Annotated in this window: 107 protein-coding genes and 1 riboswitch (2 of these 108 cut by a window edge); of the genes, 56 read left to right on the forward strand and 51 right to left on the reverse strand. The window is 51.0% G+C overall.

Going from position 1 to position 113,228, the window contains the following annotated elements; translation table 11 throughout:
* Positions 1–100: the beginning of a VanZ family protein gene (locus ABGI61_RS06320; RefSeq protein ID WP_347598555.1), read on the reverse strand. It extends 257 nt beyond the left edge of the window; the window shows 100 of its 357 coding nt (coding positions 1–100); the start codon lies at positions 98–100; its stop codon lies off the left edge, out of view.
* A gap of 93 nt (positions 101–193) precedes the next feature.
* Here ABGI61_RS06320 and ABGI61_RS06325 point away from each other — a divergent pair, with 93 nt between their 5' ends.
* Positions 194–676 (forward strand): YajQ family cyclic di-GMP-binding protein, encoded by a 483-nt coding sequence (locus tag ABGI61_RS06325; RefSeq protein ID WP_347598558.1) that lies wholly within the window; start codon positions 194–196, stop codon positions 674–676.
* A gap of 82 nt (positions 677–758) precedes the next feature.
* Positions 759–944, forward strand: a riboswitch (cobalamin riboswitch).
* A 36-nt stretch (positions 945–980) separates the two neighbouring features.
* Positions 981–2,741: a TonB-dependent receptor domain-containing protein gene (locus ABGI61_RS06330; protein ID WP_347598561.1), complete on the forward strand. Its 1,761-nt coding sequence runs from the start codon at positions 981–983 to the stop codon at positions 2,739–2,741.
* 54 nt (positions 2,742–2,795) lie between these two features.
* On the opposite strand, the gene msrA is transcribed toward ABGI61_RS06330, so the two are convergent.
* Complete coding sequence (msrA, locus tag ABGI61_RS06335; RefSeq protein ID WP_347598564.1) at positions 2,796–3,341, reverse strand: peptide-methionine (S)-S-oxide reductase MsrA; 546 nt, start codon at positions 3,339–3,341, stop codon at positions 2,796–2,798.
* Positions 3,342–3,467: 126 nt separating this feature from the next.
* Between msrA and ABGI61_RS06340 the strand changes: the two genes are divergently transcribed.
* Positions 3,468–4,451 (forward strand): NAD(P)/FAD-dependent oxidoreductase, encoded by a 984-nt coding sequence (locus tag ABGI61_RS06340; RefSeq protein ID WP_347598567.1) that lies wholly within the window; start codon positions 3,468–3,470, stop codon positions 4,449–4,451.
* The gene (locus tag ABGI61_RS06345; RefSeq protein WP_347598570.1) at positions 4,448–5,155 is read left to right on the forward strand and encodes an SDR family NAD(P)-dependent oxidoreductase; all 708 of its coding nucleotides are present in this window, start codon (positions 4,448–4,450) and stop codon (positions 5,153–5,155) included. The genes ABGI61_RS06340 and ABGI61_RS06345 overlap by 4 nt, the downstream gene beginning before the upstream one ends.
* Before the next feature lie 62 nt (positions 5,156–5,217).
* Here the strand turns inward: ABGI61_RS06345 and ABGI61_RS06350 are convergent, their stop codons facing one another.
* Together ABGI61_RS06350 and ABGI61_RS06355 are read right to left on the reverse strand one after the other, a co-directional pair.
* Entirely contained in the window at positions 5,218–8,343 is a 3,126-nt protein-coding gene (locus tag ABGI61_RS06350) for an efflux RND transporter permease subunit (RefSeq protein ID WP_347598573.1), read from the reverse strand.
* A gap of 2 nt (positions 8,344–8,345) precedes the next feature.
* Positions 8,346–9,398 (reverse strand): efflux RND transporter periplasmic adaptor subunit, encoded by a 1,053-nt coding sequence (locus tag ABGI61_RS06355; protein WP_347598576.1) that lies wholly within the window; start codon positions 9,396–9,398, stop codon positions 8,346–8,348.
* A 217-nt stretch (positions 9,399–9,615) separates the two neighbouring features.
* Between ABGI61_RS06355 and ABGI61_RS06360 the strand changes: the two genes are divergently transcribed.
* The 4 genes from ABGI61_RS06360 to ABGI61_RS06375 all read left to right on the forward strand — a co-directional run bounded on the left by ABGI61_RS06360 (position 9,616) and on the right by ABGI61_RS06375 (position 13,334).
* Positions 9,616–10,314, forward strand: a complete 699-nt coding sequence (locus tag ABGI61_RS06360; protein WP_347598579.1) for a DUF2982 domain-containing protein — start codon at positions 9,616–9,618, stop codon at positions 10,312–10,314.
* 59 nt (positions 10,315–10,373) lie between these two features.
* Positions 10,374–10,709: a hypothetical protein gene (locus ABGI61_RS06365; RefSeq protein ID WP_008219515.1), complete on the forward strand. Its 336-nt coding sequence runs from the start codon at positions 10,374–10,376 to the stop codon at positions 10,707–10,709.
* 106 nt (positions 10,710–10,815) lie between these two features.
* Complete coding sequence (locus tag ABGI61_RS06370; protein ID WP_347598583.1) at positions 10,816–12,474, forward strand: FapA family protein; 1,659 nt, start codon at positions 10,816–10,818, stop codon at positions 12,472–12,474.
* A 98-nt stretch (positions 12,475–12,572) separates the two neighbouring features.
* Positions 12,573–13,334 carry a DUF2884 family protein gene (locus tag ABGI61_RS06375; protein ID WP_347598586.1) on the forward strand — a complete coding sequence of 254 codons (762 nt, stop codon included), beginning with the start codon at positions 12,573–12,575 and terminating at the stop codon, positions 13,332–13,334.
* Between the two features lie 14 nt (positions 13,335–13,348).
* Here the strand turns inward: ABGI61_RS06375 and ABGI61_RS06380 are convergent, their stop codons facing one another.
* From ABGI61_RS06380 to soxR, 5 genes are all read right to left on the reverse strand, one after another.
* The gene (locus ABGI61_RS06380) at positions 13,349–14,404 is read right to left on the reverse strand and encodes a succinylglutamate desuccinylase/aspartoacylase family protein (protein WP_347598589.1); all 1,056 of its coding nucleotides are present in this window, start codon (positions 14,402–14,404) and stop codon (positions 13,349–13,351) included.
* Complete coding sequence (rimK, locus tag ABGI61_RS06385) at positions 14,404–15,321, reverse strand: 30S ribosomal protein S6--L-glutamate ligase (RefSeq protein ID WP_347598591.1); 918 nt, start codon at positions 15,319–15,321, stop codon at positions 14,404–14,406. Before rimK ends, ABGI61_RS06380 begins: the two co-directional genes overlap by 1 nt.
* A gap of 99 nt (positions 15,322–15,420) precedes the next feature.
* Positions 15,421–16,770, reverse strand: coding sequence for a magnesium transporter (mgtE, locus tag ABGI61_RS06390; protein WP_347598594.1), 1,350 nt, complete (start codon positions 16,768–16,770; stop codon positions 15,421–15,423).
* A 20-nt stretch (positions 16,771–16,790) separates the two neighbouring features.
* Complete coding sequence (locus tag ABGI61_RS06395; RefSeq protein WP_347598597.1) at positions 16,791–17,753, reverse strand: magnesium transporter CorA family protein; 963 nt, start codon at positions 17,751–17,753, stop codon at positions 16,791–16,793.
* Between the two features lie 81 nt (positions 17,754–17,834).
* Positions 17,835–18,287: a redox-sensitive transcriptional activator SoxR gene (soxR, locus tag ABGI61_RS06400; RefSeq protein ID WP_347598600.1), complete on the reverse strand. Its 453-nt coding sequence runs from the start codon at positions 18,285–18,287 to the stop codon at positions 17,835–17,837.
* 95 nt (positions 18,288–18,382) lie between these two features.
* On the opposite strand from soxR, the gene ABGI61_RS06405 reads away from it, so the two are divergent.
* From ABGI61_RS06405 to ABGI61_RS06415, 3 genes are all read left to right on the forward strand, one after another.
* Positions 18,383–18,832 carry a VOC family protein gene (locus ABGI61_RS06405; RefSeq protein ID WP_347598603.1) on the forward strand — a complete coding sequence of 150 codons (450 nt, stop codon included), beginning with the start codon at positions 18,383–18,385 and terminating at the stop codon, positions 18,830–18,832.
* Positions 18,829–19,377 (forward strand): NADPH-dependent FMN reductase, encoded by a 549-nt coding sequence (locus ABGI61_RS06410; protein WP_347598606.1) that lies wholly within the window; start codon positions 18,829–18,831, stop codon positions 19,375–19,377. The genes ABGI61_RS06405 and ABGI61_RS06410 overlap by 4 nt, the downstream gene beginning before the upstream one ends.
* A gap of 73 nt (positions 19,378–19,450) precedes the next feature.
* Positions 19,451–19,861, forward strand: coding sequence for a VOC family protein (locus ABGI61_RS06415; RefSeq protein ID WP_347598609.1), 411 nt, complete (start codon positions 19,451–19,453; stop codon positions 19,859–19,861).
* 62 nt (positions 19,862–19,923) lie between these two features.
* On the opposite strand, the gene ABGI61_RS06420 is transcribed toward ABGI61_RS06415, so the two are convergent.
* The 7 genes from ABGI61_RS06420 to ABGI61_RS06450 all read right to left on the reverse strand — a co-directional run bounded on the left by ABGI61_RS06420 (position 19,924) and on the right by ABGI61_RS06450 (position 26,256).
* Positions 19,924–21,783: a DUF885 domain-containing protein gene (locus ABGI61_RS06420; protein ID WP_347598612.1), complete on the reverse strand. Its 1,860-nt coding sequence runs from the start codon at positions 21,781–21,783 to the stop codon at positions 19,924–19,926.
* 96 nt (positions 21,784–21,879) lie between these two features.
* The gene (gene hemW, locus ABGI61_RS06425; protein ID WP_347598615.1) at positions 21,880–23,022 is read right to left on the reverse strand and encodes a radical SAM family heme chaperone HemW; all 1,143 of its coding nucleotides are present in this window, start codon (positions 23,020–23,022) and stop codon (positions 21,880–21,882) included.
* Positions 23,022–23,648: an RdgB/HAM1 family non-canonical purine NTP pyrophosphatase gene (gene rdgB, locus ABGI61_RS06430; RefSeq protein ID WP_347598618.1), complete on the reverse strand. Its 627-nt coding sequence runs from the start codon at positions 23,646–23,648 to the stop codon at positions 23,022–23,024. Before rdgB ends, hemW begins: the two co-directional genes overlap by 1 nt.
* 6 nt (positions 23,649–23,654) lie before the next feature.
* Entirely contained in the window at positions 23,655–24,038 is a 384-nt protein-coding gene (locus ABGI61_RS06435) for a DUF4426 domain-containing protein (RefSeq protein WP_347598621.1), read from the reverse strand.
* A gap of 142 nt (positions 24,039–24,180) precedes the next feature.
* The gene (locus ABGI61_RS06440) at positions 24,181–24,720 is read right to left on the reverse strand and encodes a YggT family protein (RefSeq protein WP_347598624.1); all 540 of its coding nucleotides are present in this window, start codon (positions 24,718–24,720) and stop codon (positions 24,181–24,183) included.
* A gap of 19 nt (positions 24,721–24,739) precedes the next feature.
* Entirely contained in the window at positions 24,740–25,564 is an 825-nt protein-coding gene (proC, locus tag ABGI61_RS06445; protein WP_347598627.1) for a pyrroline-5-carboxylate reductase, read from the reverse strand.
* A 20-nt stretch (positions 25,565–25,584) separates the two neighbouring features.
* Positions 25,585–26,256, reverse strand: coding sequence for a YggS family pyridoxal phosphate-dependent enzyme (locus ABGI61_RS06450; protein ID WP_347598630.1), 672 nt, complete (start codon positions 26,254–26,256; stop codon positions 25,585–25,587).
* 30 nt (positions 26,257–26,286) lie between these two features.
* Between ABGI61_RS06450 and ABGI61_RS06455 the strand changes: the two genes are divergently transcribed.
* From ABGI61_RS06455 to ABGI61_RS06465, 3 genes are read left to right on the forward strand one after another with little or no spacing between them, the layout of a single operon-like run.
* Complete coding sequence (locus ABGI61_RS06455; RefSeq protein ID WP_008219476.1) at positions 26,287–27,339, forward strand: type IV pilus twitching motility protein PilT; 1,053 nt, start codon at positions 26,287–26,289, stop codon at positions 27,337–27,339.
* A gap of 6 nt (positions 27,340–27,345) precedes the next feature.
* Positions 27,346–28,470, forward strand: a complete 1,125-nt coding sequence (locus tag ABGI61_RS06460) for a PilT/PilU family type 4a pilus ATPase (protein ID WP_008219475.1) — start codon at positions 27,346–27,348, stop codon at positions 28,468–28,470.
* Positions 28,471–28,490: 20 nt separating this feature from the next.
* On the forward strand, positions 28,491–28,928 hold the full coding sequence (locus ABGI61_RS06465; RefSeq protein ID WP_347598635.1) for a CBS domain-containing protein: 438 nt from the start codon (positions 28,491–28,493) through the stop codon (positions 28,926–28,928).
* Here the strand turns inward: ABGI61_RS06465 and ABGI61_RS06470 are convergent.
* Positions 28,925–29,614 (reverse strand): lytic transglycosylase domain-containing protein, encoded by a 690-nt coding sequence (locus ABGI61_RS06470; protein ID WP_347598638.1) that lies wholly within the window; start codon positions 29,612–29,614, stop codon positions 28,925–28,927. The two genes, ABGI61_RS06465 and ABGI61_RS06470, sit on opposite strands and share 4 nt — an antisense overlap.
* 80 nt (positions 29,615–29,694) lie before the next feature.
* Positions 29,695–31,035: a DUF3422 family protein gene (locus ABGI61_RS06475; protein WP_347598641.1), complete on the reverse strand. Its 1,341-nt coding sequence runs from the start codon at positions 31,033–31,035 to the stop codon at positions 29,695–29,697.
* Positions 31,036–31,341: 306 nt separating this feature from the next.
* Here ABGI61_RS06475 and ABGI61_RS06480 point away from each other — a divergent pair, with 306 nt between their 5' ends.
* A complete protein-coding gene (locus tag ABGI61_RS06480; RefSeq protein ID WP_347598644.1) occupies positions 31,342–32,220 on the forward strand; it encodes an EamA family transporter in 879 nt (292 codons plus the stop codon).
* Between the two features lie 9 nt (positions 32,221–32,229).
* On the opposite strand, the gene ABGI61_RS06485 is transcribed toward ABGI61_RS06480, so the two are convergent.
* Positions 32,230–32,715, reverse strand: coding sequence for a fasciclin domain-containing protein (locus ABGI61_RS06485; RefSeq protein ID WP_347598647.1), 486 nt, complete (start codon positions 32,713–32,715; stop codon positions 32,230–32,232).
* Positions 32,716–32,927: 212 nt separating this feature from the next.
* Here ABGI61_RS06485 and ABGI61_RS06490 point away from each other — a divergent pair, with 212 nt between their 5' ends.
* Entirely contained in the window at positions 32,928–33,359 is a 432-nt protein-coding gene (locus ABGI61_RS06490; protein WP_347598650.1) for a CBS domain-containing protein, read from the forward strand.
* On the opposite strand, the gene ABGI61_RS06495 is transcribed toward ABGI61_RS06490, so the two are convergent.
* From ABGI61_RS06495 to hisG, 11 genes are all read right to left on the reverse strand, one after another.
* The gene (locus ABGI61_RS06495) at positions 33,360–34,142 is read right to left on the reverse strand and encodes a class I SAM-dependent DNA methyltransferase (RefSeq protein ID WP_347598652.1); all 783 of its coding nucleotides are present in this window, start codon (positions 34,140–34,142) and stop codon (positions 33,360–33,362) included.
* Between the two features lie 111 nt (positions 34,143–34,253).
* Positions 34,254–36,407, reverse strand: coding sequence for a S46 family peptidase (locus ABGI61_RS06500; protein ID WP_347598655.1), 2,154 nt, complete (start codon positions 36,405–36,407; stop codon positions 34,254–34,256).
* Between the two features lie 152 nt (positions 36,408–36,559).
* Positions 36,560–38,257 carry a PocR ligand-binding domain-containing protein gene (locus tag ABGI61_RS06505; protein WP_347598658.1) on the reverse strand — a complete coding sequence of 566 codons (1,698 nt, stop codon included), beginning with the start codon at positions 38,255–38,257 and terminating at the stop codon, positions 36,560–36,562.
* A gap of 107 nt (positions 38,258–38,364) precedes the next feature.
* Positions 38,365–38,979 (reverse strand): bifunctional phosphoribosyl-AMP cyclohydrolase/phosphoribosyl-ATP diphosphatase HisIE, encoded by a 615-nt coding sequence (gene hisIE, locus ABGI61_RS06510; protein ID WP_347598661.1) that lies wholly within the window; start codon positions 38,977–38,979, stop codon positions 38,365–38,367.
* An 11-nt stretch (positions 38,980–38,990) separates the two neighbouring features.
* Positions 38,991–39,764 carry an imidazole glycerol phosphate synthase subunit HisF gene (hisF, locus tag ABGI61_RS06515; RefSeq protein ID WP_347598664.1) on the reverse strand — a complete coding sequence of 258 codons (774 nt, stop codon included), beginning with the start codon at positions 39,762–39,764 and terminating at the stop codon, positions 38,991–38,993.
* The gene (hisA, locus tag ABGI61_RS06520) at positions 39,746–40,483 is read right to left on the reverse strand and encodes a 1-(5-phosphoribosyl)-5-[(5-phosphoribosylamino)methylideneamino]imidazole-4-carboxamide isomerase (RefSeq protein ID WP_347598667.1); all 738 of its coding nucleotides are present in this window, start codon (positions 40,481–40,483) and stop codon (positions 39,746–39,748) included. The genes hisF and hisA overlap by 19 nt, the downstream gene beginning before the upstream one ends.
* On the reverse strand, positions 40,480–41,073 hold the full coding sequence (hisH, locus tag ABGI61_RS06525; RefSeq protein ID WP_347598670.1) for an imidazole glycerol phosphate synthase subunit HisH: 594 nt from the start codon (positions 41,071–41,073) through the stop codon (positions 40,480–40,482). Before hisH ends, hisA begins: the two co-directional genes overlap by 4 nt.
* Positions 41,073–42,143, reverse strand: coding sequence for a bifunctional histidinol-phosphatase/imidazoleglycerol-phosphate dehydratase HisB (gene hisB, locus ABGI61_RS06530; protein WP_347598673.1), 1,071 nt, complete (start codon positions 42,141–42,143; stop codon positions 41,073–41,075). Before hisB ends, hisH begins: the two co-directional genes overlap by 1 nt.
* On the reverse strand, positions 42,140–43,240 hold the full coding sequence (hisC, locus tag ABGI61_RS06535; RefSeq protein ID WP_347598675.1) for a histidinol-phosphate transaminase: 1,101 nt from the start codon (positions 43,238–43,240) through the stop codon (positions 42,140–42,142). The genes hisB and hisC overlap by 4 nt, the downstream gene beginning before the upstream one ends.
* A gap of 7 nt (positions 43,241–43,247) precedes the next feature.
* Positions 43,248–44,567: a histidinol dehydrogenase gene (gene hisD / locus ABGI61_RS06540; protein ID WP_347598678.1), complete on the reverse strand. Its 1,320-nt coding sequence runs from the start codon at positions 44,565–44,567 to the stop codon at positions 43,248–43,250.
* 2 nt (positions 44,568–44,569) lie between these two features.
* Positions 44,570–45,478 carry an ATP phosphoribosyltransferase gene (hisG, locus tag ABGI61_RS06545; RefSeq protein ID WP_347598681.1) on the reverse strand — a complete coding sequence of 303 codons (909 nt, stop codon included), beginning with the start codon at positions 45,476–45,478 and terminating at the stop codon, positions 44,570–44,572.
* 449 nt (positions 45,479–45,927) lie between these two features.
* Between hisG and ABGI61_RS06550 the strand changes: the two genes are divergently transcribed.
* The 7 genes from ABGI61_RS06550 to ABGI61_RS06580 all read left to right on the forward strand — a co-directional run bounded on the left by ABGI61_RS06550 (position 45,928) and on the right by ABGI61_RS06580 (position 51,050).
* On the forward strand, positions 45,928–46,179 hold the full coding sequence (locus ABGI61_RS06550) for a hypothetical protein (RefSeq protein ID WP_347598684.1): 252 nt from the start codon (positions 45,928–45,930) through the stop codon (positions 46,177–46,179).
* A gap of 88 nt (positions 46,180–46,267) precedes the next feature.
* Positions 46,268–48,193, forward strand: coding sequence for a DNA repair helicase YoaA (yoaA, locus tag ABGI61_RS06555; RefSeq protein ID WP_347598687.1), 1,926 nt, complete (start codon positions 46,268–46,270; stop codon positions 48,191–48,193).
* Between the two features lies 1 nt (position 48,194).
* Complete coding sequence (gene tsaB, locus ABGI61_RS06560) at positions 48,195–48,893, forward strand: tRNA (adenosine(37)-N6)-threonylcarbamoyltransferase complex dimerization subunit type 1 TsaB (RefSeq protein WP_347598690.1); 699 nt, start codon at positions 48,195–48,197, stop codon at positions 48,891–48,893.
* Positions 48,894–48,955: 62 nt separating this feature from the next.
* On the forward strand, positions 48,956–49,267 hold the full coding sequence (locus ABGI61_RS06565) for a hypothetical protein (protein WP_347598693.1): 312 nt from the start codon (positions 48,956–48,958) through the stop codon (positions 49,265–49,267).
* Positions 49,268–49,328: 61 nt separating this feature from the next.
* Positions 49,329–50,069 carry an SDR family NAD(P)-dependent oxidoreductase gene (locus ABGI61_RS06570; protein ID WP_347598696.1) on the forward strand — a complete coding sequence of 247 codons (741 nt, stop codon included), beginning with the start codon at positions 49,329–49,331 and terminating at the stop codon, positions 50,067–50,069.
* Entirely contained in the window at positions 50,066–50,566 is a 501-nt protein-coding gene (locus tag ABGI61_RS06575; RefSeq protein ID WP_347598699.1) for a DUF2878 domain-containing protein, read from the forward strand. Before ABGI61_RS06570 ends, ABGI61_RS06575 begins: the two co-directional genes overlap by 4 nt.
* A complete protein-coding gene (locus ABGI61_RS06580) occupies positions 50,550–51,050 on the forward strand; it encodes a chalcone isomerase family protein (RefSeq protein ID WP_347598702.1) in 501 nt (166 codons plus the stop codon). The genes ABGI61_RS06575 and ABGI61_RS06580 overlap by 17 nt, the downstream gene beginning before the upstream one ends.
* An 85-nt stretch (positions 51,051–51,135) precedes the next feature.
* On the opposite strand, the gene katG is transcribed toward ABGI61_RS06580, so the two are convergent.
* The 3 genes from katG to ABGI61_RS06595 form a co-directional block, all read right to left on the reverse strand.
* The gene (katG, locus tag ABGI61_RS06585) at positions 51,136–53,301 is read right to left on the reverse strand and encodes a catalase/peroxidase HPI (RefSeq protein WP_440590636.1); all 2,166 of its coding nucleotides are present in this window, start codon (positions 53,299–53,301) and stop codon (positions 51,136–51,138) included.
* Positions 53,302–53,644: 343 nt separating this feature from the next.
* Positions 53,645–54,049: a nucleoside diphosphate kinase regulator gene (gene rnk / locus ABGI61_RS06590; protein WP_347598707.1), complete on the reverse strand. Its 405-nt coding sequence runs from the start codon at positions 54,047–54,049 to the stop codon at positions 53,645–53,647.
* Entirely contained in the window at positions 54,049–54,459 is a 411-nt protein-coding gene (locus ABGI61_RS06595; protein WP_347598710.1) for a GreA/GreB family elongation factor, read from the reverse strand. Before ABGI61_RS06595 ends, rnk begins: the two co-directional genes overlap by 1 nt.
* Before the next feature lie 409 nt (positions 54,460–54,868).
* Between ABGI61_RS06595 and ABGI61_RS06600 the strand changes: the two genes are divergently transcribed.
* Positions 54,869–55,402, forward strand: a complete 534-nt coding sequence (locus ABGI61_RS06600) for an OmpA family protein (RefSeq protein WP_347598713.1) — start codon at positions 54,869–54,871, stop codon at positions 55,400–55,402.
* An 87-nt stretch (positions 55,403–55,489) separates the two neighbouring features.
* On the opposite strand, the gene ABGI61_RS06605 is transcribed toward ABGI61_RS06600, so the two are convergent.
* Positions 55,490–55,900, reverse strand: a complete 411-nt coding sequence (locus tag ABGI61_RS06605; protein WP_347598716.1) for a hypothetical protein — start codon at positions 55,898–55,900, stop codon at positions 55,490–55,492.
* A gap of 186 nt (positions 55,901–56,086) precedes the next feature.
* Between ABGI61_RS06605 and ABGI61_RS06610 the strand changes: the two genes are divergently transcribed.
* Both ABGI61_RS06610 and ABGI61_RS06615 read left to right on the forward strand, forming a co-directional pair.
* Entirely contained in the window at positions 56,087–57,139 is a 1,053-nt protein-coding gene (locus ABGI61_RS06610) for an aldo/keto reductase (RefSeq protein WP_347598719.1), read from the forward strand.
* A 95-nt stretch (positions 57,140–57,234) separates the two neighbouring features.
* Positions 57,235–59,748 (forward strand): EAL domain-containing protein, encoded by a 2,514-nt coding sequence (locus tag ABGI61_RS06615; protein ID WP_347598722.1) that lies wholly within the window; start codon positions 57,235–57,237, stop codon positions 59,746–59,748.
* A 53-nt stretch (positions 59,749–59,801) separates the two neighbouring features.
* On the opposite strand, the gene ABGI61_RS06620 is transcribed toward ABGI61_RS06615, so the two are convergent.
* From ABGI61_RS06620 to ABGI61_RS06635, 4 genes are all read right to left on the reverse strand, one after another.
* Positions 59,802–60,233: a DUF3429 domain-containing protein gene (locus ABGI61_RS06620; RefSeq protein WP_347598725.1), complete on the reverse strand. Its 432-nt coding sequence runs from the start codon at positions 60,231–60,233 to the stop codon at positions 59,802–59,804.
* Positions 60,230–60,577: a hypothetical protein gene (locus ABGI61_RS06625; protein WP_347598728.1), complete on the reverse strand. Its 348-nt coding sequence runs from the start codon at positions 60,575–60,577 to the stop codon at positions 60,230–60,232. Before ABGI61_RS06625 ends, ABGI61_RS06620 begins: the two co-directional genes overlap by 4 nt.
* Before the next feature lie 2 nt (positions 60,578–60,579).
* Positions 60,580–60,924 carry a thiol-disulfide oxidoreductase DCC family protein gene (locus ABGI61_RS06630; RefSeq protein WP_347598731.1) on the reverse strand — a complete coding sequence of 115 codons (345 nt, stop codon included), beginning with the start codon at positions 60,922–60,924 and terminating at the stop codon, positions 60,580–60,582.
* 79 nt (positions 60,925–61,003) lie between these two features.
* Positions 61,004–62,839 carry a M1 family metallopeptidase gene (locus tag ABGI61_RS06635; RefSeq protein WP_347598734.1) on the reverse strand — a complete coding sequence of 612 codons (1,836 nt, stop codon included), beginning with the start codon at positions 62,837–62,839 and terminating at the stop codon, positions 61,004–61,006.
* Between the two features lie 122 nt (positions 62,840–62,961).
* Between ABGI61_RS06635 and selD the strand changes: the two genes are divergently transcribed.
* From selD to ABGI61_RS06650, 3 genes are read left to right on the forward strand one after another with little or no spacing between them, the layout of a single operon-like run.
* A complete protein-coding gene (gene selD, locus ABGI61_RS06640; RefSeq protein WP_347599089.1) occupies positions 62,962–64,002 on the forward strand; it encodes a selenide, water dikinase SelD in 1,041 nt (346 codons plus the stop codon).
* A gap of 9 nt (positions 64,003–64,011) precedes the next feature.
* Positions 64,012–65,106, forward strand: a complete 1,095-nt coding sequence (gene mnmH / locus ABGI61_RS06645) for a tRNA 2-selenouridine(34) synthase MnmH (protein ID WP_347598737.1) — start codon at positions 64,012–64,014, stop codon at positions 65,104–65,106.
* A 31-nt stretch (positions 65,107–65,137) separates the two neighbouring features.
* The gene (locus ABGI61_RS06650) at positions 65,138–66,388 is read left to right on the forward strand and encodes a DUF2254 domain-containing protein (RefSeq protein WP_347598740.1); all 1,251 of its coding nucleotides are present in this window, start codon (positions 65,138–65,140) and stop codon (positions 66,386–66,388) included.
* Here the strand turns inward: ABGI61_RS06650 and ABGI61_RS06655 are convergent.
* Positions 66,385–66,933, reverse strand: coding sequence for a TetR/AcrR family transcriptional regulator (locus ABGI61_RS06655; RefSeq protein ID WP_347598743.1), 549 nt, complete (start codon positions 66,931–66,933; stop codon positions 66,385–66,387). The two genes, ABGI61_RS06650 and ABGI61_RS06655, sit on opposite strands and share 4 nt — an antisense overlap.
* 103 nt (positions 66,934–67,036) lie before the next feature.
* Between ABGI61_RS06655 and ABGI61_RS06660 the strand changes: the two genes are divergently transcribed.
* Both ABGI61_RS06660 and ABGI61_RS06665 read left to right on the forward strand, forming a co-directional pair.
* Entirely contained in the window at positions 67,037–67,531 is a 495-nt protein-coding gene (locus tag ABGI61_RS06660; RefSeq protein ID WP_347598746.1) for a DUF4199 domain-containing protein, read from the forward strand.
* Positions 67,532–67,557: 26 nt separating this feature from the next.
* A complete protein-coding gene (locus ABGI61_RS06665) occupies positions 67,558–68,433 on the forward strand; it encodes a DMT family transporter (RefSeq protein WP_347598749.1) in 876 nt (291 codons plus the stop codon).
* 49 nt (positions 68,434–68,482) lie between these two features.
* Here the strand turns inward: ABGI61_RS06665 and ABGI61_RS06670 are convergent, their stop codons facing one another.
* The 3 genes from ABGI61_RS06670 to ABGI61_RS06680 all read right to left on the reverse strand — a co-directional run bounded on the left by ABGI61_RS06670 (position 68,483) and on the right by ABGI61_RS06680 (position 74,183).
* Positions 68,483–69,568, reverse strand: a complete 1,086-nt coding sequence (locus tag ABGI61_RS06670; RefSeq protein WP_347598752.1) for a fatty acid desaturase family protein — start codon at positions 69,566–69,568, stop codon at positions 68,483–68,485.
* An 11-nt stretch (positions 69,569–69,579) separates the two neighbouring features.
* Positions 69,580–70,674 carry a flavin reductase family protein gene (locus ABGI61_RS06675; RefSeq protein WP_347598755.1) on the reverse strand — a complete coding sequence of 365 codons (1,095 nt, stop codon included), beginning with the start codon at positions 70,672–70,674 and terminating at the stop codon, positions 69,580–69,582.
* Between the two features lie 251 nt (positions 70,675–70,925).
* Entirely contained in the window at positions 70,926–74,183 is a 3,258-nt protein-coding gene (locus ABGI61_RS06680) for a S41 family peptidase (protein WP_347598758.1), read from the reverse strand.
* Positions 74,184–74,332: 149 nt separating this feature from the next.
* Here ABGI61_RS06680 and ABGI61_RS06685 point away from each other — a divergent pair, with 149 nt between their 5' ends.
* From ABGI61_RS06685 to ABGI61_RS06715, 7 genes are all read left to right on the forward strand, one after another.
* Positions 74,333–75,013 carry a tellurite resistance TerB family protein gene (locus ABGI61_RS06685; RefSeq protein WP_347598761.1) on the forward strand — a complete coding sequence of 227 codons (681 nt, stop codon included), beginning with the start codon at positions 74,333–74,335 and terminating at the stop codon, positions 75,011–75,013.
* 142 nt (positions 75,014–75,155) lie between these two features.
* The gene (locus ABGI61_RS06690) at positions 75,156–75,476 is read left to right on the forward strand and encodes a hypothetical protein (RefSeq protein ID WP_347598764.1); all 321 of its coding nucleotides are present in this window, start codon (positions 75,156–75,158) and stop codon (positions 75,474–75,476) included.
* A gap of 160 nt (positions 75,477–75,636) precedes the next feature.
* Complete coding sequence (gene secD, locus ABGI61_RS06695) at positions 75,637–77,484, forward strand: protein translocase subunit SecD (RefSeq protein WP_347598767.1); 1,848 nt, start codon at positions 75,637–75,639, stop codon at positions 77,482–77,484.
* Between the two features lie 10 nt (positions 77,485–77,494).
* Positions 77,495–78,433: a protein translocase subunit SecF gene (gene secF / locus ABGI61_RS06700; RefSeq protein ID WP_347598770.1), complete on the forward strand. Its 939-nt coding sequence runs from the start codon at positions 77,495–77,497 to the stop codon at positions 78,431–78,433.
* 206 nt (positions 78,434–78,639) lie between these two features.
* Entirely contained in the window at positions 78,640–79,818 is a 1,179-nt protein-coding gene (locus tag ABGI61_RS06705) for an efflux RND transporter periplasmic adaptor subunit (RefSeq protein WP_347598773.1), read from the forward strand.
* A 17-nt stretch (positions 79,819–79,835) separates the two neighbouring features.
* A complete protein-coding gene (locus tag ABGI61_RS06710; protein WP_347598776.1) occupies positions 79,836–83,009 on the forward strand; it encodes an efflux RND transporter permease subunit in 3,174 nt (1,057 codons plus the stop codon).
* Between the two features lie 68 nt (positions 83,010–83,077).
* Entirely contained in the window at positions 83,078–84,331 is a 1,254-nt protein-coding gene (locus tag ABGI61_RS06715) for an Nramp family divalent metal transporter (RefSeq protein WP_347598779.1), read from the forward strand.
* A gap of 72 nt (positions 84,332–84,403) precedes the next feature.
* Here ABGI61_RS06715 and ABGI61_RS06720 read toward each other — a convergent pair whose 3' ends face one another.
* On the reverse strand, positions 84,404–84,760 hold the full coding sequence (locus ABGI61_RS06720) for a DUF3718 domain-containing protein (RefSeq protein ID WP_347598782.1): 357 nt from the start codon (positions 84,758–84,760) through the stop codon (positions 84,404–84,406).
* A 182-nt stretch (positions 84,761–84,942) separates the two neighbouring features.
* Between ABGI61_RS06720 and paeA the strand changes: the two genes are divergently transcribed.
* A complete protein-coding gene (gene paeA / locus ABGI61_RS06725; RefSeq protein WP_347598785.1) occupies positions 84,943–86,268 on the forward strand; it encodes a polyamine export protein PaeA in 1,326 nt (441 codons plus the stop codon).
* On the opposite strand, the gene ABGI61_RS06730 is transcribed toward paeA, so the two are convergent.
* Positions 86,265–86,882: a DUF5610 domain-containing protein gene (locus tag ABGI61_RS06730; protein WP_347598788.1), complete on the reverse strand. Its 618-nt coding sequence runs from the start codon at positions 86,880–86,882 to the stop codon at positions 86,265–86,267. The genes paeA and ABGI61_RS06730 overlap by 4 nt on opposite strands.
* A gap of 248 nt (positions 86,883–87,130) precedes the next feature.
* Between ABGI61_RS06730 and ABGI61_RS06735 the strand changes: the two genes are divergently transcribed.
* A complete protein-coding gene (locus ABGI61_RS06735; protein ID WP_347598791.1) occupies positions 87,131–89,335 on the forward strand; it encodes a TonB-dependent receptor in 2,205 nt (734 codons plus the stop codon).
* Positions 89,336–89,452: 117 nt separating this feature from the next.
* A complete protein-coding gene (locus tag ABGI61_RS06740) occupies positions 89,453–90,643 on the forward strand; it encodes an MFS transporter (RefSeq protein WP_347598794.1) in 1,191 nt (396 codons plus the stop codon).
* Here ABGI61_RS06740 and ABGI61_RS06745 read toward each other — a convergent pair.
* Positions 90,596–91,336 (reverse strand): pseudouridine synthase, encoded by a 741-nt coding sequence (locus ABGI61_RS06745; protein ID WP_347598797.1) that lies wholly within the window; start codon positions 91,334–91,336, stop codon positions 90,596–90,598. The two genes, ABGI61_RS06740 and ABGI61_RS06745, sit on opposite strands and share 48 nt — an antisense overlap.
* A 413-nt stretch (positions 91,337–91,749) precedes the next feature.
* Between ABGI61_RS06745 and ABGI61_RS06750 the strand changes: the two genes are divergently transcribed.
* The 4 genes from ABGI61_RS06750 to ABGI61_RS06765 all read left to right on the forward strand — a co-directional run bounded on the left by ABGI61_RS06750 (position 91,750) and on the right by ABGI61_RS06765 (position 94,275).
* A complete protein-coding gene (locus ABGI61_RS06750) occupies positions 91,750–92,271 on the forward strand; it encodes an RNA polymerase sigma factor (protein ID WP_347598800.1) in 522 nt (173 codons plus the stop codon).
* Positions 92,264–92,743, forward strand: a complete 480-nt coding sequence (locus ABGI61_RS06755; protein ID WP_347598803.1) for a hypothetical protein — start codon at positions 92,264–92,266, stop codon at positions 92,741–92,743. The genes ABGI61_RS06750 and ABGI61_RS06755 overlap by 8 nt, the downstream gene beginning before the upstream one ends.
* A gap of 9 nt (positions 92,744–92,752) precedes the next feature.
* The gene (locus tag ABGI61_RS06760; protein WP_347598806.1) at positions 92,753–93,727 is read left to right on the forward strand and encodes a DUF4097 family beta strand repeat-containing protein; all 975 of its coding nucleotides are present in this window, start codon (positions 92,753–92,755) and stop codon (positions 93,725–93,727) included.
* A gap of 134 nt (positions 93,728–93,861) precedes the next feature.
* Positions 93,862–94,275, forward strand: a complete 414-nt coding sequence (locus ABGI61_RS06765; RefSeq protein ID WP_347598809.1) for a GNAT family N-acetyltransferase — start codon at positions 93,862–93,864, stop codon at positions 94,273–94,275.
* Between the two features lie 54 nt (positions 94,276–94,329).
* Here the strand turns inward: ABGI61_RS06765 and ABGI61_RS06770 are convergent, their stop codons facing one another.
* A complete protein-coding gene (locus tag ABGI61_RS06770; RefSeq protein ID WP_347598812.1) occupies positions 94,330–95,436 on the reverse strand; it encodes a phosphoribosylaminoimidazolesuccinocarboxamide synthase in 1,107 nt (368 codons plus the stop codon).
* A gap of 241 nt (positions 95,437–95,677) precedes the next feature.
* Here ABGI61_RS06770 and ABGI61_RS06775 point away from each other — a divergent pair, with 241 nt between their 5' ends.
* Positions 95,678–96,988 (forward strand): hypothetical protein, encoded by a 1,311-nt coding sequence (locus ABGI61_RS06775; protein ID WP_347598815.1) that lies wholly within the window; start codon positions 95,678–95,680, stop codon positions 96,986–96,988.
* 55 nt (positions 96,989–97,043) lie between these two features.
* Here the strand turns inward: ABGI61_RS06775 and ABGI61_RS06780 are convergent, their stop codons facing one another.
* A complete protein-coding gene (locus tag ABGI61_RS06780; protein WP_347598817.1) occupies positions 97,044–98,495 on the reverse strand; it encodes an OmpP1/FadL family transporter in 1,452 nt (483 codons plus the stop codon).
* A 279-nt stretch (positions 98,496–98,774) separates the two neighbouring features.
* On the opposite strand from ABGI61_RS06780, the gene ABGI61_RS06785 reads away from it, so the two are divergent.
* The 6 genes from ABGI61_RS06785 to ABGI61_RS06810 all read left to right on the forward strand — a co-directional run bounded on the left by ABGI61_RS06785 (position 98,775) and on the right by ABGI61_RS06810 (position 108,508).
* A complete protein-coding gene (locus ABGI61_RS06785; RefSeq protein ID WP_347598820.1) occupies positions 98,775–99,848 on the forward strand; it encodes an efflux RND transporter periplasmic adaptor subunit in 1,074 nt (357 codons plus the stop codon).
* Positions 99,849–100,021: 173 nt separating this feature from the next.
* Positions 100,022–103,276 (forward strand): efflux RND transporter permease subunit, encoded by a 3,255-nt coding sequence (locus tag ABGI61_RS06790; protein WP_347598823.1) that lies wholly within the window; start codon positions 100,022–100,024, stop codon positions 103,274–103,276.
* Positions 103,273–106,335: an efflux RND transporter permease subunit gene (locus ABGI61_RS06795; RefSeq protein WP_347598826.1), complete on the forward strand. Its 3,063-nt coding sequence runs from the start codon at positions 103,273–103,275 to the stop codon at positions 106,333–106,335. Before ABGI61_RS06790 ends, ABGI61_RS06795 begins: the two co-directional genes overlap by 4 nt.
* A gap of 1 nt (position 106,336) precedes the next feature.
* Positions 106,337–107,212, forward strand: coding sequence for an alpha/beta hydrolase (locus ABGI61_RS06800; protein WP_347598829.1), 876 nt, complete (start codon positions 106,337–106,339; stop codon positions 107,210–107,212).
* A gap of 147 nt (positions 107,213–107,359) precedes the next feature.
* The gene (locus tag ABGI61_RS06805) at positions 107,360–108,016 is read left to right on the forward strand and encodes a TMEM165/GDT1 family protein (protein ID WP_440590652.1); all 657 of its coding nucleotides are present in this window, start codon (positions 107,360–107,362) and stop codon (positions 108,014–108,016) included.
* Between the two features lie 141 nt (positions 108,017–108,157).
* A complete protein-coding gene (locus ABGI61_RS06810) occupies positions 108,158–108,508 on the forward strand; it encodes a DUF4870 family protein (protein WP_347598832.1) in 351 nt (116 codons plus the stop codon).
* Positions 108,509–108,554: 46 nt separating this feature from the next.
* Here ABGI61_RS06810 and ABGI61_RS06815 read toward each other — a convergent pair whose 3' ends face one another.
* Both ABGI61_RS06815 and ABGI61_RS06820 read right to left on the reverse strand, forming a co-directional pair.
* Complete coding sequence (locus ABGI61_RS06815) at positions 108,555–109,202, reverse strand: energy-coupling factor ABC transporter permease (RefSeq protein ID WP_347598834.1); 648 nt, start codon at positions 109,200–109,202, stop codon at positions 108,555–108,557.
* 53 nt (positions 109,203–109,255) lie between these two features.
* The gene (locus tag ABGI61_RS06820; protein ID WP_008219339.1) at positions 109,256–109,450 is read right to left on the reverse strand and encodes a hypothetical protein; all 195 of its coding nucleotides are present in this window, start codon (positions 109,448–109,450) and stop codon (positions 109,256–109,258) included.
* Positions 109,451–109,584: 134 nt separating this feature from the next.
* Between ABGI61_RS06820 and ABGI61_RS06825 the strand changes: the two genes are divergently transcribed.
* Positions 109,585–110,622 (forward strand): GlxA family transcriptional regulator, encoded by a 1,038-nt coding sequence (locus tag ABGI61_RS06825; protein WP_347598837.1) that lies wholly within the window; start codon positions 109,585–109,587, stop codon positions 110,620–110,622.
* Entirely contained in the window at positions 110,570–110,815 is a 246-nt protein-coding gene (locus ABGI61_RS06830; protein ID WP_347598839.1) for a BlaI/MecI/CopY family transcriptional regulator, read from the forward strand. The genes ABGI61_RS06825 and ABGI61_RS06830 overlap by 53 nt, the downstream gene beginning before the upstream one ends.
* Here the strand turns inward: ABGI61_RS06830 and ABGI61_RS06835 are convergent.
* Positions 110,812–111,615, reverse strand: coding sequence for a DODA-type extradiol aromatic ring-opening family dioxygenase (locus tag ABGI61_RS06835; protein ID WP_347598841.1), 804 nt, complete (start codon positions 111,613–111,615; stop codon positions 110,812–110,814). The two genes, ABGI61_RS06830 and ABGI61_RS06835, sit on opposite strands and share 4 nt — an antisense overlap.
* Positions 111,616–111,860: 245 nt before the next feature.
* Here ABGI61_RS06835 and ABGI61_RS06840 point away from each other — a divergent pair, with 245 nt between their 5' ends.
* A complete protein-coding gene (locus tag ABGI61_RS06840; RefSeq protein ID WP_347598843.1) occupies positions 111,861–112,034 on the forward strand; it encodes a DUF3012 domain-containing protein in 174 nt (57 codons plus the stop codon).
* Positions 112,035–112,046: 12 nt separating this feature from the next.
* Positions 112,047–112,853, forward strand: a complete 807-nt coding sequence (locus tag ABGI61_RS06845; RefSeq protein WP_347598845.1) for a TlpA family protein disulfide reductase — start codon at positions 112,047–112,049, stop codon at positions 112,851–112,853.
* Positions 112,854–112,867: 14 nt separating this feature from the next.
* On the opposite strand, the gene ABGI61_RS06850 is transcribed toward ABGI61_RS06845, so the two are convergent.
* A protein-coding gene (locus ABGI61_RS06850; protein ID WP_347598848.1) for a DEAD/DEAH box helicase crosses the window boundary here: on the reverse strand, positions 112,868–113,228 show its final stretch. Its footprint extends 908 nt past the window's final position; only the last 361 of its 1,269 coding nucleotides appear in the window; its start codon lies off the right edge, out of view; it ends in the stop codon at positions 112,868–112,870.

Raw genomic sequence — 113,228 nt, forward strand, 5'->3', positions numbered from 1 at the left:
TGCCACCGCCAATTTTGTGGCCGCTGAGCTCAGCTAAAAACCCCGCCGTTGCCAGTAAAAAACACAACAGACAAACAAAGCGGTAAAAACCTTGTGACACAGTAATCCCCCGAAACAGAAGTCGCTCGGATTGTATCAGCTTTCTGGTTATAATCACCAGCAGACAGAACGGCTTAAGCACAGGAGACTTGTCATGCCTTCATTCGATATTGTGTCAGAAATTGATATGAATCAGGCGAAAAACGCGGTAGAAAACGCCAAACGGGAGCTGGAGACCCGCTTTGATTTTCGTGGCGTTAACGCCAAAATTGAACTGAACAAAGAGCACATCGAACTGACCGCTGAAGCTGATCAGCAAGTGATGCAGCTGTTTGATATTTTCGCGACTAAAGCCAGCAAGCTGCAGTTAGATGTCAGCAGTTTTAAAATTGAAAAAGAAGAGCGCCACGGCAAATTGATCACCCGACATGTCAGTATTAAGCAGGGTATCGACAAAGACATGGCGAAAAAAATCGTTAAATTAGTCAAAGATAGCAATATTAAGGTACAGGTAGCGATTCAGGGGGAAGAGCTTAGGGTAACTGGCAAGAAGCGTGACGATTTGCAGGCTGTTATGCAATTAGTGCGTACCAGTGAGCTGGGTCAGCCGTTTCAATTTAAAAACTTCCGCGATTAAACTTTTTAGCTACTCGGTTTATTGGCCATCCAGATGTCTGTTGACATTTAATCTTGATGGCGTAAACTGCACGCGGCTTCGACAGGAAGCCGCTTTTTTTGGTGCTGCAAACCACTGCAGGTAAACGGGAATCTGGTGTAAAACCAGAGCTGCCCCCGCAACGGTAAACAACTGATCTGAACCCAAAGCCACTGTCGCAAGATGGGAAGGCGGGTACAGGCGCAAGCAGGTTGTCAGCCCGGAGACCGGCCAAAAAAATTCCTTAACTTATCCGATGTGCGGTGGGCACATTGTTGGAGCTGACATGTTTAAACCTGCTTTGGCGGCCGTGCTGGTCGCATCCTGTTGTTCGGCTACGGCTGAAAATATCGAACACATTAGTATTTACGCCAACCGCACTGCCACGCCAGCGCAAGAAGTGCTGGCCAGTGTCACTGTGCTGGAGCGTGACGAAATTGTCGCCCGTCAGGCCATCGACTTGCCGGCCTTATTAGCGCAGCTACCCGGCATTAATTTGTCGCGCGATGGCGGGCGAGGCCAAAGTAGCGGGATTTATATCCGCGGCGGTAATACCGGCCATACGCTGATATTGGTAGATGGTGTCCGCACCGGCTCGGCTACTTTGGGCTATAAATCACTGGCCATGTTGCCACTGGAGCTGATTGAGCGCATAGAGGTGATACGTGGGCCTCGCGCAGCCTGGTATGGCTCTGATGCACTGGCTGGCGTTATTGCTATAAGTACCCGTCGTGCTGAGGCATTAGAGCTAAACGCTAATGTTGGCAGTTACGGCCAGGCAGGTACTGACCTGAGCCTGAGTCATCACAGCGGGCCTGTGCAGCTGCACGCAACGGCCGGCATCAGTCGCGCCGATGGCTTTAATGTGCGTGAGGATCTGGACAGCGATAAAGACGGTTATCAGCAGAAATTTGTCAAACTGGCCGCCGATTATGACACCACGTTCGGGCTTTTCAGCGCCCAGGCTGATGTTAATTCGGGCAGGTATCAGTTTGACAATGCCTGGAGCAGTGAGGATGAAGCCGACACCTTAAGCCGTGTCTATTTTATTGGCTGGCAGCAACAGCTTGGTCGGTGGCAGCATCAGAGTCGTTTAAGCCGTAATCTGGACCGTGAAGTGACCTTTGGCGCGGATTCTCGCAGCCCGTTTAACACCGTGCGTGACGAATTTAGCTATCAGGCCACGACTGATCTGACGGAGTCATTAAGCTGGTTAGGTGGCGTGAACTGGTATCAGGAGCAGGTGAGTAAGGCCGCGCCGGACTTTGAGCAAACCAGCCGCATTAACCGCGCAGCGTTTACCGCCCTGCAGTATCAGCAGGCTGCCTGGCAGCTGGAGGGAACAGTGCGCCGTGATCTGATTAACCAGTATGGCGCAAACAATACCTGGCAGTTGGCGGCGGCATATCAGTTTAGCGAACGCTGGCAGGCCAGATTAAGCCGTGGTGCCGCCTTTAAAGCCCCAAGCTTTAATGAACTGTACTTTCCTGGTTTTGCCAATCCGGATCTGAAGCCACAGGAGTCGATATCTGATGAGCTGGCACTGGTGTATCAGGATAGCCATTTTGATGCGCAGGTTGCCTGGTTTGACCGCGACATTACCAACCTTATTCAGGGGGTAGAGCAGGCCGAAAACGTATTGCTGGCCAGCATCAAGGGGCTGGAGCTAAGTATAAAGCAGCGCTGGCAGCAGCTTGGCAGCGATTTTAGCTACACCTGGCTGGACAGTGAAAACCACAGCACGGGTTTAAAACTGGAGCGACGGCCTGAGCACAGCATTAATTGGCGCGGTAATTATCAGCAGGATAGCTGGTCGGTATTCATCACTGCCGACTATCAAAGCAGCACTTACCAGGGCGCTTTTGCCCCGGTCACTGATCTTGGCGGTTTCATCTTGTGGGGGCTGGGTGGTAGTTATCAGCTGAATGACCAACTGAGTGTCAGGGCTAAACTGGATAATCTGCTTGATAAAGACTATCAGACCAGTGCCGGTTACACGACAGCGGGTATTAACGTCGCGATTAGCTTAAGCTACCGTCCGCGTTAATCAAAGCTATGCAGAAGACGGCGCTTGCGCCGTCAACTCCATATTGCTCAGATGTTATGCGTCAGAAACTTTCAGCAAGCCCTGGTATTGCCGTCTGAATTTTGCCAGCTTGGGCGCAATAATCACCTGACAATAGCCTTGCTGTGGGTGTTGCAGAAAATAGCCCTGATGATACTGCTCTGCCACAAAGAACGTGCTGGCAGGGCTTAGCTCGGTAACAATGGCCGAATCAAAGACCTGCTCGGCGCTCAGTTTGGCCATGAGTTGCTGGGCGACGTTTTGCTGGGCCGCATCGTGATAAAAAATCACTGAACGATACTGACTGCCGACATCATTACCCTGCCGGTTTAACTGGGTGGGGTCGTGCAGGCTAAAAAACACCAGACACAGCTGCTCAAAGCTGATGGTGTTGTCATCAAATTGCACCTGCACCACTTCGGCGTGGCCAGTGTCACCATCGCATACCCGGCGATAGTTGGCGTCTTGTTCGCTGCCGCCCATATAGCCACTCAGGGCCTGGACGACGCCGTACAATTGATTCATTGCCGCTTCGATACACCAAAAACATCCTGCACCAAAGGTCGCGGTTTGGATTGCCATCTGAGTTCCTTGCTTAACGGGTTAATGCTTTTACGCTGGCGCAAGCAAAATCGATCGTTTTGGCTATGATCGTACAAGTTGCCGCCGGCGTACAAGCTGCCAGTTGAAAAATGACAGGATAGAATTTTGACTGTAGCTATTATTGGCGCTGGCATAGCCGGCGCTGCCTGCGCCCAGCACTTACAGCAGAAAGGGCGCTCTGTTGTTGTGTTTGACAAAGGCCGCTCTGTCGGTGGGCGTATGAGTAGTAAACGCACCCACGCTGGCTATCTGGATCTGGGCGCGCAATATTTTACTGCCCGTACGCCAGCATTCTGCTCGCAATGCCAACGCTGGTTAGCCCAACAGGTGGTTGAGCGTTGGCAGGGCGCTTTGGGCGTTATTGAACAAGGTAAGCTTAGTGCGTCACCCGATAATACTGAGCGCTATATTGGTATCCCCTCCATGCAAAAGCCGGTGCAGCAGTTACTTGCTGATATCAGCGTGCAACATGCACAGGTGAGTGCTATTTATTTCGAGCACGGCCGCTGGCAGCTGTATGCAGGTAGCGATTTACTCGGGCAGTTTGAGCAACTGGTGTTGGCCGTGCCACAGCAACAGGCGGCTACACTGCTGCAAGATTTGATACCATCACAGCAGCAGTTAAAAAAACTGTTTGATCAGACAGCATTATTACCCTGTTGGGCCGTGAATATTGAACTGGCCGAAGCTAACAGCCTGCCGGTAGCGTTTGATGGCATTTTTGTTAAGCAGGATAACCAAGTCAGCTGGCTGGCACGTCAGGGCAGTAAATCCGGCCGTGCTGGTCCGCAGCACTGGCTTGTTCACTTCAATCCGGCGTGGTCAGCGGCACACCTTGAGCTGACGGCCGACGATGTCGCGCAACATGGGCTAGCTGCGCTGCAGCGTTTGCTTAATACCAAAGTAAACCCAGGCGCTATATTAAGCCATCGTTGGCGCTATGCTCAGCAGGCAGCAGACTATCCGCCGCTTGGGGCTGCACTATTGCCTGATCTTAAGCTTGGCCTATGTGGTGACTGGTTGAACGGTGGTCGGGTGGAAAATGCCTGGCTAAGTGGTAAACAACTGGCAGAGGAGCTGGCCCTATGAGTGCATCGGTATTGATCATTGGTGGCAGTAGTGGCATTGGCCAGGCGTTGGCGCAGCACTACGGCGCTGGGGGGGCCAGCGTAACGGTAATCAGTCGTCAGGCAAAGCCGACGCAGGTGTCCTATTACTGGTATCAGGATAGCTTAACCTGCGAGGCTGATTCCGAACAGCTCGTTAAGCAGGCTTTAGCGCAGCAGCCAGACACTATTTTTATTTGTAACGGTGTACTGCATGATGATAGCGCCATGCCGGAAAAAACCATCCGCCAGCTAGAAAGCGCCGTGCTGATGCAGCGCTTGCAGCAAAACGTCGCAGTGCCGGCGGTATATCTGAAATTACTGTTTACCTACCTGTGTAAATGCCCGAATGTAAAACTGTTAGTGTTAAGTGCCAAAGTGGGCAGTATTACCGATAATGCACTGGGAGGCTGGTATAGTTACCGCATCAGTAAAGCTGCGCTAAATATGCTGGTGAAAAACTGCAGTATTGAAGTGGGGCGACTCAACAAAACGGCAACACTCGTGAGCCTGCATCCGGGCACGACAGATACACCGTTGTCAGCCCCCTTTCAAACAAACCTGCCTGCGGGGCAGCTGCAAAGTGCAGCGCAGACCGCCCAGCGGCTGGCGGCAGTCGCTGACGCCTTACAGCCGGCACAAACCGGCGCCCTGCTGAACTGGGATGGCGCAGTACTGCCATTTTAATCTATAGATTACAGGCAAAATAAAGGCGCCCAAGGCGCCTTTATTTTTTAACCCTGTTTATTTTAGCTGGGGTGTACCTCATCAGCAGCATGTTCATCCGGTGCCTCACGCTCTAACTGATGCAGCTTTTGCTCCAGCCGTTTGGGTGAACCGGTGTTGCGTGCGATAACCATATAAGTGACCGGCACCACATAGATCGTCATCAGCGTAGCCAGCGCCACCCCGGAGAAAATTACCATACCAATCACCATGCGGCTTTCCGAGCCCGGGCCTGAGGCAATAATCAGCGGTATGCTACTCATCGCGGTGGTAAAGGCTGTCATCACAATAGGCCGCAAACGCTGCGTTGCCGCTTGCTTAACAGCACTGGCAAATTCGACGCCGGCATCGCGTAGTTGGTTGGCAAACTCAACAATTAAAATACCGTTCTTTGCCACCAGGCCAATCAGCATCACTAAGCCTATTTGACTGTAAATATTCAATGTCATACCGGTAAAGTACAAGCCGGATAGGGCACCGACCAGACCAAGCGGCACCGTGATCAGGATGACCAGCGGGTGAATAAAGCTTTCAAACTGGGCCGCGAGCACCAAATAGGTAATCACCAGTGCCAGTACAAATACCATTAGCGTTGAGCTACCGCTCTCCTGGAACAGTAGCGATTCGCCCTTGTAATCAATCCCTACCGTGTCCTGTATTTCGGTTTGCACGATATTTTCCAAATACTCCAGCGCTTCGCCTAAGCTGTAACCCGGTGCCATACTGGCCGTCAGTGTAATAGCCCGCATACGGTTGTAGCGGTTTAAGCTCGATGACGTTGCTTCCTCGCGTAACGTCACCAGGTTATCCAGTGGGATCAGATCACTCGATGTCTCCGAGCGAATGTAAACATTCGTAATACTACCTGGCGCGGCAAAATCCTCGTCAAGGCCTTCTAAAATGACATCGTACTCTTTACCGCGGTCTAGGAAGGTCGTCACGCGCCGGCCACCTAACATAGCCTCCAGTGCACGGCCAATCGCGCCGACAGAAATACCCAGATCGCCGGCCCGTTCAGTGTTGATATCTACCAGCACTTGTGGCACGGTTTCCTTGTAATCATGATCCAGCATCAGAATGTTCGGGTTCTCTGAGGCTTTGCTGATCACAATATCACGCCAGCGGGCCAGCTCTTCATAGGTATTTCCCTGCAGCACAAACTGAATCGGCCGGCCGCCACCGCCACCGCCACCCAGACCACTGCGCATAAAGGTAAAGGCGCGTACATCGGGGATCTGGTTAAGCTTTTGGCCCACTTCTGTCATTAGTTCTTCAGTACGACGTTTGCCGTTGTGCCAGTTTTCACTGCCAACAATAGCAATACCGCCACTGTTGCCCCAGCCAGGTACCCGCACCAGCAAGCGGTTAAATTCGCCATCGTGGTAGTAGGGCATTAACACGTCTTCAATCAACCGCATATTACGGCTGTTGCTGGCATAACTGGCACCCTCGGCCGGGCTCATCATCACAAAAAAGGTGCCACGGTCTTCTGTTGGTGCCAGCTCTGAAGGCAGTAACTTCACCAGCAGGTAGCTGGCGACAAAACATAGTGCTACCACGATCATTACCGGCCAACGGGTGGCACACACCACATCTAACTGGCGCCGGTAGGCCGCTTCCAGTTTGTGAAATGCGGCATGTAGCCACAAACCCAGCTTGCTTTCACGCTTTTGGTGGGTAAGTAATTTACTGCATAACATGGGAGACAGCGTAAGCGCCGTAACGCTGGAAAAGGCCACAGCGGCAGCAATAGCCAGCGCGAATTCGGTAAACAGCTTGCCTAACTGGCCTTGCATAAATACCAGCGGCACAAATACTGAAATCAATACCAGTGTGGTGGCGATAACGGCAAAGCCAACCTCACGGGCGCCACGGTAGGACGCCACCAGTGGGTGCTCACCCAGCTCAATACGGCGATAGATATTTTCCAGTACTACGATAGAGTCGTCCACCACCAGGCCGATGGCCAGCACCATGGCCAACAAGGTAAGCAGGTTCACGGAGAAATCCAGCGCAAACAGCACAGTAACCGCAGCAACCAGAGCGACAGGCACGGTAACGGCTGGAATAAAGGTGGCGCGGATATTGCCCAAAAACAAAAAGATCACCACCACCACCAGTGCCATTGCTATAGCCAGGGTGTTATATACCTCTTTGATCGACTCGGCGATAAACAGTGAAGAATCATAGCCAGGCTCTATCGTGGTGCCGGCCGGCAGGTTTTGTTTAATACGCTCCATTTCAGCACGGGCGGCCTTTACCACCTCCAGCGTATTGGCTTTGGACTGCTTGATAATACCGATGCCCAGCAGATTTTTGCCATCGCCTCTGAATTCACTCTCTTCATTCTCAGCGGTTAGCAGTACATCAGCCACTTCTCCCAGCCGAACTAGGTAGTTGTTATTGCCGCGCTTTATTACCAGTTTGCGAAAGTCTTCCTGCGTTTTGTAGCTGCGCTCTACCCGTACTGTAAAGTCGCGGTCGTTTGATTTGATATTACCTGCCGGCAGTTCAACGTTTTCTGCCCTGAGCACATTCTCAATATCCTGTACAGTGACACCACGCGACGCCATTGCATCGCGGTCCAGCCAAATGCGCATGGCGTAATCGCGCGAGCCGCCGAGTTGCAGGCGGGCAACACCGTCAACTACAGAAAAACGCTCAACGATGTAACGGTCGGCGTAGTCGGTCAGCTCCAGCGAGCTCATGGTTTCGCTGTTTAGCACAAACCAGGCAATAACATCCTCATCATCGCTGGCTTTGGAGACTTCCGGCGGGTCGGCCTGATCTGGCAGATTGTTTAGTGCCCGCGACACCCGGTCGCGTACATCATTGGCGGCCGCATCGATGTCGCGCTCTACCGCAAATTCAATGGAAATATTAGAGCGGCCATTGCGGCTGCTGGAGGTGATATTTTTAATGCCCTCTATACCGCTGATGCGATCTTCCAGCACCTGGGTAATTTTAGACTCAACAATTTCGGCTGATGCGCCAGGGTAGTTAGTGCCAATACTGACAATAGGTGTGTCTATGTCGGGATATTCGCGCAGCGGCAGCATGCTAAAGCAGACAATACCAAACACCAATAGCAGCAGGTTAACCACGCTGGCAAAGACGGGTCGCTTTACCGAGGTATCAGATAACCACATGGTTAACCTCCTACCCGGTTAATCTTAAGGCCTGAGCGCAGCTTTTGAATGCCCTCAACCACCACCTCATCACCTTCGGCCAGGCCTGAGGTTATTTCAACCCAACCAGGAATACGCTGGCCTATGGTAACTTCTACTTGCTGCACAATGTCATCAGCACCCACTTTATAAACAAACTGCTTTTGTTGCTGCGGCACCAGCGCCTTTTCTGAAATTTGCAGTGCCTGGCTGTTATCCAGCTCCAACTGTACATTTAGTAACATCCCCGGGCGTAAGCGTAAGTCTTTGTTGGGGATAACACCGTGAATTGTAATAGAGCGGGTTACCGGGTCCAGCCGGGTATCAATAGCGCTGACGCTGCCCTCGAATTTCAACTGGCCGTAGGCAGCATTGGTGATGCTGAGCGGCATGCCTACGTTAATTTCGGCTAGATGGCGTTCAGCCACACTAAATGCTACTCGCAAGGTGTTTAAGTCATCCAGCGTGGTAATTACGGTGCCGGCATTCACATAAGCGCCTTCGCTGACCTGACGCAACCCCAGATAGCCATCGAAAGGGGCTGCAATGGTCATCTCGGCCAATTGCGCCTTGGCAATATCAAGCTGTGCCAGAGTCGTATTGACCTTGGTTTGTTGCTCATCCAACAGTGACTGCGCAGTAGCCTGAGTGGTTGCCAGGTTTTTTAGCCGGTCTAGCTGACGGCGTTGCTCGTCAAGCACGCCCTCAAGCTCGGTGACGCGGGCGCGCTCCTGCACATCATGCAAACGGGCGATCACTTCACCCTGTCTCACAGCTTTACCCTCACGCACGTTTAATTCAGTAATAAAATCGCTGGTTGGCGCGACCAGCGTAATCGAATTGTTCGCAATGCCTGTGCCCAGTGAGTTAATGCTGCGGATCATCTGTTTGGTCTGAACTGTCGCAGTGCTTACCGCAACGCTGGCTTGGCCTCGGCGGCTGTCGTTCTTCTGGCCTGGCATCCAATACAAGTAAGCCACAAATAGTGCCAATGCGATCAGGATCACCCAGATCAGTTTTGAATGTAGTTTTGTCACAGTAACCCCGTGTAACAGCTTAAAAACAAGTCAGCCTTATTGTATGGAAGAAACGCGCGTTTAGATTTCCTGTTATCGCAGTGCCCGGGGCTTTGGTCGCTTCACTGCGTCGACTTTGCACAACGCCTTAGCAAGGTGTAGATTAGTCACATTGAACGAATAATGCACTGTTATAGTCAAAATGTTGATGGTAACGTCAGCATTAAAGTGAGCATCGATGCAAAGCGAACCTAATTCAGTATTACAAAACAATGCGCCTAATGTACAAATTGCCCAGGCATCCAGTCGGGGTGGGGCTGGAATAATGTTGCTCAGTGCTGCGGTGCTGCTGTTTTCTTTGCTCAGTATTATCTGGTCGAGTCAACTGGCAGCCTGGCAGGCAGTGCTTATTTTAATCGCCGGGCTGGGTATCTATGCCGGCTGGACAAAGCTGACAGAACCACAGTACTTTTTACATTATGATGCCAATGGCGTGAGCTACCACCACCGTCATGGGCGCTGGCATTTACCTTGGCAGTACTTTTTATACAGTGGTATACCCCAGCTTAATCAACAGTCTCTGGCGTATATTGGTTTTCGTTTGACGGACTATGACGGCTTTTTACAACCTTTACCGCTGCGTTTAGCCGTGCGGTTGATGACAGAGCAACGTGAGCTTTATTTGGCGGCGGTACGACAAGGCTGTACCAGTGGACAGTGTGCCAGCGAGCTGCTTGCGGAGAACGGCCATTTCAGTACCGGCAAGCAGCAATATAATGGTGTTAAAGCCGCTTTTGGCTGGCGTATGCAACAGCTTAACCGGCAAACCGGTTTTGATGTCTTTGTTCCGGTAGCGTTAAGCGAAACCGAGGCGGCAGACTTATGCCGGCAAATTAATCAGGCCAGACTACAATTAATACAAAATACAGTCACCTAGACACTCTGGACGGTCTGTATCATAATATTGGCATTATCACAGGTTAAGTAGGGCAGTAAATGAATAATTACGAAAAACCTTTTCTGGTGAGTGGACGCAACACCTTGATCCATAAAAATAAGAAATTGGATTTGGTGGTAGTAAACGACGACGATGATCCAAATATCATCGTAACGCGTCACGGCGTGAAATTATTCACTGAAAGTGTTCCTGCTAACAGGGCTGAGGCAAAAGACCGTTATATGGAAGTGGTGGATATTTCCAGCTCAGATGTATTTGGTGAAGTAAAAACCTTGCTGTTCATTCAGGCTATAAACAATAAAGAGTATAAAGTGGATTACAGTAAAAAGGGTACGGATTTGTTTATTCGCATCCATCAGGAAAATTATATTTAATTTTACAGGCAAAATAGCCCTGAACCTGCAATCAGGGCTTGCCTTGGCGCCGGTTATTTGTTTCATTAGCTGAGCTTACGTGCAGTACTAAACAATGTGAAGCCTTATGCAATTTACCGAGCACAACAACAGTATAAAAATAACGGTGCCAGTCACGCTTGATGCACTCAGTGCGCAAGATATCAATACGCAGTTACAGGCTGCGGGTTTTGGCCGCTGTCTGATTATTCAGGACCAAATTACCAACCTGCTGGTGGAATATCAGCAAATTCAGCAAAAAATCAAAGAAAAGCTGCAGCCAGAGGGTGTCCCTCTCACTTATCGTATTGCCGAGAAACGTGATGCAGAGCTCAGTTTTGCCATTGCTGATGACCAAATGTCGGCAGCGGCGTTGATCACTGCTGCCTGGGGCGGTGCGCCCGTCTCGGCCAATGCCCTGGTAAAAGGGGCGCAAGAAGCAGGTATCGTATTTGGCTTTAGCAAAGATCACATTATCAAACTGGTAAGCCATGCCAGCAAAGCTGAGCCGGGTAGCAAAGTAAAGCTGGTGATTGCCAAAGGGCGACAGGTTGAGCATGGCCAGAATTCTCGTTTTGAAGCGGTTATTCCCGAGATGGAAAGCCGCCGCAATAAACCTCTGGTTCACTCAGAAGAAAAAGCCGATTTGCGTGATTTTGGTGTTATCCCTGCGGTAAGAGCCGGTGATACGCTAATGCGCCGCCATCCGCCCACGGCAGGGGTTGATGGTATGACGGTAACCGGCTCGCCAATACCGGCAACGCCCGGACAGGTGATTGAATGGAACCTGGCTGAGGGGGCTGAGCTATCGCCAACCGATACGGACTTGCTGCTGGCAGCTCGTGATGGTTTACCGCGGGTAATTGAAAACGGTGCAACCGTTGACGAAGTGTTTACGGTAAAGAATGTTGATCTGGCCACTGGCCATATTATTTTTAAAGGCTCGGTGGTGGTAAACGGTGACGTCACTGAAGGCATGAAAGTGATTGCCGGCGGCAATGTTTTCGTTAAAGGTTTTGTCGAAGGTACCCTGATTGAAGCGGGTGGTGACATTACGATCGGTGGCTCTATTATTGGCCATCAGATCCCAACCGCGGAAAAAGACAGTGAATACAGCACTGAGCTTAAAGCTAAAGGGGATATTCAGTGCAATATTGCCCAGTATGCCCGCTTAAGCTGCGATGGTAATTTGTATGTTAATAAACAAATTATGCATTGTGCTGTTGCCGCCGCCAAAGTGTATGCCGGGCCAGAGGATAACCCTAACGGTAAAGTGATTGGTGGCTATTATTACCTCGATTATGGTATTTACACCGGGAATCTTGGGGCCCCCTCAAGTAGTAATATTCTAATCCATCTCAACCGCCAGGTTGATCCTATTGCCGAAAAGCAGGATGTACTGCGTAGCAGTATCTCTGCAACCAAACAGGATATGCAGGACATTCGTGAGCAGTTGGAAAAGCTGAAAAAGATTGAAGGGAACGCGCAAATAGAGCAGCGTAAACAAGAGCTGCAAAAAGAATTTGAAGAGCACCGTGATGTCGCCCTGGCACTGATTGAAGATGTTAAACAGTTAGAATTACAGCGCAGGGAAAAACTTGACGCTACCCTCATTGTTGTGCGCCAACAGTTGTTCTCAGCGGTAGAAGTACATTTTGGTAAAGATCAAATCCGTAGCCGCCGTGAGTATGGGCCATCAAAAATACTCCTGATAGACGGCAGCCCGGCAATAGAGCCTTTCTTCTGATGTTTTCGACAAGTCGCTGCTGTCTTGCGGTATCAGGGGCTGCCGGGCAGCGCACTGCACTATACACTTAGTGCTTCAGTGTTTGTCGGGTTACTGCTATGAAAGGCGTTATTGTCAGTGTGTTGTTGTTATTCTGCAGTTGGCTGCATGCGGCCGAGTGCAATATGGCGTTTACGCACGGTATTTTAATTGCGCCTGATCATATCCGCATTTTGCAAAACAACCGCACCCATGTACAAATTAATGCCGATAAGCAGTTGTTTATTCGTGGCGAATGGGTTGAACTGGGCAGCGAAGACACTGCCTTGGTGTATCAGTACAGTCAGGGGCTGCGTAAGTTCGTACCTGAAATTGTCAGCATTGCAGTAGATGGCGTAGAGCTGGGTTTATCCAGCATCGAGGCGATGTTTACCGGCATTGGTAGTAAAGCCCAGCAGGCTGAGTGGCGGGAGCTGGTGCGGGAAACCACCTTTCAATGGATGTCGCGCTTTGTCCGCACCAACGAGCATTTTTATCTGGCACCGCAAAGCCTGAATGAGCTGGACTACTTTTTACACGGTGAGCTAAAACCACAACTTGATAACCTGACCCGACATACTGTTGGTGCAGTATGGGGGGCTCTGCGTGATGCGCTGCGCCACTCGGACAGCAATTTTGAACGCAGCGACAATCAGGAATGGCAATCGGTGGGAGAGTTGGTTGACAAAATTAACCTGGGGCTGGACGCCAAAGCGGTCGAGCTGGAAGAGAAATCAGCGCTGTTTTGTCAGCGCATGCAAGAGCTGGACGAAATAGAGCAGCAACTACAGCAGCGCCTGCCAGCATTAAGTCTCTATGATGTCGTGACGCAAAAAAATTAACACCACTAAAGCAGCTATACTACACCATACTCCTCGCCCAGTACGGGTGGCATGGCGTTATCTACTTCGTCGTTAATGGCGTCAACCGTCTTCTCGGCTTCATCCAGTGAACTGACTTCTGCGACATGAAACAGGGCTTCCCCTTCGTTGACTAACGGCAGGTTATTGCGGCCGATAACAATACCGGCAAAACTGGCAGTAACTGCCACTTCAAAGTCGGAATAGGGCGAGTAGATATGCGCCATAATATCGCCGGGTTTAACCGTTTGCCCCAGACCAACATAATAACGGGCAATACCGTCATGCTCGGCGCGCACCCAGCTGCTTTTTTTCGAGAACAGAGATTTGGTTGCTGGCTTTTTGCGGCCGGCCCTTAGCATGCCTAAGTCAGTCATTACATTCAAAATGCCACGCACGCCGATGTTAATCGATTGCTCGTCAAAGCGCAGTGCTTCACCGGCTTCATACAGCAAAATAGGGATACCCAGGCTGTTGGCGGTACCGCGCATGGTGCCATCACGGCTGGCGGCTTTAATAATAATAGGGGCGTTAAATACTTCCGCCATGCGCAGCGCCATTTTGTCTTTGGCGCTGGCGCGCACTTGTGGCAAGTTAGCGCGGTGAATGGCACCGGTGTGTAAATCGATGGCGTGGGTACATTTTTTTAAAATTTTATCGGTAAACTGAAACGCCATCCTGCTACCCAGCGAGCCCTTTTCACTGCCTGGAAAACTCCGGTTCAAATCGCGCCGGTCAGGCAAGTAGCGCGACTGTTGTACAAAGCCGTAAGTATTGACGATAGGTACCACGATCAGCGTGCCTTTTAGCTGGTTTAGCCGGGGCAGTTTGAGTAAGCGACGGCAAATCTCCACACCGTTAATTTCATCACCGTGCAGGGCAGCAGCAACCAGTAGCACTGGTCCTTCACGACGGCCATGAATGACATGGGCGCCGATATTCAGCTCCGTGTGGGTGTAAAGCTTACCAAAAGGGATATCCACCACGGCGCGGCTGCCGGGTGGAATACTGCTGTCACCTAAAATAAAAGCTGCTCTGCTGCCAGTTTGCATTAGCCGGTTCCTTTGGTGTTTAGTTTACGCCGGGTCTTATGCGCAGCCACTTTTTGCTCTAAAAAAGCGATGCTCATGCCGGCGATGTCTTTATCGGTGGCGGCTTCTATGCCCTCTAAACCGGGGGAGCTGTTTACTTCCATCACGACTGGGCCATGGTTCGAGCGCAGTAAATCCACCCCAGCCACATTCAGCCCCATGGTTCTGGCGGCACGCACGGCCGTATCGCGCTCTTCTTTACTTAGCCGTACTGTCGAAGCGGTGCCGCCGCGGTGCAGGTTAGAGCGGAACTCGCCGGCCTTGGCTTGCCGTTTCATAGCGGCCACGACTTTATTGCCGATAACAAAACAGCGAATATCAGCGCCATTAGCCTCTTTAATGTACTCCTGCACCAGAATATTAGCATTTAAACCCATAAAAGCTTCAATCACGCTCTCGGCAGCGGTGCGGGTCTCGGCCAGCACTACGCCTATGCCCTGGGTGCCTTCCAGTAGTTTTATCACCAGTGGCGCGCCGCCTACCATGTCAATCAAATCCGGAATATCACCGGGTTTGTCAGCAAAACCGGTAACGGGTAAGCCAATACCCTGACGTGCCAGTAGTTGTAGGCTGCGCAGTTTGTCGCGGGCACGGCTGATGGCAACAGACTCATTTAAACTGTATACGCCCATCATTTCAAACTGGCGCAGCACCGCTGTGCCATAAAAGGTAATAGAGGCCCCGATACGGGGGATCACCGCATCAAAGCCTTCCAGCGCTTCGCCTTTGTGGTGAATAGAGGATTTAACCCGGTTTACGTTAATGTAGCAGGTTAAGGGATCAATCACCTGTACCTGATGGCCGCGCTCTTGCGCCGCTTCAACCAGGCGTTTGGTGGAATATAGTTCTGTATTGCGCGACAAAATCGCAATTTTCATGCGCTCTCCGATAAGCGATATTTTTTGCCTATTGTAAAAGCCGACGCTTGTGCTGGCAGCAATAAAAGCTGCTACCAGCGCAAATATAGTTATTGCTTTTTATGCCAACAGAAATAATGAGCCTAAACCGAGGAAAGCAAAAAAACCAATGACGTCGGTTACGGTGGTTAATATGACCGAGCCGGATAATGCCGGGTCAATATCCAGTTTTTCCAGCCAGATCGGAATTAACACGCCGGCAATCGCAGCCACCACGATATTAATAATAATAGCCATGCCAATAATGCCACCGATAATCCAGTCGCCGAACCAAAAGTAGGTGGTCACAGCTATGACGAATGCCCACAATACGCCGTTAATAGCACCAACGCCCAACTCTTTGCGCAGCAGGGTTAAATAGGTTTTTGGCGTAATTTGCTCCAGAGCCAGGCCGCGGATAATCAGCGTTAAGGTTTGGCTGCCGGCGATACCGCCCATGCTGGCCACTATAGGCATCAGTACTGCAAGTGCTACCACCTGCTGCAAGGTGGCTTCAAACAGACCTATGGTCCAGGCAGCTAAGAAGGCGGTTAACAGGTTAATGCCCAACCAAAGTGCACGGCGTTTGGCGCTGTCTACTACAGGGGCGAACAAATCTTCTTCTTCATCCAAACCGGCCGTGTGCATAAACTGGCTTTCCAGGCTTCTACGCACGTTCTCCAGTGCTTCACCTATCGATAGCCGGCCGAGTAATTTGCCCTCAGCGTCCACCACGGCCAGCGCGGTATAGCCAGAGCGCGAAACGATGTCTGAGCCCTGGTCCAGTTCCATTTCGCCTTCCACCAATGGCGCGTCTTTATCAATCACTGTCTCAATCGGTAAGTGACTGCCCAGGCCCAGCAGTTGGGTTGCGTGCACCAAGCCGACATAACGGCCGGTGCGGTCGACTACAAACAGGGCGTCATGGTATTCAGCATCATCGGCCAACTGGCGGAATAAGCGGATAGCATCGCGTACCTTGGCGTTTTTGTTGATGATAAGCATGTCGTGGTCGGCATAACGACCACATTGATCTTCAGCATAACCCAGTGCGGTATCCAGCCAGCGCCGCTGGCTGGCGTCTAGCCGGGAGCAAGCATAATCATAAATACGCTGTGGCAGTTCATCCAACAGCTCAATGAGATCGTCAACCGCCATTTCCTCAACCAGACTACGCAGCTGCGCTTCGTCCAGTTGCTTAAAAATGTTGTCACGCGCATCAACCCGCATATAGGTTAGGGCGGCAATCTGATCTTCACTGTGCAGCGTTAACCAGGTGGCAACCCGCTGCTCTACCGGCATAGCCTCCAGCGCGATGGCAATTTCTTCCGGCTCTAGCTGGCTTAGTTTATCAGTTAAATGCTCAGCTTCGTTCTCATCAAAGCTGTCGCGTACTATCTCTTCAATATCCAGCGGTTGGTTTTCAGCCATTTACCACTCCTGTGCCGGTATTACCACCAGCCGCGTATTTTAAACCAAATTAAACCGCCCACGCCGCCCAGCGCCATGGCAATTAACACCAGAAAATAAGCATTAGGCATTTGCAGCTCAGGCATATACACGAAGTTCATGCCGTAAATACCGGCAATAAATGTCAGTGGAATAAAAATGGTACTGACGATGGTTAATACTTTCATGCGTTCATTAATTTGATGCGAGGTGGTAGACAAATAGCCTTCTACCAAATCACTTAATTGGTCATAGTATAAATCAGTCATGCTGTGCAGCCGCTCAAATTTTTCATAAAAATCACGAATTTCACTGCTGTTAAATTGTTTTAGTAGTGGGTTTTGTTCTTCATACAGTGCATCTGAAAAGATATCTTTTTGATAAGCCAGGTTGCGGTTAATTTTTCGAAGCACCGAGCGATAACGCATAATAAGCGCCATTTGCTCATCATTACCGCGATGCAGCATGGTATCTTCGAGCTCACTTTGTTCATCTTCAAACTTAATCAGCTTTTCCAGATAACTGGCCGACACCGCCAGGATCAGCTGTTTTACCCATTCGGCAATGCTTGGGCTTTGCCCGGCGAGCATTTGTGGGCTGAGCTGCGCCAGTAAAGCTGCATTGTGGCAGCGTACTATGCTAATTAATACTTGCTTAGAATACAGTAGGTTAACTTGAGCGCTTTGAGTGTATTCACTAAAGTCAGCATCAGCATAGCCGCGTAAAATCAGCAAGGTAAAGTCGGTTTGTGCTTCCAGTTTGGGTGGGTGACGCTGGCGGCTGAAATCTTCCACTATGGTTGGCGTAATAGCAAAGCGCTGCAGTACGCTAAGCTGCTCATCGCTGCTGGCGTCAGTTAAATTAATCCATACCCGGGCATCAGCCGGTATAATTTTTGGCAGTTGGCTTAAGTTACGGCTATGCCAGCTTTGGCTTTCTGGTTCGAAGTAGTGAATTGAAATCATAGCATTTTCCAGCTTTGGCCTGTGTTTACAGCATACCTACAAATGCGGTGTTAGCGCAAACGAGGCGTGTAAAAGCGTGAATTAAGGTAACGTCGCACCTTGCTGTAAAATAACGGCTCCGAGCCCCTGCTCAGCTAATTTATCTTCCGGGTTATAAAGCGGGCAACTGTGCATACTCAGGCAGCCGCAACCAATGCAGCCGGTCAGGTAGTCCCTTAGCCTCTGCAGATAGGCAATGCGGGCGTTCAACGTCTGTTGCCAGTTTTTCGATAAGTTTTGCCAGTCTTCTACCGTTGGCGTGCGGTTATCCGGCAGCGATAAGAACGCCTGTTTGACTTCTTCCAGGCTTATACCCATCTGCTGCGCGGCTTTAATAACCGCAATGCGGCGCAAGACATCCGGTTTATAGCGGCGCTGATTGCCCGCGTTACGCCAGCTTTTAATCAGGCCTTTTTGCTCGTAAAAATGCAGGGTGCTGACTTTCACGCCACAGCGTTTCGCCACCCGCCCCACACTCCATGTTGCTTCTGCCATGCATTGCTCCGTTTTTGCTCAGATAAAAAAGTACTTTACCTCAACTTGGCTTTAGGTTTTACCCTGCTGGCTAACTTAATGTAAGGAGACCCTGTATGTATTTAGAACACGTTAATCTGGTCGTGGCCGACATGGATGCCATGCTGCATTTTTACCGCGCTGCCTTTCCACACTGGCACATCCGTGATGAAGGCCATGGCGAATGGTATGGTAAACCACGCAAATGGCTGCATTTTGGCGATGACTACCACTACCTGGCACTCAGCGACCACGGTGAGGGGCAAAACCGTAAGCTGGAAGGTCACAGTGTGGGGCTGGCGCATTTTGCTTATGTCACCAACAATCTGGCGGCGGTTATCAACCGCTTACAAAGCGCCGGTTATGCTATTGCCAAACCGGGCGCAACCGAGCCTTATCGCAAAAATGTGTATTTTATTGATCCGGCCGGTTTTGAAGTGGAATTTGTCGAGTATTTAAGCGATCTGCCGCAACAGCGTAACTTGAATCAGGATAAAGCTCAGCGTAACGAGCAGGAGGCACTATGAAGATCCTTGCTTTTGCTGCCAGCAATAACCCTCAGTCTATTAATCAGCAGCTTGCTCTGAGCACCGCCAGATTACTGCCGCAGGCCAAAGTGGAAACACTTAAGCTTGATGATTATGATTTGCCGGTTTACAGCGAACAGCGTGAACACGCGCTGGGTGTACCGGAACAGGTAACGGCTTTCTTACAGCGTATTGCCGTTGCTGATGGTCTGATTGTGGCTTTTGCCGAACACAGCGGTAACTTCACCGCAGCGTTTAAAAACTTGTACGACTGGGCCTCACGCTCTCAGCGGCATATTTTTCAGCACAAGCCGGCGCTGTTTCTTGCTGCCGCACCCGGGCCGGGCGGGGCGCAGAGTGTGCTGCAAACAGCGGTAAACGCCGCCCCCTACATGGGCGCCCAGCTGACGGGTGCCGTGTCGGTTGCTAACTTTTATCAGGTGTTTGACCACGACGCACAGCTGGTAAAAGACAGTGCCGTATTTATTCAGCTGCAGCAGGCTGCACTTGAGCTACAACAACATATCCAGCAGCAGGCCGCCTAGCCTGCTGTTTTTTGCTTGTGTTATTAACCTCAGGCTCTAGACTTGGCGTCATTTGACTGGATGGGAAAGTATTGTGACCGATACGATACAACAACAATTGGGCAGTGTTACCCTGCTGGTACATGACTATGACGAGGCTATAGCGTTTTACACTACTAAAATGGGCTTTGTATTACTGCAAGATACCGATTTAGGAGCAGGCAAACGCTGGGTACAGTTAAGCCCGCCAGGCAGTAATGGCGCTAACCTGCTGTTGGCCAAAGCCAGCAAGCCTGAGCAAACTGTAGTAGTTGGTAATCAGGCCGGTGGGCGGGTATTTTTGTTTTTACACACGAATGATTTTTGGCGTGACTACCAGGCTATGGTAGCTAAAGGTGTGCAGTTTAACGAATTACCCCGCGAAGAGCCTTATGGCACCGTAGCGGTGTTTGAAGATCTATACGGTAATAAGTGGGATTTACTGCAGCTAAATGCAGAGTGTTAATTTCGGTGCAGTGGCAAAGAAACAGCCGGCCAAATAGCCGGCTGTTTCTATCAGCTTGTCAGTTATGCTGCTGTTGCAGCAATATACTCTTCAACCAGTTGTTCCAGTACATCCAGCGGCACGGCACCGTTTTTTAGCACCACGTCATGGAACATGCGGATGTCAAACTTATCGCCCAGCGCGGTTTTGGCTTTTTCGCGCAGTTCAATAATTTTAATCATGCCGACTTTATACGCCGTGGCCTGTGAGGGCATTACAATATAGCGCTCTATGGCTTTCTCAATAGCGGTTGCGGTATTGGGTGTATTGTCCAGCAGATACTGAATCGCCTGTCCGCGGCTCCATTTTTTCGCATGGATACCGGTGTCTACCACCAGGCGGCAGGCGCGCCACAGCTCCATGGCTAAACGGCCAAAGTCAGAGTAGGGGTCCTGGTACAGGCCAATTTCTTTTGGCAGCAGTTCAGTGTATAAACCCCAGCCTTCGATATAGGCCGTGTAGCCACCAAAACGGCGAAACTTTGGCATTTCAGTCAGCTCTTGAGCGATCGCCAACTGCATATGATGGCCGGGTATACCCTCGTGGTACGCCAGTGCTTCCAGCTCGTATTTGGGCATATCGCTCATGCGGTATAAATTAGCGTAATAAATGCCAGGGCGTGAGCCATCCATTGACGGCTGCTGGTAAAATGCTTTTCCGGCTGTTTGCTCACGAAATGGCTCTACGGCTTTAACAATCATGTCGGCTTTGGGTTTGACCAGAAACAGCTCATCTAAGCGGGTGCGCATATGGTCTATTACCGCCGTCGCGTCAGCTAAATAAGCCGCTTTGCCTTCTGCCGTATCCGGGTAGTAAAACTGCGGATCGTTTTGCATAAAGTCAAAAAAGGCTTTTAAGTCATCGTCAAAGCCTGTTTGCTGCATAATGGCGCGCATTTCGCTGTGGATACGTGCCACTTCGTCCAGTCCCAGTTGGTGAATTTGCTCTGCAGTCAAATCTGTAGTGGTAGTGCGTTTAAGCGCATTATTGTAAAACTGCTCACCGTCTTTAAAACGCCAAACGCCATCAACAGTGTCAGCTTGCTGCTCCAGCTGCTGTAAGTAGCTTATAAGGCCGTTATAGGCTGGTTTTACACTGGTCAGTAGTGCCACAGTGGCTTCGTCGAGCAGCAGTTTCTTACTGTTCTCATCCAGCGAAAGTGCGGCCACTTTTTTACTGAAATCGGCCATTAAGGTGCTGGGTTCGCTGGCATCAAAAGGTGCGCCTTTAATCACATTTTCGCTGGCGGAAATCACATGGGGAAAAACAAACTTAGGCGCGATAATGCCGGCCTCAGCGCGCTGCGCTAATTGCTGTTGCAGTTGGTTAAAAAGCGTTGGTACTGCATTTAAGCGCGCGATATACGCTTTGGCATCTTGCTCATCGCTGATGCTGTGCTGGTTAATCAGTAAAGACGGCACCTGTGAGTGGGTACCAAACATCTGGTTTACCGGGTAGCTGTATAGGCGCCATTTGGCATCGGCCAGCTCTTGCTCTATGTTACGTTGCATCAGCAGGTAACTGACGCGCGTTGCATCATCTAGCTTACTGCTGTCGATGGCTTGCAACATAATCTGGTGTTGCCTCGTTAGTTCAAGCCCTGCCTGATAGTGTGCATCAGATAAATCTCGCCATTTATCATAATCATCTTTAATGCCCAGCCTGGTTTGCAAAACGGGATCGCGCCGCACGTTATCCATAAAAATTTGCTCAAACAATGCGTTGGCTTTTTCGCTTTCGCTCTGCAGTGGTTGTTGAGCCTGTTGTGGTGCAGGTGCGGTGGTTTGCTGTGGGCCACAGCCAGTTAGTAAGGCTGCGCTTATCGCCAAGGGGAGCGCCAGGCTGCGTAGATTAGCCAGTTGCGGTAAATTAGAGAGTGTCATGCTAGTTCCCTGTGTTTTAGCTAACTTTATTCTACGTCAGTACAGGCAGACTAACAGCCCGACTATCGCAGTTAAGCGGCGCTACACCCCGCTTTGTTAAATAAACAGGGTTAGCAAATCGTTTAAGTAGCGTGCGCCTTTATCGGTAATTTGCCAGTGGCTGTCGCTGACAGTTAGCAAGCCTTTTTGTTCGGCATCGGTTATAGCGTTGTCAATATAGCTAAGCGGCAAGCCGGTATAAGCGGTAAAGTCGGTTTTGGGGCAGGGTTCCAGCAGGCGAAAACGGTTCATAAAAAACTCAAAGGGTCTATCTTCCGGCTCAACCTGCTCGCGACTGTCAACATAGCCCCGGGTCATATCCATATAGCCTTTGGGGTGCTTAATTTTGACCGTGCGTAAAATACTGTTGCGCGAGGGCAGGGTAATTTTACCGTGTGCGCCACAGCCAATACCCAGATAATCGCCATAGCGCCAGTAGTTCAGGTTATGCCGGCATTGCTGGCCAGCCCTGGCGTAGGCTGAAATTTCATATTGCTGGTAGCCATGTTGCTGCAGCAGCGCCAACCCTTGCTGCTGAATATCCCACAGCGTATCGTCTGGCGGTAATACCGGCGGGCGCGAGGCAAAAGCGGTGTTGGGCTCTATGGTAAGCTGGTACCAGGATAAATGCGGTGGGTTCAAATCAATGGCTTGTTGTAAATCGGCCAGCGCACCCGCTATATCCTGCTGCGGCAAGCCATGCATTAAATCAAGGTTAAAACTGTTAAGCGGTAGCTGTTGTGCCAGGGTGGCGGCGCGTATGGCTTCAGCACTGTCGTGAATACGCCCCAGGGCTTTTAATTGTGCCGTTTGAAAGCTTTGTACACCAATAGAAAAGCGCGTTACACCACCTGCGACATAGCCGGCAAACCGGTCGGCTTCTACCGTGCCGGGGTTAGCTTCCATGGTCACTTCCATGTCGTCAGTACAGTGTATGCGCTGTTTAACGCCGGATAAAATCTGGGCAATACCGGCTGCTGAAAAAACACTGGGCGTGCCGCCGCCGATAAAGATGCTGCTGATACTGCGGCCTTTCACCAAGGGCAGATCCTGATCTAAATCGGCCAGTAAATGGGCGATATATTCCTGCTCTGGAATACCTTGTTTTACCGCGTGCGAGTTAAAGTCACAGTAAGGGCATTTTTGTATACACCACGGAATATGAATGTATAACGCCAGTGGCGGCAGTTGCAGTGCCACTAGTTAGTGCCCTGGTTGGCTGAGTGGCTTTGCTGGCTGAGCAGGGCGATAAGTTGTGCCAGTGCGCGGCCACGGTGGCTAAGCTGGGCTTTGCGCTCACGGCTAAGCTCGGCGCTGGTGCAGCCTTCTGAGGGCACAAAAAACACCGGATCATACCCAAAGCCGCCATTGCCGGCGGGTGTGGTAGTAATAATGCCTGGCCAAACGCCGTGGCACACCAGCGGTGTAGGATCTTCCGCGTGGCGCAAATACACCAGCACACAATGAAATTGTGCGCCGCGCTGGTGTTCCGGCACAGCCCTAAGCGCATCGAGTAGTTTGGTGATGTTATCGCTGTCAGTCGCGCCTTCGCCGGCGTAGCGGGCAGAATAAATGCCGGGTGCGCCTTGCAGTGCATCAACTGCAAGGCCTGAGTCATCGGCAATAGCCGGTAAACCGGTGGCCAGCGCTGCATGGCGCGCTTTAATTATGGCGTTTTCGATAAAGGTAAGACCGGTTTCATCGGCGTCGGTCACACCAAGCTCAGTTTGTGGCAGCACCTCGATATTGAAAGGTGCTAACATTTGGCTTAATTCGGCCACTTTACCTTTATTGCCAGTGGCCAGGACGATTTTTTGACTTATCATGCCGTGTTAATCTACGTAAAATGTTTGCACAAAGCTAAGCTGTTGCTGCTTATTGCCCTGCTGTAGGTTAAGGCTAAAGCTATAACGCTGCTCATGGTGAAATGGCAGTTGGGCCAAATAATAGATGGCATCACCTTCAACAACCTCAGTAAACTCCAGCTGACGTACCCGGCCTTGTAAATCTTTGGCATTGCCGCTAATGGCGACTTTTTCAGCCTGCTGGCTGGCGCTATTGAGCACCGAAATATTCACAATGCCATTGTATTTGCTGCGCTGCAGCCGGTATTGCTGGGCAACTTCGGGCGTTAACAGCGGCGAGGGAAAGGCAATATAGTGCACATCCCAGTTACCTAACGTTATTTTTTGCTCGGCAAGGCTGCTGAAGCTCACAACCAATCCTAGCAGCACGGAAATAATAAAAGCGCGCATAATTGACCTCACAAGGTGAAATAAAAGCGCCTATTACAGCGCTTTATAACTAAGAAGGCTTAAGTATAGTGTTTTAGCCAAGGCTAGACTGGTTTTATGCTACTTATAGCCCCGGAAACCAGCCGCTGAATAAAATATTTAAAAACTGCAGGCCAATCAGTACCACCAGTACCGATAAATCCAGCCCGCCCATCGGTGGCAGTATACGGCGCACCGGGCGCAGCAGTGGCTCGGTTAGTTGGTGCATCACGTATTCTACCGGGCTTCTGCCCTGGCTAAACCAGCTGAGCAGAGCACGTATCACTAAAATCCAGAACAGCAGGGTGAAAATTTCTTTTAGCAGAAAAATCACCGAGAAAATCAGGCTGGGTACCCACTGCACCTGGCCGCTTTGCAGAAGTTGCAGCACAATAAGTTTAGCCAGCATGATGCCATAAGCCAGTAGCAGGGTGGCGGTGTCTAAACTGCCTATGCTGGGAATAGCCCGGCGCAGCGGCAACACCAAGGGGTTGGTGGCTTTAACCACGAACTGGCTGAACGGGTTATAAAAGTCGGCTCGCACCAGCTGCAGCCACAAGCGCAGTATCACAACCATCAGGTACAAACTAAAGGCGGTGTCGATCAGAAACAGCACAGCTTGCATAGGCTCTCCAGGCTAAAAATTATAAGGTTTGCGCCATTTCCTGCGCCCGTTTTATCGCGGCATACATGGCATCAGAAACCATTTTTTCAAGGCCCTGATTGGCAAAAGTGGTTACGGCTTCGTGCGTAGTGCCGCCTTTTGAGGTTACCTGGGCACGTAGGTCGGCAAAGCTGTGCTCGCTGTTAAGCGCCATCGTGGCAGCACCCAGTGCAGTTTGCGCCACCATTTGCTTGGCTTGCGCGGCATCAAAGCCCAGCTGCTCAGCCACTTGCTGCATGGCCTGCATAAAGAAAAAGAAGTAAGCCGGTGAGCTGCCGCTAACGGCAATAATGTGGTCAATTTGTGCTTCGCTATCCAGCCACACATTCATGCCGGTACCGCTGAACATATGATCAACAAAGGCTTTTTCATAATTTGAGCAGGCACTTGGGAACAACCCTGTTACGCCAAGGCCTACCAGTGACGGCGTGTTGGGCATGGCGCGCACTAACCGTACCTGTCCCAGCCACTGCTGGTAACGTGCCACGGTAATGCCGGCCGCCAGGGTAACAAACAGCTTTTCGCTAATTTCCGGCGCGGCGTCAACAAGCGCAGTACAGACTTCTTGCATCATTTGCGGTTTAACGGCCAGCACAATCACATCGGCTTTTTTTACCGCTTCAATATTATTAAGCGTAGTCTGAATGCCAAAATCGGCTGCCAGGGCTGTTAATTTGGGCTGGCTGCGATTGGCGGCAATAATGTTGTCAGCCGGATAGCCGGCCTTGACCATAGCGGCAATCACACAGCGGGCCATATTACCGGCACCTATAAACGCAACCATATTGTCATTCATCTGTTTCATTTTTCCCCATTTGCTTGCTGTTACTGTCGGGCGCCAAAAATGGCGGTGCCTAATCGTATCATAGTTGCGCCATAAGTCAGAGCCAAAGGCCAATCGTCTGACATGCCCATTGATAACTCAGTGGCATCAGGATAGTGCTGTTGCAGCTTAACCGACAACTGCTGCATGGCGGCAAACGCCTGCTCACTGTCGCCCGGCGCCGGTATTGCCATTAAACCTTTTAGTTGCAGCATCGGAAGGCTGGCAACCTGCTCAGCCAGCGCCAACATGTCATCTGGTGTGATGCCGGCTTTGGTTGGCTCAGCGCTGATATTCACTTGCAGCAGCACCTTTAATTTGCCAAGGCTGGCTGGGCGTTGATCGCTAAGCCGCTGGGCTATTTTCAGCCGGTCAAGGCTGTGCACCCAGCTGGCGTGTTCTGCCACCAGCTTGGTTTTATTCGATTGCAGTGGGCCAATAAAATGCCACTGAATATCCTTGTATACCTCCAACTCGGTGGCTTTATCGGCCAGCTCTTGCGGATAGTTTTCGCCAAACTGTCGCTGGCCAGCCTGATATGCGGCCAGTACCTGTGCAGCGGGCTTAGTTTTACTGACCGCAATCAATGCTACCGGCTGCTTGATACCTGCGCTCTGGCATTTTTCATTCAGGTTCTGATAGGCGAGGCTAAGTTGTTCTGCTATGTTATTCATATCAATTGGCAACGTGGAGTATAAATTGTCATGGATATTACCGAATTATTGGCCTTTAGTGTGCAACATAAAGCATCGGATTTACACTTATCTGCCGGCGTACCGCCGCTGATCCGGGTAGACGGTGACGTGCGCAAGTTAAACATTCCGCCACTGTCGCATAAAGAAGTGCACGCCTTGGTGTACGAAATTATGACTGACAAACAACGTAAAGAATACGAAGAAAATCTCGAGTCAGACTTCTCCTTTGAAGTGCCTAATTTGGCCCGCTTTCGTGTTAACGCCTTCGTGCAAAACCGCGGTGCCGCAGCGGTATTTCGTACTATCCCCAGCGAAGTATTAACGCTGGACGATTTGGGCGCGCCGGATATCTTTAAAACTATCGCCGAAAACCCGCGAGGTTTAGTGCTGGTAACGGGCCCAACGGGTTCGGGTAAATCTACCACGCTGGCGGCGATGATTGATTACATTAACACCATGCGCCACGACCACATCCTCACCATTGAGGACCCGATAGAATTTGTTCACACCAATAAGTCCAGCTTAATTAACCAGCGTGAAGTACACCGTGACACGCACAGTTTCAGCAATGCGCTGCGCTCCGCGCTGCGGGAAGACCCGGATGTGATCCTGGTGGGTGAATTGCGGGATTTAGAAACCATTCGGCTGGCGATGACCGCTGCGGAAACTGGCCATTTAGTGTTTGGCACCCTGCACACCACCTCGGCGCCTAAAACTATCGACCGTATTATCGACGTGTTCCCGGGTGAAGAAAAAGACATGGTGCGCTCGATGTTGTCAGAGTCGTTACGTGCGGTTATCTCGCAAACGCTGCTGAAAAAAGTCGGCGGTGGCCGTATTGCGGCGCACGAGATCATGGTGGGGTTGCCGGCCATTCGTAACCTTATTCGTGAAGATAAAATTGCCCAAATGTATTCGGTTATCCAAACCGGTGCCGCCCATGGCATGCAAACCATGGATCAATGCCTGGTCAATCTGGTTAATCGCGGTTTGGTGACGCAAAAAGATGCGGCTGCCAAAGCGCAGGATAAGAATACCTTTGGTGCCATGGGTAGGATCTAAACCACTATGCAACTAGAAGACTTTCTGGAAAAAATGGTGGCACAAAAGGCCTCCGATATGTTTGTCACCGCCGGCATGCCGGTGGCGGCAAAAATTAACGGTGAACTGCTGCCAATTGACGAAACGCCGCTGACCGATGCCACCTCGCTGAAGCTGGTGCTATCAGCGATGAATGATAAACAGCAGCAAGAGTTTATGACCAGTAAAGAGTGTAACTTTGCTATCGCCAACGACAGCGGCCGTTTCCGTGTATCAGCCTTCTGGCAGCGCGATTGTGCCGGTATGGTGGTGCGCCGCATTGTTACCAAAATTCCAAACGTGGATGAGCTGGGGCTGCCACCGATCATGAAAGAAGTGATCATGTCCAAGCGCGGCCTGGTGCTGTTCGTCGGTGGTACCGGTACCGGTAAATCAACTTCACTGGCAGCATTGCTGGGCTACCGTAACCGCAATGCCAAAGGCCATATTCTGACCATTGAAGACCCCATTGAATTTGTGCACGAGCACCATAAAAGCCTCATTACTCAGCGCGAAGTGGGTATTGATACGGAATCCTTTGAGGCAGCACTCAAAAGCTCGCTGCGTCAGGCGCCGGACGTGATACTCATCGGTGAGATCCGCAGCCAGGACACCATGGAGTATGCGCTGTCGTTTGCGGAGACCGGCCATTTGTGTATCGCCACACTGCACGCGAACAATGCCAACCAGGCGATAGACCGCATAATGCACCTGGTGCCCAAAGAGATGCATCAAAAGCTGTTGTTCGATTTATCGCTTAACCTGCGCGGCATAGTGGCGCAGCAACTGGTACCTACGGCCGATGGCTTGGGCCGGGTTGCAGCCATTGAAGTATTGCTGAACTCGCCGCTGATTGCCGATTTAATTGCCCGCGGCGAGATGGGCGAAATTAAAGCGGTGATGACAAAATCGCGCGAGCTAGGGATGCAAACCTTCGACCAGGCGCTATACGATCTGTATCAGGCTGGTCGCATCAGTTACGCCGATGCGCTGCACCATGCCGACTCACCGAACGATTTACGCCTGATGATCAAGCTGCGCAGTGGCGACACCAAAGGGGCAGGTTTCCTCTCGGGTGTGACTATCGAAGGTTTTGAAAAAGACGATAATTAACCGGTTAGCGCGAGGTGGGTATGAGTATCAGCCATATTATGACGCACCGTAATAAGTTGGTGACAACCACGGCTGATGCCAGCCTTGCCTCGCTGCGCGATGTGTTTGCCAAAGCCCGCTTTCAGCATGTGCCGGTAACCGATGCCAGTAACCGTATGGTGGGCATTGTATCGGTGAAAGATTACTTTCGTGAGTTAAGCCCGGTAATGGATGCCGCCACTGATCCGGCGATTGGCTTATTTATCCGCTCGCGCAAGGTACATCAAGTCATGGTGACGCCGGTCATTACTATCACTGAGCAGACTACCGTGAAACAGGCTGCAGCGCTGTTACTGCAACATAACATTAGCTGCTTGCCGGTGGTGGATGAACAAAAACATTTGCTTGGTATAGTATCGTGGAAAGATATATTACGTGCTGCTCTGAGCAAGCCCGCACCGGTTAATACGGCTGGCTAACCAGCTTGCTGATAACGCCGGTGTAATATGGCCACCCGCTCAACATAGGCTTGGGTTTCGGCAAAAGGGGGGATGCCATTGTATTTTTTCACGTTACTGGGGCCGGCATTATAGGCTGCCAGCGCCAGCTGTAAATCGCTGTTATGTTGTTTTAGTAAACTGGCCAGATAGCGGCTGCCAGCAATGATATTCTGCTCCGGGTGGCTTGGATCGGCTACGCCTAAATAGCTAGCCGTTTGCGGCATCAGTTGCATTAAGCCCACAGCGCCTTTTTTCGATACCACCTGTGGCCGGAACGAGGATTCAGCATGAATGACGGCGCGTATAAGTGCCGGGTCCAACTGATGCTGATCGGCCGCTTTAGCAATAATGCGGTTATAGGGCTTGGTGTACAGTGGCACTGTGTGCCAGTTCACTGTCGATACCGGATCACAAGCAAAACAGTCAAATCGCATCACCTGATAAGGCCGGTTTACTGGTTGCCGGTCTGAAAACAGCGCTGTGCCATCCTGTTTTACCGACTTATACACCGCAATGTGCGCCGGGCGAGCCTTGGTTGCAGGGCTATGGTCCGTCAATGACTGCCCCGGGCTAAGTTTACGCTGCGTTTTTTCAGCATCAGCTGCTGGCGTATTGGCCAGACAGGCAACACTGAAGCAACTTACCAGCACAGCGACACGTAACATCCCAGCTCTCCTGAAAACCAACCGCAACAACAAAAAAGCGGATCGCAAGTAAAGCACTAGTCTGGTGAATTCTCAAGCATTCAGTGGGTTTTATCACGATCTGTCGTGTGCTTACCGGTATCCGTTTGTCGCGATTCCTGCTCTGGCGAGGCGCGATGTAGCTGCCGATTAAGCCAAAAAAATAGCAGCCCCACACTTATCAGCACTACAGGCACACTCAGGCTTTGCCATAGCGCCAAATTAAAAGCGACAAACCAGTGACTTAATGCGTTGAGGGCTTTATCAGTCAGTTGTAAGGCATAGTAACTGATGGCGACCAGCGATAAGCCCTCAACCATTTGTTGCATGCGCAATTGCAGTTTGGCTCTTTGATCCATTGATGCCAGTAGCTGCTGGTTTTGTTGCTCTAAGGTTAGGTTGATACGGGTTCGTAACAGCTCCGTAGAGCGGCCTAAGCGGCCTGACAGCGCATTTTGCCGAAAGACTACCGACTCACTGGTGCGAAACGCCGGAGTTAAGCGCCGCTCGGTAAAATCCTGTAACGACAACATACCCTCAATGGCCGCCTCGTCCAGGCTTTTAAGCCTGTCCAGCGTCAGTTGATAATAAGCTGCAGTCGCTTGTAAGCGTGAGCTATTATCGGCAATTAAATGTTCGGTTTGCGCCGCCATGGTGGTGATTTCATTAAGCAGGCGCTCGTCAGCATTGTTTTTATATTCGATACGCTGGGTTATGTCGGATAACTGCTGCTCCAGCAAATTCAATTTGGCCAGTGCCTGACGTGCTACCGGCCAGCCCAGTAATGATAGTTTGCGGTAATTGCCAAGGTCAAACAGTTGCTGCACCAGGCGGCCTAACGCCGCCGGCGTTAAGCCGTTATCCAGCAGCAGCATGCGGCCAGCGCCTTCAGCATGCTTTTGAAAGTCAGTCCAGATCCGCGCCTGCTGCCCCGCAAGGTGGCTGCTAATACAGTTGTCTTTGTTAAACAGGCTGTCAATGTCGCCAAGCTCAGCCAACTGTGCTGGTGTGATAATGCTCAGTTGCACCACACGGAAAATCTGCCCAGGGATCTGGCTTAGCCAGTCTTTGGCGGGTAAAAAATCCAGAGGGTCGTCAAATAGTTGTTTGTCATGTGCCGGGCGGATAAAAATGTAGCTGGAGAACTCACTGTGTTTTTCAAAGCGTAACATGCCGCCAAACAGAGGCAGGTTAACGTCCTGTGCGGTTTCACTAAAATGGCCGCCCTGTGCATTGGCTAATTGCTGGATAAAACTCAGCTCGCTGCTACGTGAAGCGGGTGTTACCGTAAGCATAAACTGGCAGAGCCGGCAGGGCGCCGTCAGTGCAGGGAAAGTACGTTGCTGCAGCTCTTTATCGAGGATATCGCGCAGTGGATGGCTGCGGTGTTGTAAGCCAGTCATAGTAAGGCTCCTGTGTCAGGGGACGAAATGGGCGTTGAGCACAATACTGTTACAGCTAATAAGCAGGTGTTGTGCCAGCCGTATTTGTTTGTCACTATGCCGGCTAAATTAAGTCTAAACCTTTGCTGTAAAATGATATTTTTCTGAATGTTGCGCGGCTTTTGTGTTTCAGCATTGAAAGGAGGCTCGTTATTTGCCCTGAAATAACGCAAAGATGACGCAACTCAGTGCGTTGCGGCTTATGTTTTCGTGAGCTGCGATCTACAATACGGCTGTCGCATCTTCTACTCCCATTCGGATCGCTTTATGTCTTTATCTGTTAACCGCAGTCTGGTTGTCGCCATCTGTAGCGTGTTGCTGGCGATGGTGACTATCCAATCTGGTGCCTCTATTGCCAAGCAGCTGTTTCCGCTGATTGGCCCGGACGGTACCACAGCGCTGCGGCTGGGCTTTTCGGCGCTGGTGCTATGGCTGGTATTCAGGCCCTGGCGATCCTTGCCCCAAGGCCGCGATTGGCGGGCGATAGTGGTGTATGGCCTGTGTCTGGGTGGGATGAATATATTGTTTTATCTGGCGATCGCGCGCATTCCACTGGGTATCGGCGTTGCGCTTGAATTTACCGGGCCTTTGGCGGTGGCGCTGTTTTCATCGCGGCGTAAACGCGACCTGATCTGGGTAGCCTGTGCCATTGCCGGTATTTTACTGCTGCTTCCCGATATGCGCGGTGCCGATGCACTGGATCCTGTCGGTGTAATGCTGGCACTTGCGGCCGGTGCCTGTTGGGCCGGTTATATTTTGTTTGGAAAAAAAACCAATACCCAAAGCTCGGGCGGTATTATCGTAGCGCTGGGTATGACAGTGGCGGCCGCAGTGCTAGTGCCAACGGGGTTCATTACTCAGGGCATGGCGCTACTAAGCTGGGAGGTGCTCCCGTTGGGCTTTTTAGTCGGTATTTTATCCAGTGCCATTCCGTACTCATTAGAGATGGTGGCACTGCGCAATATGACATCACAAAATTTCAGCGTGTTTATGAGTATGGAACCTGCAGTCGCTGCTTTAGCGGGTTTTCTCATTCTGGCAGAGCTGTTAACACTGTGGCAGTGGCTGGCAATATTGCTGGTAATAGTGGCGTCGCTTGGGAGTTCGTTAACCTCGTCTCAGAGCAAGGCGTCTGAGACGAGTTAACAGGTGGGATTACTTAGGCATTACCACGCTGTCTAGCACATGGATCACACCATTGCTGGTAACGATGTCAGTAGCAATCACCTGAGCGCCATCCACAAAGACTTTGCCGTCTTTTACTTCAATCGCCAACTCCTGGCCCTGTACGGTTTTGGCTGAGGTTAATTTCACTACGTCAGCCGCCATCACTTTGCCAGCGACAACATGGTAAGTCAGTACATTAGTCAGCGCGGCTTTATCGGCGACCAGCGCGTTCAAGTCAGCCGCAGGGATTTTGGCAAAGGCCGCATCATTGGGAGCAAATACGGTGAATGGGCCTTCACCTTTTAAGGTATCTACCAGTTCAGCTGCTTTTACGGCGGTTACAAGGGTAGAGAAGTTGCCGGCTGCAACGGCAGTGTCAACTATATCCGCTTTAGCTTTGTGGTTGTGTGCCTGCACGCTAAACATTAACGAGCCAGCTAAAATTGTTGTACTGATAAGATGTGACAGTTTCATAGTGTTTCCTTTTTTCGAGTAAAGTTAGACACAAAAGTCGGTTATACAAACGAAAGTGCCAGATGAAGGGATCAGATTTTTCTTTTTCTGTTTTTGCTAAACCAAATAAATTTTGCTGCCGTATGGCGAAAAACTTGATCCAGTTCGCTGCAAGTTACCGGCTTTTTCGCTATATCTAGTACATCAAACTTGTCGTAACACAGGAGCCACTTATGACCATTACCACCGTTGCCCAGCTGATGACAGCCGATCCGTTGTGTGTTACCCGCGATGCCAGCTTAAAAGATGCGCATGATTTAATGCGGCAGAAAAATGTGCGTCATATACCGGTGATCGAACAAAATGGTGAGCTGGTCGGTATGCTGACGCAAAAAATTATGATTGCCAAAGTCATGGGCTTAATGGCGCAATATGGTGCGACAGCACTGGAGCGCAAAGAAAAGCAGCAGCTGGTCGCCGATATGATGGCAACCGATTTTGCCGCGGTAACGCCAGAGCAGTCGCTCAGAGAAGTGGCCGGTTTTTTTGTCAAAAACCGCCACGGCTGTATGCCGGTGGTAGATGAAAACAACAAGCTGAAGGGGATTTTAACCTCGTCAGACTTTGTCCGGCTGGCGGCAGAGTTATTAGAAAAAAGCCACTAATCAGCGTTTTACGCAAACAAATAAGGCGTTGCCGGCCTCGCCATCCCAGCTTTGGATACTGTCATAATTGTGCGCCAGTATGTGCACGTCGAACCACGGTGCCAACAAGGCCTGTAGCTGGCCAAAGTTTAATGCCACCATGCTGTGGCTGTCTTGCCAGTATTGGCTGTGTTGGCTGCAGGTTTTGCTGATGCGCAGCTTTAACAGCTGTTGCTCGCCCTGTCCCTGATAATACCAACCGGACTCGAACACAAAATGCGCGCCGTTGTGCACTGCATCTTGTCGTACGGCGTCGTTATTCGATATTTTGTCTTTATCGACCACGTTAAAGCAAAACACGCCACCTGGGCTTAAATTGGCATGTACCTGCGCAATACAGCGGCTTAGTAATTCAATGCTGGCATTGTAGTGCATGGAGTATAAAAAGCAGGTAACTAAATCAACTTGCTGTGTCAGGCTAAACTGGCTCATATCACCAAGCAAAAACGTAGCTTCGTTACAACGCGCCCTGGCAAGTTCCAGCATCGGCTGGTTTAAGTCTAAACCGATACACTGATAACCGGCACGGAGAAAATGCGCAATATGCGGGCCAGTGCCACACGCCAAATCAAGATGCCGTTTACCGCCGTTGCCAAATAATTGATGCAACCGCTGTACGCTTTGGCTTTGCTGTTGATAATTGATGTTGCTACACATCAAGTCATAGTAAGCAGAGAGATCGGTATAGAGCGAGGTGGACGACAACATAACGGCGTGCCGCTCAGGCAGATTAGGGTGGCGCATTTTATAGCAGTTTTGTCTTGCCGCGAAGCCAGCTTGCGTTAGCTGGAGAAATATTTTTTGCGCTACGTAATCAGATAATAAAAAAGGGCCTTGCGGCCCTTTGTCAGAGCGTTACTTTGCGCCCATCTCTTTTAACAGATTATCGGCGCCGTCCAGCTGCATTTGCCACAGCATAAAACGGTGATCAACCTGAATAGAGCGGGTATTGTCCGGGTTGTAGTCCCAGTCTGAAATTATCGAGTCCAGTGTGCCGTCAAACGCCAGGCCAACCAGTTCAGCCTTACTGTTTAATACCGCTGAACCTGAGTTACCGCCGGTAATATCAAGCGTGGCCAAAAAGTTTACCGGCACTGAATTTAAGCTTTCTACCTTGTATGGGCCATATTGCTTGGCTTTAATGGCGTCTAGCTGGCTTTGTGGGGCATTAAACTCACCTTCGCCAGTGGCCTTAGCGGTAATACCGCGCAGCGTGGTAAACGGTGCCCAGGCGTTGCCATCTTCATTGCCATGAGCTCGGCCTTTTACATTACCGTAAGTGACCCGCAGTGTGCTGTTCGCATCCGGGTAAACCGCCTGGCCTTTCGACTGCATAAAGGCGATTTTGGCGCGCATGTAGCTGGCATAGGCCTGCTGAATTTTACCAGCCAGCTCTTCTTCTGCCGCTTCCTGTTTTAAGTTCCACTTATGTAGTGCAACGGCGGCTTTAACAAAGCTGTCATCTACTGCTGCAATTTGCTCTGGTGTCATCTCCAGCAGGGCATTGCGTTTATCCAGTGTGGTTAAGCCGGTGTTGGCATACCAGCTGTCAATCAGTGCTTTGAGATCGGCTTCAGACATACCATCTTTAATACCCATAACTTTATCAAAGTCACTGTCGCGCAGTTTTTTAGGTTGGGCGGCATAGCGGCTTAAGTTATAAAGATCCAATGCTTTTTCTACACTAACGGCAAAGTTACGCTCCATGCCGGCGACAAAGGCTTTGTAACGCGGTAAATCACGGCTTTGAAAGCCAGCTTTACGCTCGGCATCCGGCTTAGTGCTCTCTTGTGCTAAACGATACAGGGCGCCAGCAACGGTTAACAGACGGGGTTTGGCATTATCCAGTAAATAGTCTTTGCGATCTTTTTCCTGGCTTTGTTTCAGCAGTTTTTCGATGGTTTTTAAATCATCTGCATAGGCTTTTTTATTGTCACGACTGCTGTTAACCCACTGGGTCAATTCAGTATGTTCTGCTTGTTTGCGAGTTAAAAAATCGCTGTCAGCAAAGCTGTCTAACATGCCCTGACGGTTCTTCATGTAGTTGTTAAGCCCTGCCACGCGGCTGGCGTATTTCAGCTCAGCGTCTTTATCGTTGGCGGTTTGCTTGGCAATAATGTCTAGCGTGTTTTTAAAGTGTGCCACAGTGTTAGGGTAGGCCCATTCAAAGGTTTCGCTCACTTCACTGGGTAAACGGTGGCGGTTAGTGCGGCCCGGGTAGCCCATTGCCATCACAAAATCACCTTCTTTCACGCCATCTTTGGCCAGGGTTAAATGAAAGTCTGGTTTATAGGGCACATTGTCGGTGCTGTAATCAGCTGATTTACCTTCAGGGCTCACATAAGCACGGTAAAAACTGTAATCACCAGTGTGGCGCGGCCACATCCAGTTGTCTGTGTCACCACCAAATTTACCTACGCCTTCAGCCGGTGCATGCACTAAGCGCACGTCTTTAATTTCCAGCTGTTTAATTAAGTAGAACTCCAGGCTGCCATAATAAGCGGCTACGGTGCAGCGGTGGCCTTCATCTTTTTCACACTCAGCGACGATGGCTTTTTGGTTAGCTTCAATGGCATCGATACGTTTTTTGCCAGTTAATTTAGCCGTTTTGCCATCAATCACTTTATCGCTGACGTTATCGACCGCTTTGGTAACAAAAATACGGCTACCCGGCGCTGCAGGCACTTCATCCGTTAAATTTTTTGCTAAAAAGCCATTGGCGAGTAAATCATTCTCTGGTGTCGAGTTATGCGCAATGCTGCCGTAGACGCAGTGGTGGTTAGTGGCAACCAGGCCATTTGGCGAGACAAAAGACGCTGAACAGCCGCCAAGACTAACAATAGCTGCTGCTGGGAACTCAGTTAATTTGGTTAAGTCGGCCGGGTCCAGCGCCAAGCCGGCAGCTTTTAATTCGTTGGCAATTTGCGGCAGTTGTTGTGGCATCCACATGCCTTCATCTGCCATGGCGAAGCTACTGGCTAACGCCAGTACAAGTAAGGATTTTTTCATAGCGACTCTTTTATTTTTAGTGTTAACAGAAGTGTTAAACGTACGACCGCGGCTATAGTCTGTGGCAGGGCGGGCCTTGTCAATAGACAGACAAAGGCTGTTACATTTTAATGCGATGGCTAGCGTAATTAATGGGCCCGGTGTGCTGAGTTTTAACCGGCTTGAAACCAGGACGGCTGGTTTTGTCCCTGGCGTTTGGCTTGATACATGGCGGTATCAGCCTGACGTAATAGCTCGTCACAATCGCTGTTGCCTTTGAATAGTACTAAACCTATGCTGCAGGCACACTGGTGCATCAGATGTTGTTCTAACGGGAAGGGGCGGGATAACGCTACAGCAATTTTTTTCGCCACACTTTGAATGTGTTGCCGGCTACCTTCTGAGTCAGTATCAATATCCCGCAATAGCACAATAAATTCATCGCCACCAAAACGGGCAACAGTGTCGGCTTGTCGCACCGAGCTCTGTAAACGTCGGGCAACCTCACGCAGTAAACCATCACCAACGCGGTGGCCGTAAATATCGTTTACCGGTTTAAAGTTATCTAAATCAATAAACATCAAACCGCAATACGTCTGATTACGTTGACTGGCAGCCATGGCTTGTAGCATATGTTCTTCCAACAGCCGACGATTGGCGAGCCCGGTTAAGCTGTCATAAAACGCTAGGCGCCGAATTTGCGAAACGCTTAAACTGCGGCTTATAGCAAGCTCTGCCAGCTTGCTATAAGTGGCTATTTTTTCCAATTGCTCGGCGCTGGGCGTTGCTGGTCGGCGATGATAAATCGCAAAGGTACCAAGTACCTGGCCCTGGGCGTTTTTGACTGGTTGCGACCAGCATGATTTCACTTCGGCAATGTCAGCCAATGCCAGATAGGGTTGCCAATAGGGGTGAGATTGAATATCACTGACAATCACCCTTTCGCCACTAAAAGCTGCAGTACCACAAGAGCCAACGCCCTTGCCAATAACAACGCCGTCAATTGCCTGGTTGTAAGCTTGTGGCAGGGAAGGTGCTGCACCGTGGCGCAGCGTTTTGCCGTCTTCATCCAGCAGCAAAATAGAGCATAACGAATCAGGATGCAGGAGTTCTACCTGGCTCACCAAATTATGCAGCACAGCTTCGAGCTCAGCGCCATCACTGATCAGGCTTAAAATTTGGTTTTGTAAGGTTAACTCTTGTGTACGTTGTTCAACTTTCAGTTCAGTTTGTTGCAGGCTTTGTTGGTAGCGGTGATTGGCCAAACTGAGCTCTGTAATTTGCAAGGCTAAGGATGACAGCATATTGAGCATAGCGGGCAGTTTGGTTTCATCGACAATTGGTACCTCTGCCAGGGCGCTCAGATATTCCTCTTTATCAAATCCAGCTTGTGCGGCTTGCTCAGTAAAATATTCCGGGTTGGGCTCAGCTAACAGAAACTGGCCAATAAACAAATTGGCGATATGCTCGCCTTCGAGCACAATTGGTGTGGCACAATCAACCAAACCATTGCGACAGCGGTATATTGAATAGTTTTTGCCTTGCTCCAGCTGCAGTGCTAACTCGCGGTCACTTTCCAGACAGCGCTGTAATGTTGTTTCTGCCTGACGATGAAACTGAATGCAAGCGCGCTGCCAGCGGGATGAGGCTAATACTTTGCCTTGCAGGTCAATCAGTGCTATGGGCACATTCATTACCTGTAAAAAATTTTCGAACAAGGTATTTAAGCGGGAAAAATCCAGCGCAGCAACCAGTTTTTGGGTTACTGTACTGTCCGGTGCGGGCAAGGCCTGGTTCCAGTCGGTGGACAGTGGATCCAGCATTTGGATCAGGTTAGCCTCGCGGTGCAGGTGCGGCGATTTTGCTGTCATGACGCCTCAAGTGTAGTTAGCTTTAGCTACTGTCGCCAGAAGGCCGCAAAGACAATTTTTTTGTTGCCGCAGCCTGGTCGTACAGCCAGGCTGCCGGCAAAACAGGTTCACTTATGCCGTTGGCGTAACACGGCTATAACATCGTTCAGTTCAAGCTGCTGGCTGCGTAGTAATACGAGCAGATGGAAAATAAGATCAGCGGCTTCGTTAGCCAATTCTTCCCGGTCACCGGCCATCGCCGCTAAGGCCGATTCAACGCCTTCTTCACCGACTTTTTGCGCAATGCGTTTTACGCCTTTGGCAAATAGGCTAGCGGTATAGCTGCTGGCCGGGTCGCTGCCTTCACGGCTTTTAATCACTTGCTCTAAGTCATATAAAAACGCCAGTTGCGGGCTGTTAGCGTTGTTATCATGCCAGCAGGTTTCGGTGCCGACATGACAGGTGGGGCCTTGCGGCAGTGCCAGCACTAAAATACTGTCAGCATCGCAGTCACTGTCGACGCTGACCAGTTGTAAAGTATTGCCCGAGCTTTCGCCTTTGGTCCACAGCCGCTGTTTGCTGCGACTGTAAAAGGTGACGTTGCCGCTTTGTAGCGTGTGCGAAAGTGCCTCCGGGTTCATGTAGCCCTGCATCAGCACTTTGCCAGAGATGGCATGCTGTACTATGGCTGGCAAAAGTTGGTTTTCCGGCCAGCTTAGTTGGTTAATGGTGTCTTTGTTCATAACTACCCTTATTATGGCCGGATGCTAATGCCATCAGCGATCAATTTGGCTTTCAAATCAGCAATTTCAATAATACCTTTGTGAAACACGCTGGCAGCCAAAGCACCATCAACATCGGCTTTTGCAAATACATCAGTAAAGTGCTGCATAGTACCGGCGCCGCCACTGGCAATCAGCGGCACAGTGCAGATATCGCGGATGCTTTTCAGCTGAGCAATATCATACCCCTGGCGTACCCCATCCTGATTCATGCAGTTAAGTACGATTTCGCCGGCACCACGGCTTAGCACCTCGCTTACCCAGTCGCGGGTAAGCCACTGGGTTTTTCGGGTGCGGCTTTCATCACCGGTAAACTGGTATACCTGATACTGGCCGGAAGTGACATCAAAAAAGCTGTCAATGCCAATCACAACGCATTGTTGGCCAAAGCTGTGGTTAAGCTCGTTAATCAGCTCAGGTCTTAGCAAGGCCGGGCTGTTTACCGAAATTTTATCCGCGCCCATTTCCAGGATTTTGCCGGCATCAGCCACCGTCTTAATACCACCGGCGACACAAAACGGAATATCGATCACTTCAGCAATACGCCGCACCCAGCTTTTATCCACCACCCGGCCATCGCTCGATGCGGTAATATCATAAAACACCAGCTCGTCAGCGCCGGCCTCGGCGTAGCGCTGTGCTAGCGGTACGATATCGCCGATAATTTCATGGTTACGAAACTGTACGCCTTTTACCACCTTGCCATCGCGTACATCGAGGCAGGGAATTAACCGTTTTGCCAGCATGCAATGGCCTCCTCAAGGGTAAATTTACCTTCCAGCAGTGAGCGGCCTAAAATAACGCCGGCCACGCCGCTGCCAATTAAAGCGCGGATATCATCCAGCTTGCCAATGCCGCCCGAAGCCTGCCACTGAATTTGCGGATACTTGCTGGCCAGCTCTTTGTATAGCTGTACATTAGAACCAGTTAAGGTGCCGTCTTTGCTGATGTCAGTACAAAGCACGTGTTTCGCACCGGCGGCAATATAACCGTCCAGCACCTGCTCCAGCGTAATGTTCGATTGTTCAATCCAGCCATGTGAGGGCAGGGTTTTCTCGCCTTTGTCGTTAATAGCGACATCCAGTGCCAGCACAATCTGCTCGCCACCGTATTTGAGCACCCAGCCTTGCACCAGCTCGCTCTGGCGTATGGCCAAACTGCCAATTACCACCCGGCCTGCGCCGGCATCAAGTAAATCAATCACGTCCTGCTCGCTGCGTACACCACCGCCAACCTGAATATGTAAAGGTGAGGCCGTCATCAGTTCGGTTAAAAGCGCCAGCTGGCGTTTAGTGGCATCTTTCGCGCCGGACAAATCGACAATGTGTAGCCAGTCGGCACCGGCCTGGGCATACCGATTACGTAAACCAAGCGGGCTGAAATCATAGTGGGTCGTGTTGTCGTAGCGGCCTTGGTACAAGCGCACCACATTGCCGTCAATTAAGTCGATGGCGGGAATAATCATAACTGCCACTCCAGAAAATTCTGTAATAAGCGCGCGCCGGTTTTACCGGAGCGCTCAGGGTGAAACTGCGCACCGGCGACATTATCTTTGCCAATTACCGCAGAAAAATCAGTACCGTAATGACACTGCGCCAGGCTGTACTCATCCGGTGCCACCGCAAAACTGTGCACAAAGTACAGATAATCGGTGTTAGCAAAGCCGCGCAGCAGCGGGTGGCTACTGATGCTGTGTAGTGTATTCCAGCCCATATGTGGCAAGCGCAGGCCTGCGCTTTGCATCGGCCGCACCTCTGATGGGATAAGGTTCAGGCAGGCTACATCACCTTCCATACTGTGCGCGGTCAGCATTTGCATACCCAGGCAAATACCCAGCAGCGGTTGTTGCAGCTGTTGCAGCGTGTCAATCAGTTCCGCCTGTTGCAGCTTGGCCATAGCATTGTGTGCGGTGCCTACGCCGGGCAGCAGCACTTTATCGGCCGCTTTAATGGCTTTGGCATCGCGGCTGATGCTGGCGTCAACGCCCAAACGTTTGAAGGCAAAATACACCGAGCTGATATTGGCACAGCCGGTATCGACAATCACCAGCTTCATCACAGCACTCCTTTTGAGCTCGGTAAGGCCTCACCCGATACGGTGATAGCCTGGCGCAGCGCGCGGCCAAAGGCTTTAAACAGGCCTTCCACTTTATGGTGCTTGTTGCCTTCGGTGATACTAAGGTGCAGTGTCATCAGCATGGCATCGCTTAACGAGCGGAAAAAGTGCGGTACCATCTCAAGTGTTAAACCGCCCACGGCGCCATCGCCAAGCTCACCGTTAAACACAAACAGTGGCCGGCCGGATAAATCCAGCACACATTCAGCGCGGCATTCATCCATTGGCAGTACAAAGCCAAAGCGGTTGATGCCGCGTTTGTTACCCAGTGCCTGCTTCAGCGCCTGGCCTAATGCCAGTGCGGTATCTTCTACGCTGTGGTGATCGTCAATGTGCAGATCGCCCACCACCTTTACCTGCAACGAAAAGCCGCCGTGGGTAGCAATTTGCTCCAACATATGGTCAAAAAAGCCAACGCCGGTGTTAAAGCTGTTATTGCCGCTGCTGTCGAGATCAACACTGATTTCAATGTCGGTTTCCCGCGTGGTGCGCCTAACGGTGGCTTTACGGCCACGGCTTAGCAGCTGTTTAGTGATTTGCGCCCAGCCTAAGCTGTCGCGGTTATACTGAAATGCCGGCAGGCCCATGTTCTCGGCCAGCTGCACATCGGTAACACGATCGCCAATGACATAAGAGTTAGTAAAGTCGATTTTGCCCTGCTGCAGGTAGTCTTTTACCAACCCCAGTTTCGGCTTGCGGCAGCTGCAGTTATCGTGTTCAAAGTGCGGGCAAATCAGCACATCGTCAAATTTGATGCCTTGTGAGGTTAACAGCTGCATCATTTTGTCGTGTGGTGCGTCAAAAGTGTCACGCGGAAAGCTGTCAGTACCCAGGCCATCCTGGTTGGTGACCATCACTAAGCGGTAGCCAGCGGCTTGCAATTTTAATAAAGAGGGCACCAAATCAGGCTCGTAAGCCAGCTTTTCCAGGCTATCGAGCTGCTTATCAATTGGCGGCTCTTCTACCATGGTGCCGTCGCGGTCGATAAATAAAATAGGCTGGCCACTCATGCGCTCACTCTCTCTTGGCTATTTGTGTTAGAAAAATACTGCTGCATTGCCTGTTGTAAGCGCTGCATTTCATCGGCGTTGCCAATGGATACCCGCACGACCTGTGACAGGCCTAACTGGCTGGACTGATTGCGAATCAAAATATCGCTTTTAATAAGGCTGCTTACGCAATCTGCGGCGTTTGCAACCTGCAACAGCACATAGTTAGCATTGCTCGGCCAGACTTTTTTTACGCCAGTTTGCGTTTTGGCAAACGCGATAAACTGGTCTCTTAGCTGGTTTATCGTCGCCACACTTTGTTGCATTTGTACAATACCGGCTTTGGATAACGCCTGGGCGGCAATTTGTGCTACCGGCTCGGCAATCGGGTAGGGCGCGATCATCTTCTTAAGTGCGTTTATCACTTCTGGTGCGGCCAAGGTAAAGCCGCAGCGCAGCCCGGCCAGGCCAAAGGCTTTAGATAAAGTGCGTAAAATGACTAAATGCGGGTAATTCGCCAGCTCATTGGCCAGTGTCGCTTGTGGTGCAAACTCGATATAGGCCTCGTCGACCACCACCAACGCCTTACCGGCAAAATGCTCAAGTACGGCAATAATTTGCGCACGCGGGATCAGATCGCCGGTAGGGTTATTCGGGCTACAGATAAACACCAACTTGGGGCTGGTGGCAAAAATGCCAGGTAAATCCAGCTGCTCGTTATTAATCAGCAGCACTTTATTCACCGCCGTTTGGTTGCTCTCCGCGCTTATCGCATACATGCCGTAAGTCGGCGGGCAAATGGTAATGCTGTCTTGTTTCGGCTCGCAAAAGCTTCTGATTAAAAGCTCTATGCCTTCATCCGCGCCGCGGCTTACCAATACCTGCTCCGATGATACACCGGCATAGTCTGCATAAGCGTTGATTACCGCTTTGGGCTGACAAGACGGGTAGCGGTTAAAAGTGCCATCTAACTGATAGCTTGGCGCTAAGGCATTTTCATTGGCGTTCAGCCAGACCGCGCCGCCACTCATGCTGCTGCGCGCCGAGGCGTAAGGCACCAGGTCTTTCACAATTTGTCTGGCCAGGTTATTTACGCCAGTTTGGGTTGAGTTTGCCATCTTGTGCTTACCCTTCAATAGAATTAAGTTCTGCCAGACGCAGCCGCACGGCATTGGCGTGCGCATCCAGGCTTTCCGCTTCAGCCAGCGTAACAATAGCCGGGCCGATATTACGCATGCCCTGTGCGCTTAGCTTTTGCACCGTGAAGCGGCGGTAAAAGTCAGTCAGCGATAAGCTCGATACCGTTTTGCTGTAACCGTAAGTGGGTAGTACGTGGTTGGTGCCGCTGGCGTAATCACCGGCAGACTCCGGCGTCCACTTTCCGACAAAGATACTGGCGGCGCTGTTAAATTGCGCTACCAGCTCGTCATCACAAGCGGTTTGCACAATTAAATGCTCCGGTGCATAGGCGTTGGTTACTGCTACCGCCTGGGCTAAATCGGCGGTTAGAATATAGCGGCTATGGCTAAGCGCGGCCTGTGCAATATCTTTGCGTGGTAGTTGCGAAAGCTGGCTGTCGACTTCTGCTTGCACGGCAGCAATTAAATCGCTGCTGTCGCTGACCAAGATCACTTGTGAATCCGGGCCATGCTCGGCTTGGGATAACAAGTCGGCAGCAACAAAGGCTGGGTTAGCGTTGCTATCGGCCAGAACCAGCACTTCCGACGGGCCGGCCGGCATATCTATTTGGGCGCCTTTGGCATCCTGGCTGACTTGCTGCTTGGCTTCAGTAACATAACGATTACCCGGGCCGAAGATTTTATCCACTTTGGCGATGCTTTGGGTGCCATAGGCCAGTGCAGCAATGGCTTGGGCGCCGCCGATAGTGTAAATCTCGCTGATGCCACACAGCTCTGCCGCATACAGAATCTCCGGCGCGATATCGCTTGCAGCTGGCTTGCCAGGCGGTGTTACCAGCACTATGCGCCCGCAACCGGCTAACTGCGCCGGTACACCCAGCATCAGTACAGTGGAGGGCAGTGGCGCACTGCCGCCAGGGATATACAAACCCACAGCGGCAATAGCGCGGCTTTTTAGCTGACAGCTAACGCCGGCACTGGTTTCTACTTCAATATCACGCGGCAACTGGGCAGCGTGAAACTTACGGATATTGTCGTACGCCAGCTCAATAGCGGCTTTACGCTCTGGCAACAGTTTAGCCAGCTGCGCTTGTTTTACCGCAACGCACAGCGCTAACGGGTTGTTATCCAGGCCATCAAACCGCTGGCTGTAGCTGCGTAGCGCCGCATCGCCGTTGGCACGTACATTGCGGATAATCTCAGCTACCTGCGCACTTAAGGATGCCGAATCCGCCAGCGCTGGCCGTGCCAGAGCGGCTTGCTGCTCTGCATAAGATAACGAAGCCCAATCAATCACGGCTGTCATGGTTACTCCATCATCTTTTCAATTGGCAGCACTAAGATGGAGCTGGCGCCAAGCGCTTTTAACTGCTCCATGGTTTCCCAGAACAGCGTTTCACTGCTCACCACATGAATAGCCACCATGGCATCATTACCTGCCAGTGGCAGCATGGTCGGGTTTTCTGCGCCCGGCAGCAGCGCAATAACTTCATCTAAGCGGGCGCGCGGCGCATGCAGCATAATGTATTTACTTTCATTGGCTTGCATCACGCCATTAATGCGCGGCATCAGTTTGTTAATCAGCTTAAGCTGGCGCTCATCGCTTAGCCCTTTGCGCTGAATAAGCACTGCCTTGCTGCGGTAAATGACTTCGACTTCTTTTAAGCCATTGGCTTCGAGTGTGGCACCGGTCGACACCAGATCACAGATAGCATCGGCTAAACCCGCGCGCGGCGCCACTTCCACCGAGCCTTTTAAATTAACAATGCGGGCATTAACGCCTTGCTGTTTTAAATAACGACCGAGCAAGCGCGGGTAAGTGGTCGCAATGGTTTTACCGTCTAATGACACCGCGCCGGTGTAGTTTTCTTCCTGCGGCACGGCAATGGATAAACGACAACCGCCGAAATCCAGCCGTTTTAGTACGGTGTAATCAAAGCTGTCGTTATCCAGCTTGCGCTGCAGTGATTCTTCCTCCAGCACGTTTTCGCCGACAATACCTAAGTCACAAACACCATCCATCACCAAACCCGGAATATCGTCATCCCGTACGCGCAGGATATCGATATCCATATTTTCGACATGGGCAATAAGGCGCTGCTCGCGCAGGTTGATTTTTAACCCGCAGCTGGTCAGCAGGGCTTGGGAGTCGACCGATAAACGGCCGGATTTCTGCATGGCGATGCGTAAACGTTTTGATTCTGTTGCCGGACTCATACTGGTCTCCGTGACGATAAATAAATTGTGTAATACGAATAAACAAAAACCCCGGGCCTGGGCTCGGGGTTGTTATGCTGCTGTACCACCGGAGCGCCAGAAAAAAGCCCTCCGAAATATCCGGACGGCTAGTCGCTATGATGATGCAGTACAGTTACAGTAGTCATAATTTGGGATTTGCTGCTTAAGTTGCTATACAAGTTACCTGTATCTGTTGTTAAGTGCAAGTCGGTTTTGGTTTATTGGTTCTAGAGCTATTTTTGTTAAGTTGCTGAAATATATGGTTTAATTGTGTTTTTTGTCTTTTTACGAAAAAAGGCAGTCGTGTTTAGTGCGTCAAATGCTGAACTTTTAGGTTAATATTTGCTCAAGTTGTATAGTCAATGCGTGCTGTGTTAAGTTTGGCCAGATCTGGCCGATAAAGGTGGAATGGTGTTAAGGAGAAGCGAATGGACGCTTTTATGCCTTTTGTACAGCGTGTACCCGGTACACCGGTCGAGCCTGATCCAAAACAGGTGGTGCCAGTGTTTAAGGATGCGCGCTTAACGCCCATTAAACCTCACGAGCAAAAATACCTTATCCTGTCGCGCTCAGGACGTAAAGGCGATTGTCGTCAGCAAGACTACCCTGACGCGCCGTATACCACGCCAGAGGACGAGCAACATGTCGATAAAGATGGCCATCTGGATATTTTTATCTGAATTTGCCGCGTATTAAGGCATAATAGCCGCCTTAATTTTCTGATGGTTTACTTTGTGCTGTTCACCCCTTATCACACTCTGAGTCAGTATGCGTAAGCAGGTAGCCAGTGCTTTTGCTCCAGGCGGTGCTTTATCTGCGCATATTGCCGGTTTTAACGCCCGCGAGGCGCAGCTTCAGATGGCACAAGCCGTCGCCGATGTTATTGAAACGCCCGGCAGCCTGGTAGTAGAAGCAGGTACCGGTACCGGTAAAACCTACGCCTATTTAGTGCCAGCGCTACTGAGCGGGAAAAAAGTGGTGCTCTCAACCGGCACTAAGAATTTGCAGGAACAGCTGTATTTTCGTGACTTACCCAAAGTCGTTAAAGCCCTAGCCAGTCCACTGCAATTGGCGCTGCTGAAGGGGCGCAGCAACTATCTGTGTTTATTTCGCTTAGAGCAGCACTACAATCATGTGCCAATGCAAGATGACCATTTGATCCAGGACTTAAGCCTGATCAAAAAATGGGCGGCTGAAACGCAAAGCGGTGATATTGGCGAGCTTAGCTACATTAGCGAAGATTCTAAAGCGCTGCCATACATTACCAGCACTACTGATAACTGTCTGGGTAAAGACTGCCCGGTATACGAAGACTGTCACTTACTCAAAGCGCGTAAAAAAGCGCAGGCGGCCGACCTGGTAGTCGTTAACCATCACTTATTTTTTGCCGATTTAGCGTTAAAAGACACCGGCTTTGGCGAGCTGTTGCCGCAAATGGATGTGATTATTTTCGATGAAGCCCATCAGCTGCCTGATATTGCCAGTGATTACTTTGGCGAGAACATCTCCAGCCGGGTTTTGCTGGAGCTGTGTCGCGATATTGATGTTGCCTGCAAAACCGAGCTACGTGACCATCCGCAGCTGGCCAAAACTGCCGATAAAGTAGCGCAGCTGATTAAAGACTGGCGGTTACAGTTTGCCCCAGAGCCTGCGCGTGGTAATTGGCGTGATCAGTATCAAAGACCAGAGATGCAGCAGGCGCTGAACCGGGTGCTTGAAGCGATAGATATGCTGTATTTGGTAATGAAAAGCAGCTTAGGGCGCTCAGATCTTATCGACAATGCCTTTGAACGGCTGGCGCTTGGTAAAGCGCGGCTACAGAAACTGACCGATATGCAGCAAACCGGCGTCAGTTTATGGTTTGAAACCAGCCGGCTACATGTCAATTTGCATTTAACGCCGCTGAGTATTGCTGACAAATTCAGTACTATCGTCGCAGAACACGAACGTAGCTGGGTATTTACCTCGGCTACTTTGTCAGTAAACAACGGTTTTAACCATTACACTGCCCAGATGGGGCTGGATAACGCCAAAACCCTGCTGCTGGAAAGCCCGTTTCATTACGCCGAGCAGGCGCTGTTATGTGTGCCGCGCTATTTGAGCGAGCCGCATGAGCAGGGCATGGCCAAGCAGTTACTGCAGATTGCGGTGCGGTTGATTGAAGCGAATAACGGTCGCTGTTTCTTCTTATTCACCAGCCATCGCATGTTACAGCTGGTGGCGCAACAGCTGCCTGATTTGGTGCGCCAGCCGGTATTAGTGCAGGGCAGCACCGGTAAGCGTTTGCTGCTGGAGCAGTTTGTTAAGCTGGATAATGCGGTACTGTTGGGCACCGGCAGTTTTTGGGAAGGCGTCGATGTGCGCGGTGACACGCTAAGCTGCGTGATTATTGATAAACTGCCGTTTGCCTCGCCGGATGAACCCTTGTTACAGGCGCGCAGTGAAGACTGCGCGCTACGCGGTGAAGACCCGTTTGCTGCAGTACAATTACCGCAGGCAGTGATTACCTTAAAACAGGGCGTCGGCCGGTTAATTCGGGATGTAACCGATCGTGGCGTGATGGTGATATGCGATAATCGTTTGGTTACTAAACCTTATGGCGAAGTTTTTTTAACCAGCTTACCGCCAATGCGCCGCACCCGCTCGCTGGATGAAGCCGTACAGTTTTTACAGCAGATAAAACAGGACACTTAAGTTGACCACAGTAAATTGCAAACTACTGGCCCTTGATACCTCTACTGAAGCTTGCTCAGTTGCACTGCAGTATGGCGATGAATTATTAACGCTGGACGAAGTGTGCCCGCAACAGCACAGCAAAAGGGTGTTGCCAATGGTGCAGCAGCTGTTAAGCCAGGTTGGGCTTAGCTTAAACCAGCTAGACGGTATTGTATTTGGTCGAGGCCCGGGCAGTTTTACCGGTGTGCGTATTGGCGTAGGGGTAACCCAGGGGTTGGCTTTTGGCGCAGATTTACCGGTGTTTGGTGTCTCTACCCTTGCGGCTATGGCACAGGCAGCGCAGCGCTTACACGGTGCAACACAAGTGATAGCGGCCATAGACGCGCGCATGGCCGAGGTGTATATCGGCAGTTTTACGTTGCAACAAAGCCTGATGCAGGCCATTGACGAAGAGTTGGCAGTTAAACCGGCGATGCTTAGCGCCTTTAATCTGAGCGGCGAAATATATGGCGTAGGCACCGGCTGGCAAACCTATGCTGATGCATTACTGGCAAAACAGCAGGTCATTATTGCGGCTGACATTTTATACCCGTCAGCGCAGGATATGCTGACGCTGGCGTTGCCGGCATGGGCGAAGGGGCAGTTTGTCGCAGCAGAGTTTGCGGAGCCGGTGTATGTGCGTGATGAGGTGACCTGGCAAAAACTGCCTGGAAAATAAAACACTTGGTTTGTTGGCGACGCTGGCTATAATTAGTGCTAAGTCTGGCTAAGATTTGTATTATGACGCTTAATATCAACTCAACGGCGAATGCAACACAAAGTATCAGTACCGTTTTTACCGGTGTTGAGCCACGTCGTGCCCAGCAGCCTGCCGACAACCGCACCGAGCGCAGTGAACTTGCACCTGGCCGGGGTGTGCGCGCCAGTGCCGAGGTGATAAACCGGCTGGATGATGAGCGTCGCCAGCAAAGCAGTTTTAGCGCAAGCAGCGACAGACGCAGTCAGCAGGCTATAGATGCTTATCAAAGTCAGGCTAACGAACAGCGGCGCAGTGAAGTGCAGGCGCTGCTGGGTGTCGATATTTACGCCTGAGTAAATCCAACTTAATCGCGCTATCGTAGTCTTAACAGCAAAGCCACACACTGGAACTGTTATGACTTCGACTTGTTTAATTACCGGTGCCAGCTCTGGCATCGGTCACCAACTGGCACAGCATTATGCCGCTAATGGCTGGACGGTTTACGCCGTCGCCCGCTCGAAAGACAAGCTTGATGATTTGGCTAAAAGTGCCGGTATTATTGCGCTGCCGCTTGATTTGACCGACAGTGCGGCTATACAAGATACTGCCACTCGGCTGCAGCAAGAGGGCGTGGTGCTGGACTTGCTGCTGTTAAATGCCGGCACCTGCGAATATGTCGACGCAACCGATCTGGATCTGGCAGCTTTTGAGCGTACCTTTGCCATTAACTTTCAGGCCGTGGTGGCGGCAACGAAATTTTTTATGCCGCTGCTCAAAGCCTCGCTCAGCCCACAGCTGGCGATCGTTAGTTCAATGGCGCACTTTTTCCCTTTTACCCGCGCTGAGGCTTATGGCGCCAGCAAGGCGGCAGTCAGTTATTTTGCCGACAGCTTACGAGTTGATTTGGCTGACAGCGGCATCAGTGTACACCTGATTGAGCCGGGTTTTGTTGACACACCGCTGACGCAAAAGAATGATTTTGCCATGCCATTTTTAGTACCGGTGGAGCAGGCGGCTACCCGTATTTACAACGGATTACTGTCAGGACAAAGCCGGATCCGCTTCCCGCGCCGGTTAAGCTTCACGTTAAAGCTGTTGTCGTTATTGCCGTATAACCTGAGAAATAAAATGGCGCAACGGATGAAACAGCAATGAGTGGCGGCAAAAGCTTTCACTGGCGGGCGCTAATTGGCTTTGAGCTGTGCTGGTTTGCCTTAGTGTATTGGCAAAACCTGGCCATGTTACCGGTGTTGGTATACTGGCTATACGGTTTTTGGCGTATAAACCACCATGAGCGGGTGGCCGTGCTGCTGATTATGCTCTTTGGCGTAGCACTTGATAGCGCACTGATTGCTGCTGATGTGCTGAGTTTTACCGCCAGCCAAATGTTACCGCTGTGGTTTGTGTTGTTATGGGGGGTATTTGCGCTGGCCGCTGTCGAATTTATGGCTAAGCTGTTAACCAAACCCTGGTTGGCAGCGTTATTAGGCGCCAGCGGCGGGCCTTTATCTTATTGGGGCGGAGCGGCGTTAAGTGGCGGCGTGCTGCAATTTCCATCGCCGCTGTATTCCGTTATCGTGTTGATCATTGCCTGGGCGCTGCTTGCGATAGCGCTGGGCCAAAGCCGGAGGTTTTATGTTAAAGCCAGCTAGCATGTTATTGGTTGCCGCATTGGCGTTTAATACCCATGCGATGCCTGATCTGAAAACGGTAGGCGAGGGCTCGTACCGCTATTTGTTTTGGCAGTTATATGATGCGCGCCTGGCCACCACCAGCGGCGAGTTTGCCGGCTATCAGCAAAGTAGCCCGGTGTTGTTGGAGCTTACTTATAAGCGTGATATTACCCGACAGCAATTCATTGACGCCACCGTTGATGAATGGAAAAAGCTCGGCCACAGCAGCGCTGACCAGCAGCAACAGTGGGCGGCACAGTTACAAAACCTCTGGCAGGATGTGAAAAAGGGCGACAAGCTGGCAGCACTGTTGCTAGCTGATGGCCGGGTTCAGTTTTATTTTAATGGCACCGAGACCGGTATTTTAGATGACACAGCTTTTGGTGCGGCGTTTTTTGATATCTGGTTGCACCCTGATACCAGTGCACCGAAATTACGTAGTGAGTTAACAGCGACTAATTAGCCGGCTTGCCGCTGAGTTGATAAGTAAAATAAAAGCGCTGCCGGATAGGGCAGCGCTTTTTCTACGCGTTAATTTAGCAAATCCATTAACGGTCCAGATTCATCACCTTAACCCAGGCTTTGACGAAATCATCGACAAATTTTTGCTTGGATGTGTCATACGCATACACTTCGGCAATAGCTCTTAGCTCAGAGTTAGAGCCAAAGATCAGGTCAACAGAGGTAGCAGACCATTTTTTCGCACCGGTTTTACGGTCGAAGCCTTCGTACACACCGTCATCAGACGCTTTTTTCCACACTGTGGACATGTCCAGCAGGTTTACGAAGAAATCGTTGTTTAAGGTACCAGGCTTGCTGGTAAATACGCCATGCTTAGCGCCCTGGAAGTTTGCATCCAGTGCACGCATACCACCAACTAACACCGTCATTTCCGGTACCGATAAATCCAGTTGATCGGCTTTATCGATCAGCATTTCGGTCGGTGAGCGGTAGCTGGCTTTTGCATCAAAGTAGTTTCTGAAACCATCTGCTGTCAGCTCCAGTAAGCTAAATGACTCAACATCGGTCATATCCTGGGTGGCATCACCGCGGCCAGGTGTAAAGGGCACTGTAATATTGTAGCCCGCATCTTTAGCTGCCTTTTCCAACGCTGCTGCGCCACCTAACACGATAAGGTCAGCCAGTGACACTTTACGACGGCCTTTGTTGAAGTCACTCTGCACTTTGCTCAGCGCTGCAATCACTTTTGCCGTTTCAGCCGGGTTGTTCACCGCCCAGTCTTTTTGTGGCGCTAAGGCTATACGGGCACCGTTGGCACCGCCGCGCTTGTCTGAATTACGGTAGCTGGCTGCTGAAGCCCAGGCTACGCGCACCAGCTCTGGTACGGTCAGACCGGTTTTCATAATGCTGGCTTTTAGCGATTTAACGTCACTGTTATTGATGGTCGACTGCGTCTTGGCATCAATAGGGTCTTGCCAAATTAAAATATCTTTTGGCACTTCAGCACCGACAAAGTTACGTGGTGGCCCCATATCGCGATGTGTCAGTTTGTACCAGGCTTTAGCAAAGGCTAAACGGTACTCTTCCGGGTTTGCCAAAAAGCGCTCGGCAATTTTGCGATACTCAGGGTCAAACTTCAGTGCCAAATCGGCAGTGGTCATCACCGGTGGGTTAAACTTGCCTTTAACATGGGCATCAGGCACCACAGTATGCAGTGATTCGTCAGTGGGGATCCACTGAATGGCACCGGCTGGGCTGCGGGTTTGTTTCCAGTCAAAGTTCAGCAGGTTACTTAAATACAACGTAGTCCAGCGGGTTGGCGCCTGTGTCCAGGCACCTTCTAAACCACTGGTAATGGTATCTTCAGAATGGCCTTTGCCGCATTTGTTTTTCCAGCCTAAACCTTGCTCCTCAATGGCTGCAGCACCAGGCTCTGCGCCTAAGCAGTCGGCTGGTTTGTGCGCACCGTGCATCTTACCGAAAGTATGGCCGCCAGCAATCAGGGCTACGGTTTCTTCATCGTTCATCGCCATGCGGCCAAAAGCTACGCGGATATTCTTGGCTGAGCCGACTGGATCTGGCACACCTTTCGGGCCTTCCGGGTTAACATAAATCAAGCCCATATGGGTAGCACCCAACGGACGCTGTAGTTTGCCATCAGCATCTTCACGGTCACTGGCAAGCATTTCAACTTCCGGGCCCCAGTATACTACGTCAGGTTCCCAGTCATCGGCACGGCCCCCGGCAAAACCATAGGTTTGAAAACCCATGTTTTCCAGCGCGACGTTACCGGCCAGTACCATTAAATCAGCCCAGGATAAGGCTTCACCGTATTTTTGCTTGATCGGCCACAATAAGCGGCGGGCTTTATCCAGGTTGCCGTTATCCGGCCAGCTGTTCAGTGGGTCAAAGCGTTGCTGACCACCGTCTGCACCGCCGCGGCCATCCAGCGTGCGGTAAGTGCCGGCGCTGTGCCAGGTCATACGGATAAAGAACGGACCATAGTTACCAAAGTCAGCTGGCCACCAGTCTTGTGATTGGGTTAACAGCGTATCAATGTCTTTCTTAACCGCCGCCAAATTCAGTTTGCTAAACGCTTCAGCGTAATTGAAGTTGGCACCGTAAGGGTTTGAACGCGCGTCATGGTCGCGCAGCGGTGATAAATCCAGTTGATCCGGCCACCAGAACTGGTTGTTGCGTGCTACACCCATTTGTGCGCTGCCCTGACCTTTGGCGCCTGCAGGTTTGGTCATTTGTGGGTTGTCGGCAAAGGCGCCGCCAGACAGTAAGAGCATGCTTACCATAGTGGCCACAGCTTTTGCTTTAAACGTCGGTCTATTCATTGTCAGCTTCCTTATCGTTTACCTGGTTAACGTGTTTTTGTTATCAACAGTCGCAGCACGCCTTCGCCCGTTGCGGCACAACAAGCTTAGGTCAATACTGCAAAACGTCACAGCAAGAAAAGTGTATAGCAAGATCTTAATAGCTGTATGTGAATTAAACCGATAAGGTTAATCGATAATTTTGATTATTTTTCTGGACTTAGCGGCGATGTCCGGCTGTACGGATTAACAGCCGGGCATTGCAGCGATGGGGTTAACGATGAAAGGCGCCCTCCCGTTCTGGTTGATACAATACCTCTTCGACGGTAATAGTCGACATGTCACCGCCTGGCAGTGGCCAGTTAATAGTATCGCCGCACTTAAGCCCCAGTAAGGCGCTGCCGACCGGTGCCAGAATGGAAATTTTATCACCACTGCCGTCGGCATCTTTTGGATACACCAGCGTCAGAGTGCTCTGTTTACCGTTGGCCAGGCGAAAGCGTACCGTTGAGTTCATGCTAACCACATCTGCTGGCAGCTGTGCAGGCTCAACCAAAATGGCGCGCTCCAGCTCCTGATTTAAGGTGTCATAACCAGAGGTGCTATCATTTAAACCAGCAAGTAATTTATCAAGCCGCTCAAAATCCGTGGTAGAGAGCGTAATATCGGGGGTTTTCATCAGGTTCTCCTCTTCATACGTTGTTTAACATTAATCACACTCAGCACCCGCAGCCGAAGCTGATATCCCAACACCATCAGCTGAATTTCTGTTTCAGTAGTCTGGCCTAATAAAGCCCGCCCCAGTGGTGATAACACTGAAATATGGCCGCTGCGATAGCTGGCCTGCTGCGGATAAACCAGCTGCAGCCAACCCTGTTGATGGGTGTCGAGGTTTCTTAGCTCTACCGAGCTGCCTATACGCACACAGCTGCTGTTGCTATTAAGCCGGTTTGGGCCACTATTATCGGCAATAAGCTGTACTACACGGCTTAATTCTAATGGTGCTACAGGTAAAAACGGCTGACAGGCGAGTGTCGCAATGACGCTTGCCAGTGGGGTGTTAGATAATTTTGGATAGCAGAAAAACATGGTAGCTGCGCCTTACAAAAGCTCATATCAATGCCGACAAAAATGACGACGAATAAAGACGATAAGTAAAAGCTGTTATGCCGGTTTCGCGCAGGGCAAAACCGGCCTAAGAATGGAAGGCGATAGCGATATTATGTGTGCGGTACAGTGCTGCCGTGCCGACAAAATAGAAACAAGGTAGTTGCATGGGCGTACCATAGTGCATAAGGCGTTAAAGTGCAATCATGCCAGCGGTAAAACACCGCCAGCTCAGGCTTATCAGCCGCCATGGATGGTTTTGTTAATATTTTTTTGATATAAAAATAAATAGGGTTTTATTTTTTTAAAATGTAAATTTAAAGTGTTTATTTGTTTTATTAAAACCATTAGAGTGTGCGCCATTATTTGACACTAACTTCGGAGTTTTACTTTGCGCACTTTATCTCTGTTGGCTGCCGTTGTTGCAGCCGTTTTAACCACCGGCTGTGCCAGCACAGCGGATAGTAGCAGTAAATCAGTCACTGCACCGGTCAGTGCTGAGGCGGCTAAGCCACAAACTGTGTTTGCGGCGCGTTTGCAGCCATTGTCGGCCGTGCAAAGTAAAGAACTTGCCGACGGACGGTTAAAGCTGAGCTTTCCCGGGATCAGTGCGTTTTCGCATGATGGCGCCAGCTTAAGCGATGACCTGCAGCAGCAATTGACCGCTATTGCGCAGCTGTTAAAAAACAGCTCTTTTTCTCAGGTGGCTGTGGTGGGCCATAGTGACAGTTCAGGTCAGTTGGCTTACAACAATAAACTGTCATTACAACGTGCCGGGCAGGTAAAAGCTTTTTTATTACAACAGGGCTTAACAGATGCGCAGCTGGTTGCCGAGGGCCGTGGCCCTGCTGAGCCTATTGCTGATAACCGCACCAGAGAAGGTCGCTCAGCTAACCGTAGGGTAGAGCTGGAGGTCACTTTTTAAAGCTTTTGATGAAATGGATTGATAATGAGTGACAAATAAACAACGGCGGCCATCGGACGCCGTTGTTTATTGCACAGCAACTGAGGTTTAATCCGCTAATGCCCAACCTTTTTCTGTCTGGCGCAGCTGCAGATTTTGCTGTTTTACCTGATACACATCGCCGGCATTAAAATCACCGTATTGCAGTTTCAATAAGCCAACCGCCATGCCACTGGCCATCTTTTCCAACGGATTACCCGGTTTTTGCGTTTGCTCGTCCATATAAGCTTTAAAGGATTTATTAAAACTGATCTGATAGCTGACTTCCGCCGTGTAGCGGGTATCGCTGTCTGCCCAGCCATTGAGCTTTTCCAGATGTTCAATCTCAACCAGCCCCGGGTGTTGTTGTTCAAATTGCTGTTGTAGTAATTGCTCAAGTTTACCTGCTCCCGGGGTATCCGAGCAGGCCGCCAGCAGGGAAACAATCGCCAGCAGTGCCAACTTCACTAATATGCGCATCGATATCTCTCTTATTGGTTAAATCAGGCGATTATCTTACAAACTGCTATCTGAATGCCAGCCGAATTGCCTGTTGTTCTCATTCGGCTCTCAAGATAGCCCCGGTGCAGCATTTTGTTGTTTGATCTAGTCTGAGCAGGCTGTTTAACGTATAACAACCATTATTTCTGCTTTGTAGGGTTAAGCATGCAAATTTCTGTTTTAGGCCACAGTGGCGTGGCGATATCGCGCGTGTGTTTGGGCACGATGACCTGGGGCTGTCAGAATAATCAGGCCGATGCCGATGCACAGCTCGATTATGCGCTGGCGCAGGGCGTAAACTTTATCGACACCGCCGAGATGTATGCCGTACCGCCCAGTAGCGATACCTATGGTGCCACCGAGCGTATTATTGGTGATTGGCTTAGTCGCAACCGGGATAAGCGTAGCAAGCTGATTATTGCCAGCAAAATGGCTGGCAGCGGCCTGTCTTATATCCGCGGTGGCGGACCTATGACCGCCTCCACCTTATTGCAGGCGGTAGACGCTTCGTTGCAGCGCCTGCACACTGACTATATCGATTTATATCAGCTGCACTGGCCTAACCGGGTGTCGCCGCATTTTGGTAAGCACCGGGTCGGCCGCATTGGTTTTAGCGAAGTTAGCTGTACTGAACAAACGGAGCAAATGCTTGAGTTGTTGCAGGCGCTGAATAGCTGCGTTAAGGCCGGTAAGATCCGTTTTTGTGGTTTATCCAATGAAACGCCCTGGGGTATCAGCCAGTACTTGCAGCTTAGTAAGCAACACAATTTACCGCGCATGGTGTCAATACAGAATGAGTTTAGCCTGCTGCACAGTAAAGACTGGCCTTACTTAATTGAACAATGTGTGCATGAAAATATCGCATACCTGCCATGGTCGCCATTAGCTGGTGGCGCGTTAACCGGTAAATACCTTGGTGGTGCCCGGCCAGCGGGCACGCGCTGGAGTATGTTGCAGCGCAATGGTTTGTTTCGTGATACACCACAGTCGAATCAGGCGATAGCCGCTTTTGTTGAACTGGCAGCTTCACACAACATGGCGCCTGCTCAGCTGGCGTTAGCTTGGGTTAACCAGGTAGAGGGCGTTAGCTCAACCATTATTGGTGCCACCACTATGTTGCAACTGGAGCAAAATATCGCCGCCTTTGCCAAGCCTTTATCGAACCAGGTGTTGGACGATTTAGCGCAGTTTTTGCAGCAATACCCGGCGCCATTTTAGCGTTGGACGCAAAATGATACAGCTTGGCCGAATTTCTCTGCCAACAGCGATAGGCTAAGCTGATACTTATCTCAATTCTCAATCAAAGTGGTGTTATGTCGTTACTTGCCTTTACCACTGATAGCACAGATTTATCGCTGACGTACCATGGTCATCACGCCGGTATGTTGGTGCTGCTGTCGTTACTGATTGCTATTCTGGCTGCCTATACCAGCTTTAGTCACCGCCATTTAATGCAGCAGGCTGTTAGCACGCTGTCTTATCGTTTATGGCTAAGCAGTGGCTCGGTCGCAATGGGGTTGGGGGTCTGGGCCATGCACTTTACCGGCATGATGTCGCTTCAGTTACCGGTTGAGGTGGGTTATCAGCTAAGCCTGACGCTATTGTCGGTATTGCCGGCCATTGCTGCGGCCTATATCACGCTTAACGTGGTGGCAGCTGATGTGCAGCGGCCTCTGGCAATAGTGCGTGGTGGCGCACTGATGGGCGCGGGTATTGGTTGCATGCACTACCTTGGCATGGCGGCTATGGTGATGCAGGCAGAGCGGCTGTATAAGCCGTTGCTGTTTGTGCTCTCTGTTTTGGTGGCGGTGTTGCTGGCAACGCTGGCGCTGTGGGTGCGGCCATTGTTAAGCCGCTGGCTGGCTAACCAATTGCTGCTGGAGCTTATCAGCTCGGTCGTAATGGGGCTGGCAATTGCCAGCATGCACTATGTTGCTATGCACGCTACCGTATTTTTGCCCGCCGAAAAGCTGCACGGTTTAGGCGGCATGGTCATGAGTAAGCAAACACTGGGCACCCTGGCTGTGGTAGTGGCAGTGGCCATTTTGCTGTTATCGACCATCACAGTGTTAATGCGCCGCCGGGTACTAGATGCCGAGCAAAGCCGTTATCAGGCGATGTTGGAAACGCAGCAACTGGCGCTTCGGCTGCAGGGTATAGCGTCCCGCGTACCCGGACTGGTGTACGAGTTCAGGCTGACAAATGACGGTCATTTTAGTTTTCCTTATGCCAGTGAGGCGATCCGCGATATTTATGGTATCTCACCTGAACAGGCAAAACAGGATGCCTTACCTGTGCTGGAGGCTATTCATCCCGATGATAGGGATGCCATGATGCAATCGGTGTACCGCTCGGCAGAGCAGCTCAGCGTGTGGCACCACGAATATCGCGTTCAGGACAGCAGCGGCAAAGTACGTTGGTTGTTGGGTAATGCCCAGCCGCTGCGTGATGCAGACGGGGTAAGCTGGAGTGGCTTTATTACTGATGTAACTGCGCGCAAAGCTATCGATCAGCAAATGCAGCAACTGGCTTATTTTGACAGCCTGACCGGTCTTTTTAACCGGGGCAAAATTCAACAGCAGTTGCAGCAACTGTGTGATGAAGCCGGCACTGATGGTGCTGTAGCAGTCATTCTGCTGGATATTGATCAATTTAAACGGTTAAATGATACCCAGGGGCATCAGGCTGGCGACCAGTTATTGATCCAATTGGCAAGTCGGTTGCGCATGGCTGCACCGGCGCACGCCTATTGCGGCCGGTTAAGCGGTGACGAGTTTGTATTATTGCTGGCAGGCGCATCGCAGCAGGAATTGGGATCCTGGGCTGAGCAGTATTGCAGTTCACTGCGTGAGTTAATGCGACAGGCGTTTGACATTCAACAACATCAGTATTGCTGCACGGTATCACTGGGATATTGTTTAGCCCACAGCGGTGCATCGTCTGACGAATTATTAAAACAAGCGGCTATCGCACTGTCGCATGCCAAGGCGCAGGGGGGGAACAGTCACGTGGGCTTTAACCCGGCGATGACTGTTGAAATTCAGCAGCGTTATCAACTGGAGCTTGCCTTAGCGGCCGCACTGGCAGATAAGCAGTTCGAATTACACTATCAGCCTCAGCTGACTGATACGGGGAAGGTTGTTGGTGTAGAGGCACTGCTGCGCTGGCAACACCCTGAGCTGGGTTATGTCTCGCCGGCCCGCTTTATTCCATTGGCGGAAGAAACCGGCCAAATTGACAGCATCGGCTATTGGGTGTTGCAGCAGGCTTGCGCTCAGCTACAGCGCTGGCAAAACACACCTTTGCTGCGCGATCTGGTGATGTCAGTCAATATCAGCGCGCGGCAGTTTTACCAGCCAGAGTTTGTTACGCAGGTAGAGCAGTGCCTGCAAATATATCAGTTAAAACCACCGCAGCTGATGCTGGAGCTTACAGAAAGCCTGATCCTGGCAGACCTTGACGATGCCGTCAGCCGTATGCAGCAAATCAAGCAGATGGGCGTACGGTTTTCGATGGATGACTTTGGCACCGGTTACTCGTCACTGTCTTACCTGTCACGGCTGCCGTTTGACGAGGTAAAAATCGATCAGTATTTTGTTCGTAGCGCCAGCTCGGGCAAACCGCGTGACTGGGTTATTGTCGAGGCCATTATTGGTATTGCCAACACCTTTGGTATGAAACTGATTGCCGAAGGTGTTGAAACCGAAGTGCAGCGCGAGCTGTTGCGTCAAAGTGGTTGTTATTGTTATCAGGGCTATCTGTTTGCCAAGCCCGCCAGGGCGGCCGATATAGCCAGCTGGATAACCGGGCATTCTCAATCTGATTAACTAACCAGGCGCGTGAGGCTGTTAAATTGCAGTGACCAGCAGGCAGTGCCAGCTTAGGCACTGGCTAAAAAATACAGTAATACATGACTAAATAACACAACCAAAGTTAGCTGATTGCGTAAGCTGCGGTAGGGGCCTGCGTATTGCCGGTTCAGGCCCAGCCGGAATTCTGATAAACGCAATAGCACAAATAAGCAGGCTTGTGCCGGCAAAAAATACTCTGGAGCGGTGAATAATGCGAGAAAACTCAGTACCGGAAAGGCCACCGCTGCCAGCGCCAATCGCTCAGTTTTGGCCTCGCTGGTCATGTTGCTGTGTAGCACCGGCCAGAATACCCCTGCCATAAAGCCTAAAATCAGTGCACTGTATAGCTGGTAGAGATCTAGTATGCGCGCCGGGCTTAGCCACATCGGTGTGGTATAGAGTAGCGGCAAGGCTACAAACGGGATCAGGCCAGCGTATCCCAGCAGCTTAATCAGGTTCATGCTGTTGTCTCCCCTTCGGCTGCCTGCATAAGCAGTGACATCCGCTCTTCTTCAGTCAATATGCCCACCAGCACAGTGCGCCGGCGAAGTTTGCGCATACGCTCACCACTATCCAGCAGAGCGCTGCGAAACAGTTTAGGCTCATTAATACAGTCTAATATGCTATACCAGTGAATATAGCTGCTGTGGCGCAATAGCCCAGCCTGATAACGTTGCTCCAGTGTCTGCAATATCTGTGTTACCAGCTCTGGCTGCGCCAGTAACTTGTCTGCCATGGCACTATGCAAGCGTAAGATCTGGCTATCGGTAGCGGCACTTTGTTTGGTCAGCGTGCGTCGGCGCATGGTTACACCGCACAATCGCCGTTGCTACACTGAGTACGTTTTGCAGCCCAATAGGCATAAGCTTTATTTGCCAGCCAGTAGCAGGGGGGCAAGCGCAAAAATGCTACCAGCCAGCTATGTCCGGCCAGCTGCCAGTAGTGCAGGGTTGCATCGATGCCAATTAAGAAGTGGTCATCACGCCAAAGATGAATTTGCTGCATCATGGCGTTTTTGCTCACACCGGCAAAGCCGCTGAATTCTTCAGCGCTAATATCGACCAGTTCAAGATGTGGCTTAAGTTTGGGCGCCAGCCAGTTAATTTCACGCTGACAAAGCTGGCAGCTACCGTCATAAAACAGCTTTTGCATGGACTACTCATAAAAAAACCTGTTGCCAGCCATTACGCTAACAACAGGTTTTAGATCAGCGGGCGTTATCGCGAATAAACTACTTTAACAGCTCGTCTACCGTGCCTTGCGCCAGTGGGTGATAGCCCGGCCGGGCTTTTTCATACACGGCCCGGGCAAAAGCTAAACCTTCCGGTGTGCTGGCAAGTTGCTTGTATAACGGAATAATCAGCTTACGCCGACCTATATTGATCAGATATTGCTCCAGTGGCCCTGCGATCTCCTGGTAACCGGTTTTCAGCGCCAGTAAATACCAGGCATGGGCAATTTCACTGTTGCTTGATAATGTCAGGTTAAAGGTGGCATCCAGCTGTGCCAGTTGCTCTGGCGTGATGCTAAGCGGCAGGTTATTGATGAAATATAGCCACTCGTGCACTGTCCAGTTATTGGTAGGCAGGCTGCTTAAGGCGGCATCGCCGGCTAACCAACCATTGGCTTGCTGTTGCACCTGATTAAAGGCATCAGATTGTGGCTCTGGTGCACCCTCTGGCAAACCAGGCTGGTAAATCCAGCGTTTTACCTCATCCAGAGACACTATGCCCGGGTACTTGTTCAGTAATTGTTGCTCAAGGTATACCACAAAGCGGGCGGTATCCAGGCTTTGAAAGGCGTGATCGTCAAAGTACTGTTTAACAAAGGGGTCGAATTTATCGCGGCCGAACTTTTGCTCCAGAAACATTAAAAACAGTTGGCCCTTGGTGTAAGGCACGCCGCTAAATGCATCATCCGGATCGCGGCCCTGTAAATCGATATGCAGTATGCTGTCATTGGCCGGCAGCTCGATCAGTTCGTCTTTTAAACCTTGTACCGATAGCGCCTGCTCCATCACCGCGCGATCAGTGCCGAACACCTGCTCCATAATGCGGTTTTCAACATAAGAGGTAAAACCTTCATTGAGCCATAGGTCACGCCAGCTGGCATTGGTCACCAGATTACCCGACCAGGAGTGTGCCAGTTCATGCGCAATTAAATTCACCAAACTGCCATCACCGGCTACCACCGTTGGCGTAATAAAGCTCAATACCGGGTTTTCCATGCCACCAAAGGGAAAACTGGGCGGTAAGATCAGTAAATCGTAACGGCCCCAGCGATAGTCGCCATACAGTTTTTCCGTGGCGTCTATCATGGCCTGCGTACTGGCAAATTCCTCTGCTGATGCCTGTAAAATATAGGGTTCGGCATACACACCGGTTTGTTTACTCATGGCTTTAAATTGCAAGTCACCGGCGGCGATGGCAATTAAATACGCTGGTATGGCTTGAGGCATATAAAACTGATAATCGCCGTCGCGGGCACTGGCCGGATCGTTTGGTGCGCTCATTACGCTAAGTACATTGTCAGGTGTCTGAATACGGGCGCTGTAGGTCATACGCACCGCAGGCGTGTCCTGAATAGGGATCCAACTGCGGGCATGAATCGCCTGGTTTTGGCTAAACATAAAGGGTGTGGATTTGCCGGCGGTTTGCTCGGGCGTTAACCACTGCAGGCCTGAGGCTTTGTCGGTAGAGCTGTAGTAAATACGCAGGGTTTGTGCCTGAAAGCCGGGTGTTATCGTCAGCTTACTGCCCAGTACTGTATCGCGCGCGCCAAGCTCAAACGGCACTTTTTGCCACTGGCCATCTGCACGTTTAGCGTACACTCTATCGATAATTAAATCGCGGCTATCCAAATACACAGTGTTGGTTTGCTGGTTTTGCCAACTGAGCTGTAAATCAGCGAAGCCGGTCAGGGCTTTTTCAGCAAAGTTAACCGCAAGGTCAAGATGCAGATGCTGCACCTTCACATCAGCATAGTTGGCGTAGGTATAGTTATCGTCGGCGATAGCCGCAGTAGGCGCCAGCAGAGTAGTGACGCAGAGCAAAAAACGGGCAGACATAGCGTTTCCTTTTTAAAAATACCGCCCGAGTGTAGCGGTAACGGCGGCTAAGTAAAAGATGCCTTGTTATTGCAAAACGCTTTGGGTATGTTGGCGTTATTGTGTCTAAGCCGATACTGACTATGCCTGATTTATCCGCTTTTAAGCTTACCGAGTACAGCCACGGCGCCGGCTGTGGCTGCAAAATTTCGCCGCAGGTGCTGGATAAAATTTTAACTTCCAGCATGACAATGCAAGATGACAATTTGCTGGTGGGCAATGCCAGTAAAGACGACGCCGCCGCCTATAACTTAGGTGATGGCACAGCGCTTTTAAGTACTACTGACTTTTTTATGCCTATTTGCGACGACGCATTTGACTTTGGCCGGGTAGCCGCCACCAATGCGATCAGTGATATCTATGCGATGGGCGGCACGCCGATGCTGGCGATTGCTATTTTAGGCTGGCCAGTGAATAGATTGCCGGCAGAGCTGGCGCAGCAGGTGCTGGAGGGCGCCCGTCAAACCTGCAAAGCGGCCGGCATTATGCTGGCAGGTGGCCACAGTATCGATGCCCCTGAGCCAATATTTGGCTTGGCGGTAAATGGTCGCGTGGCGATAGCGCAGCTAAAGCGTAACGATACCGCCAAAGCCGGCGACAGGTTGTATTTAACCAAGCCACTTGGGGTAGGGGTGTTAACCACAGCACAAAAGCAGAAAAAACTGCTGCCAGAGCATGCGCTGCTGGCGCGCGATACTATGGTGCAGTTAAACCGCATCGGTGCCGATATTGCGAAAATTGACGGTATTCACGCCATGACCGATGTGACCGGTTTTGGCCTGTTAGGCCATTTGCTGGAAATGTGTGAAGGTAGTGGGCTTTATGCCGAGCTTGACAGCCACGCGGTGCCGGTGCTGCCTTTTGTGCCGGACTATATTGCCAAAGGCTGTATTCCTGGCGGCAGCGGCCGTAATTTTGCCAGCTATGGCGGTAAAGTATCACCATTAAGCAGTGAGCAGCAGGCTTTGCTGTGTGATCCGCAAACCAGTGGCGGCTTACTGGTGGCAGTCAGCCCTCAGGCAGAAGCGGCCTTTATTCATCTGGCGGTGGCATACGATTTAGCGTTGCAGCCGATTGGCGAGCTAAAAGCCCGTGGCCGTGGCCACCGTATTCGTGTTCGTTAAGCCCGGCAGATGACGGCCAATTTACCACTAACAGCGAATTATCAGGCTATTTTACAGCAGCAACTGCCGCTGCTTGACCTGCGCGCACCGCAGGAGTTTAGCCGTGGCGCGCTGTGTGGCAGTGTGAATTTACCCCTGATGACTGACGCCGAGCGCGCTGCCGTAGGAACCTGTTATAAACAACAGGGCCAGCAAGCCGCTATTGCGTTGGGCCATCAGCTGGTGCGAGGCCAGGTTAAAGCTAGCCGAGTGCAAGCCTGGGCAGAATTTGCCAAAGCTCACCCCAACGGCATGTTGTACTGTGCCCGTGGTGGCTTGCGCTCACAGATTGCCCAGCAGTGGTTGGCTGACGCCGGTATAGCCTACCCCAGAGTACAAGGTGGTTTTAAAGCGCTGCGTCAGGCGGCGATTAAGGTGATTGAGGATGCAACCAAACAGCCACTGCTGTTATTAGCCGGACCTACCGGCAGCGGTAAAACCCGCTTGCTTAAGCAGCTGCAGGCCGTCGATTTAGAAGCGCTGGCCAATCATCGTGGTTCGGCCTTTGGCCGTAAATTAGCCGCGCAGCCCAGTCAAATCAGTTTCGAAAATGCTCTGGCCGCCAGATTATTACAGGTGCAAAGCAACAGTCCGCCATTTCTGTTGTTGGAGGATGAAAGTTTATTGATTGGCCAGCGCAATATTCCGCACAGCCTGTATCAGGCAATGCAACACAGCCCGCTGCTGCTATTGGATGAGCCGTTAACGGCGCGCATTGAGGTGATACTGCAGGATTATATTATCGATTTGCACCTTGAGGCGACGGCGGCTGAGGGCGAACAAGGCTTTGCTGTATTTAGCACTATGCTGCTTCAGAGCATGGCGCGTATTGCTAAACGCTTAGGCGGTGCGCTGTACGCTGAGCTCTCTGCTATGCTGGAGCAGGCGTTAACGGTGCAGCAGCAAAGTGGTGATATTCAGTTACACCGGCTGTGGATAGCGCGGCTGCTGAGCGACTACTATGACCCTATGTATCACTATCAGTTGCAAAAACGTGGTTTGCCAGTGCTGATGCAAGGCAATGCAACTGAGCTTATGCAGTGGTGGCAACAGCAAAGAGGCTAAAACATGGTGACTAAAACATGGTAACTAAAACATGGTAACCAAGTGGGGTTGGAAGCTGTTAAAGCTAAGCCGTAAACTTTGGGTGCGTACTGTGGCTTTTGCCCTGCTGGCGCTACTGTCTGCATTGGTTGCTGTGCTCTTGCAAGATGTTATTCCTGCGTCAGCGGCCGACATTATCGGTGCCGGTGCCGCGGAGAAAATCCTCACTATCCTGGCGTCCAGCATGTTGGCAGTCACCACCTTTTCACTGAGTATTATGATTGCGGCGTTCAGTGCTTCAACCAACAGCGTGTCACCGCGGGCGACCCGCTTGCTGATGGAAGACAGCACTACTCACAATGCGCTGGCCACCTTTGTTGGCTCGTTTTTGTACAGCATTGTCAGCATTATTCTGCTTAATACCAAGCTTTATAACGAACGCGGTGAAGTGGTACTGTTTATCACCACCATTGTTGTGACGGCGCTGATTGTTATTACCATACTGGTATGGATAAACCACTTATCCGGTCTGGGCCGGGTAGGGGAAACGGCTAACCGGGTAGAGGACAAAGCCTATGCGGCGCTGATGGCTTTTGTAAAAGACCCCTGGCTTGGCGCCAATCCGCTGACATCACTATCTGACGTGCCGGCAAGTGCCAGGGCTTTTTTAACCGACACCATTGGCTATATTCAGCATGTCGATGTCAGTGCCATCAGTAAATGGGCTGAGGCCAATGCCTGCCGGGTGTTTATTGTGGTGCGTGCCGGCGTCTTTATCGATCCGCGCCGGCCACTGCTTTGGATAGATGGCGAGCTGCCAGACAATACCGATAGCTTGTCGAAGGCGTTTACTATTGAAGATTTTCGCAGTTTCGATCAGGACCCGCGCTTTGGTTTGCTGGTGTTAGCCGAGATTGCCTCTAAAGCGCTGTCACCTGCGGTTAATGACCCCGGTACTGCTATTGAAATTATTGGCCGCGGTATGCGGGTACTGAGTAACTGGCAGTTACCGGACAGAGGGGAAGTAGACGTTCGTTATGCAAAGGTGTGGCAATTAGGGTTAGCGCTGTCTGATCTGTTCGATGATTTCTTTACCCCAATTGCGCGCGATGGCGCGGCGCTGGTTGAGATCCACATTCGCCTGCAAAAGAGTTTTATTGCGCTTGCCAAGCTTAATCCTCAATTGCGTATTCAGGCCCGGCGCCACGCTGAGGCGGCATTGGCCAGGGCTGAAAAGGCACAAAGTGACGCCGCAGATCTGGCGCATTTAAAAGCGCTGCATCGCACGCTGATGGACGCTTAGTGCCATAGTTTCAACCTGTCAGCGCACTGTAGTTTGCGGTGTAATAATGCCAGGCTGTGCTGCTGCTCTGCTGAGCTATCATTTAGCCAGTAGATAAATACCGCGATAAATACGCTGCTTAGCGCTATTTCCTGGCCGATACGGCCGATGCCGCTGGCTGTTAACTGCGCCGCTTCGCGCAGCCACTGCACAGTGCGGCTAATACGCAACACGCCGGCTAATTGTAAATGAATGTGCCCCGGCTCCAGTTTGTACAGCAACATCTGGCCGGTAAGGTCATGATAAGGCGCCAGTGCATTAAGCCAACATCTCAGCGCCTGCTCGATACGGCTACTTGCCGGCAGCTCTGGTGTTATCACAGTGCCTAACATAGCTTTGTCGGCGCGGTCAAACCAGGCATCGACTAACTCATCTTTGCTGCAATAGTGCTGATAAATATCAGCCAGACTAATACCCAAAGCCGCAGCGATTTGCTGCAAGCTGAGCTGCTCCCAGCTGCTTTGCTCTGCCAGTGTTAATGCCGTGGCTAAAATATCGTCTCGCATGTTGGCTCCGGTGTGAGTTCGACATTAAGTATAGGCGGCTGTGGCAAAGCCGGATAAAGCGGCTATAGTGATGCGGTTAAACCTCGAATAAACAAAGGACATTATGCACAGATACCAAACCGAAATTCGCTGGGGCCTGATTTTTACTGCGGTTATGCTGCTATGGATGTGGGGCGAGCAGTTAGTTGGCCTGCATGGCCGTTATATTGCCCAGCATGCGACTTACACCAATCTGTTTGCCATACCGGCGATACTGTTATACGTGCTGGCACTTAAACAAAAAAAGCACCGCGACTACGGCGGGCAAATGAGCTGGAAACAAGGTATGCAAAGCGGGGTATTGATCACACTGGTGGTGGTGGTGCTAAGCCCGGCGGTGCAGTGGCTAACCCATACTGTTATTACGCCTGAGTATTTTAATAATGTGCAAGTTTATGTCATTACTCAGGGCATGATGAGTCCACAGCAAGCTGCTGAGTATTTCAGCCTGGGCAACTATATGCTGCAAAGCCTTATCGGCGCCGCCATTATGGGGGTATTAACCTCAGCGATAGTGGCATTTTTTCTACGCAGCAAAGTCGAGGAAGAGATACAATAGCCCACCTTTTGTTGTGGTGCTGTGGTATGGCTGTTTCTTCCTCTTCCAATTCTGATAAACCCTTGCATGGTGTGTTGTGCATGTTGCTGGCCGTGGCGCTGTTTGCGGCGATGGATGCTGCGATGAAATCCCTTACACCGCACTACAGTGCTATGCAAATTGCCTGTTTGCGAGGTGCCCTGGCCTGGCCTTTAGTGGTGCTGTGGCTTATCGGCAGTGGCCGCTATAAAACGCTGCTAAACACTCGCTGGAGCCTGCACCTGCTGCGTGCAGTGCTTGGCGTAACAATGTTGTGGGCTTTTGTTTATAGCCTGCAAAGCTTGGCACTGGCCGAGGCCTACACCATCTTTTTTACTGCGCCGCTGCTTATCACTGCCATGTCGGCGTTTTGGCTAAAAGAATATGTTGCGCCCCGGCATTGGGTTGCCATTGGCATAGGCCTGGTGAGCGTGCTGTTTATGTTAAAACCGGACGGCGATAAGCTGATTAGCTTTGGTGCTTTAATGGCCCTTTTAGCGGCGTTTTGCTATGCCGTATCGGCCATTACGGTGCGCATTTTGGGCCGCACTGAAGGCACCGGCAATATGGTGTTCTGGCTGATGACATTGTTATCTCTCGGTGCCGGTTTGTTGGCGCTACCGGATTGGCAGCCACTTAAAAGCGAGTTATGGTTTAGCTTCATGTTAATTGGCATTACCGGTTTTGCCGGCCAGATTGCCATTACCCAGGCGTTTAAAGTCGCCCCGTCGGCGCTGATCGCACCCTTTGAATATACTGCGCTATTGTGGGGTATAGGTTTTGATATTGTACTGTGGCAGCTATACCCACAGCTATCAACGCTGATAGGCGCTTTTGTCATCATGCTAAGCGGGCTCTACTTACTGTGGCAACACCGACGCTAAGGCCATCCTCTGGCCTTAGTTTGCCGGCCCCGTTGAGCGTAGTATGGCCTCATACCGATTTCACCGCACTTTTACCACCAGGTAGTGAATAGCGCATAATGCGCCAAAACACGGTACTGTACTGGCGTAAAAAGCTGCCGGTGTTGTAAGGGATGGCGTATTTCTTCGCAATGGCCTGCACCTGTTTAGCCATATTGGGATAGTGCCGGGCAGGAATATCGGGAAACAAATGGTGCTCTATCTGGCAGCTTAAATGGCCGGTTAAAATATGCAGCCAGGTTGGGCCGGTAAAGTTAGATGAACCCAGCATCTGGCGGTAATACCAATGGCCGCGACTTTCGTTTTCGCACTCTTCAGGCTTAAAAGCATACACCTCTTTGGTGAAGTGGCCGCAAAAGATCACTGTTGAAGTCCACAAATTACGCAGTAAATTCGCCAGTAAATTGCCGCACAGCACCCACAGCCACATTGGCCCTGCTATTAACGGGAAGAACACATAGTCTTTTACCAGCTGGCGCACGCCCTTGCCAAAAAACGCTTTTTTTAGTTCAGTGTCAGACACCTGCGTTTGCCGATCGGTTTTCTTTCTACCAAAAAATACCCGTTGCCCGGCCAGCTCGTGGTATGACACGCCCCACTGAAATAGCATGCTTAGCAGCAGGTAAGTGCCGCCTTGCCATAAATTGCGTAGCCGCCAGCGAAAGTCGTTGCTAAGACGCAGCAAGCCATAACCAAAATCGCGGTCCTTGCCGATAATATTGGTGTAACTGTGATGCTCAACATTATGGGTGCGCTGCCAGGAGCCGGACTCGCAGGCAATGTCCCACTCGTAGCGGCGGGAGTGCAATAACGGATCGTTCATCCAGTCGTACTGGCCATGCAGCACATTGTGGCCAATTTCCATATTGTCGAGAATTTTCCCTAAGGCCAACAGCAGCACGCCTAACAGCCACAGCCAGGGAGTAATAAAGCCCAACACCAGCAAAATGCGGCCGCTAATGGCGCTGATGCGCTGCACCAGCAATACCCGGCGGATATAACGGGCATCGGCTTCGCCGAGTTGCGCCTGTACCTGCTGTTTTACGCCGTCCAGCTCTTGCGCCAACGCCTGATATTGCTCGTTACTTAATGCCATCTTTTGTCCTGCTACTGTTTTAACACCAGATCCGTGACCGGCTGGCTGATACATAACTGAATTTGTTCACGGCCGTGGCCGCTTAAGGCGCCAGTGCGTATGTCGCGCACCTGGCCGCTGACTTTGTCGCATACGCACTGAAAACACACACCAATACGACAACCAAAGCGCGGACTAAGGCCTCGCTGCTCAGCGCTTTGCAGCAAGCTTTGATTTGCTGGCGCACTAAATACCTGCTCTATGCCGCTTTGCAACACCACCTGATGCTGACTGCTATTGTCATTCTGGGGCGGCGACGGCAGCGAAGGGCCAAACTGCTCCTGAACAATGTGGTCTTTCGCAACACCTGCTTGCAGTAAGGCAGTGCTTAGTTGCTGCATAAAGGCTTGCGGGCCGCACAGGTACAGCTGCTTATGTGCGCTTGCCGCACACACCTGTTGGGTAAAGGCGTCGCTATGTTCAAGCCGGCTGTCAGACAGCACCAGGCTAAACAAAGGCTGTTGCTTAGCCAGTTGCTGCAAAGAGGCTAATAACGCCGCGTTTTCTTCACCGCGCACCCGATAGTAAAGGCTGACGGGCGAAAGCCAATGGCGCTGGCTCAGTAACATGGAGGCAATAGGCGTAATACCTGAACCAGCAGCAATAAACAGTGCAGGCTTAGCAGGCTGTTGCCAGCTAAAGACACCCTGAGCAGCACTGATATTTACTTTGCTGCCTGCTGCCAAGTGTGCCAGCTGCGGCGTAAAGGTGCCGCTGCGTTGCACCTTGCAGCACAGTTCAATCTGGCGTTGGCTTTGCCACAGGTTAAGCGGCGAGCAAATACTAAAAGGGCGGGTTAAGTTTTTGCCGTTATGCTCAAGCGTTAGCAGTACATGCTGACCTGGTACAAAGCCTGGCCAGCGGCGTGACACTCGTAAGGTCAGTTTTACCATATCAGCCGTTTGCCAGCTTTTTTCTACCAGTTGGCCACGAAACTGGCTGGGCATAAAACCTGGCCAAATAACGCGAAGTAAAGGTTGCAGATAGAGGCTGAGTGCAGGCTGATTACCCAGCATTAAACAAAAATGGCGCCACAGGCGGCGTGGTACAGAGAGAACAGCAGTCACAGTCGTCACAATAATTCATTAAGGGTTATTTCAGCGCACAGTTGTACACCAAAATATCTGGTTTGGCCAGTTTTAGTTATGCTTGGTCACTGTTGCGTATGTTAAGATTATGAAATTTATGATTTTAAATTATTAAGAGTGAAGTGATTGATTTGTTTTTAAGCTAACGCTTGTACGCTTTTGTGGTTTTGGTTATGTCGGGAGCAATAAAAAAGCCGCTAATGTTAAGCGGCTTTTGTGTTCTGACTGGCTTAGAGACCAAGCTGAGTGGGCATCGCCGGGGCCTGGCTATGATCTTTCGGCGGGTTAGCGCTTAGCTCGTTTAGCGTATGGCTGATTGCACGCTCTAACTGCACATCTTTGCCTTTATTTACCGCGATCGGGTCCAGTTCTACCTCGATATCCGGTGCTACGCCCTCGTTTTCTACGCGCCACTCACCGTCTGGCGTGTAGAAGCGGAAAAACGGCACCACATGAAAACCGCCATCGATCATCGGCGGGTTCGCTGAAATACCAATTAAACCGCCCCAGGTGCGAGTACCAATGGTTTTACCTAAACCTAAGCGCTTAAAGGCCCAGGGCAGGAAGTCACCACCAGAGCCGGCGTCCTGATCAATCAGCATGGTTTTCGGGCCATAAATGCCACCGCCCGGCGTGGTAAATACCAGGCCGTCACGATCTTTCCAGCCGGATAAAAACGGCCGGCCAAGAATTTCGGTAATGTAGTTAGCCGCCTGGCCGCCGCCATTTTTGCGCTCATCGATAATTAGTGCCGGTTTATCTACCTGGGCAAAAAACATACGGTTAAAAAAGTAAAAGCCACCATCAGCGGTATTGGGCAGATAAACATAGGCCACTTTGCCGTCGGTTTTTTCGGCGACTAACTTGCGGTTGTGCTCTACCCAGTGCCATAGCCGCAACTGGCTATCGTTGGCTATTGGCTCTACTGTAATGTTGCGGCGGTTTTTGCCTTTGGCATCGTCGGCCAGTGTCAGCACCACTTGCCGGTCCTGGGTGTTGTCCATCAAGGCGTGAATGTTGTCCGTGGCGTTAAGCTCGCGGCCGTTAATGGCCAGCAGATAGTCACCGGCTTTGGCGCTGGCACCAGGCACATTTAGCGGTGCTTTTAAAAACGGGCTCCAACGATCGCCCTGATAGACCGTGCTAAACTGATACTTACCGTTTTTAATGACAAAATCAGCGCCCAGCAAGCCCACTTTACTCGGGCTCTCCTGATGCACATCGCCACCGCCAATACGGTTATGACCGACTTGTAGCTCGGCAATCATCTCTACCAATACGTCGTTTAAATCCTCGCGGCGCTGCACGTGTTTAAGCATCGGTTGGTATTTGTCATAAATGGCCTGCCAGTTAATGCCGTGCATATTGGCATCATAAAAGTACTCTTTTTGCATCCGCCAGGCGTCATTAAAAATTTGCTGCCACTCTGCACTGGGGTTAACAAAACTGCGCACATCAGCCAGGCTCACGGCTTTAGCGTCGGGCTTGGCCTTGGCATCGCCCACTTCAAGCTTGTTTGGCAGGCTTAACAGTAACAGCTTGTTGCCATCATCACTTAGCTGATAACTGCTTATAGCCTGTGCCACTTGTTCGGTTTTTTGCTCTTTAAAATCATAACGATGAAGGGTGCCATTATTCGGGCTTTGCTGCGCCGGTGGCTCATTACTGCTGCCAGGCTGGCTGCGCTCTAAGTAAAACAGTGCACCATCACTGGCAACGCTTAAGCTGGCATAATTGCGCTCGGCCACCGGCAATGCGACGATGCGGTCTTGCAGGCCGTTAAGGTCTAGCTTTACCGGTTTAACCGCGGTTTTAGCACTGTCTTTGCTGTCGTCTTTTTTGCCTGTTTTGCCGTCGGCTTTAACCGGTTCATCACCGGCTTTTGGCAGTAGTGGCGACTTGCCGTCAGCGGCCAGCACATAAGCATAAATAGCGCTGCGTACGGGCCGTTCACGGGTGGACAAATCCAGCCCGACTTGCGATGGCCCGGTATTAACTGAGGCGGTGAAGAACAAATAATCCTGGCTGAACGCCGGATCGCTGGTGTGGCTTAAACCATCGGTAATTTGGCGGCTGCTGTTATTACTAAAATCGTAAAGTTTAATCTGGCTAAAGTAATTGGTACCGGCCACGGTATAAGCCAGATAACGGCTGTCGGGTGAGAATGACACGACAAAGTCTTCACGCCGCTGTGAGCTATCCAGCTTTTGGCTGCGCTGTTTTTCTAAATCAAAGGCATATAAATTCAGATGGTTATCATGATACACAATACGTTTGCCATCGGGAGAAAAGCTAAGCAGGTTAAAATAGCCATTGTCGGAAAGCGCAAACACCTGCGGCGCGCTTAAACCATCCTGGCTTTGTAATACCAACTGGTGTTTATTGCCCTCATCAGAGATGTACGCCACTTTGCTGCCATCCGGGCTCCACAGGCCGTCAAATTCGCGCACGCCACTGCTTTGCGTCAGGCTACGGGTACTGCCATCGGTTACCGGTACGGTAAAAATATCGCCACGTGCCGATACCACCAACCGCTGACCGGTGCTGGACAGACGTGCATTGGTTAATGTTTTACTGGCATCTTTCCACTGTGGTCGTTTTTGCACTGAAGTGGTGTTGATACTGACGCTAACCGGCGAATTTTGGCCACTGGCCAAATCAAGTAGGTATAAATAGCCACCGGCTTCATACACTATGCTATTACCGTAGCCGGCAGCACTGCGTAAATCCCAGTCTTTGCTTTGGGTAAGTTGCTCTACCTGCTGATTACGGTAGCGAAACAGGTTTACTGCCTGGTTGTCGCGGTCAGATAAAAAGTACACCGTGTCATTAAGCCAGAACGGGTTAAACTCATTGGCATTAGGGTGAGGGATTTTTTCCAGCTGCTGTTTTTCCAGATCGATGATCCACACCGGCGGCGTGCTGCCACCGCGATGCAGCCGCCAGCCACTGGCACCGCTGTAGGCCATATTATTTGGCCGGTAAGCTAGCTTTTTGCCATCAGGGTGTAAGTCGCCTTCAAAGGCCACGGCCTGCATCAGTTTTTCCGGGTAACCGCCGTCAATACTGATTTTGTACAGCTGATTACTGCGGCTATTGGCAATCTCACGGTTTGACGCGAACAGCACACTTTTACCATCCGGACTCCAGCCGTTTACGGTATCTGCACCCGGGTGATAGGTCAGCCGCTGCGGGCTGCCGCCACTCACGGGCATAATGTACACGTCGGTGTTGTTATCGTAACTGGCTGAAAACGCAAGCCAGTTGCCATCGGGCGAAAATTTAGGCGCAAACTCACTGGCCGGGTGGCTGGTCAGCTGGCGTGGGTTCTGGCCGGTTTTGTCACTGAGCCAAATATCGCCGCCGTAAACAAAGGCCAGGTGAGAGGCGGAAATGTCCGGCTGGCGCAGTAAGCGCGTGTTCTCGCTGGCAAAAGTAGCGCCGCTGGCCAGCGCACAAAACAGGGCGAGGTAACGTGGAGTAAACATAGAGTATCCTTGTTGTTTTATAAGCTGTACCAGTAAAGCACAAGGCGCCGCTTTGATAAAACAACAGCTTGTAACAGTTAATGTCTGGCCGGAATTATTTGCTGCTGTTATGGTCTGATGGCCAATATGATTTACGCCGGAGTGAGTGAATGAATACCAAAGGGTTATTAGATCAATTATTTAAGCAAGGCTCAGAGTTACTCGGGGGCAAAACTGCAACCCAGTCGACCGGTAGCAGTGGCCTGGCTGGCCTGCTGTCGGGTAAAACTGGCGCGGCCTTAGGTGGTGGTGCACTGGGGTTGCTGCTGGGCAGTAAAAAAGGCCGCAAAATGGGCGGTAAAATTTTAACCTATGGCGGTTTAGCCGCGCTTGGCGTGGTAGCGTACAAAGCCTACAGCAATTATCAGCAGCAACAGCAACATGCGGGCGCAAGGACAGAGCCGCAAACCATTGACCGCTTGCCACCACCGCAGGCCGAGCAGCATAGCCATGCTATATTGCGCGCCATTATTGGTGCAGCCAAAGCCGATGGCCACATTGATGACAGAGAGCGCGAGCTTATTGATAACGAAATTGCCCGGCTAACCAGCGATGGCAGCCTGCAGCAATGGTTTGATGCAGAGCTTCGTAAACCTTTGGATCCAGCCGATATTGCCAAAAGCGCCAGCACACCGGAAATGGCGGCAGAGATGTATCTGGCCAGTGTGCTGGTGGTCGATGAAGAAAGCTTTATGGAGCGTAGCTATTTAACTGAGCTTGCGCGGCAGTTAAAGCTGGACCCGGCGTTAAAAGCTGAGCTGGAGCAACAGGCGCGTCAGGCTGCGGCTTAACTTTTTTACCCTAAAAGGGTACTGGCTGGCAGTATTTTTGCTTGGCGGCCTTGTACAAAAGCCGCTAAAGCCCCATCATGCTCGAAGCTGCGCCTCAGTTAACGCAGCAACTATCAATAGCGGATTTGGGTGATAGGCGGCTATGCGCTGGATCAGTAGTGTTGCGATATTATTTTACTTAGCCATACTTTGCACGCCGCAAGCCTTTGCCGTGCAGGATGTGCGCTTATCGCCGCTTGCCGACAGCCAGCTGTATGCGCTGAATCTTAGCCAGCAGCAACTCGCTCATATCTCCGGCGAAAATAATCATACCGATAACGATGACACGCCGCCGGTACTGCCCCAAAGCATAACTAAGCCGTTTCTTCACCAAACTTGCGGCCAGGCAAAGGGCACCTTGCTGTTGGGCAGCTGCTCTGCTGCCATCAGGCCGCAGCAACCCCGCGCACCACCACTTTCTTAATGCACTGATAAACACTGGTTTTGTTACCGGCAGTGATGTCTGCTGCACTGATCAGCCCTTGCTGTCAGTGTCTGCATAAGCTGTCTGTACTTACCAAACAAAGAGTATTAGCGCCGTTATGCTGCCTCTGAGCATGCGGCTGTGCATTTAAGGATTAATAATGTTGAATAAAAACCCGCTTTGGCGCTACCTGGTAGTGCTGGGCCTGCTGTTACTGGCGCTGATTTACGCGCTACCGAATTTATACCCCGAGCAACCGGCGCTGAATATCAGTGCCAGCCGTGGTGGCGAGCTAACCCCTGGTTTGGTTAAGCAGCTGGCCAACGAATTTGACCGCGCCGGCTTTAAACCTCAGGCACTGGACCTCAACAACGGCCAGTTAGTGGTGCGCTTTAACTCGGCTGATGAGCAGTTGGCCGGCCGTGAACTGGCCAGCAGCGTGCTTGGTAATAATTACATTACCGCGCTTAATTTAGCGCCGACCACGCCAGCCTGGTTAAACGCCATTGGCGCCGGCCCGATGAAGTTGGGGCTGGATTTACGCGGTGGCGTGCATTTTTTGTTAGCGGTTGATATGCAGGCTGTGCTGGATAAACAACTGAATGACAGCGCCCAGCAGCTGCGTGCTTTATTGCGGCAAAACCAGCTTCGTTACCAAGGTATCAGCGTTGATAATACTAACCAGCAGCTAAGGTTGAGTTTGCGTGACGTTAATGATGTGGCGGCCAGCGAGAAACTGATCGCTTCGCAGCTGCCCGAGTTACAACACAGCGCTGAGGGGTTAAACATCACGCTTTCATTAACCGAAGCGCGGCAAAAACAAGTCCGCGAAGAAGCCCTGCAACAAAACCTGACCATTATCCGCAACCGGGTTAACGAGATTGGTGTGGCCGAGCCTCTGGTGCAGCGCCAGGGCGCAGATCGAATAATAGTGCAACTGCCCGGCGTGCAAGACACTGCACTGGCGAAAGAAATCCTCGGTGCTACGGCCTCGTTAGAGTTTCGTCTGGTTGATACTGAAGCCGATATTGTCGCTGCCTTAGCTGGCCGCCTGCCGCCCAATGCTGAGCTGTATTACAGCCGAGATGGCCAACCGCTGCTACTGGAAAAACGCATTATGCTAACCGGCGATCATATCACTGGCGCCAGCGCCGGTTACGACCAATACGGCCAGCCAAAAGTCAGTATAAAGCTGGACGCTCAGGGCGGCACTAAGCTCTCATCCGCCACTAAAGATGCAGTAGGCCGGCGTATGGCGTCGGTGTTTATTGAGTACAAACCCGGCGAAACGCTGACCGCTGATGGTACGCCGGTACTGCTAAAACAGCAGGAAGTGATCAACGACGCCACTATCCAGCAGCGGCTGGGCATGACGTTTGACATTACCGGCATTGCCAGCGCGGCTGAGGCGCAAAACCTGGCTACCTTGCTGCGGGCTGGAGCCTTAATTGCGCCGGTACAAATTATTGAAGAGCGCACCATAGGCCCAAGCTTGGGGCAGGAAAATATCGCCTTGGGGGTCAGTGCCATTCAGTGGGGGCTGGTAGCGGTAATGCTGTTTATGCTGGCGTATTACAAAGCTTTTGGCATGGTGGCCAATATCGCACTAATGGCCAACCTAGTGTTGATTGTCGGTGTGCTGTCAATGGTGCCCGGCGCCACCCTGACCTTACCCGGTATGGCCGGCATAGTGTTGACAGTGGGCATGGCGGTGGATGCCAATGTGCTGATCTTTGAGCGCATCCGAGAAGAGCTCAGTGAGGGCCGCTCAGTACAGCAGGCCATTCATCTGGGCTACGACAGGGCTTTTGCCACTATCGCAGATTCTAACATTACCACCTTGTTAGTGGCGCTGGTGCTGTTCGGTGTGGGTAGCGGGCCGGTAAAAGGCTTCGCCGTCACGCTGGCGATTGGCATTTTAACCTCCATTTTTACCGCTGTAGTCGGCACCCGCTTGTTAGTCAATTTAATTTGGGGTGGCCGCCGTTTGCAGTCACTGCCGGTATAAGGAGCACAAGATGCAAGTATTTAACTTTGTAAAACCGCTGAATTTTATGCGCTTAAAATGGCCGGCGGTGGTGTTATCGCTGTTGTTACTCTGTGGCTCGGTAGCGTCGTTTTTTATTAACGGCATTAACTGGGGGCTGGACTTTACTGGCGGTACCGTCATTGAGGTGGGTTTTGCGCAAGCGGCCGATTTGCCTGCGGTACGGCAAACATTAAGTGCAGCGGGCTTTGACGATGCCGTGGTGCAGCTGTTTGGCAGCAGTCGCGACGTGCTGATCCGTATACCGCTGCGGGCCGATATAGTGCAGGCGCAAATTGGTGATGCAGTCGTTACAGCACTGAATGCAAGTGATGCCGGTGCGGTGAATGTGCGCCGGGTCGAATTTGTCGGCCCCAGCGTCGGGGCTGAGCTCAAACAAGACGGCGGCCTGGCCATGTTGGTGGCGTTGGTCGGCATCTTAATTTATGTAGCGCTTAGGTTCGAATGGCGTTTATCAGTGGGTGCGGTCGCTTCATTACTGCACGATGTGGTGTTAACGCTGGGTTTGTTCTCGGTGTTGGGGCTGGAGTTTGACTTAACGGTGCTGGCAGCGATACTGGCGCTGATTGGTTACTCGATAAACGACACCATAGTGGTGTTTGACCGCATCCGCGAAAGCTTTCGCAAATTGCGCGATGCAACCGTCGCTGAAACGATTAACGAAGCCATTACGTCCACGTTAAACCGCACCGTCATTACGTCACTAACCACAGTATTAGTGCTGCTGGTGTTGTTTTACTTAGGCGGCGCGCTCATTCACGGTTTTGCCACCGCGTTGCTGTTTGGTATTGCCGTAGGCACTTACTCGTCTATCTATGTCGCCAGCGCCATCGCGGAGCTGTTGGGCCTAAGCCGCGAAGATATGCTAAGCCCACCGGTAGAGGCCGAAGGCGCCGATCTGCAGCCGTAAAGCAACCATAGCCAGGCCCTTTTTCATCGTGGCCTGGCTTTATAGTCAAATCCTTGTTACAAATCTTCATATATATTTCATTACCGATCGGTAAGAAATATGCTATTTTACTGCCGTTTATTCATATCAATTGTGTTTCAGCTAAAACTACCGCACCTGCCGCTGCCAAAATTGCAGCCTCAGACGGATCGCTTACAGGTACTTTTATGACAACCAGCTCTGCTTTTTTTCGTGTTGCCATTAGCGCAATAGTGTTACTGCCCCTTGCACTGTTATCAGGTTGCTCTGATGCACCAAACGCAGCAGAACAAGGCGGTGGTATGCCGCCGGCCATGGTTAATGTATTAAAAGTAGAGCCGCAAAGCGTACCGTTATTGCTGCAAAGCCCGGCGCTGCTGGCGGGGTCGCGCGAGGTGGAAATTCGTGCCCGGGTGGGCGGTATTTTAGAGAAACGCCACTTTAATGAAGGCGCTAAAGTCAGCGCAGAGCAAAGCCTGTTTAGCCTGGATGCGGCGCCGTTTCAGGCGACGGTAAACCGTAATCAGGCGGAACTCAGTGCAGCCAAAGCACGCCAGACCCAGGCCGAGCGCACCTTAACCCGTTTGCAGCAGCTGCGTAAAGACGGTGCGGTATCGCAGCAGGCGTTAGATGATGCCTTGTCAGCGCTGGATGTAGCCAAAGCCGATGTGAAAACCGCTGAAGCAGTATTGCAGCAGGCGCAGCTGCAGCTGAATTATACCCAGGTGCGCTCGCCGATTGCCGGTGTGGTAAGCCGTGAGCTGGTGTCTGAAGGTACCCTGGTGTCGGGCCCGGACATGTTGCTGACCTATGTCACACAGCTTGACCCTATGTATGTGCGCTTTTCCATCGCCGAGCGCGAGCAGCTAAAACTGCGTGCTGAGGCGCAAAACGGTGCGGTAACCCTGCCACAGCAATGGCAGGTAAAGCTGTTGCTGGCCAATGGTACTGAATATAACCAGACCGGTGTGGTAGATTTTGCCGATGTGCGCATTAACAGCCAAACCGGTACCAGCGAAATGAAAGCGGAAATTAGCAACCCTGATAATTTGCTGCGCCCCGGCCAGTTTGTCCGTATTGAGCTTGAAGGTGCTGTGCGCCACAACGCTATTGTCGTGCCGCAAAATGCGGTGCTTGACGGTGGCACCGGCAAATTTGTTTATCTGTTAGCTGACGGTGAGCAGGGCGGTAAAGTCGCATTGCCGGCGCCGGTGGAAGTGGGGGACTGGGTCAAACTGAACGGCGATAATGGTTGGGTGATTACATCCGGCTTAAAAGCCGGTGATACCGTGATTGTTGAGGGTATGGCACGTATTTTCTTCCCCGGTATGCCGGTACAACTGGCACCAGCTAATACTCAGGGCTAACAGGCAGGGATCAGACTATGTTTTCGCGTTATTTTATTGACCGGCCGATTTTTGCTTTTGTTATCGGTATTTTTATCTGCCTGGCCGGTTTAGCCGCTATGCGCAGCCTACCGGTGGCACAGTACCCGGAAATTGCGCCGCCTGTGGTGCAGGTCATGGCGATGTATCCCGGTGCCTCGGCCGAAGTGCTGGAGCAAACGGTGGCAGCACCACTGGAAAATGCCATTACCGGCGTCGAGGGTATGATGTATATGTCATCGACCTCGACCAGTTCGGGCATGACCACCATCTTTATTACCTTTGAAATTGGCACCGATGTCGATCAGGCCGCGGTAAACGTGAATAACCGTGTCAGCAAGGTAGAAGCGCGTTTACCCGAAGAAGTGCGGCGCCAGGGCATTACGGTAGAAAAAGGCTCATCAAGCTTTTTGCAGGTATTGGCGTTTTACTCGCCCGATGGCAGCCGTGACGATTTATGGACCTCAAACTACGTTACCCTAAACGTGCTGGACAGGCTAAAACGTATTCCTGGCACCACGAATGTGCAAATTTTCGGTGCTAAAGACTATGCGATGCGCATCTGGTTAAAGCCAGATCAGATGAGCCAGTCAAAGGTTACCGTGCCTGAGATAGCCAGTGCACTGCGCGAGCAAAACGCCCAGTTCGCTGCCGGTAAAATTGGTGCTACACCCACCGCGGCCGATGCGCAGGAGCTGGTGTACACCGTAACGGCGCAGGGCAGGTTCTCGACGGTAGAAGAGTTTGAAAATGTCATTATCCGCGCCAACGCCGACGGCAGCAGTTTGCGGGTTAAAGACATTGCCCGTGTCGAGCTTGGCTCACGCGATTATGACTTTTCGGGCCAGTACAACGGCAAATCGGCCACCCTGGTGGGTATTTTTCTGCAGCCAGGCGCCAATGCGCTGGATGTCGCAGCAGAAGTAAATGCTACTGTGGCTGAGCTTAAACAGCGCTTTCCATCAGGGCTGGATCAGGCTACGCCTTATGACACCACACGCTTTGTTGAAGTGTCCATTCGCGAGGTAGTAAAAACCCTGGCCGAAGCTATGCTGCTGGTGTTTTTAGTAGTGTATCTGTTTTTACAAAACTGGCGCGCTACCTTAATTCCTATTCTTGCGGTGCCGATTTCGTTGCTTGGCACCTTCGCCGGCCTGTATATGCTGGGCTATTCCATCAACACCCTTACGCTGTTTGGTATGGTGTTATCTATCGGCATCGTGGTGGATGATGCCATAGTGGTGCTGGAAAACGTCGAGCGCATCATGCACGAAGAGCATTTATCGGCGCGTGATGCGGCGATAAAAGCCATGCAGGAAGTATCCGGCCCGGTAGTGGCCATAGTGATGGTGCTATGTGCGGTATTTGTGCCTATCGCCTTTTTAGGCGGTTTAACCGGCGAGCTGTTCCGTCAGTTTGCTGTCACTATCTCCATCTCGGTCAGCTTGTCCGGCGTGGTGGCACTGGTAATGACACCGGCGCTGTGCGTGGCGATATTGCGCCATGAGCATAAGCAAACCGCGAAGTTTTTCCTCTGGTTTAATGCGTTCTTCCAGCGTATTACCGGTAAATATGTTGCCACTGTTGGCTTTTTCCTGCGCCGTGGTTTGCTTGCACTGGTATTAGTAGCAGGGATGATTTTCATCACTGCCGGCCTGTGGCGCGCTACACCGGGCTCCCTGGTGCCGGATGAAGATCAGGGCTTTTATATTGCAGCGATCTTTTTGCCTGATGGCGCCTCTTTAGAGCGCACCCAGCGTGTTACTGATGAAGTGATCGCGGCTATCCGCTCTAACCCGGCCAATAAAGATATTGTCAGCTTTGCCGGTTTTGATTTTATCGGCGGCGGTTATAAAAACAGCGCTGCTACGATTTTCGTGACGCAGCAGGACTGGGATGAGCGTGATATCAGTGCCAGCGATTTAGTTAACGAGCTGTTTATGAAAACCGGCCATATTAATGAAGCCCTGGTGCTGGCGTTTAACCCACCGCCGATTTTTGGCCTGGGTAATACCGGGGGCTTTGAGTTTTACCTGCAAAATCGTGGTGACGGCGGGCCGGAAAAACTGGCCGAAGCCATGGGTATAATGCAGGGTGCAGCGGCACAAAGCCCTATTTTAGCCGGCGTGCAAACGTTGTGGCGGCCCAATACACCGCAGTTAAAAGTCGATTTGGATCGCGAGCGCGCCAAAGCGCTGGGCGTACCGGTAAGCGATGCCTTTAATACGCTGGCTGGCACGCTCGGCACTTACTACGTTAATGACTTTAATAAGTACGGCCGGGCCTGGCAGGTGCTGATGTCTGCCGATGCACAGTATCGCATGCAGCCGGATGACATTAAGCATATCTACGTCAAAAGCAGCACTGGCGAAATGGTACCGTTGTCGGCGATTGCCAATATCCAGTACAGCTCGGGCCCGGATAATATGGAGCGCTACAATAACCTGCCAGCGGTAAAACTGCTGGGTAATGCTGCGCCGGGTTATAGCTCAGGGCAGGCGATTGCGGAAATAGAACGGCTGGCCAATACGGTTTTGCCACCGGATATCAGCTACGACTGGACCGGCAGTGCCTTTCAGGAAAAACGCAGTGGTGGCACTACAGGTTTGGCGCTTGGCATGGCGGTGGTGATGGTGTTTTTAATTCTGGCGGCCTTGTATGAGAAATGGTCGTTGCCGCTGTCGGTGCTGCTGGCGATGCCGTTTGGTATCTTCGGTGCGCTGGTGGCGGTATGGATCGCCGGCTTAACCAATGATGTGTACTTCCAGATTGGTTTGGTGACTTTATTAGGCTTGGCGGCGAAAAATGCCATCTTAATCGTCGAATATGCGCTGATGAAAACCCAGCAGGGCTGGAGCACCGGTACGGCGGCTCTGGAAGCAGCACGCTTAAGGTTCAGGCCGATTATTATGACCTCACTGGCGTTTATCTTAGGTGTAGTACCACTGGCGCTCAGTAGCGGTGCCGGCGCCGGTGCGCGCCACAGTGTTGGTACCGGTGTAATGGGCGGTATGATGGCAGCCACCTTTCTGGCGGTGTTTGTGGTGCCGCTGTTTTTCTTCTGGTTAACCGAGCGACGCCTGCGCGAAACGCGCACTAAGCAGCAGTTAGCCGAGGAAATTGCCCAGCAGCACCGGCGTGAGCAGCTGGATACTAAAGAGGGCTTATTGTAAAAGCCACTTGCCCTGATGGCGCTGCCTTGTGCTAAGGTAGCGCCATGTCTGCTTGTTAACCACTATTGATGACAACAAAAAGCTCCCGTTTTGGCCCGGCAGCGCTGGTAACCGCCGCTTTTATTGGCCCCGGCACGGTGATCACTGCTTCGCTGGCTGGTGCCAACTTTGGCTATGCCTTGTTATGGGCGCTGCTATTTTCGGTAGTTGCGACCACGATTCTACAGGAAATGGCGGCGCGCTTAGGTATCGTCACCGGCCAGGGGCTGGGAGAAAACCTGCGAACCCTAGTGACACAGCCGCTGCTGCGCTGGCCGCTGTTGCTGTTAGTTATTGCGGCTATTGTCATTGGCAATAGCGCTTATCAGGGCGGTAATATCAGCGGGGCGGCATTGGGCGCCGATGCACTGTTTGGCCATATCAGTGTTATCCGCCACTGGCAGGCGGCCAGCGGCCTCAATCTGTGGGCACTGTTGCTGGGGGTTATCGCCGCCACAGTGCTGTGGTTTGGCCGCTATCAGTGGATAGAGCGCTGTTTAATTGTGCTGGTGCTACTGATGAGCCTGGCGTTTATTGGCACTATGGTGCTGACTAAGCCAGATGTAATGGCTTTGCTAAATGGCATGTTTTTGCTGAAGCTGCCTGCCGGGGCGACACTAACCGTAATTGCGTTGATTGGCACAACCGTGGTGCCGTATTCGTTATTTTTGCATGCGGCCAGCGCGGCACAAAAATGGCCGAAAGCGCGGCTTGATACGCCAATGGCACTTAGCGCTGCACGGGCTGATATTGCAATGGCGATACCGCTTGGCGGTCTGATCTCCATTGCGATAGTGTCCACTGCGGCTGCGGCCTTTTTTGGCAGCGGCCAGCAACTGGAGAATGTTAGTCAGCTGGCACAGAGTTTAATGCCGTTATTTGGTAATGCCGCTACCTGGTGTTTAGCATTGGGTTTGCTGGCAGCAGGTTTATCATCGGCCATTACCGCCCCTTTAGCCGCCGCCTATGCGTTGGCGGGCATTTTAGGTAAGCCGCTGGATTTGACCCAGCCGCTGTTTCGTTTAACCTGGCTGCTTATTATCATTTGCGGTGTGCTGCTGGCATCACTGGGTATTCGTCCTGTGCAGGTGATTTGGTTCGCGCAGGTGGCGAATGGCATTTTACTGCCGCTGATTTGCTGTTGCTTATTACTGGCGATGAACCATGCAGTGCTGGGGCAATACAAAAACAACCGTTGGCAGAATGTACTGGGTAGCATAGTGCTGTTAATAAGCCTGGTATTAAGCGGTCGTAGCCTGGCGCTGGCCTTTGCGCTAATCTGACTCGCCGAAAAGCTAGCGTTACGGCTGCAATATATCATCTTTGCAGCCATAACTTTTATGACAACACGTTTATTACTGGCCAATACGGGCGCGTATTTCGTTTACCAAGGGCGAAGCGCTAAAGCCGTTACTGTTTGCCCAGCTGTCATAATCAAACTCGGCCAGGGTTTTTGCCGGCATTTGCTTGATGATAAAAGTACCGGACTCGTAGGCATCACTGCGAACGGCAAATTGCAGCAGGTTGTCGTTGTCACATTTTAGGCTGTCAAAGATTTTACGGACGTTTAGTTTGTTATCGGTCAGGGTTTTACGCAGCTGATTCCGGTTGTCGTCTTTTACATAACCGCAGATACTGCTGAATAACTGATCATCAGCCAGCGCTGGTGCGCTTAGCAATAACGCCATAACGGGAACGAGCAAAGTTTTCATAGTGCCTCCGGGGCAGGGGGGGATTATCGTCTGAAGTATAGTGTGGCTTTAGGTTATTGCGCTGGCCAGACGATATTTTTTCGCTGAATATTTTCAGCACCTTAGCAGGTTTCGTCATCTAACAGCGCTATACTGGCAGCTGTTATGAGCCGCTTTGGCGGCGCAGTTTTACGGGAGTAAATATGACCACGCTGGAATATATGTTGCTAATGCTGTTATTAGTGGCGGGCAGCGCGTTTTTTTCAGTATCTGAAATTGCGCTGGCGGCATCGCGCAAAATGCGCTTGCGGCTGATGGCCAGTGAAGGCAATGCCAACGCTGAGAAAGTACTGGCGCTACAAGAGCATCCGGGCAACTTTTTTACCATAGTGCAAATTGGCTTAAATGCGGTGGCAATTCTGGGCGGTATTTTGGGCGAGTCCGCCTTTACGCCTTATTTCAGCGCTTTATTGGCGCTGATGTTTAACGGCAGCTGGGTGAGCAGTGCCGGTTTTGCTTTATCGGTGTTTTTTGTCACCTCGTTGTTTATTTTGTTTGCCGACTTAATGCCTAAGCGGCTGGCAATGATAGCACCGGAGAAAATTGCCACCCGGGTGGTCAACCCAATGCTGCTGTTAATTACGTTGTTGAAGCCCTTTGTCTGGTTGTTTAACGGCTTAGCTAACTGGTTTTTCAGCCTGTTTAACGTGCCAACCATGCGAAAAGACGACATTACGCCAGACGATATTATTGCCATGATGGAAGCCGGTGCTCAGGCGGGGGTGCTGCAAGAGCATGAACATCAGTTACTGGAAAACGTATTTGATATGGAATCGCGCACGGTAACGTCGGCAATGACAGCGCGTGAAAGCCTGATCTTTTTCACTCTGGATGAAACACAGGACAATATCAAAACCAAGCTGGCGGAACACCCGCATGCCAAGTTTTTGGTAGTGGATGGTGTGCTGGATAAGGTCGTGGGCTATGTCGATACCCGCGATATTCTGATGCAGGTACTGCATAACCAACCGATTTCGCTGAAAAAAGAAGGCATAGTGCGCTCGCCGCTGATCATCCCCGATACCTTGTCATTATATGAAGTGCTGGAGCATTTTAAGTCGGCTGGTGTCGATTTTGCCATCATCATGAACGAGTATGCGCTGGTGGTCGGCATTATTACGCTCAAAGACGTAATGAGTATTGTGATGGGCGAGCTGGTCAGCTCTGAAGAAGAGCAAATTGTGGCGCGTGATGCCAACTCCTGGCTGGTAGAGGGGTTAACGCCGCTGCAGGATGTGATGCGGGTGCTGGATATCGACAGTTTTCCCAGTCCGGAAAACTACGAAACTATAGCCGGCTTTATGATGTACAGCCTGCGCAAAATTCCGAAACGCACCGACTTTGTGCTGCACGGTGGCTATAAGTTTGAGGTGGTAGATATCGACAGCTACAAGATTGATCAGCTGCTGGTCACCCGGCTACATAATGGCGAAACGGCCGACAAGGCAAAAGAGCACAGCACGGTTTAAACCGTGCTGTTGTTGCTGACATTGCTTGTGGTGTCAGCGTCTTGATTGTTACCCGCAAGCTCGAGCATTTTTTCGCGGAAGTTATTTAGCCCCTGCAGCACCAGGCTGTAGGTTTTATCAACCCCGCTTTCTACTTCGCCTTCATACACTTTTAAGCCTTTTAATATATCTTTGGCATCGGCAAAACCTTTATCGATACCGCCACCGATAATGCTAAGAAAATTATTCAGGTTCTCTTCTTCGCTTTTGTCTGGGTTTAGCTCTTTATAGCGGCCATAAAAGCCCGTGGCAAAAGACACAATCCGCTCTGCCGTAGCCTCTGGCGAGGTATCTATGCCGCTGTCGTAAATCTTTTGCGCGGCGTTTTCGCCCATCACAGGCTCAAGCTCGGTATTAATGCCTTCCAGCGCGGTTTTGTATAGCAGGCTTAACGAGTCATTATTGCTGCGTAGTGACACCTGCTCATTGGCTTTTAAAATGGCCGTGTTTTGTACCTGTCGGGCTTGCTCTCTTACATTACGAGGATCGTCTGATTTTGCTGGTGCATTATTACTTTTGGCGGGCTGGTTTACCGCTGTGCTACCGGCGGATGTATTTGAGGAAGATATCGCCATGATGCTGCTCCTGATTCTGGCCGACATGACTGGCACCGACATAACGTGCATAAGTATAGTCGTTTCACGGTTATCGGCAGCAGAGGTTAAAACTTTAGGTGGTGCTGAAAATATTTTTTTAATGCTGAATAGATACAGATTTAAACACATAAAAAGATAACCTGGGCTGCTTAGCGTGTTAGCAGGATCAGATATACTATTGCGACGCTGGGAAGCCGCCCGGTGAAATGTTTTGTGGAGAGACGACATTGAATAGCAAAAACAACAATTCAGTACACAAACTGACTACGTCGCTAAGTTTATTAACCCTTGCTTTAAGTGGTGTGCTGTCTGGCTCTGTGCTGGCGCAACAAGCTACTGAGAGTGCTGAAGATACAAGCAAAATAGAAAAAATCACCGTTACCGCAACCAAACGGGCGCAGGTAATTTATGAAGTGCCGGTGGCAATCAGCGCTTTTAGCGGTGATGCGCTGGCTGAGCAGGGCATTACAGATTTAACCGATGTGGGTAAGTTTGTGCCAAACCTTAACGTTACCGGTTTCTCCGCAGGCCATACTTCATCGGCTAACCCGTTCATTCGCGGCATTGGTTTGCAGGATCACCTGATCACGACTGATCCTGGTGTTAGCGTTTATGTCGATGGGGTATACCTTGGCCGTCAGGTTGGGCAAAACTGGAACCTGAATAATATCGAACGTGTTGAAGTATTGCGCGGCCCACAAGGCACACTCTATGGCCGTAACTCTATTGGTGGTGCGATAAATATTATTACCAAGCAGCCGGACCAAACCACGCTACGAAAGGTAACCTTACAAGCCGGTAGCCGTGGCCGTGTTAAAGGCGATGTGTTTGTTAATGCAGGCCTGACAGAAGAGGTGTCATTTAACGTCAATGCCGGTTACAACAGGCGCGATGGCTTGGGTAAGTTTATTAACGTACCTGATGCAAAATATGACGTCGGTGAAACAGAAGATACGTATGGTCGTTTGTCGGTAAAATTTGCACCGAACAAAGACTTTAGCCTGGTACTGACGGCCGATGCAAACGATGGTGAAGGTGGTTTGCGGCCTTACACGACATTAATTGACGAAGTGCCAACGGGTGCTTACTACACCGGTGAGCGGTTTGGCTCGCCATTGCCATCTGGCCCACTGCGCAATACCGATGTCGCGGCTAACCCCTATGACAACGCTACCGGCACCAAAGAAGTTACCGAAGTAAGCAACCAGGCTGACGGCATTTCGTTAACCGCAGATTGGAACTTTAGTGATAACTTATCTACCCGCGCTATTATCAGCCGTCGCTCGTCTGAGTACAAAGCTGGCCTGGATGATGACGGCACTATTTACGCGCTGGACCATTATCCAGAGCGGGGGGAAGCTGATCAAACGTCAGCCGAGCTGCAGTTAAACGGTTACTTTGGCGACTTTGATTTTGTCTCTGGCTTGTATTGGTTTAAGGAAGAAGGCAGCAACCGTCAGGGCGAGGATTCCCGCTTTAATGCTGGTGTAAACCTGTTAGAACTGGATCAAGAGGCAACCAGTCGCGCGGTGTTTGTCAATGTAGGCTATAACCTGACCGACGATCTACGCATCGCCGGTGGTGTGCGCTATAACAAGGACAAAAAGTCGGCGGTGGCAAATGTCGGTATTGGTCCTTTTGCCGCAGAAGATGATTGGAGCCAAGTAAGCTTTGATTTGTCGGCAAATTATCGCCTGGACAATGGCATGAACCTGTATGGTAGCGTTCAAAGTGGTTATCAGTCAGGGCAGTTCCCGGCGCGGCCTTACTGTTTATTCGGCAACCCAGCGTGTTTTGTAGCGTCGGATAACATTACTGCAGTTAACTACGAAGTTGGTGTAAAAGGCCAGGTAACCAGCGATATCAGCATGAGTATCGCGTTATTTAATACCGAATATGATGATTTGCCCTATCAGGTAAGTACAACGGCAGTGGGCGGTTTTAATACCACCAATCTGGTGGTAAAACAGCGCTCTCGGGGAGTTGAGTGGGAAAGCACGGTTTACGTTACCGATGGCTTTAAATTGCATACCAGCTTAGGTTATATCGATGTTGATGTGGATGAGCAGGATGGCGTGAAACCGGTAGCGCCATTAACACCAGAGCTGACAGCCTCTATCAGCCCATCTTATGAATTTGTGCTGGAAAATGGCAGCATGATAACCACGCGAATCGACTACTCCTACCGCGGTGAGATGTACGGTGAGCCAAGTTCTGATCCAGGCCGATTAACACTGATTGATAACCGTGAATTAGTTAATATGGATATCAGCTATGTGCCTGCCGATGCCAATTGGACAGTAGCGCTGTATGGCCAGAATATTTTTGATAAGCGTTATGACAACGCCCGCTTAAATACCGGCGACTATATTCTGCGTATTATGAGCAATGATGCCAGTGAGTTTGGTGTACGTTACAGCCTGAAGTTCTGATAGCCTAACACATGATACAAAAAGCGGCCTGAGTGCCGCTTTTTTATTGTGCTGAAGCACTTAATTGACGTTGGTTTCGTTTATAATGCAGCCATTTTAAACAAAGGCTGCGTAGCGTTGATAGAGTATAAAAGTCCGGCATTTTATCGCGCCACCTTCGCATTATGTTTGGCTGCTGTGGTGGTATTTGCCAATTTACACTTACTACAGCCGCTATTGCCCGAGCTTAGCCGGCAGTTTTCGCTTACACCTTTGCAAGCTAACTGGGCCTATGCCGCGGGTACTTTGTGCCTTGGGGTGTCTTTACTGATTTATGCTGCTCTGTCAGACGCCTGGGGGCGAAAAAAGCTATTAGTCATAACGCTTTGTGGGATGACGCTATCAACAGTGGCGCTGACTCAGGTTGAAAGCTTTAGCTCACTTATCCTGTTTCGTTCGTTACAAGGTTTCTTTCTTGGCGGCCTGCCAGCAATCGCTATCGCCTATATGGGCGAGGAGTACAGCAAGCCAGCGCTGGTCGCGGCGGTGGGGTATTACATCAGTGCCAATTCGCTGGGTGGTATTAGTGGCCGCTTGATGGCCGGCGCTTTGGCTGATATTGGCCATTGGCAATGGGTGTTCTGGCCTATGGCGCTATTAGGCGTAATAAGCTGTTACCTTATCTGGCGTGATTTACCTGTTGCTGCCCGTTTTAATGCTAAGCCTTTTCGTATAGCCGATGCCGTTAGCAATAATCTGTTTCATCTGCGCCAGCCGTTACTACTGCTGACTTACCTGATTGGCGGCTTAAACTTTTTTATATTTCTCAATCAATACACCTATATCGCTTTTGTTCTGTCAGATGCACCTTATCAGCTCTCCAGTTTCTGGATTGGCTTGCTGTTTGTCAGTTATTTTACCGGCACCATAGGTTCTGCCTTATCCGGTAAATTAGCGCAGCGCATGCCGGTGCCTCTGGGTATGGCGCTCGGCGTCATCATTTTAATGCTGGGTACCTGTTTAACGTTAAGTTGCCAGCTTTGGCTTATTGTCAGTGGTTTTTTTATTAATGCCTTTGGTTTTTTCCTCACCCACTCACTGGCTAGCAGCTGGGTAACACAGTGTGCAGAAAAAGCCAAAGCCAGTGCCAGTGCGCTATATCTGGTGTTTTATTATGTCGGTGCCAGTACCGGCAGTTTGTATCTGCAACCGTTTTGGCAGTGGTTGCACTGGCGCGGTGTGGTTGTTGGCGCTTTATTGATGTACGGCGTTACGCTGATGCTATGCCTCTGGCTGTATGTTATCGCTAAGCGCAAGCAGCGTGGATAGTTCGTCTGCGCGAAGATCCCGCAGCTCACCCGCAGCTAGATCGCCAAGCAGCAGGTTATGAATGCGATAACGCTGCAGTTTGAGCACCTTTAAGTCCACTGCTTTGCACATATAACGAATTTGTCGATGTAGGCCTTGGGTTAGCGTGATATCAAAAATGTGTTCACCGGTTTGTATCACAGGGCAGGGCCGGGAGTGGTATTGCGTCGCGCCCAACTGCCAGCTTACGCCAGAGGCTAACTTCTCAATATGTTCTGCGGTTAATGTCTTGTCGGTTTGTACCTGATAGGCTTTTTCATGATAAAAGCTTGGGTGCATAAGGCGCTGACACAGGGCGCCATCATTTGTTAGCAACAATAAACCCGACGAGTCTTTATCTAAGCGACCAACGGCAAATAGGCGTTGTGGTAAGGTGCGCAGCAGCTGATAAAGACTAGATGGATCCTCGGGTCTGTTATTGCAATCGACGCCCACAGGTTTGTGATATGCCAGATACTGCAACGTGCTGGCCGGTGTCAGGACTATCTGGTCAATCATCACAACATCATCATTACTGACAGTATCGGTATGTTTGGCCAAAATGCCATTCACACTTACCCGGCCTTGGGTGATAAGACGCTCTGCCGCCCGGCGCGAGCAATGACCAGACATCGCAATATATTTTGCTAATCGCTGCTGTGGCTTGGCGCTCATACTGCCATTTCAGTCGAAAAAGAATGACATGGTAACCGATATGACGCAGAAAAATCATCTGGTTGTCACACTTTGCCGGCACACTAAGTCAGGTCTGCAAGTGCAGATCTGTTCCTCCTAGTGCTTGATTGTACTTAACTTGTTAGTGATATTTTGGCCGGACATTTGTCCGGCTTTTTTTTGTGCAATAACCGAATGGTTTTTGACGTAGTGCAGAAGTTGTCATACAACTGCCACGAAAACCTACGATAATTGCGCCCGTTACACCTTCCTTCCTGGATTATTTCACCCCTTTAGTGACGGGAGCCCGGCTCCCGCTTTTCTTGCAAAAAAATTATCTTTATTTAAACCCTTAGCGACCCGCGTACGACTAACCCTACAATAACGCAAAACACCGGCCAGTAAGGGCAGTTATGACAACGGAGCTGTTGCAGGCCATAACGGCGGCACAACAGGGCGATAAGCAAGCATTTTATATTCTGTATCAGCAGTTTATCGGCCGGGTTTATGCTATTTGCTGGCGGCTTTTAGCCAACAGGCAAAAAGCAGAAGACACCAGCCAGGAAGTGTTTATTAAGGTATGGCAGCAGTTACCACAGTTTCGCGGTGACAGCAGCTTTGCTACCTGGCTGCACAGCATAGCGACCCGCACCGCTATTGATAGCTGGCGACAAGATAAATATCTGCGCCTGACCGACAGCAGCGATGAGATCACACTTGCTGAACCCAGTGTGGCGTGCGCCAGTGAGCAGGTACCACTGGAGCAAGCGATACAACGTTTACCGGCGCAGGCCAGAGCGGTGTTTGTGTTGTTTGCGCTGGAAGGCTATCAGCATCAGGAGATCGCAAGCTTGCTGGGTATTGCAGAGGGGACCTCTAAAGCGCAGTACTTCAGAGCCAGACAATTATTACAGGAGTGGTTAGCTGATGAATGAGCAGCAATTAGATAACGCTATCCGTGGCTTAACGAACAGTATCGCGCCAGAGCGCGACTTATGGCCGGACATTGTCAGTCGCTTGCCACAGCAGCAAAAAGCGAAACCGATACTGGCGTATTGGGCCAGCGCCGCCGCGCTGTTACTGGTGGGTTTAGTCAGTTGGCAGCTGGTGCTGCTGCCGCCAGCAAACGAGCGTAGTGCTGCTATGCCCAATGCTGAGCTGATGTTGCTACAGGTGTATGAGCAGCAAAAAGCGCAGCAGCTAAGCCAGGTGGTGGCGGTTGCAGAAGGCTTTGAGAACTGGCAGCAGCAATTACAGATTTGGGATCAGGCCATCGCTCAGGTGCGCCAGGCCCTGCAATTTTATCCGGATGAACCGCAGCTACTCGCGAAGCTGCAATTTTTGTATCAACAGCAGCTTAGCTATATCCAGCAAGCCACGCTGCAACAACCTTTAGTTATCAGTTAGGAGAGTCGTATGCAAACAGCAAGCAAAATCCGGTTTACCGGCCTGGCAGGATTAGTATTGTTGGCGGTAAGCCAATTGGCGATTGCCGACCCGCGTACCGCGGTGAATGAACGCGTTAGCGTATCAGCGAATGAAAAAATTTATATTGAGGTGATGAGTGGTGAAATAACCATTAAAGCCGTCGACAGCAACAGCTTTAGCGTTAGTGGCAAACTGGATGAGAAAGCTACTGGCTATGAGTTTGACAGCAAAGACGGTTTTACCCGCTTTGAAATGACCATGCCTCGCCAGGTGAACTACAACTGGAATGACAAAAGTAATGCCGCCCAGCTTAGCTTTGAAGTGCCGGTCGGGGCCAGCGTTGAGTTTAAAGGCGTTAATGGCAATGTCAGTGTGAGCGGTATTCACGGCAGCAGCCAGATTGGCACGGTAAATGGTGAAATTACCGCCACCGATTTACGTAACAGCGTCAAATTAAGTACGGTAAATGGTGAAATTAAACTCAGTAGCGGCAGTGGCCGCATTGAGCTGAGCTCAGTAAATGGCGAAATCGAAGATAACGGTTCCAGCGGTCGGATAAGTTATGAGGTGGTCAACGGCGAGATTAACGCCAGCAGCAACGCAGAAGAGGTAAGTGTTAGCACGGTAAACGGTGATGCCGATATTAAACTAAGCGGCACCACGCAGCTGAAGCTGAGCACGGTAAACGGCGAGATTGACGTGACGCTGCGTGACAGCAGTGCACCACGCATCAGTGGCAGCAGCGTTAGTGGTGACATTGAACTGACACTGGATAGCAATATCAGCGCTCGCTTCGATGTTAAAGCCTCTGCCGGTGGCAGTATCGATAATACGCTCAGTAGTGATAAAGCCAGTAAGGCTAAGTATGGCCCTTCCCGTAGCCTGCAATTTACCCTGGGCAGCGGCGATGGCAGTGTTGAGCTTACAACGGTAAGTGGTGATGTTAAGCTGGAAAAGCTGTAAAGCTCTACGCTGGTGTATAACGATAAAGGTCGCTTTGGCGGCCTTTGTTTTTTGCGCCGCCGGCCATCAGCTGCTTGTGCTGCCAGCTAACAGCTGATTACACTGTCGCACCAGCTAACAAGAGGTGGGTTGAGATGTCCGATTTTATTGCCGATAACAGTAGCCACTTTGCAGAGCAGGCCAAACAAAAAATTGCAGAGTTTAATGCCAAACATTGGGATGCCAGCAAACGGCAGGGCTTGGGTTTAAAAAAACTGAATAGCCGTGGCGAGCTGATTGCCATGTTGGCAGGGCGCACCTTTGGTAACTGGTTTTATTTAGAGTCGTTTTGGCTAGCCGACCTTGAGCGCGGCAAAGGCCTGGGCAGTGCCATGCTTAATGAGGCTGAGCAAATAGCCAAACGGCGCGGTTGCAAGTTTGTGCTGTTAGATACGCTGGAGTTTCAGGCCAAGCCATTTTATCTGCGCCACGGCTATCAGGTGCAGTGGGTGCAGCAGGATTACCCCTTTGCCGGCGGGGCGAAATACTTTATGACCAAAACGTTGTAACACAGACAACAAAGCCCGCGATGCGGGCTTTGTTGAGTACTGAGTGTCGAGTGCTTAGCGGTTAATTAAACCGTACTCTTTATCCAGCACGGCAATAATCTCGGCTTTCGGGTTGGCCGACAATTCAATCTTTTTCCCAATCACTTTTTCGGCTATGCCTAAATAGGTGCGCGAGATATCCATCATCACCTCGGTTGGCAGCGCATTGTCGCGGGCTAAGGCTGCACGCTCTGGCATGCGGTCTTTATTCAGCAGAATATCCGGCTCAGGGAAGTTAGTGAGCAGCCACTGCCTGAAGCCTTCTTTGGACTGCTCGACAATCTTGCCACTGCGCCAGCTCTCACCATCCCAAATGCGTGAGCTGTCAGGCGTGCCCACTTCATCCATATAAATCAGTTTGCTTTGGCCAGTGGCATCTTTGACGTAGCCAAACTCAAATTTGGTATCAACAAAAATCTGATCCAGCTTAGCCAGGGCATCACTAATTACGCCAAAACCTTGTTTTAACAGCGTCTCGTATAAGTCGATGTCGGAAGCTCGCTCAAAGCCAAAGGCAGCACTGTGGCGCTCAATATCGGCACGAGAAATGTTAACGTCATCAGCCTCGGGCACGCCGTCCAGGCCGGTTAAAATGCCTTTGGTGGACGGGGTGATTAAAATATCAGGCAACTTTTGATCTTTTTTAAGCCCCTCAGGCAGGGTGATGCCGCAAAACTCGCGCTCGCCTTTACTGTAGGCGCGCCACATTGAGCCGGTAATATACTGACGGGCAATCGCTTCAATTTTTACCGGCCGGGCTTTTTGTACTATCCACACCAGCGGGTGCGGAATATCTAAAATATGGCTGTCGGCCAGGCCGTGCTGTTTAAACAGCGAGAACCAGTGGTTAGAGATCGCATTTAACGCCGCGCCTTTGCCCGGTACGCCATTTAAACCGTGTTCACCATGCCAGATGCAATCAAACGCAGAGATGCGATCGCTAATTACCATAATGGCCAGCGGCGTATCAGCGGCAACCGGGTAGTTTTTCTGCCGGATCAGCCGGGCGCTGTCTTCGCTGGTTAACCAATACACGCTGCGCACCTTACCGGAATGGACCGGCAAATGAGTGCGAATAGGCAAGTCGTCGTTGACCGCCAAAACCTGAGTTGCAAGAGTCATAGTCATGTCTTCTGAGGCGTTAAATTAGGCGCGCAGAGTGTAGCAGAATCCTTGGCTTAACTGAATCGGTCTGTAAGGCGCCCGGCTAAATAACGCACTTGGGCAACGTATACAGTTGTATAAAAGCTATGGTGTTTGTAACTAAGGGTAACCAACTGTTTGTATTGGTTATTTGCCGTAGCCAGTCTGGTGTGGCTGCCTTACCCTGAGCGGCGGATTAACCAGCTTTAGGAAGCATTTAATGAAATCAGGGTTTAACATGGCGCTGCTGGCTTGTGCCGTAGCGGTATTAACAGCATGTGGTGGCAGCAGCAGTGATGACAGCAGTGCGCAAGCCTATTTGCAGTTTTACAACGGGGCTGCCGGCAGTGGTAACACCTCGCTCAAAGCCGGCGATATTGCTGTGGGCAGTGCCACCTTTGGCGATGCCACCAGTGTGCAGTCGCTTGATGTAAACAGCTACGAGCTGACATTAACCGATGTCAGCTCGGCCGATGAGCTGTTAACAGAAACATTGCCGTTGAATGAGGGCGATAAAACCCTGCTAATCCTGACCGAGCAGGGGCAGCAGTACGATTATTTAAGCCTGAGCTTTAAGCGCGAAGAAACCCTCGACAAGCAGTTTAAGCTGCATCTGGTGAATTTATCTGATGAGCAAACTGCACTGGATGTTTACCTAAGCCCGGAAAATAAAGGCTTTGCCGATGCGCAGCTGCTAGACAGTTTGGCGCTGCATGAAATCAGCTCGTTGGCTGAGGCGAAAGACATTGGTAAGTTTAATCTATATCTGACCAGCACTGGCAGCACCACACCGCTGTTTGTCGCCCGCAGCGTCAATTTTGCCTATGCCAGCCACTATGTATTGATTGTACGTGACAAACATGGCCCGGTAGCAGGGCAGTTGTCGGCAGATCTGGTGCTGCATTCATCCAGTGTTACCGCTTACAGCCATGCCGATGCACCGGCGCAGTTTCGCTTATATAACAGCTTGACAGAGCAGGTAAGTGTGGCGCTGGATAACAGCGAGGTTGCAGCGTTAACGGCCGGTGAGCTTAGCGACTATTTACCGCTTAACAAAGGCGATTTTAGTTTGTCAGTACGTGATGGCGATAATAAGCTGCTGCTTAACAGCGCGCTGCTCAGCATCAGTGCAGGTGACAGTAAAGCCGTGCTGCTGTATGCAGATGCCGAGCAACAGGTAGAAGCCTTAGCGATTAACGAGCCGGCCACGCCGCAAGTGCAGGCGCATGATGTGATTGTAGCCAACCTGGCCAGCGATTTTGACAAGCTGCAGTTCTACTTTGTAAGGGACAACGAAACTATTGCCGATGCCCGCTACAGCGTGAAAAATCTGGCGTTTAAAAAGCAGCAGAGCATAAATCTGCCAAAAGATTACTACGCTATTGCGCTGGTACATGTAGCGGAAAATGGCAGCACCACCTTGCTGGATAAAACCGACAGCCTGCAATTAACACCGGGGCAGCGTTACATGCTGTTGGCCGAGCAAGATGCAGCCGCACCGTCAGGCTATAAGCTGACCTTAGTGCATTAAGTTATGCAAAATAAAAAAGGCGATCTCATGATCGCCTTTTTACGTTTGATAGGGGTTAGAAACGATAGTTGGCCTGTACTGCTAACAACTGGCCTTTATTGCTGTACTGGCCCTGAAAGCCGCTGTTATACAACGGTTCGTCCTGCACATTGTACTCGCGCTCATCCACCGTCACATCGCCGGTAAACAGGTAGCCATAGGCAAAATCCAGGCTGAGCTGCTCGCTAAACTGCCAGGTCGCGCCTACGGTCAACCACACCCGATCGTCGGTGGGAATACGCGCCGTTTTATGGCTTTGGCTAATGGGGTTTTCATCATAGGCAATACCGGTTTTCAGTGTCAGATCTGGTCGGTAAACATAGGTAGCACCCAGCGCGAACGACCAGCTGTTATGCCAGTATTCAGGAATATAGCCAATGTAACCCTCGCTATTCAGGTTTGGCTCGCGTTGGGTGTTCAGTGAAATGCTGGGGTTGGCATCATTGCTAACAATATCAATGCTTTCAAACTTGCTCCACTGGGTCCAGGCTGCACTAAACTGCAGCGACAAGGCTTCTGTCAGCTGTTGATCCAGGCTAAAGGCGGCAGTGGCGGGTGTGGTTAAATCCAGCTGGCTTTTTTCAATCAGCACGTCATTACTGGCCAATTTACCGGTGCGGGCATCTAACAGCGGTAATTGCGGCATGCCCGGTACCGGCACCAGGTAAGGCAGACCGTTAGCGCTGGTCACGGGTGTATTAGTAATAACCGAGTCGCCTTTTAAGGTGTAGTCAACTGCTGAGTGCCAGGTAAAGGCTAAGCGGGTGCCTGCAATCGGCTCACCATGAATACCCAGGGTGTAGCCAAAAGCGATATCATCGCCTTCTACTTCATAATGGCTTTGGCAGATGGCGTCATTAAAAATGGCGCCTAACATCGGGCCAGCTTCACATAAGCCACTGTGATCTTTGAATTTGGATAAGGTGCCCTCAGCGCGGTTTAACGAAATACCCAAACCCACCGACCAGCTGTCATTTAGCTTGTACGCCAGTGTCGGTTGCAGGCTTAATACCTGCACTGCGGTTTCATCGGCAAAGTAACGGCCGACAAAGTCATCGTCATAGTCTGACGACAAACCAAACGGCACATAAAAACCGATACCCCAACTTAATTGATCTGACACTGTATCGGTGTAAAACACAAAAGGCACCAGCTCATTCAAACTATTTGCGCCTTCGGTACGACCAACAACAGACTGACCATTTGCATTTTGCGCACTGGCGTTACGGTAGTTGGTTTTCGCGCTGATCAGGTTTAAACCAGCCGATAGCTGGGCACCGTCTAATTGAGTTAATGCCGCAGGGTTAGAGTGCACCAGGCTGGCATCAGTAATTTGGGCACCACGGCCGGCATAAGCATTGCCCATGCTGCTAACCGATTGCTCAAAGAGTTTATAGCCCTCAGCGTGCGCCGACACACTGGCAAGGCTGGCGATAATAGCTACAGACACGGCGGTTTTTCTAAACATATACATACCCTGTTGAATGTAAAAGCCGCCAGTATAAAGAGGTCATACCTTAGAGTACATACTCTAGAGCGTAAAAGGTTGTGGATTAGTCGTACGTGAATGAGCTTTATCACCATTAATTAGTGAATTTGACCAAATTTAACCTGGGTTGGATGGCTTGAAAATGCTTAACATATTTTATGTTGTTGAAAATATTCAGGAATTAATGTTTTTGTCAGCTGGCATAGCCTCTGCATTAAGCCTGTTAACTTGCACTGTTTTTTGTTTTCCAAAGGATGAATGATGAAAACCTCACACAGCATTAAACTGACCGCCGCCGCTGCCATTATCGCCAGTCTGTTGGTCAGTGGTTGTAACCAGGCCAACAGCTCCACCGCCGCCACCAAGGCCGAAGCCGTAGTGGCCATACCGGTAGAAGCCGTATTAACCCGCCAGGGTGAGATCAGCAGCAGTTACCGTACCACCGCCACCCTGGAAGCCCGCGCTGAAGCTGAAGTGATCAGTAAAGCCACCGGCATCGTGCAGCAAATCCTGGTTGAAGAGGGCGATAAAGTAGTAGCTGGCCAGTTGCTGGCGGTGCTGGATAACGAGCGCCAGCAATACAGCCTGCAAAAAGAAAAAGCTGAATTAAGCCGGCTAAACAGCGAACTTAAGCGCATGGAAGAGATGTACCAGCGTAAACTGATCAGCGCCGACGTATTTGAAAAGCTGCAATGGCAACACGATGCCCTGATGGCCAGCGTGAGCTTAGCCGAGCTGGCGGTAAAGGAAACCCAAATTCGGGCTCCGATTGACGGCGTGGTGTCACGCCGCTATGCCAAAGTGGGTCAGTTGGTTAACCAGCATGCCGTGCAGTCTTTGTTTCATCTGGTATCAAACCAACAGTTAGAAGCCGTAGTGCATTTACCTGAACAGCAACTGGCGCAGGTCCGTCTGGGCCAAACTGCCCAGCTACAGTTTGCCGGTATGACACCGGTAACGGCTACGTTGGTGCGCATTGCGCCGGTAGTGGATGCACAGTCTGGCACAGTGCGCGCTGTGCTGAATGTGGCCAACGACAGCCAACAGTTAAAACCCGGTATGTTTGCTCAGGTGCAGCTACAGTTTGATGTAAAACCCGATGCCTTATTGCTGCCAAAACGGGCGCTGATGAGTACCGACAATAGCCAGACCGTGTTTGTGATTGATGCTGAGCAAAAAGTGAGCCGTAAACAGGTGCAACTGGGCTATCAGGCCGACAATACGGTTGAGGTGCTGTCAGGCTTGGCGCTGGGTGACAGGGTGGTGATTGCCGGCCAGTCGGCGCTGAAAGACGATGCGCTGGTTAATGTGGTTACCACACGCGAATTTTGACGAATAAGTGAAACCAACCGGGTTACCCACGCCGACACGCCGTAAATCCATCCCTGGGGGCTCGTCTCAGCTCGTCCAGGGCTTCAACGGTCAGCTTAGGGTAACCCGGTTCTCCATCTGAACTTAATTAAAGTGCAACAACAAAAATAACAACGTTCACAGGATATGACGCTATGAAGCTGGTCGATACCGCGGTAGCCCGCCCCGTTACCATCTGGATGTTTACCCTTGGCATTTTGCTGTTTGGTCTGGTCGCTGCAGGCCGTCTGGCAGTAAACCTGCTGCCCGATTTATCTTACCCATCACTTACCGTGCGCACTGAATTTGTCGGTGCTGCGCCGGCAGAAGTAGAGCAGCTGGTGAGTAAGCCGATTGAGGAAGCTGTCGGTATTGTTAAAGGCGTGCGCAAGGTGATGTCAGTATCGCGCTCGGGCCGCTCTGATGTCGTGATGGAGTTTGACTGGGGCACCGACATGGACTTGGCTGCGCTGGAAGTGCGCGAAAAACTGGATGTGTTGTTTTTACCGCTGGAAATTGAAAAGCCGCTGCTACTGCGTTTTAATCCCAACCACGACCCGATAGTGCGGCTGGCACTAAGCCGTGATAATAGCGGTGAAGCATTAAGTCCGGCGCAATTGGTTAGCCTGCGCACCTTTGCTGAAGAAGATTTACGCCGCACGCTGGAATCCTTACCGGGCGTGGCGGCTGTGCGGCCTGATGGCGGCTTAAGTCAGGAAATTCAAATTCTGGTTGACCCACAAAAGCTCAGCCAGCTGCAATTGGACATCAGCCAGATTAGTGACCGCCTGCGCCAGGAAAACCTGAATCAGGCCGGTGGCCGCTTAGAAACCCCAAGCTACGATTATCTGGTACGGACCATTAACCAGTTTGCTGACTTAAATCAGATTGAAAATTTATACCTGGCAGAGGTAAGCGGCAGTCAAATCCGTTTAAAAGACGTGGCCGAGGTACGTGACAGCTTTGTTGACCGGCAGAGTATTACTTACATCGACGGCAAAGAAGCCATTGAAGTGGCCATTTACAAAGAAGGCGATGCCAATACCGTACAGGTGGCGCAAACGCTGCTGGCGCAACTGCCACAGCTTGAAAAAGCGCTGCCGGCCGGTTATCGCTTAACCCTGGTTTATGATCAGTCAGAGTTTATAAAACAAGCCATTGATGATGTAAAATCTGCAGCTGTGGTCGGCGGTATCCTGGCTATGCTGGTGCTGTATCTGTTTTTACGCAACGCCTGGGCCACACTGATTATTTCGATTTCTATTCCGGTATCGGTCATTGCCACCTTTAACCTGATGTATGGTCAGGGCATTACGCTGAACATGATGAGCTTAGGCGGTATTGCACTGGCAGTGGGTTTACTGGTTGATAACGCTATCGTCGTGTTGGAAAACATTGCCCGGCATAAAGAGCAGGGCAAACCGGCTTTTGAAGCGGCAAAAATTGGCACGCGTGAAGTGTCGATGGCGATTACGGCCTCTACCTTAACCACAGTAGCGGTATTTTTCCCGCTGGTGTTTGTTGAAGGTATTGCCGGTCAGCTGTTTCGTGATCAGGCGTTAACGGTCACCTTTGCGCTACTGGCCTCGTTAGTGGTGGCGCTCACGCTTATTCCTACCATGGCCGCCCGTGAGCGTCACCAGACAGCAGGAGATGCCCCCGCCTTGCAAACCGCTACCGAGGAATCAGTACGGCGCTGGTATTACTGGCCAACCTGGCCATTGCGTATGCTGGGTAAGGCACTACGTGGTTTGGCGTTGCTGGTGCTTAGCGTATTGACACTGCTATTTCGTCTGGTTAGCCGTGGCCTTGCGCTCGTGTTTAAGCCGTTACTACTGGCGGTGCAATGGCTGTTGGTTAAACTCGAAGCTCTGTATCGGCGCACGTTAAATGGCGCCCTGAAACTAAAAGCCCTGACGCTGAGCCTGACACTGATCATCGCCGCGTTATGTTTTAGTCTGTTACCACGCTTAGGCGCCGATGTGATCCCAGCCATGAGCCAGGGTGAGTTCTTTGTTGAAATACAGCTGCCTGTTGGCAGTGCCATTGAGCAAACAGATAAGGTGCTGACTCAACTTGCGGCACTGGCTGGCGAGCAGGCAGGTGTAAAGCGCAGTTACGCTCAGGCTGGCACCGGTGCCCAGATGACAGTCGATCCCAGCATCGGCGGTAGCCACTGGGGCCGGTTAAATGTGGTGTTACAAAGTGACAGTAGCGCAGAGCAGGAACAACAGGTGATTTCTGTGCTACGTGACTTTCTGGCGCAACAACCGGACATCAGCGTTAAAATAGACCGGCCACAGCTGTTTAGTTTTAGCACACCGCTGGAGATTGAACTGTCGGGGTATGAGCTGGCACAATTGAAAACCGCCGCCGATAGCTTGCTATTGGCACTGGAAGCAGAAGATCGCTTCAGTGATGTGAAAACCAGCCTGCGTCCCGGTCAGCCAGAAATTACCCTGTATTTTAATCATGGTTTGTTATCCCAGCTGGGCCTGACCTCGCATGATGTCGCCAAGCGCGTTGCTGCCTATGTGGGTGGCGAGCTGGCCGGCCAGTATTCGGTAAACGATAGAAAAATCGATATCCGTGTACGTTTAGCCGAGCAGTATCGCCAGTCTGAACAGCAACTGGCGCAGCTTATTATTAACCCCGGTAGCGACAAGCCGCTGCCGTTATCGGCTGTCGCCGAGATAAAACGTGAGACCGGCCCCAGTGAAATTACCCGTATTGGCCAGCAGCGGGTGGCGGTGGTTAGCGCGAACCTGGCATTTGGCGACTTAGAACAAGCCACTGCGGCAGCACAGCGTATTTTAGCCGCGCAAAATCTGCCTTATGGTGTAACTGCCGCTGTGGTGGGGCAAAGCGAAGAGATGCAACGGGCTTATACCTCGCTGACCATGGCGTTACTGTTGGCAGTATTTTTGGTGTATCTGGTGATGGCTTCGCAGTTTGAAAACCTGCTGCAGCCGCTGCTCATATTGTTTACTGTGCCGCTGGCCGGCGCCGGTGCCGTATTAGGTTTATGGCTAACCGATACCCGGTTATCCGTCATCGTATTTATCGGCCTGATTATGCTGGCCGGTATCGTGGTGAATAACGCCATTGTGCTAATTGACCGTATTAATCAGCTGCGAGATGAAGGACTGGCGCTAAAGCAAGCTATTGTCGACGCCGGTGCCAGCCGTTTACGTCCGGTGTTAATGACCACCTTAACCACCATTTTAGGCTTGTTACCCATGGCACTGGGCAGCGGCGATGGCAGCGAGATCCGCGCGCCGATGGCGATAACGGTCATTTTTGGTTTGGCGCTGGCTACCTTGCTCACGCTGCTGTTTATCCCGGTGTTGTATGCGCTGGTTAGCCGCGACAAACCTCAACGCCCGGCTACAGAGGAGGTAGGTGTATGAGCCAGCAACCTCTGTGGTTAACCCGTGTTGCACTAAGCCGGCCGGTGACGATTTGTATGTTGTTTTTGTCGATGTTGGTGTTTGGCATTATCGCCAGCCGTATGCTGCAACTGGAGAAATTCCCGGGTATCGATATACCGCAAATCTTTATCAATGTGCCGTACACCAATGCCACGCCGACAGAAATCGAGCGCCTTATTACCCGGCCGGTAGAAGAAGCCTTAGCAACAGTAACAGGCGTGAAAGAAATGCGCTCCTGGTCCAATGAAAACAACAGTGAAATTTCGCTGGAGTTTAACTGGGAAGAGAACATCAACAGCAAAAGCATTGAAGTGCGTGAGCGGCTGGACAGTATCCGCCATTTATTACCGGATGATGTAGAGCGGGTGCTGGTGTTTCAGTTTAACACCAATGATATGCCGATTTTTCAGCTGCGCATTTCCAGTGAGCGTGACTTAGCCATGGCCTATGATTTGCTGGAGCGGCAAATTAAACGGCCGCTGGAACGGGTTGCGGGTGTATCTAAAGTGGAATTATATGGCGTTGAAAAGCGTCAGGTCATTATCCGCTTGGATCCGGATAAAATGCGCGCGCTGAATATTGATGCGCAAACTGTCGTACAGACGCTTAAGGCGAATAACTTTGCCATGACTGCGGGTGAGCTGCGCAATGGTGACAACAGCATACTGGTAAAGCCGGTTGGCGAGTATCAACAGCTGGAGCAAATTGCCGCCTTGCCACTACGCCCGGGGTTAAGTTTACGCGAGGTGGCTACGGTGCAGCTGGAACTGCCCAAACGTGAAGATGGCCGTCATCTGGACCAAACCTATGCCGTGGGCATGAATGTGTTTAAAGAGTCTGGCGCCAATCTGGTCGAGGTAGCGAAAGCCGCACTGGCCGTGGTAGAGGCCGCCGATAAGGATCCGGCGTTTAACGGCATCAGTTTATATATCATGGACGACATGGCCGACGGTGTAACCACGTCGTTATCTGATCTGTTAAGCGCCGGTGGCGTGGGGGCATTGCTGTCATTTGCGGTGTTGTATCTGTTTCTGCGTCATGTCGGCACTACTATGGTCGTGGTATTGGCTGTACCAGTATCGATTTGTATTGCGCTGGGTGTAATGTACTTCCTTGGTTACAGCCTGAATATTTTAAGCATGATGGGCCTGATGCTGGCCATAGGTATGCTGGTGGACAACGCCGTCGTGGTGACCGAGAGTATCTTCCGTGAGCGTGCGCAGGGCGGCGATGTCAAAGCGGCTACGGCCCGCGGTGTGCGCCGGGTTAGCCTGGCCGTTGTCGCCGGAACTGCCACTACGGCTATCGTATTTTTACCCAATATTGTCGGGCAAAAAATGCAGCTGACCATCTTTTTAGAGCATGTAGCGATAGCAATTTGTTTATGTTTGGCGGTCAGTCTGCTGATGTCGCTCACGCTTATTCCCCTGTTAACCACCAAACTCAATATGCAACTTAAGCAAACGGCGCAAACCGGCAACGCTGAGCGCGGCTATCGTAAAGCCTTAAGTATGGTGATGTACCATCCGCGTTGGTCAGCTTTGGTTGCCGTGTTGCTGCTGGTCAGCATTGTTATCCCGATTGGCATGGTATCGGGCGGTGATGATGACAACGAAGACAGCGACCGGCTATTCCTTAATTACAATGTGCAGGGCAACTACGCGCTGAGCGAAGTGGAAGCTGAAGTTAGTACCATGGAAGCGTTTTTATACGACAATAAAGACAAGTTTGATATCGAATCGGTGTACAGCTATTACCGCGCCGGCTATGCCATGTCTATCGTTATTCTAAAACCGCAGCTTAGCCAACCTCTGGCAGCGCTAAAAGAAGCCATTCGTCAAGACTGGCCGGCACTGGTGCGCTCGAAACCATCTTTCGGCTGGGGGAATAATGGTGGTATGCAGGTGCATCTGCTGGGTAGCTCAACTGAAGTGCTGCTGGCGCTGGCTGAGGATATTGAGCCGATGCTGGCGGGGGTTAAGGGCCTGGAAGATGTCAGCTCAGATATCGCCCGTGGTCAGCAGGAGCTGCAAATACGGCTTGACGCAGAACAGTTACAGCGTCATGGCTTGAGTGCACAGCAGGTCGCCGGCGCGGTGGCGCTGGCACTTCGCGGCACCAACCTTCGTACCTACCGCAGTCTGGAGCAAGGCGAGCTGTTAATGCGGGTGTTGTATGACGAGCGCGTCAGTCAGTCGCAAACTGAGCTGGCAGCGCTGCCTATTTTAACCAAAGAAGGGGTGGTTATTAGTCTGGCACAACTGGCTAGCTTAAGTTTTGCGCCGAGGTTAGATCAGATCAGTCGCTTTGACCGGCAAACCGGCATCGCCATTCGGATGAACCTGGCTAAAGACTACCAAATGGATAAAGCCCGGGAGGATATCAAACAGGTGATGGACCAGTTAGCACTGCCGCCCGGCTATCGCTGGTCATTTCAAGGAAGCTTCCAGCGTCAGGATGAATCGCAGCAGGTTATGCTGGTAAATATGCTGCTGGCGGTGGCGATGATTTATATTGTGATGGCGGCGCTGTTTGAATCGTTACTGCTGCCAACGGCGGTGATCGGCTCCCTGCTATTTTCACTGGTAGGGGTATTCTGGACCTTCCTGTTTACCGGCACCAGCATGGGGATTATGGGCATGATCGGCATGCTGGTATTGATGGGTATCGTCGTGAATAACGGTATAGTGCTGGTTGATCGCATTAATCAAGACCGTCAGCTCATGCCCGACACACCGCTGCGTGAACTCATTATCAGTGCCAGTGAGTCACGCTTAAGGCCTATTTTAATGACGGTGGCCACTACGGTTTTGGGGTTATTACCACTGGCAATGGGCGGTACTCAAATTGGTGGTGATGGGCCAAGTTATGCGCCTATGGCGATTGCCATTATCGGTGGTTTGCTGTTTTCCACCCTGACCAGTTTGGTGTTGGTGCCGTTAACATACTGGGGCCTGGTCAAACTGACTGCTGGCTGGGCCAGCTGGCGTGCGCAGTCGGTACGTTGGGCCGATAAAGTGATCAAAGTAAAGGGATAAGATGTTGCAACTTCAGCTAATGCCATTGCTGTTCACTTTGCTGTGCTGCGCGGGTTTCGCACGTGGCGCAGTAGAGCTCCCTCAACAAAAACCGTCAACCGCTGCAGTAAATGTGCAGCTGCTGACGCAACCGTTTTTACTGCAGGGGTTAAACCGTAGCCGTCAGGTACGGCTATACCTGCCGCCGGATTACACCACAAGTGATAAACACTACCCGGTGTTGTATATGCATGATGGCCAGAATGTATTCGATGCCGCCACCGCTTATGCCGGCGAATGGGGTGTGGATGAAACCCTTAATCAACTATCTGCTGAGGGCTGGTTGGATCTGATTGTCGTAGCGGTAGATAATGGCGCTGAACACCGGATGACCGAATACAGTGGCTGGGATAATCCACGTTTTGGTGCTGGCGAGGGGGAACAGTATACCCGTTTTCTTAGCAACACGGTCAAACCTTATATCGATCAGCATTACCGTACACGGCCAGGCGTCGAACACACCGGTATTATGGGTAGCAGCATGGGCGGTCTCATCAGCCACTATGCGTTGTTTAATCAACCCGGTGTATTTAGCAAGGCGGGAATTTTTTCACCGTCGTATTGGTATGCTGATGCGGTATTTGCGCAAACCGATAGCAACCTTTTGCCGGCCACCAGCCGGATCAGCCTGCTGGTAGGCGACAAAGAAGGACGAGACATGGTTAGCAATCTGCAGAAGATGGCCAACCTGTTGCGCCAGCAAGGCTTCGCCACCAGCAATTTGTCAGTTAAAACGGTCGCGGGTGCTGAGCATAACGAAGCGTTCTGGCGCAGTGAGTTTAGTGACGCCGTGTTGTTTTTGTTTAATCCGGCGGCGTTTTATCTGAAGCGACGTTAAAAAGCAGGTTGAGCGACAGCAACGTACACGCTATAATCCGCGCCGTCCTTAAGGGAGTAATCTGCTGCGGTGCTTTACCGCAGCGGTGTGGTCAACATACTTGTGATGCAATGCACATGGCCACAGCGTTCAGCGCCCGCTGAATTGATGAGACTTAAGACACTGCAGTGGCCCATAGCGGGAGCCATTGTCGTGTCTTATGTGAACTCCCGCTCAGGTAATTTCATGGAAGCCTTATTTTCCTCCTTCACTGCAGTCGCTATTGCTGAAATTGGCGATAAAACCCAGCTATTATCGTTATTTTTAGCCGCGCGTTTTCGTAACAAAGGCGCCATTATTGCCGGTATTTTGGTAGCGACCTTGCTAAACCATGCGGCATCGGCCTGGCTGGGCGTTTGGGTAGCACAGTTTATTCCGACGAATTGGCACAACTGGCTGCTGGGCGGCAGCTTTATTGCTGTGGCGCTGTGGTTACTTATTCCTGATAAAGATGATAGTGAAGACACCGGTGTGCTGCGCTTTGGTGCCTTTGCTGCCAGCTGTATTTTGTTTTTCCTGGCCGAAATTGGTGATAAAACCCAAATTGCTACCGTGCTGTTAGCTGCCAGTTTTAATGACGCCGTCTGGTGGGTGATCTGGGGGACCACGCTGGGTATGTTGGCGGCCAATGTGCCTGTGGTGTATGCCGGCAGTTGGTTACTGCAAAAAATACCGCTGGCACTGGCGCGCAAAACGGCATGTGCGGTATTTATGCTACTGGGGCTTTATATAATCTGCTCCGATCAGTTGCTTGCTTTGGGGTAAATAGCTGTTTAAGCAGGAAAAACCATTGCCCGGCCGTGCGTTTAGCGCTATGTTGCAAAGCGAAGCTGCCCATGTAGCACCGGTTCGGTCTTGGGGTGGTTTTCTTACAATAACAATAGTGGCAGTAAAGGAGAGAGTGTCATGAATGACATTAATGCAGCGCCGGCGGTAAATTCGTCTACCGCTAAACTGGTATATGTGTTGTATTTGGTGGGGTTGGTGTTTGGTATCACCGGCATTATTGGTGTAATAGTCGCTTATGTGAATAAAGACGATGGCCCGGATTGGCTGCAAAGCCATTATCGCTTTCAGATCCGTACTTTCTGGATGGGTTTAGTGTACATCCTGATTGGTAGCGTGTTATCGGTCGTGCTTATCGGCTGGTTTGTCATCCTGTTCTGGGTGGTATGGCTGATTATTCGCAGCGTGAAAGGTTTAAAGCAACTGGGTTTAGCGCAGCCGGTACAAGACGAAAAAACCTGGATGTTCTAATTCAGGTGTGATGAAAAAGCGAAGCTGTGGCTTCGCTTTTTTATGCCTAACGCTCGGGTGATAAATATTCCCGATCGTAAAAGGTGCGCAACCAATGCGGCCGGTAAATCGCCATCAGGGTAACGGCACTGCCGTTTAGCAGCGCCTCCGGGAACCAGAGTAACAGTGCCAGTAGCCAGTAATTGTCGATAATTTCCTGCCAGCTATAGCGGCCTTCCAGGCCAAACCACAGTGCTGTCAGGCTAATTTGCAGCACTATGGTTAACGCTGCCGCTAAAAAACCCGCGACAAAAATATACACAAACAAATGCCGGTTTAAGTAACGGTAGCTGGCTAAAAACAGCGTGTAGCTAAACAGTGCCGGTAGCATTACACTGCACAGCATATAAAGACCAGCGTCTTGCCACGGCAGTTTGCCAAAGCCAATCAACAGCAGCAGCGGTGCAATTGTTATCCAGCAGGCAATACGCCAGCCATGGCACAGCACCAGCGTGGTAAGCAGCAAAAAATGCAGGTTAAGGCCGTCTTTAATCCCGGCTTGTACGCTCCAGAGCAGACTTAACGCCACCACAGACGCGAAGACAAAATGCTGATAGCCTGCCTCGGCGCGCAGTTTGGGCAACAGTTCGCGTGGGTAATACATTACCAGCCATACCAGCGCAATCAAGATACCGGCTAACTGCCAACTGCTCATAACCTGCTATTCCGTCTTTTAGCTATAGCAATAGTGTAACGGCTGGCAGGGCCTCAGTCATTGCTGTTGTCGTCATCGCGTACTTCATAAAAATGAGCCGCGCCCACTGCTGTGCTTAGCAGTAACAGCGGGATGGCAAAAAAGTGCATCATTAGTGACAGCTCTGCGGCAAAGTTAATCCAAAAAAGTAACAGCCAGCTGATAAGCCAGGCGGCGATGGCCAGCCATTTAGCGTTAAGGGTATTCATACTGCCTCCTGCATGGGGTGATTCGATACGACAATGTCAGTCTAGTCCTTGCTAAAAGGTGTTTGCAGTGTCACTATTGATAAAATAAGGGTGAAAAGTGACAGGTTGTCGCGATAGATATCAGGAAAGCACAAATGAAGCAGATTGCGGTATTGGCTACCAACAGTAGCATCAGTAGCGATATATTTGGCTTACTGGACTTTTTTGAGTACTGCAATGTGCTGTGGCGGTACCATCAGCATGACGCTGCACCATTATTTCATTGTTACCTGGTGTCACCGGATGGCGGCCCACTTACTTTAAAACAAGGCGTTACCTTTAACATTGAACCGCACGACTGGCTGCAAGCTGATGCGATTGTTGTAGCGCCGGCTTATGCTTATAACCGGGCACAACTGACGGCGATTGCAGAGCCATCTAAAGCGTATTTTTCTGGTTTAAGGCAAGCGGTGGCGAACGGTAAACTTATCGCGGCTAATTGCACCGGCACCTTTATACTGGCTGCCAGTGGCCTACTGGCGCACAAGACCGCTACTTCAAGTTGGTTCTTTAAAGACGTGTTTCAAAACCTGTATCCTGAAGTGCACTTGCAGCTAAATAAATTGCTGGTGCAAGATGGCAATATACTGACAGCAGGGGCGACAACGTCTTTTGTTAACTTGTGCCTGGCGTTAACAGAATTGTTAGTGGGTGAACAGTTTGCCCGCCAGATTGCAAAAGTGATGCTAACCGACCCAAATCGCAGCTCGCAAATTCCCTACATGGACTTATCCATTGGCCAGCAACATAACGACTTGCTGATCCAGCAGGTACAAAAACATCTGGCGAAAACGCTGTCAGAACCTTTTGCCCTGGAGCTACTGGCGGAGCAGTTTCATTTAACTAAACGCACCTTGCTGCGCCGATTTAAGGCGGCTTTAAATGATACACCGCTTAATTATCTGCAGCGCCTCAGGGTAGAGCAAGCTAAACGCTTGCTGGAAACTACTAATCAGCCGGTTGAACAAATAGTGCTGCAAGTGGGCTATGAAGATGTCAGCTCGTTTCGTAAGCTATTTTTGCAGTACACCGAATTAACGCCCAGCCAATACCGGCATAAATTTATGCAGGAAGGTAACTTTGCTTGTTGCGATGCAGGTGCTGTGGCAACAACAACCTTTGTTAGCCAATAATGTCGTTACCGTGTTAGATAACGAAAAAGACAGGCGGGCTTTTTCGTATTATCCGCTCATAGACCAACAGCAATATCAGCTTGAGCAAGGCCGGTCCTTTGTTGAGCGAATTTTTTCGGGCCGGATAGCCCATTTGGTTGCCGGGCCAACTGATGGCGCTGCTTTTGTGCGCTTAAACTACTTCCGGGTTTAATCAAACCAGCCAAATGCCAGTACTTCGCGTTGAATTACCTCATGCTGAAACAGCAGTTTGGCGCGGCTGCCTTTGGCTGCGCCAAAACAGACATGCAATGGTAATAAATGCTCTTCACGCGGGTGCATTAGCCGGGCATAGGGGGCATCAAGCCAGGCATTTAGACGTTTGGCTTGTTCATCGTAACTGAGCACGGAGTTTAAGCTGTCGATTAAATACTGATTAAACGCTGCCACTTGCTGCTGGCTTACTACATCAGGCTGAAAAAACGCCCGCATATTATGAAAGCTCATACCCGAGCCTATAATCAGCACATTTTTCTGTCGTAAAAAGGCGATAGCCTCACCCAGCTTAATATGCAGCGCAGGATCTAAATGGCGCTGCAACGATAGTTGCAGCACCGGTACATCGTGTTGCGGCCGCAACATTAACAGCGGTACAAAAACACCATGATCCAAGCCGCGGCTATTATCCAGCTGCGCAGCAAAGCCATGCTGTTGCAATACTGCGGTAATGTCATTTGCCAAAGCCGGGGCACCGGGTGCAGGGTAGCGGTACTGGTAGCTTTCTGGTGGGAAACCAGCGTAATCAAATAATAATTCGGGCTTTGCAGCACTGGTTAACGCTGGCACTGTCGTTTCCCAATGCGCACTCACGACCAGTATGGCATCAGGTTTTGAAAGGCTTTGCCCAAGTGTGGAGATAAATTGCGTCAGGTGTTTGTGGCTTGCATCGCCCAACAGCGGCAATGGGCCGCCGCCATGAGGTAAAAACAATACTGGAGCCAACGATGCAGACATGATGAAACCTAGGCCGTTATAGATGTGGCAAGCTTAGGTTAAGCATTGATTCTATTCAATAGATATAAAGCTGGTAAATATTGCGCTTAATGTTCTTATTAATAGAATGTTTTGTGCTGGCGGTGTTGCCGTTACGGCAAAAGCTGTTTTACAGCCAGTATCAGCCGCTGGCATACTGGTGAGCATTTGGCAGCATTTAATACGTCACATTGGTTAATCCGTGTGATCTGTAAACAGGAAACAGTATGAAAGCAGTAAGCGTTATTGTCGTGTTATCGCTGGCGTTGTTGGCCGGCTGTGCCCCGGAAGTCGGTTCGAAAAAATGGTGTGAGCAGTTGGCTGAGAAGCCCAAAGGCGATTGGACAGCAAATGAGGCTAAAGACTACGCCAAGCATTGTTTGCTGCGCTCTGACGACTAACGTACAACTGTTGTGCCGTTAAGTATCTCAATCGGCCCACTGTCTTTACCCACGGCGGTATTGCTGCTGTTTATCAGTGTGGTACTGGGGCTGGTTGTGGCACGCCTTGTTGGCCGTGGCCAAACGCAAAGCGCCACCGATGCACTGTTATTGATTGTATTGACTGCACTGCTGTTTGGCCGTCTGATCTTTGTGCTGCGCTTTGCCGACAGCTATCAAAGTGTTTGGCAAATGCTGGATTTTCGAGATCGTGGCATTGACCCGGGCGCTACTGTGCTGGCGGCGCTAGTCCTTACTGCGGTGCAGTTTCGCCGACATAAAGAACTTAAAAAAGCCATACTAAGTGGCGTAATCAGCGCTGCCTTGTGTCTTGGTGCAGGCTCGTTTTGGCTACATAGCCAGCAGCAACAGCAGGTGCTGGCTAATTTTACCCTTGAAACGCTGTCTGGTTACCCGGTAGCGCTACCGGACATGGCGCAGGGAAAACCGGTGGTGCTTAACTTATGGGCCAGCTGGTGCCCGCCATGCCACCGGGAAATGCCGCACTTGTTAGCGGCTGAGCAGCAATATTCTGACGTGCGCTTTATGCTGGTTAACTTGCAGGAAAACCGCGCCACAGTGCAAGAATACCTGCGCAAGCATCAATTACACTTTGGCCACGTGTTGCTTGATACCCGCGGGGATGTCGCCAGTTACTACGGGGCGCAGGGTGTGCCGGCTACGCTGTTTTTTAACGCCGACGGCACCCTTAGCAGCGCCCATTTTGGTGAGGTGTCCAAAGCAATTTTGCAGCAGGGAATTGCCGGGGCTTATCAGTAAAGCCCCAGCGTTTGTTACTTTTTAGCGCGCGGTTTGGGTTGTGCCGCGGTTTTCTTCCGGCTACTTAATTCTATCTTTGTTTCACCGGCTTTATTGGCCCGGCCGCTTAACACTTTACGCGACAAACTTTTTAGCAGTGATTCGCGGTTACTGACTTCAAAGCCCGGTTTAACTACCCGCTTAATGTTAGTGCCAATCAGTTTCTCAATCCGATTTAAGCTTTGCTCTTCTTCGCGGCTGACAAACGACAGCGCATTGCCGCTGGCACCGGCGCGGCCGGTGCGGCCGATGCGGTGTACATAATCTTCCGGCAGGTAGGGCAGGTTGAAGTTAACCACATAATCCAGCCCCTGAATATCCAGGCCGCGGGCGGCG

This window comes from Rheinheimera fenheensis, from assembly GCF_039871805.1.
GTDB lineage: Bacteria > Pseudomonadota > Gammaproteobacteria > Enterobacterales > Alteromonadaceae > Alishewanella > Alishewanella fenheensis.

What these genes read in the sequence shown, in the direction of transcription:
- ABGI61_RS06325 (WP_347598558.1), top strand. Translation starts at nt 194, where the DNA reads ATGCCTTCATTCGATATTGTGTCAGAAATTGATATGAATCAGGCGAAA.
- ABGI61_RS06330 (WP_347598561.1), top strand. Translation starts at nt 981, where the DNA reads ATGTTTAAACCTGCTTTGGCGGCCGTGCTGGTCGCATCCTGTTGTTCG.
- msrA (WP_347598564.1), bottom strand. Translation starts at nt 3,341, where the DNA reads ATGGCAATCCAAACCGCGACCTTTGGTGCAGGATGTTTTTGGTGTATC.
- ABGI61_RS06345 (WP_347598570.1), top strand. Translation starts at nt 4,448, where the DNA reads ATGAGTGCATCGGTATTGATCATTGGTGGCAGTAGTGGCATTGGCCAG.
- ABGI61_RS06350 (WP_347598573.1), bottom strand. Translation starts at nt 8,343, where the DNA reads ATGTGGTTATCTGATACCTCGGTAAAGCGACCCGTCTTTGCCAGCGTG.
- ABGI61_RS06360 (WP_347598579.1), top strand. Translation starts at nt 9,616, where the DNA reads ATGCAAAGCGAACCTAATTCAGTATTACAAAACAATGCGCCTAATGTA.
- ABGI61_RS06365 (WP_008219515.1), top strand. Translation starts at nt 10,374, where the DNA reads ATGAATAATTACGAAAAACCTTTTCTGGTGAGTGGACGCAACACCTTG.
- ABGI61_RS06370 (WP_347598583.1), top strand. Translation starts at nt 10,816, where the DNA reads ATGCAATTTACCGAGCACAACAACAGTATAAAAATAACGGTGCCAGTC.
- ABGI61_RS06375 (WP_347598586.1), top strand. Translation starts at nt 12,573, where the DNA reads ATGAAAGGCGTTATTGTCAGTGTGTTGTTGTTATTCTGCAGTTGGCTG.
- ABGI61_RS06380 (WP_347598589.1), bottom strand. Translation starts at nt 14,404, where the DNA reads ATGCAAACTGGCAGCAGAGCAGCTTTTATTTTAGGTGACAGCAGTATT.
- rimK (WP_347598591.1), bottom strand. Translation starts at nt 15,321, where the DNA reads ATGAAAATTGCGATTTTGTCGCGCAATACAGAACTATATTCCACCAAA.
- mgtE (WP_347598594.1), bottom strand. Translation starts at nt 16,770, where the DNA reads ATGGCTGAAAACCAACCGCTGGATATTGAAGAGATAGTACGCGACAGC.
- ABGI61_RS06395 (WP_347598597.1), bottom strand. Translation starts at nt 17,753, where the DNA reads ATGATTTCAATTCACTACTTCGAACCAGAAAGCCAAAGCTGGCATAGC.
- soxR (WP_347598600.1), bottom strand. Translation starts at nt 18,287, where the DNA reads ATGGCAGAAGCAACATGGAGTGTGGGGCGGGTGGCGAAACGCTGTGGC.
- ABGI61_RS06405 (WP_347598603.1), top strand. Translation starts at nt 18,383, where the DNA reads ATGTATTTAGAACACGTTAATCTGGTCGTGGCCGACATGGATGCCATG.
- ABGI61_RS06410 (WP_347598606.1), top strand. Translation starts at nt 18,829, where the DNA reads ATGAAGATCCTTGCTTTTGCTGCCAGCAATAACCCTCAGTCTATTAAT.
- ABGI61_RS06420 (WP_347598612.1), bottom strand. Translation starts at nt 21,783, where the DNA reads ATGACACTCTCTAATTTACCGCAACTGGCTAATCTACGCAGCCTGGCG.
- rdgB (WP_347598618.1), bottom strand. Translation starts at nt 23,648, where the DNA reads ATGATAAGTCAAAAAATCGTCCTGGCCACTGGCAATAAAGGTAAAGTG.
- ABGI61_RS06440 (WP_347598624.1), bottom strand. Translation starts at nt 24,720, where the DNA reads ATGCAAGCTGTGCTGTTTCTGATCGACACCGCCTTTAGTTTGTACCTG.
- proC (WP_347598627.1), bottom strand. Translation starts at nt 25,564, where the DNA reads ATGAAACAGATGAATGACAATATGGTTGCGTTTATAGGTGCCGGTAAT.
- ABGI61_RS06450 (WP_347598630.1), bottom strand. Translation starts at nt 26,256, where the DNA reads ATGAATAACATAGCAGAACAACTTAGCCTCGCCTATCAGAACCTGAAT.
- ABGI61_RS06455 (WP_008219476.1), top strand. Translation starts at nt 26,287, where the DNA reads ATGGATATTACCGAATTATTGGCCTTTAGTGTGCAACATAAAGCATCG.
- ABGI61_RS06460 (WP_008219475.1), top strand. Translation starts at nt 27,346, where the DNA reads ATGCAACTAGAAGACTTTCTGGAAAAAATGGTGGCACAAAAGGCCTCC.
- ABGI61_RS06465 (WP_347598635.1), top strand. Translation starts at nt 28,491, where the DNA reads ATGAGTATCAGCCATATTATGACGCACCGTAATAAGTTGGTGACAACC.
- ABGI61_RS06470 (WP_347598638.1), bottom strand. Translation starts at nt 29,614, where the DNA reads ATGTTACGTGTCGCTGTGCTGGTAAGTTGCTTCAGTGTTGCCTGTCTG.
- ABGI61_RS06475 (WP_347598641.1), bottom strand. Translation starts at nt 31,035, where the DNA reads ATGACTGGCTTACAACACCGCAGCCATCCACTGCGCGATATCCTCGAT.
- ABGI61_RS06480 (WP_347598644.1), top strand. Translation starts at nt 31,342, where the DNA reads ATGTCTTTATCTGTTAACCGCAGTCTGGTTGTCGCCATCTGTAGCGTG.
- ABGI61_RS06485 (WP_347598647.1), bottom strand. Translation starts at nt 32,715, where the DNA reads ATGAAACTGTCACATCTTATCAGTACAACAATTTTAGCTGGCTCGTTA.
- ABGI61_RS06490 (WP_347598650.1), top strand. Translation starts at nt 32,928, where the DNA reads ATGACCATTACCACCGTTGCCCAGCTGATGACAGCCGATCCGTTGTGT.
- ABGI61_RS06495 (WP_347598652.1), bottom strand. Translation starts at nt 34,142, where the DNA reads ATGCGCCACCCTAATCTGCCTGAGCGGCACGCCGTTATGTTGTCGTCC.
- ABGI61_RS06500 (WP_347598655.1), bottom strand. Translation starts at nt 36,407, where the DNA reads ATGAAAAAATCCTTACTTGTACTGGCGTTAGCCAGTAGCTTCGCCATG.
- ABGI61_RS06505 (WP_347598658.1), bottom strand. Translation starts at nt 38,257, where the DNA reads ATGACAGCAAAATCGCCGCACCTGCACCGCGAGGCTAACCTGATCCAA.
- hisIE (WP_347598661.1), bottom strand. Translation starts at nt 38,979, where the DNA reads ATGAACAAAGACACCATTAACCAACTAAGCTGGCCGGAAAACCAACTT.
- hisF (WP_347598664.1), bottom strand. Translation starts at nt 39,764, where the DNA reads ATGCTGGCAAAACGGTTAATTCCCTGCCTCGATGTACGCGATGGCAAG.
- hisA (WP_347598667.1), bottom strand. Translation starts at nt 40,483, where the DNA reads ATGATTATTCCCGCCATCGACTTAATTGACGGCAATGTGGTGCGCTTG.
- hisH (WP_347598670.1), bottom strand. Translation starts at nt 41,073, where the DNA reads ATGAAGCTGGTGATTGTCGATACCGGCTGTGCCAATATCAGCTCGGTG.
- hisB (WP_347598673.1), bottom strand. Translation starts at nt 42,143, where the DNA reads ATGAGTGGCCAGCCTATTTTATTTATCGACCGCGACGGCACCATGGTA.
- hisC (WP_347598675.1), bottom strand. Translation starts at nt 43,240, where the DNA reads ATGGCAAACTCAACCCAAACTGGCGTAAATAACCTGGCCAGACAAATT.
- hisD (WP_347598678.1), bottom strand. Translation starts at nt 44,567, where the DNA reads ATGACAGCCGTGATTGATTGGGCTTCGTTATCTTATGCAGAGCAGCAA.
- hisG (WP_347598681.1), bottom strand. Translation starts at nt 45,478, where the DNA reads ATGAGTCCGGCAACAGAATCAAAACGTTTACGCATCGCCATGCAGAAA.
- ABGI61_RS06550 (WP_347598684.1), top strand. Translation starts at nt 45,928, where the DNA reads ATGGACGCTTTTATGCCTTTTGTACAGCGTGTACCCGGTACACCGGTC.
- yoaA (WP_347598687.1), top strand. Translation starts at nt 46,268, where the DNA reads ATGCGTAAGCAGGTAGCCAGTGCTTTTGCTCCAGGCGGTGCTTTATCT.
- ABGI61_RS06565 (WP_347598693.1), top strand. Translation starts at nt 48,956, where the DNA reads ATGACGCTTAATATCAACTCAACGGCGAATGCAACACAAAGTATCAGT.
- ABGI61_RS06570 (WP_347598696.1), top strand. Translation starts at nt 49,329, where the DNA reads ATGACTTCGACTTGTTTAATTACCGGTGCCAGCTCTGGCATCGGTCAC.
- ABGI61_RS06575 (WP_347598699.1), top strand. Translation starts at nt 50,066, where the DNA reads ATGAGTGGCGGCAAAAGCTTTCACTGGCGGGCGCTAATTGGCTTTGAG.
- ABGI61_RS06580 (WP_347598702.1), top strand. Translation starts at nt 50,550, where the DNA reads ATGTTAAAGCCAGCTAGCATGTTATTGGTTGCCGCATTGGCGTTTAAT.
- katG (WP_440590636.1), bottom strand. Translation starts at nt 53,301, where the DNA reads ATGACCAAACCTGCAGGCGCCAAAGGTCAGGGCAGCGCACAAATGGGT.
- rnk (WP_347598707.1), bottom strand. Translation starts at nt 54,049, where the DNA reads ATGAAAACCCCCGATATTACGCTCTCTACCACGGATTTTGAGCGGCTT.
- ABGI61_RS06595 (WP_347598710.1), bottom strand. Translation starts at nt 54,459, where the DNA reads ATGTTTTTCTGCTATCCAAAATTATCTAACACCCCACTGGCAAGCGTC.
- ABGI61_RS06605 (WP_347598716.1), bottom strand. Translation starts at nt 55,900, where the DNA reads ATGCGCATATTAGTGAAGTTGGCACTGCTGGCGATTGTTTCCCTGCTG.
- ABGI61_RS06610 (WP_347598719.1), top strand. Translation starts at nt 56,087, where the DNA reads ATGCAAATTTCTGTTTTAGGCCACAGTGGCGTGGCGATATCGCGCGTG.
- ABGI61_RS06615 (WP_347598722.1), top strand. Translation starts at nt 57,235, where the DNA reads ATGTCGTTACTTGCCTTTACCACTGATAGCACAGATTTATCGCTGACG.
- ABGI61_RS06620 (WP_347598725.1), bottom strand. Translation starts at nt 60,233, where the DNA reads ATGAACCTGATTAAGCTGCTGGGATACGCTGGCCTGATCCCGTTTGTA.
- ABGI61_RS06625 (WP_347598728.1), bottom strand. Translation starts at nt 60,577, where the DNA reads ATGCGCCGACGCACGCTGACCAAACAAAGTGCCGCTACCGATAGCCAG.
- ABGI61_RS06630 (WP_347598731.1), bottom strand. Translation starts at nt 60,924, where the DNA reads ATGCAAAAGCTGTTTTATGACGGTAGCTGCCAGCTTTGTCAGCGTGAA.
- ABGI61_RS06635 (WP_347598734.1), bottom strand. Translation starts at nt 62,839, where the DNA reads ATGTCTGCCCGTTTTTTGCTCTGCGTCACTACTCTGCTGGCGCCTACT.
- selD (WP_347599089.1), top strand. Translation starts at nt 62,962, where the DNA reads ATGCCTGATTTATCCGCTTTTAAGCTTACCGAGTACAGCCACGGCGCC.
- mnmH (WP_347598737.1), top strand. Translation starts at nt 64,012, where the DNA reads ATGACGGCCAATTTACCACTAACAGCGAATTATCAGGCTATTTTACAG.
- ABGI61_RS06650 (WP_347598740.1), top strand. Translation starts at nt 65,138, where the DNA reads ATGGTAACCAAGTGGGGTTGGAAGCTGTTAAAGCTAAGCCGTAAACTT.
- ABGI61_RS06655 (WP_347598743.1), bottom strand. Translation starts at nt 66,933, where the DNA reads ATGCGAGACGATATTTTAGCCACGGCATTAACACTGGCAGAGCAAAGC.
- ABGI61_RS06660 (WP_347598746.1), top strand. Translation starts at nt 67,037, where the DNA reads ATGCACAGATACCAAACCGAAATTCGCTGGGGCCTGATTTTTACTGCG.
- ABGI61_RS06665 (WP_347598749.1), top strand. Translation starts at nt 67,558, where the DNA reads ATGGCTGTTTCTTCCTCTTCCAATTCTGATAAACCCTTGCATGGTGTG.
- ABGI61_RS06670 (WP_347598752.1), bottom strand. Translation starts at nt 69,568, where the DNA reads ATGGCATTAAGTAACGAGCAATATCAGGCGTTGGCGCAAGAGCTGGAC.
- ABGI61_RS06680 (WP_347598758.1), bottom strand. Translation starts at nt 74,183, where the DNA reads ATGTTTACTCCACGTTACCTCGCCCTGTTTTGTGCGCTGGCCAGCGGC.
- ABGI61_RS06685 (WP_347598761.1), top strand. Translation starts at nt 74,333, where the DNA reads ATGAATACCAAAGGGTTATTAGATCAATTATTTAAGCAAGGCTCAGAG.
- ABGI61_RS06690 (WP_347598764.1), top strand. Translation starts at nt 75,156, where the DNA reads ATGCGCTGGATCAGTAGTGTTGCGATATTATTTTACTTAGCCATACTT.
- secD (WP_347598767.1), top strand. Translation starts at nt 75,637, where the DNA reads ATGTTGAATAAAAACCCGCTTTGGCGCTACCTGGTAGTGCTGGGCCTG.
- secF (WP_347598770.1), top strand. Translation starts at nt 77,495, where the DNA reads ATGCAAGTATTTAACTTTGTAAAACCGCTGAATTTTATGCGCTTAAAA.
- ABGI61_RS06705 (WP_347598773.1), top strand. Translation starts at nt 78,640, where the DNA reads ATGACAACCAGCTCTGCTTTTTTTCGTGTTGCCATTAGCGCAATAGTG.
- ABGI61_RS06710 (WP_347598776.1), top strand. Translation starts at nt 79,836, where the DNA reads ATGTTTTCGCGTTATTTTATTGACCGGCCGATTTTTGCTTTTGTTATC.
- ABGI61_RS06715 (WP_347598779.1), top strand. Translation starts at nt 83,078, where the DNA reads ATGACAACAAAAAGCTCCCGTTTTGGCCCGGCAGCGCTGGTAACCGCC.
- ABGI61_RS06720 (WP_347598782.1), bottom strand. Translation starts at nt 84,760, where the DNA reads ATGAAAACTTTGCTCGTTCCCGTTATGGCGTTATTGCTAAGCGCACCA.
- paeA (WP_347598785.1), top strand. Translation starts at nt 84,943, where the DNA reads ATGACCACGCTGGAATATATGTTGCTAATGCTGTTATTAGTGGCGGGC.
- ABGI61_RS06730 (WP_347598788.1), bottom strand. Translation starts at nt 86,882, where the DNA reads ATGGCGATATCTTCCTCAAATACATCCGCCGGTAGCACAGCGGTAAAC.
- ABGI61_RS06745 (WP_347598797.1), bottom strand. Translation starts at nt 91,336, where the DNA reads ATGAGCGCCAAGCCACAGCAGCGATTAGCAAAATATATTGCGATGTCT.
- ABGI61_RS06750 (WP_347598800.1), top strand. Translation starts at nt 91,750, where the DNA reads ATGACAACGGAGCTGTTGCAGGCCATAACGGCGGCACAACAGGGCGAT.
- ABGI61_RS06755 (WP_347598803.1), top strand. Translation starts at nt 92,264, where the DNA reads ATGAATGAGCAGCAATTAGATAACGCTATCCGTGGCTTAACGAACAGT.
- ABGI61_RS06760 (WP_347598806.1), top strand. Translation starts at nt 92,753, where the DNA reads ATGCAAACAGCAAGCAAAATCCGGTTTACCGGCCTGGCAGGATTAGTA.
- ABGI61_RS06765 (WP_347598809.1), top strand. Translation starts at nt 93,862, where the DNA reads ATGTCCGATTTTATTGCCGATAACAGTAGCCACTTTGCAGAGCAGGCC.
- ABGI61_RS06770 (WP_347598812.1), bottom strand. Translation starts at nt 95,436, where the DNA reads ATGACTCTTGCAACTCAGGTTTTGGCGGTCAACGACGACTTGCCTATT.
- ABGI61_RS06775 (WP_347598815.1), top strand. Translation starts at nt 95,678, where the DNA reads ATGAAATCAGGGTTTAACATGGCGCTGCTGGCTTGTGCCGTAGCGGTA.
- ABGI61_RS06780 (WP_347598817.1), bottom strand. Translation starts at nt 98,495, where the DNA reads ATGTTTAGAAAAACCGCCGTGTCTGTAGCTATTATCGCCAGCCTTGCC.
- ABGI61_RS06785 (WP_347598820.1), top strand. Translation starts at nt 98,775, where the DNA reads ATGATGAAAACCTCACACAGCATTAAACTGACCGCCGCCGCTGCCATT.
- ABGI61_RS06790 (WP_347598823.1), top strand. Translation starts at nt 100,022, where the DNA reads ATGAAGCTGGTCGATACCGCGGTAGCCCGCCCCGTTACCATCTGGATG.
- ABGI61_RS06795 (WP_347598826.1), top strand. Translation starts at nt 103,273, where the DNA reads ATGAGCCAGCAACCTCTGTGGTTAACCCGTGTTGCACTAAGCCGGCCG.
- ABGI61_RS06800 (WP_347598829.1), top strand. Translation starts at nt 106,337, where the DNA reads ATGTTGCAACTTCAGCTAATGCCATTGCTGTTCACTTTGCTGTGCTGC.
- ABGI61_RS06805 (WP_440590652.1), top strand. Translation starts at nt 107,360, where the DNA reads ATGAGACTTAAGACACTGCAGTGGCCCATAGCGGGAGCCATTGTCGTG.
- ABGI61_RS06810 (WP_347598832.1), top strand. Translation starts at nt 108,158, where the DNA reads ATGAATGACATTAATGCAGCGCCGGCGGTAAATTCGTCTACCGCTAAA.
- ABGI61_RS06815 (WP_347598834.1), bottom strand. Translation starts at nt 109,202, where the DNA reads ATGAGCAGTTGGCAGTTAGCCGGTATCTTGATTGCGCTGGTATGGCTG.
- ABGI61_RS06820 (WP_008219339.1), bottom strand. Translation starts at nt 109,450, where the DNA reads ATGAATACCCTTAACGCTAAATGGCTGGCCATCGCCGCCTGGCTTATC.
- ABGI61_RS06825 (WP_347598837.1), top strand. Translation starts at nt 109,585, where the DNA reads ATGAAGCAGATTGCGGTATTGGCTACCAACAGTAGCATCAGTAGCGAT.
- ABGI61_RS06835 (WP_347598841.1), bottom strand. Translation starts at nt 111,615, where the DNA reads ATGTCTGCATCGTTGGCTCCAGTATTGTTTTTACCTCATGGCGGCGGC.
- ABGI61_RS06840 (WP_347598843.1), top strand. Translation starts at nt 111,861, where the DNA reads ATGAAAGCAGTAAGCGTTATTGTCGTGTTATCGCTGGCGTTGTTGGCC.